Source organism: Alteromonas nitratireducens, assembly GCF_040812025.1.
GTDB lineage: Bacteria > Pseudomonadota > Gammaproteobacteria > Enterobacterales > Alteromonadaceae > Alteromonas > Alteromonas nitratireducens.
This window is the reverse complement of the sequence record NZ_JBFNPK010000006.1, coordinates 1-115,343: the sequence shown is the minus strand read 5'-3', so window position 1 is coordinate 115,343 and position 115,343 is coordinate 1. Positions and strand designations below refer to the sequence as shown.

The window sequence follows — 115,343 nt, the reverse complement described above, 5'->3', positions numbered from 1 at the left end:
CAGGCTAATTATCTCCCTTCGCCATGGCGTGAGTAATGATGCACGCACCATGTATCCGGTATCGGCCGACGAGCTGGCCAGCCTGGCCAGTCAGTTCGGGCTGACCTTTCAGTTACTGACCCCGGAAAAGCAGGACGATGAACTGGGGCGGGACGATATTACCTGGCAGACGGTGATGCTGACGCTGCCTGCTGGTCAGTAGCCTCGACCTTCTTCTGATCTCATTGCAAAACTTCCAACCCCTCAATTTAAAAACCTGATCGAAGGCTGTCATCTTTGGCAGCATTTAGTCGGGTGCTCTTTACCTACAGTAAGCGTATGAAACCAGCAAGCGAGCCCCTGGCTCGCTCATTTTCAAAAGGACGTTGAAATGAACCGTATAACTGTTGAGGGATTCACGCTGTTCGCGTTTAAGGGGTTGATAGTCTTAAATGCCATCGAGTACTTTGCAAAAGTGATTACTGGTCCCGTGATGGCCACCTTTGAGTACCCTGAATTTCAGAACATCATATTGCTGGGGATAGTGCTGCAGGTGCTCTCTGATAAAGCGAAACGCAACGTGCAGCAACCTCACCATGAGTGAGGCGCAGAGCAACCAGCTCATCGAATAGATTGCGCCTGCAGCTGGCAGGAACTTAGCCCTGCTACATTCCCTCCCCATGACACACCACCGCAATCAGCGTTTGGGCCGGGTTAACCGCCAGGCGGCTGGCGCCGTCAGGGCAGGTGTCTGAAATATCGGCAAAGCGGGTCAGGGCGCTGCCGGGCTTCTGGCTGTCCCAGAACCACAGGCTGCCCTGGCTGGCCGCAAGTACTTTCCCGTCCGGTGTCCAGGTGTAGTAGCTGCTGTCATCGGGTAATTGCACCAGCGGCTGAATGTCACGGGTTTTGGGGTTGAGCATCATCACCCAGTTTTTGCCATCCACACGGGCATTAAAACTCATATTGTCACTGCCGGGAATGTTAAACAGGCTGGCACCGGTAGACGGCGCAACCAGAGTGGCGTCTTTGGTGGTTACATCAGCAACGTACAACTGCATGGCGTTGTCGGTCAGTACGGTTATCAGCACCTGTTTGCTGTCTATCCAGGCGTGATAACCAATCAGAAAGTCGGGCTCAAGCAGCGGATAACGTTCCCCGGTACTGCGCTCATACGCCCACAGCTCCTGAATGCCCTCGGGTGCGAAAATTACAGAAAACAGGTCGCCGCTGGCTATTGGCGTTGGGGAGTACTCACTTTCATCACTGTCGGTCAGGTTGGTTGTGCTTTCAGTGCTGAAGGTATACAGCAGGGTGTCGGTTTGTCCGTCGACTTCTGCGGTGTAAAACAGGGCACTGCCGTCGGGCAGAAAATAGGGCTGATTGTCGTAGCCCGGGCGCCCGGTCAGGTTGTGCAGCGTACCAATTGCCGGTGTGTCGTCTTTGATCGTCAGGTCGGCCAGAAAAATGTCGGCTCCGGGTGGCGTTTGCGCGCGGGCTGGCTGGCAACACAGCAGCAACAGGGCAGAAACGGTAAACAGAATAGGTTTCATGGCGGTATGCTCAAAAAAGTCTGATGGACACTACCATGGCATGAAAAGCGAAAGCAGGGAAGGGTGAGCGCCCTGCAATGAGGGCGCCCGGACGTGTTAGTAGGTAATGCCGCGGCCAAAGTCGCCGTCAACATTGGCTGTCATATAGGTAAACACCACGTAGACTGCCACGTTCTGCGCCAGCTCGTCGGGGTTCACCTTATCCAGCGTGTCGTTTGCGGTGTGGTGCAAATCAAAGTAGTCGGTGCCGTCCTGACGCAGCGAGAACGTGCTCATGCCCAGTCCGCGCAGTGGCCATAAGTCAGGGCCGCCAGTAGCTTTGGGTTCGCCCCTGGCAACGTTCAGCGGGGCAAGCACGCTCATCATCTGATCTACCATGGGCTCGCTGTCATTCGCGGATGACCAGTCTACCGACCAGATAGGACCTGCCCCGAAGTCTGACTCTGCCGCGGTGATGTGCTTGTCCATTTCGTCGGCGTGTGCGTCGGCATAGGCGCGGGCACCCACCAGACCAATCTCCTCTGCCGCCCACAGTACAACGCGGATCGTGCGCTCAGGCCGGCCCTGCTCTGCAATCAGTTTGGCGGCGGCCATGGTAATGGCAACGCCGGCACCGTCATCAATGGCGCCGGTACCCAGGTCCCAGGAGTCAAGATGCCCGCCTATCACCACCACTTCGTCGGGCTTTGATTTACCGGTGATTTCGCCAATCACGTTGTATGACGTGTATTCGTCACCCGGTGACGAGGTCAGGGTCAGCTTGAAGGTTACCGGGCCGCGCTTAAGCATATTCAGCAGCAGGTCGGCGTCGGGGTTAGACATGGCGGCGGCTGGAATTTGCGTCACATCAGGCAGGTAGTTCATGTTGCCGGTATGGGCCAGACGATCATCGTCGGTACCAATAGAGCGGATGACAATGGCTTTGGCACCTTTTTCACCGGCCACTGATGCGCCCTTACTGCGCGCGGTAACGGCCTTGCCGTAGCTCGAGCCGTCGCGGGTTTTGCCCATTTTGTAGCTGATAAACACAATTTTGTCTTTGACCTGTGCAGCGTCTGCGGCCACCAGGTCATCGAACGTATTGAAATGTACAATTTCTGCGGTAATACCGTCTTCGCCGGTGCCGATGCTATTGCCCAATGCCGTCACCACAACAGGCTGTGGGAAGGGGGCAACAACTTCTGCGGTTTCTTTGCCGCGTACCCAGCGGTTAAAGGTCACAGGCTCTTTGTATACCTTGTCAAAACCCAGTTCCTGAAACTTATTTATCGCCCAGTCAACCGCGCGTGCATCGCCCGGCGACCCTGCCAGGCGGGGGCCGACCTCGGTGGTCAGTGATTCAAGAATGGTATAGGCCAGATCGCTTTTCAGGGCAGTGTCACGCAGCGCTGCGGCATTTTTTACCTGTGCGTCAGACAGGCTGCCAGCGGCCATTACACAGGTACTGGTCAGTGCCAGCAACAAGGTAGTGAGAAATCGCATAAAGGAACTCCTTAACGGTAAAGTCAGAGTATGCCACACCCGCACTGGCGGGCGCTGGCACCTTGTCGGGCGTAGCTAGGCGTTCACCGCTTGCAGGGCGTCGGGTGTCTGCGTTAGCGGTGTTGTCATGCCCTGCTGTTCCAGCAGCTCGCCAAATGCCAGCAGCCAGTCGTCGGCGTGGCGCGCCGCAGCGAATGACAGCCCAACCGGCAGACCGCTGTCGTTGCGTCCGGCAGGCACGGTCAGCACGGGCATGCCGGTCAGGTTGTACAGCGCCACAAACGGGAAGCAGTAGTCAATATACGGCATATCAATGCCATCAAGCGCAATACGCTGATGCTGGTGGTTGTGGGTAAACGCCGGCCCCATTGCGGTGGGCGACAATACCGTGTCGTAAGGGCTGTACAAACGATGAATTTCACCTATCAGGTGCTGGCGCTCGGCCAGACAGCGGCTAAAGGCTTTAAAGTCCATGGCCAGGCCGCGTTTAAACGCCGCGCGGGCGTCCAGCGATGAGTCTTTCAGGGCGCCGCGAAAACGCAGATAAAACAGCTTTCTTATCGGCCAGCTTAACGTTTGCCCCATAAAGTACCCGAACAGACTGACCCAGCACAGCAGCAGTTTCTTGGCCAGTTCCGGGTCGATATGAACCGGCGTGACGGTAGCACCCGCCTGTTCCAGTTTTTGCTGTAGCGACGACAATGCCGCCGTGACGTCGCTGCCCGGATTGAGGTGATAAAGCGATGTCAGTACGCCAATATTCAGGCCTTTGAGGGACGTCGGCGGGGTGGCGGGTGACGCCACAGGCAGGTAATGCTGATCCACCCAGTCAGGCGCAAACAGTACCTTGCAGGCCAGCGCCAAATCGCCGGCGCGGCGGGCAAGCGGGCCGGTGCTGTTCATGGCACTCCAGCCCAGCGTAGAGCCGGGCAGGGGCGGAACATGACCATCGTTACAGTGCCCGTTTTCTGTTGGTTTAAAGCCATACAGCCCACAAAAAGCGGACGGGTTGCGAATAGAGCCGCCAATGTCGCTGCCCAGCTCAAGCGACGTCATGTCAGCGGCCAGCGCAGCGGCGCCACCACCGGTGCTGCCGCCGGGCGTGCGCGACAGGTCGTGGGGGTTATTACACTGCGGGTACAGCGGGCCAAACGTCTGGGCATCAGACAGCAGCGTTGGAATATTGGTTTTCCCCAGGATCACAGCGCCTGCGCGCTCCAGCCGCTGAACCAGCATGGATGTCGTGGCGGCGACGTGTTTTTTCAGTGGGGGATAATTTACGCTGGAACGGGTCCCGGCCATCAGAAAACACTCTTTCACTGACACCGGCACACCGTGCAGCGGGCCGGCTTTATCCGGTGTCTTTTTGATCACTGCATCGCGCTGACGGGCCTGTAAAACCGCGCGATCGCTGAACACATCCACAAACGCGTTTAAGTGCGAATTGTAGCGTTCAATGTTGCTCAGGTAGTGCTGTGTGATGTCCGTGGCACTGAGCGAGCCCTGACGGATAGCCTGGGCAATATGACTGGCCGAAAGATAGTCCATAGGTACGTCCGTAACCGGCTGCAGGGGCCGGCAGCGTTATCAGAATAAGTGTCGTGAGTGTATTTATGCCAGTATCCGCCGGTGGCCGTCAACGCTGGCCGGTCAGTCAGTGTCATGCACCTTGCGCTCAATCAAACACTTGTAAACGATTGTAAATAGGAGGCGGGCAGCAATTGACAGTCACGCCGCGGTTGATTACTTTTAAAATTACACTTTCACATGGACAACGTGCTATGCCTATTTCCATTAGTTTTGAGCTGTCAGACAGCGACCTTGAACATTTCCGCGATGCCATCAAAACGGCCGCTGAAAACGCCAGTAAACACTCCGACGACGAAATTTTAAGTAAAGCGGAGCAAGCCATCAAAGACATGGAACAGGCCAATCTGCCAGCGTTTGTTTCAGAGCGCCTGGACTCACTGGAAGCACTGATTGCTGCAGTGAAAGACGAAGAATGGCAAATGCCGGACGAAGAAAAACGCGACATTCTTACGTCGCTGGCCTACTTTACTGATCCGGAAGATATGGTGCCGGATCATATTCCTGGCCTGGGTTATCTTGATGACGCCATCATGATTGAACTGGTTATTCAGGACATGTCGCTGGACCTGTCTGCTTACCGTGAATTCTGTAGCTTCCGCACAACAGAAGAGAATCGTCGCGGTGCTGATGCCAAAGTCGACCGAGAGAGCTGGCTGGCGGGCACGCGCAGCCAAATTCGCTCAAACCTGCGTAAAAAGCGCCAGTCTGGCGTAAGACGCAAGGTGTTTGGCCGCATCATGTAATCAAAAAAAGCGCCGACAGGCGCTTTTTTTCTGTCCTTTCTTTTCCCGTTTTCCCGGCGGGTTTTACCTTTGGTGGCTTTGTGTTTGATTCGCCGTCGGTTTTACACAGCACATCATGCAATAACATGGTAAATTCGTTGGTCAGGGCTTACTATTTACAACAGCTCTCATGGAGAACGCCACGTGTTACGCGGGAAATTACCAACCCTGTCTTTTGTGTTTTTTACTCTGTTGCTTGTTGCGACGGGGCCTGCTGTTGCGCAAAATGTGTCAGAGCCGGACAGCGACAGTAACCATAATGTGGTGCTGCTGACCGACCGTGAGAGTTTTGTCAGGGCAATTCGCAATAACACCGAGCCCGACAGTATCGTTCAGGCTGCGTATCAGCAGTTGTTTAATGATATTGGTGCCCCCGCGTTTGAGCTTACCCCCGGTGAGCGTGCGCTGCAGCTGCTCGACGGCGAAGCGCCGGTGTGCATGCCGTTTAAACTGAAAACGGCGGCGCGCGAGGCGAATTACCTGTTCAGTCTGCCTACCGATATTTACCTGTCACTGCGTCTGTATCAGCGCGAGTCGTCACCACCACTTGGCGCGGCCTTACTGACTGACGACGGGAAGGTGCGTTCATTAACAGACGCGATTATGGCGTCCGGCGTGCTCATTCTTATCAGTGGCCACTCCTACGGCTCGGTGTTGGATGCGGCTATCGAAAACATTCCGGCCTCCCGCCTTTACTACAAAGTGGGGATGGATCCGTATCAGGCGTATCTGCAAATGCTGGCGCGCGGACGCGGCGATTTTGCGTTACTGTTTCCGTCGGTTGCAGCCTCTCTGTCGCAGCAAACGCCATTGCGTGAATATGCCATCAGCGAACTGCCAACCTTCACCACCGGCCACCTGATGTGCAATGACCGGCCTGCGTCACGGGCATTCATTGATAAAGTAAATACCGCATTACAGGCACATTATCGTGACGGCTCGTTCGAGCAGGTCCATGCACCCTATTTCAGTGATGCCGATCAGGGCGTGCTGCACACATTTATTCAAACCCTGTGGCAGCGCAGTGAACATTGATTTTGCACTCATTTTGAACTGCCGTTACACTAGCCGCGTACCGATTAAGGTTTTGTGTGACCGGAGTGTCGTGTGACCAGACAACTTGTTGCGTTTTTTATACTGATGCTGGTGTGTGTGCGGGTGGTAGCAACCACAGGCCATGCCGTGTGTAATCATCAGCCGCAGCAGGACAACACCACCGCCGTCACCATGGCGCACAGTGACTGCATGCAGGGCATGACAGAGCAAACCTCAATGACACAGGCCAGTGACAGTTGCAGCGAATGTTGCGAGGGTGACTGCCAGTGTGATCTGCATTTTGCTCACAGCCCGGTTTTTCTGCCAGTTGATACCACTGAACTGACTGAACAGGGTATCCGAAGCCTGCGTACCCAGGCTGTCTTTATGTTGCCTGACGGCCCCGTGTCAGTATATTTCCGCCCCCCAAGACACACCTGATTTACCTGCTAAACCCTGCCAGGTAAGGGTGTTATGCCCGTAACCTGTTGCAGCGATTTGCGGCCGTAGCAACGTGCTACCCGCAGTCACACGTCCTTTTTGGATAATGGTAATCGGGAGATCCCATGAACAGTTTTCTTCGCTTTGGCCTATTTGCCTGGCTGATTTTGCCTGCCGTAACGCTACAGGCGCAAACTCAGCCCCTGTCTTCCACTGCGCTCTCGCTGGATGATGCCATTGAGCAGGCGGTACAGGCCGACCCCTGGTTCAGTGGCAGTCAGCTCAGAGAGGATGCGGCGCTGGCACGCGTAAACGCCGCAAACGCACTACCAGACCCTATGGTCTCAGTCAGTATGGCTAACCTGCCCACCGACTCCTTCAGCTTTGCCCAGGAGCCGATGACCCAGATTAAGGTTGGGGTATCGCAAACCCTGCCGCGGGGGGAATCCAGAGCGCTGATGCAGGACCGGCATAACAAAGACGCCGCACGCTATCCGCTGATGCGCGAAGACCGGCGTGCTCAGGTCGGACTAACCGTGACGCAGCGCTGGCTCGATTACCTGGAGAAAGAAGCGGTGGTGGGTTTGATAAAGCAGGATCTTGGGCTGTTCGATCAGCTGATTGAGATTGCCGAGTCGGCTTACGCCTCGGGGGTGGGGTCGGCGCGCCAGCAGGATGTGTTTAATGCGCAACTGGAACGCTCGGCGCTTGAAGACCGCCTTGCCCGGGTTGAAGGTCAGCGACGTGAGGCGATAGCCGCGCTGGCTGAACTGATGGATGTGCCCGTCCTAACACCCGCACAACTGAACCAGGCGTTGCCTGACATCAGCCTGCCAGCGTGGCTGTTGCAGGATGCGCCTGCCAGTCGGCAGCAGTTATACACGTCTCTTCAGCAGCATCCGCGTGTTCGTCAGGTCTCGGCGCAGCGCGAGGTGGCCGAAACCGACGCTGAATTAGCGCGCCAGGCCTATGCACCACAATGGACCTTAAACTCAAGTTATGGTTATCGTCAGGACGATGAAATGGGGCGCAGCCGGGCAGACTTTTTGTCGGTTGGGGTGACGTTCTCGGTTCCGTTTGTTAACCAGGACGCCAATGACAGTGCGGTGTCTGCCGCAGTGGCGTCGGCCGGTGCTATTGAGACAGAAAAGCGGGTTATGATCCGCGAGTTTGCAGGCCGCGTGAGTACCCTGCTGCAGCGATTTGCCGCACTCACCGAACGCGAGGCGCTGTATGCCGATACGCTGATTTCACAGAGCCAGAATTACGCCGAGGCAGCGCTGAACGCCTATACCTCCGATACCGGCACGTTTGAAACCGTCACCGAAGCGCGTATTCGCCACCTTAATAACCGTATCGCCCACACCACGCTGATGGTGGATGCACTGCGTACAAAAGCGCAGTTACGTTACTTCCTCACCGCAACCGAATCACAGGGGGATCGCAATGACTAATTCAACCAAAGCGCTATGGCTGGCGGTGTGTGTTGCCGCGGCAGCCGGATTCGGTGCAGGTTTACTACTTAACAACACTAGCCCAACACAACAGGACAGCAGCGAGGCTGATGAGAAAAAGCCGCTGTACTGGGTTGCTCCCATGGATCCGAACTATCGCCGGGATAAACCCGGCAAATCGCCGATGGGAATGGATCTGGTGCCGGTGTACGACGATGAGCAAAATGACAGTGCCGGCACGGTGCGTATTTCGCCGGAAGTACAAAATAATCTGGGCGTACGCACCGCCGCAGTGACTGTCGGGCGTCTTCAGCCGCGCGTACATGCCACCGGCTATGTCGGCTATAACCAGGATTCACTGGTACACCTGCATCCGCGCGTGGCCGGATGGATTGAGGCGCTGTACGTCGATGCGGCGGGTGATCCTGTTGCAGCCGGCCAGCCTCTGTACACCCTGTATTCGCCTGAGCTGGTAAACGCCCAGAAGGAGTTACTGATTGCCCGGAAACGCGCAGATAACGCACTGATTGAGGCTGCGCTGGCCAGGCTGAAGGCCCTGAACCTACCGGATGATGCTATTCAGAAACTCCGTCGTTCCGGCGAGGTACAGCAAAACATCACGTTCACGTCGCCGGTAGCAGGCATTATCACTGACCTGCCTGTCAGAGAAGGGTTTTATGTTCAGCCCAATAACAATGTGATGAGTCTGGCCAGTCTCGATACCGTGTGGGTAGAAGCAGATGTGTTCGCCCGTGATGCAACGCGCGTCAGCGTGGGGCAGCCCGTTACCATGACCCTGCCGTTTACGCCGGGCAATCAGTGGCAGGGCACGGTGGATTATATTTATCCCACACTGGATGACGCCACCCGCACACTGCGTACGCGGCTGGTATTTGAAAACGAAGCGGGGCTGCTCAAGCCAGGTATGTACGCCAGTGTCGACATACAGGCCAATGGCGGCGAACCGGCAATATTGGTGCCCAATGATGCGCTTATCCGCACTCAGGAGCAGACCCGGGTGGTCGTTGCGCTTGGGGAAGGCCGGTTTAAGTCGGTTGCGGTAAAAACGGGGCTGTCTGACAGTTCGGTCACGCAGGTGACAGACGGGCTGATGGAAGGCGACGAGGTAGTGTTGTCAGCCCAGTTCCTGATTGATTCGGAATCGTCAAAAACCTCCGATTTTCGGCGCATGTCACCAATGAATGCGTCGCCCGAGGCGGTATGGGTTAAAGGCGAAGTGCAGTCGGTTGATGTGGCGTCGCGTGTGGCAAACATTACCCATGACCCTGTACCGGAGTGGGACTGGCCTGCCATGACAATGGACTTTGCCGTTGCTGAGTCTGTCGATATTGAGGCCCTGGCCAGTGCGCGGTCTCTTCATATGGAAGTGGCGAAGGACGGCGACGGTTATCTCATCTCGGGCATTCATGTGATGTCCACAAGGCAGGATGAACCTGACAACCAGGCCACGGTAAACGGTGAGATAAAAGCCATCGATCTGGCCACACGCACGGTCACCATTGCCCGCGGGCCAATTGAAAAATGGAACCGGCCCGCCACGACGATGGACTTCATTGCCGATGCGACGATAGATCTTACTGCGTTCGCGGCAGGAGACACCGTGACGTTTACATTTCGGGTAGACGACGACTTTATCATTATTGCGATGTCGGCTGAGGATGCACACAGCGGGCATGACATGACGTCGCACGGAGACATGCCATGATACGCGCGTTAATAGAATGGTCAGTAAAGCAGCGCTTCCTGGTGGTGCTGATGACGCTGATTCTTATCGCCGCCGGCATTTTTGCGGTCCGGCAAACGCCCGTTGACGCTATACCGGATTTGTCAGATGTGCAGGTAATTATTAAAACCCGTTATCCGGGCCAGGCGCCACAGGTGGTGGAAGACCAGGTGACGTACCCGCTGACGACCGCCATGCTGTCGGTTCCAGGGGCCAAAACGGTGCGCGGCTTTTCATTTTTTGGTGACTCGTACGTGTATGTGCTGTTTGACGATGACACCGACCTGTACTGGGCACGCAGCCGGGTGCTGGAATACCTCAATCAGGTTGCGCCGACCCTGCCGGAAACCGCACAGCCACAGTTGGGGCCGGATGCGACCGGTGTGGGCTGGGTTTACATGTATGCGCTGGTGGATCGCACCGGACAGCATGATATTGCCCAGCTTCGCAGCCTGCAGGACTGGTTCTTACAGTATGAGCTGAAAGCACTGCCGGGGGTGTCTGAAGTTGCGCCGGTAGGTGGCATGGTCAGACAGTATCAGGTGGAGGTGTCGCCCGATAAGCTGCAGGCATACAACATACCGGTTATGCATGTGTATGAGGCGCTTAAGCGTGGCAACCAGGAAGCCGGCGCATCGGTGATTGAAATGGCCGAAGCAGAGTACATGGTGACGGCGTCCGGTTACATTCAGTCTGTCGAGGACATTCGTGATATTGGTCTGGGAGTCAGTGCGCAGGGTGTGCCGGTGACCATTGCCGACGTGGCAGAGGTGCGCACCGGGCCGCAGATGCGCCGGGGGGTAGCCGAGCTGAACGGGCAGGGCGAAGTGACCGGCGGCATCATCGTGATGCGCTATGGTGAAAATGCGTTGGAAACGATTGACCGGGTAAAAGCACGCCTGGCGGAATTAAAAGACAGCCTGCCCGATGGGGTCGATATTGTTACCGTGTATGACCGTTCCGGGCTGATTGAACGGGCTGTCAGCACGCTGTGGGAAAAACTGGCGGAGGAGCTGCTGGTGGTCTCGCTGGTGTGCATCGTGTTTTTGTTTCATATCCGTTCGTCACTGGTTGCCATTATCAGTCTGCCGGTTGGGATCCTTGGTGCGTTTGTCATCATGTATCTGCAGGGCATTAATGCCAATATTATGTCGCTCGGCGGCATCGCCATTGCTATCGGCGCCATGGTCGATGGTGCCATTGTGATGGTGGAAAACCTGCACAAACACATCGAGGATACGCCGCTGACCAAAGAAAACCGCTGGGAGGTGGTGACCCGGGCAGCCAGCGAGGTTGGCCCCGCCCTGTTTTTCTCGTTGCTAATTATCACCGTGTCGTTTTTACCGGTGTTTACTCTCGAAGCGCAGGAAGGCCGCATGTTCTCGCCGCTGGCCTTCACAAAAACCTATGCCATGGCAGTGGCGGCAGGGCTGGCGATTACCCTGGTGCCGGTGCTGATGGGCTACTTTGTGCGTGGTACGGTAAAACCCGAGAGCAAGAATCCGTTAAACCGCATAATAGCAAGCGCTTACTTACCGGTTTTGCGCGCTGCGCTAAAGTACCCGAAAAGCACCCTGCTGGCAGCGCTTATCGTTACTGTGGTGGGGTTCTGGCCAGTCGGCAAGCTGGGCAGCGAATTTATGCCGCCGCTGGACGAAGGCGATCTGATGTACATGCCGACCACACATCCGGGTATTTCCATTGGCAAAGCGCGTGAGCTGTTACAGCAAACCGACAAGCTCATCAGCACGCTGCCGGAAGTGAAATCGGTATTTGGTAAGGTTGGCCGTGCAGATACGGCCACTGATCCGGCACCGTTAACCATGATTGAAACCTTTATTCAGTTAAAGCCGCAGAGCGAGTGGCGCGACGGCATGACCATGGACAAGCTGCGTCAGGAGCTCGACCGTCTGGTTGATTTCCCTGGGCTTACCAATGCCTGGGTCATGCCCATTAAAACCCGTATCGACATGCTGGCCACCGGCATTAAAACCCCGGTGGGCATCAAGGTGGCGGGGCCGTCGCTGGATGTCATCCAGCAGATTGGCCGTGAGCTGGAGCGGGTGCTGTCAGACCTGCCGGGCACAGCATCGGTATATGCCGAGCGGGTGGCCGGTGGGCGCTATTTGCGTATTGATATCGATCGTCTCCGTGCGGCCCGCTTCGGCATGAACATCGCTGATGTACAGCGGGTGATAGCGTCAGCCGTCGGCGGACAGAATGTGACGCAAACGGTTGAGGGGCTGGAACGGTATCCGGTCAGTCTGCGTTATCCGCAGCATTATCGTGACTCCCCCGAAGCATTATGGGCACTGCCGATAGTCACGCCGAACGGCCAGCAGATCACCCTGGGTGATGTCGCGGTAGTGCGTATTGAAAACGGCCCGGCCGCGATAAAAAGCGAGAATGCCCGTCTTAACGGCTGGGTGCTGGTAGATATTGACGATGTCGACATTGGCAGTTACGTCACCCAGGCGCAGCAGCGCGTGGCGGCTAAAGTTACCCTGCCGCCAGGTTACTCTCTGACCTGGGCCGGTCAGTACGAATACATGCAGCGGGCCGCACAGAAGCTCACCATTGTGGTGCCGTTAACGCTGGTGATTATTCTTATTCTGCTGTACCTCAATTTCCGGCGCTTGCCCGAGATTGGCATGATCCTGGTAACGTTGCCGCTGGCTATTACCGGGGGGTTCTGGCTGCTTTATCTCGAGGGCTTTAACCTGTCTGTCGCCGTCGGTGTCGGGTTCATTGCCCTGGCCGGTGTGGCGGTCGAAACGGCTGTCATTATGCTGGAATACCTGAATCAGTCGGTACGCCATCAGGTGCGCCGCGCAGGCGAGCCGGCCCTGCCGGTGGATGATGTCAGACAGGCGGTGCTGGACGGCGCAGCGCGACGTATTCGCCCGGTGCTGATGACCGCAGTGTCGGTTATTGCCGGCCTGTTACCGGTGATGTATGGCACCGGCACCGGCTCCGAGGTGATGAGCCGCATTGCTGCCCCCATGGTCGGAGGGATGGTCAGCGCACTGGTAATGACCCTGCTGGTGTTACCGGTTGTGTACTTCGTGTGGCAGCGGCAGCGTCTGTGCCGTTAACGTTAAAAAGGCACTGCCTATGGATGTAAGATCGCAAAGCTGCCTTAAGAATACCTTAATAGAATAAGTCAGTTGCGCGATGTGGCGGCAAAAACAAAAAAGCCGGACGCGTTAGCGACCGGCTTTTTGATGTAGTCTGATAATCAGAACTGGTATGTCACACCCAGGCGAGCATTAAGGGGCTCACCAGTGGTGATGTTGTTATCATTATGGGCTGCAGGGAAGTACTCCTTGTCGAACAGGTTTTCAACGTTAAGTTGCACCGAGAGTGCGTCATTTACGTTATAAAAAACTGCTGCATCGACACGAGTGAATGAGGGCAGTTCTACCGCATTGCTTAACGACGTATACTGCGCTCCCTGATAGCTTACGCCAAGACCAAATCCGAGGCGCTCAGTGTAGCTATAACGAGTCCACAACGAGGCCATGTGCTCTGGTACCTGAGCAAGTACCCGGTTATTTATCTGGCCGTCAACAACTCGGCCCATTTCATTTGCGTCCAGATAACTGTAACCTGCGTTAACGCTTAGCTTGTCAGTAATATATCCGACCAGTTGTAATTCTGCTCCGCGGGTTTTGGTACCAACGATGATACTGCGTTCCGGATTATTAGGATCTACAGTCGTGCCACCCTCACGCTCCAGCTCGAAGACCGCTGCGGTGAATGCCAGCGATGGCAGAACATTCCACTTAACCCCTAGTTCACGATTTTCAAACTCCTCGGGCGCTAGTGAAGCACTCGTCAAATCGAGGCTCAGGAACTGGTCTCCTGACCGGGGCAAAAACGATTTGCTTAGACTCGCGTAAAATGACAAGTCATCGTTGGGTTGATAAATAACGCCAACCCGAGGTGATACTTCGTTGTCCGTGCGTGACAAGTAACCGTTGTTACCGTCGCCTGCTACAGCCGCATAACTTTCGCTACTAAATACGTTCGGGTCGACAGTGCCGTTATCGATACCTATTTGGATATAGTCAGTCACGTCAATATCAAAACGGTCGTATCTCAGACCAGCGACCAGCGTCCATTCCTCTGACAGGGTAATTTCGTCCTGGAAGAAAACCGAGGTGAACATGACATCTGAGTTGGTATCGCGAATCGGGGCAACAAATTCAACAGCTGGTGAGATGATCGGATCGCTAAACAGTACTGAGTCGCGAGGACGAATATTTATATTCGCTACCTCGGGACCATTCGGAAAGTTGGCTTCCTGACGCACATTTTGTGAACGCTGATCGCCATATTCTGCACCCATCAGAATGGTGTGCTCTACGTTACCTGTTGAGATTTGACCAATAAGGTTAATTTGAGCCAGTACATTATTTCGATCCTGGCTGTCATTGTAACCGTCGAATGTCACAAGCTGGCTAGCATCATCAAACGCAACAGGGTACAGGTTTGCATAAAACTTGTCGTAGTCTGCGTATTGGAAAGTCGTATTCAACGTCCATTCTTCGGAGAGAGTATGGTCGACACGTGCGCGAGTAATATGACCTTCAAACTGTGTAGTATTCACATCCCGATCACCAAAGAAAGTATCTCGTACACCCTCAAGCGGACGACCATTCAGTGACGGAACTCCCCGGTCCACGAAGCGATCATCGTTGATGTATTCATAGGAAAGTACCAGGTTCGTGTCGCTGTTTACTTTCAGAGTGTAGGTTGGGTTGACCGCAAAACGTTCGCCGTGATTAAAGTCACGATGGTTATCAATACGTTCATACAACGCGTTTAATCGAAGTGCCTGGTCGCTGTCTAACGATATATTACTGTCTGAGGCCAGCATTCCTGAACCAAATGAGTTCAAATTTGCTGCCACTGAATTGAATGACTCATTAATACGGGCTGTCTTGGTAACCCGGTTAATGATGCCACCGCCACCGCCGCGGCCAAATAACAATGCATTGGCACCACGAAGGATTTCAACACGCTCTAAGTTGTATAGTGGTCTGAAATACTGAACATCGTCTCGTAGTCCATCGATAAAAAAGTCAGCTGTGGTGTTTTGACCACGAATGGTGAATTGGTCGCGATGATTTTCGCCCTGACCGATTGAAGCGCCAGGTGTGTATAGCAGAATATCCGCTATATCCATAAAATTTTGTTCATCGATCTGCTCCCGCGTTACAACCGAAACAGATTGTGGTGTGTCGATCAGCAGTGTTGGCGTTTTCACGGCGTCAGCCATTTGCTGACCAAAATATGCGCCACGAACGGTTACGCGTTCGATGTCCGCGCCATCCGGCGTTGTCTGGGCCTGCGCTGCACCGGCAAGTGCCAGGCAGAGTGATGAAACCAGGTAATGCTTTTTCAAACCAGCTTCCTCTTAGTTGATCTTATTAATCTAAATGCGAAGTATTATTGTTTGCAATTTTACTTATTTTGATAAAAAAGAAAACCCCAAATTGAATCGGCAGGGTGAGAGCTTGAAAATTTTTAACCAACTGGTCGGTTTTGAGGGTTGTGCAGCATCCTCTTTTGGGCAATACTTAATCGGTATATGCGGTAATGTTGATTCGCCACAGTGACGCCGACTTACCGAAGGAGTGGGATCGCATATGAAGCCAGTTGTTTTCTTAATAGTGTTGTTGGGTGTCGCATTCCCGTTAAGTGCCAAGGTGCACATTGAGTGGGGAACGGATATCTGGGAAGGGTTTACACAGCCGGATGGTAACGGATTTTACCAGTTGCTGATGTCGCGCATTTTCACTGAGAATGAATACGACATCAGCATACAATTTCTGCCCTGGCAGCGTGTTAACCGCAGTCTCAAATACAAAGACATTGACATGACCGGGGCAATTCAGCCCACCGATGACTTTTACCTGTCACAACAGCCGGTGATATCCAGTGATATCGTTGCGGTATATCACGCCGACAGTCGTGTCGCTGACGGGCCGCTTGAGTCGTACGTCGGCGCATACCGCAACGGCTATGATGAAGATATTTTTTACCGGGTCGTGCCCTCATCGGGTGCCGGGATACCGGTGGACTCGCCGGCACTGGCGATGGAGCTGCTGCAACAGGGCAAGATTGATTACTATGTTGATCTGGTGTCGATGGTTGACGCGCCACTGGCGCAGGCCGGGGATCCCGGGCTGGAAACCCGTAAGATTGGGCAGTTTCATCTTTACTGGGCGTTTGCGAAAAACACCAAGGGCCGGTACCTGAAAAACCATTTCGACACGGTATTCCAGTCCCTGCGTGACAGCGGTGAGCTGGCCAAGTTGTACAGCCGGTTTGGTATTGCCCTGCCAGCCCACGTAGACGACATGAGCAATACCCAAACCCGGCAGTGTTGCGATTAACGGTACTTTTTCAGTTCCAGCCGCGAGACCATGCCTTTATGTACTTCATCGGGACCGTCTGCAAGGCGCAGTGAACGCGCCCCGGCAGCAAACCTGGCCAGCGGAAAGTCACTGCACATGCCGGCACCGCCGTGAAGCTGCAGCGCCATGTCCACAACCGACTGCAGCATATTAGGCACAACCACCTTGATGGCGGAAATTTCGGTCATGGCGTTTTTTACGCCCAGATTGTCAATTTTCCATGCGGCGTGCATGGTCAGCAGGCGCGCCTGATCAATGGCCATCCTCGCGTCGGCAATACGCTCAAGGTTACCGCCCAGTTTTAGCAACGGCTGCCCGAATGCGACGCGCGACTGGCCGCGATGCATCGCCAGTTCCAGCGCTTTTTCTGCCATGCCGATGGCCCGCATACAGTGGTGGATACGGCCGGGTCCCAAACGCCCCTGGGCAATCGCAAATCCTTTGCCCATCCCCATGATCAGGTTTTTCTTACTGACACGAACGTTGTCAAAGTGCATTTCACCATGACCATAAGGGGCGTCGTAATCGCCATAGGCATCAAGCATCCGCTTCACGGTTACCCCTGGTGTGTCGAGTGGTACAATCACCATGCTATGACGGCTGTGTTTTTCGGCCTCAGGGTTAGACAATCCCATAAATATCGTAAATTTTGCATTGGGGTGACCGAGACCGGTTGACCACCATTTTTTACCATTAATTACCAGCTCATCGCCGTCCTCGACAATGGTAGCCGCCATGTTCGTGGCATCTGATGACGCTACGTCCGGCTCTGTCATACCAAACACCGAGCGGATCTCACCGGCCAGTAGCGGGGTCAGCCAGGTGGCTTTTTGTTCATCGTTACCAAAGTGATACAACACTTCCATGTTGCCGGTGTCCGGGGCATTACAGTTAAATATCTCCGGCGCAAAAATATACCGGCCCATGACTTCAGCCAAAGGCGCATACTCTGTGGTAGTCAGGCCCTGACCCAGCTCTGCATCAGGTAAAAACAGATTCCACAGCCCGGCGGCTTTGGCCTTCTGCTTGGCATCCTCGACCTGCTCTGGCAGCGTCCAGCGTTGCCAGTCACCGTGGTTGTTGTGCTTGTGATGATAGGCGTAGACGTCATTCTCTATTGGTTTAATCACCTCATCGGTAAATGCGTTCAGTTTGTCCAGCCAGCGTCGGGTGGTGTCGTTATATGAAAAATCCATGGTGGTGCCTCCAACATTGCGTAGTCTGAGCATAGCCAGACTTGCATACTGAACAAAATGAAATATTATCCGGTAATGGTATGAATAATGTTCATAGTAAATGCAAAACGCCCGACTGTTCGAAAAACTGGATCTTAACCTGCTGAAGGTTTTTGAGGCACTGTGGCACCACCGCAATATGACCCGGGCTGCTGATGCCCTGCATCTGACGCCCTCGGCGGTAAGCCACGCAGTGACCCGGCTTCGCAGTGTGCTTGACGATCCGTTATTTGAGCGTCGTCAGCAGATTATGGCACCCACACCCGCCTGTGAGCGTCTGGCACCTGAGGTACTGAACGCGTTATCGGGACTGCGTCAGGCCTTTGGTGACTTTACCGCGTTTGCGCCGGCAACCAGCCATCAGCGATTTACCCTTGCTATGCCCGAATCCATGGAGCTGCGCTTACTGGTGCCGCTGCTTGAACGGCTCCACGCCAGTGCACCGCATGTCGGTATCAGCAGTGTCAGGCTGAATCGCGAGACTCTGAAAGCTGACCTGACCTCCGGTGCACTCAGTCTGGCGCTGGATGTCGGGCGTGCAGTGACCCCGCAAATTCGTCACCAGCGGCTGTATCAGGATACGTTTTGTGTACTCATGAGGCACGGGCATCCGCTGCAGTCGGCAATGAGCCGGGATGCCTACCTGGCCAGCCAGCATATCAGCGTGTCGTCCCGGCGCGAGGGAGCCGCGGTGGAGGAGCTCGGTCTGCAACAGCTTGGGATTACCCGACAGGCATTGTGGCGATGTCAGACTTACCGCGCTGCCGCTGACGTTGTGGCGTCGACTGACGCCCTGCTGACCCTGCCGGTTGCCGTGGCGCAGTCGGTCATGACCGGGCGAGTGGTGCGGGAGGCGCTGCCGTTCGACTTGCCGCCCCTTGATACGCACCTTTACTGGCACCAGCAGCAGGAGGGTGATCCGGGGTTGCACTGGCTAATTGGGGAGGTGACATCCGTATTTGCCCTTGTCTCAGATGCTGGTCTAACCAGCTGAAATCTGGTAGCGTTTGCAGTCTGTTTACCAGAATAACGCCCTGATGAAGCTGCATAAAATAAAAGGCTATATCCAGTTTATTTACCTGATTGAGCAGGCGCACGGGCTGATGCTGCTGGATGGGTGCAGCCGTGCCGATGTTGATCGGGTTTGTACGTTCATCAACGAGCTGGGACGTGACGTCAGCGAACTGAAATGGATAGTCGTGACGCATATGCACCCGGACCATGCGGGTGGGGCGCATGCGTTGCGAAAGCGCAGTGGCGCGAAAATACTCGCACACCCCAAGGCGCCGCTCTGGTATCGTGGCGCTATGGGCTGGCTGGCCCATGTTATCGATATTGTGCTGACCTGGTGGGTCGCCGGGCGGCTGGGTAAGCCGAAAAAATACATCTGGTATCCGCGGGTACTTAAACCGGATCACCTGGCAGAAGACGGCGGCATGATCCCGGGGTTTGAAGAGTTTGTGACGGCCTACACGCCGGGACATACCGACCATGACTTATCGGTGATCCATGTCCCTAGCGGTCAGGTGTACGTCGCAGACCTGTTTGTACGGGTCAAAGGAAAGCTGGCGCCGCCATACCCGGTTTGCCACCCGAATCAGTACAAGCAGTCGTTAAGCCGCATTGCCAACAGCGCACCCAGCAAAATTTACAGTGCCCACGTGCCGCCGCTGACACCGGAAAAAGTCGACTTTGATGCACTGCTGGCCCAGGCCCCGACCCTGCCAAAGAACCTCTGGCATTCTACCCGTAACCGGGTGCGTCACACCTTTGGCCTCAGCAAGCCTGAGGAACACTGAGTTCGGGGCCTGAAACAGGCCCTACCTACAACTTATGCGTTTTTCTGCTCCATGAACTGCTCGTAGGCAAGCATGGCGTCAGCGGCATACATCAGTGACGGACCACCACCCATATACACAGCCATCCCCAGCGTTTCTTCAATTTCTTCTTTGGTTGCACCTAAATCAACCAGCGCTTTTACGTGAAAACCGATACAGCCATCACAGCGCGTAGAAATGCCAATTGCCAGCGCAATCAGTTCTTTGGTTTTCTTATCCAGTGCGCCATCTGCCGTGGCGGCCTTGGCCATGGCAGAAAAGCCCTGCAGGGTGTCAGAAATGCCGCTGCGCAGGGGTTTCAGGTTGTCTGAAATACGTTTGGTAATTTCAAGATAATCTTTACTCATGAGGTTCTCCGTGTAACGTCAGGTTGTTTGGTGGACATGCGTCGTCGTGAAGTGCATCAGCACCGGCCGTGATCAATGAACATGTAACAAATCATGCACGAGCATTGCAATCCGGGATGTATCGCCCCCATCATAGTGGTGTATGTCTGATAAAAATCAAGAGAGGATGAATGCGCGAGCAGGTTTCTCAGTGGTTTGCATCCGGTGCTGAACGCGGACAGCGACTGGGGCAGTGGCTGACCCGGGATAAGCACCGCTTTACCATCACCGGGCTTAGCCGCAGTGGTAAATCGATGCTGTTTACCAGTCTGATGACCATGCTGAAATATCGCACGGAGGATGGGTATGCCTGTCTGCCTCTGCTGACCCGTCTGCCGTCCTCACTGGTCGAGACGGTGTCACTTGAGCCGTTACCGGGCTTTGAGCGCTTTCCGCTAGACCAGCACATGACGGCGCTGCAACAGGGGCGATGGCCTGCCTCTACCACCACGGCCTACGGCTTTACGCTACGTGTTGGCTTGCGTCGCACAGGCAGTCTGACGCGCTGGCTGCTGCCTTACAGTGAGGTGGTATTTGAGTTTATCGACTATCCGGGGGAATGGCTGACCGATTTACCCATGCTGAATAAGCAGTATGTGGCCTGGTCCGACTCGACCTGGGCGCAGCAGGGCAGCGGGCCTCAGCGCCAGCATGCCGGGGCATGGCATAAGGTGGTGAACGGGTTTGACTTTGAACAGCCGCCGACACCTGAAAACCGGCAGATACTGCTTAGCGCCTACCTGGACTATCTGACCCGTGCCAAGGCCGATGGCATTTCTATGCTGCAACCGGGCAGCTTCCTGCTGAGTGACAATACGCCGGACCTGACGACCATGGGATTCACCCCATTACCGTCCTCGGTCACCAGTGATCCTTCACACCCATGGACGCAGGCGTTTGATGCCGCATTTAACACGTTTAAGCAGGACTGGCTGAAGCCGGTGCGTAAGAAGGTGTTCAGGCAAACGGATAAGCAGCTGATCCTGGTTGATCTGTTTGAGGGGCTGCATCACAGTCGCCAGCACCTGTATCAGTTAAAAGAAACGTTAAGTCACCTGGCAGAAACCTTCACTTATGGTGACAGTCAGTGGTTTGCGCGCACGTTTCTGGGGCGTGAGAAAATCAGCAAGGTAGCGTTTGTGGCCACCAAAGCGGATACCGTGCCGGCGAGTGAACATGACAACCTGTTGTCGCTATTGCACAACCTGACCGAAGGTGCGCGCGCGAAATTCGCCGACAAAGCAGTGCGTGCCGAGCATTTTCTGGTGTCAGCTATTCAGGCCACCGATGCTGGCCGCGACAGCCACTCAATGCGTTATTCAACGTCCGAGGGACAATACATGGAAGCGCGTTTCGACCCGCTGCCCGCCCGCATCAATGCCCTGGAAGAAGACAGTCATTTCCCGGCGCTGGATATTGGCGTACCCAATGACATGCTGCCCCGTATACTGAACAGCCGGGGCCTGGACCGTTTGTTCCAGTTCTTACTGGACTAAGGAGGCCTTATGCCACAGTCTGAATACCGTTCTAAAATTACCCAGACGCCCGTGAACGATGTGCGTCCGACCCAGAACATGCCCGTAAAAAGCCAGCCGGATAACTGGCAGTTACCTGATAATACCGGCCCGTCGCTGTGGCTTTTGACCGGACTGACAGGGCTACTCTGTATGCTCGCGTTTATGGTGTATGACGCGGTCAATACGGTGATGGTGAGTTTCAGTGACAATCCGGTGACCGGCAGCATCCTGGCAGTACTGTTGGGTGGGTTCGTGTTGCTGCTGACGTCGCTGGTGCTAAGGGAGCTAACAGGCTATCGCCGGGTCAACCGGTTTGTTGGCACCGCGCTGCCGCTCGATACACTGGCACAGAGTAACGACCCTGAGGCGGTTGACCGCGCAATTCACGCCCATGCCAGCCTGTTTGCCAGCGGCAGTTATGCGCATCATTGTTATCGTGCTTACCAGCATATGCTCAACCGCGATCAGACCTGCGAGGAGCGGGTCCGGCTGTACCGCCACCATGTATCCGGACCGGTTGTCGCAAAGGCCAATGAGGTGGTCCGGCGTGAGTCCCTGTCTGCCGGCAGCCTGGCCTTTATCAGTCCGAACCCGCTTATCCAGACACTGGCGGTGCTGTGGATCAGTCTCAGAACCATCCGCCGGGTGGCAAGCGTGTACGGCCTGCGTCCGGGCACGGCGGGTAACTGGTCATTATTGAAAATACTGGCGCAGAACATCGCGGCACAAAGCGTATTTGATATGGCATCAGACGAAGTAGTGAATCAGATCAGCGGTTCGTTGTCGGCCAAGGTTATGGAGAATACCGCCGAAGCGGTCGCCGCCGGCGCACTCAATGTGCGCCTGGGTAAAGCCATGATAAAACTGATGAGTCCGGTCAAGTAAGTGCTTACTCTTTACAGGGCCTTTTTGGTTGGCATCACCACGTTGGCAAAGATCAGGCCGGCAACCAGCGACATGAAGATCAGGAAGACTTCCTGACCGATGTGGTCGGCCTGCACGAAGTCCTGACCAGAAATAAACGAGTTAAGCCCGATATAGCTCTTTGAGCCGGGTACCAGCACAATCAGGCCGTGCATGGCCACAATGGCTGAGGGCTGATTGGCGATACGGGTAAAGGCATTGGCAAATACGCCAAGTGCAAACGCCCCGACGAATGCGCCGAGTCCGTTGTCCATATACATCGAGCCCCATGTGGTCGCCGCATAGGCAATGAACGCGGCGCTTAGCGCCCACGGAATATGCTTGGCGCGGGTGCGGAATATCGCAACCAGTGACAGGCTCAGTAAGAATACTGCCAGCCAGGTAGCCCAGTAAGGCAGGGATTCTGCCGGCAGGTAGATGTTTTCACCAAACAGGCTGAAGCCTGCTGATACGCCAAGAAACGCGCCAAAATACAATTTAAAAAGCTGCATCAGGGCATCCATCACGCGTGCCGTACCCGACACCATGTTACGCGAGGATAATTCGGCCAGTCCCATGGTGAGCGCCAGTCCGGGGACGAACACAATCACCGACGACAGCACAATCAGTGGAATATTTATACCGGGATCAATATACCGGCCGATGGCACTGGCCAGCACGCCGGCAATAAACGCCGTGACCGGCTCCAGCATCAGATTCACACGCTTTGACTGCAATGACCACAGATACCAGAAATAGGCGATGAGCCCGAGGCCGCCCGACCAGAAAATTTCTGACCAGCTTGCGCCCATCAGCATCGCAAAGGCGCCGGTCGACAAGCCAAACGCGAGGCCGGTCACCAGCTTGTTGTAGGGACTGGGTAGCGCGTCAATCTCGTCCAGACGCTTGTCGGCCTGTTCCAGGGTCAGCTCACCGGCCAGCAGTGAACTGGCCAGTTCGTCAGTCAGTGACAGTGCGTGCATGTCAAGGTCGCCGGGCATCAGACGTGCGGCATGGGTATATTCGTCTTCATGGCCATCGCTCCAGATAACATAGGTGAGCGAGGTGGGCGTAGAGATAAACGACGCCCTGACACCCAGATAGCGGGCAATTTCCGACAGATACGCCTCGAGCCGGAACGCAGGTGTGCCGTACTTGTGCAGCATCTTTCCCAGCTTCACTATAAATCGTCGTATCTGAATGAATTCGCTTGTTTGCACGTCGTGTGAGTCTCTGTATTTGTTAACAAGGTGAGCCAGGCAGGCCTGTGTCATTGTGGCTCGCGTTAACGCCGTCACCAGGACGGCGTTGCTCTACGCTTTCTGAGACAACAGCATGCCCTGTTTGACAAACGACAGCGCTTGCTTGGGATCCTGGCGATTCTCACTGATTTGTGACAACACCATCAGATCATGCTGGTTTGGCGACAGTTTAATTGCCTTCAATAAGGCTTTTTCAGCAAGCACATCATCCCCGGCATTATGCGCCACATTCCCGAGTGTTGAATACAGTGATGCGTTTTCAGGGTCATGTTTAATCCATTTTTCCAGTTGCTGAACGGTCGGTGCGGCATTCGGCAGATTCAGTGCCTTGAAAAAGCCAAACAGCACGGCATCCGGGCCGCCTTTCTGCCATTCAAGCAGGCGCTGCTGGGCGTCGTTATGCATCCCCTGCTCCAGCAACTGCTGAATAAACGCAGCGCGGTACGCGGTATCTGCGCGCATCTTGCGAGGCAGCGTTTCCCAGTACTGTTTGAGGGCATTGGCGCCCTGCTTACTGGCAATTTCCGCAAACTTACCTTTGGCAATGCGTTGTGACCAGCTAACGTACTGACTTTTGCTCAGGTGTTTGCGCCACTCACCCAACTTGTGTTCCAGTTCTTCCCAGTGGCCAAGTTGCGCCATCAGGCGCGCTTTCATACCAATCACGCCGGCATGTTTCTGGGCATCTTCGTCCAGTGCGTTAAGTAACGCCAGCGCTTCCTCACTGTGACCCTGCTCAGTCAGTAAACGCCCTTTCATCATCGTTGCGGCAACACGTGCGTTGTCATAATCACAGGCCATCTCCAGCATGCGTCTGGCATGCACGGGTTCGCCTTCGTCTATAGCGGCCTGCGCGGCGGCCAGGTAGTTCACGCCGTCAAAGTCTCCGTTGCTGGTTTTACTCAGTAACGTCAGCGCACGCGCGCTCTGGCCTTCTGCCAGTGCCTGAATGCCCTGATAAAATGCCTTTTCACGACGAATTTGTCCAAGGACGCCAAACCAGCGGTGTGAACCGGTGAACAGGCTAAGCAGGCGCAGGGCAAGACGTTTAATCACCCACCAGGCAATGGCGAGGGCAATAACGGAAATCACCAGGCTGATCACCGTCATTTCAATGGCAGTGTCACCCAGCGTTATCAGCACATAGCCACTGTCGCCCAGGATCATCGGCGCAACGATCATGGCGGCAATCAGAATGCCGACCAGCAATAATGCATAAACCAGCCACTTCATAGCTCACTGACTCCCTGACCAAACGCCTGTTTAACCCGGGTGTCCAGCGCGTCTTCCAGCGCCTGCTGAGAGGTCAGTTCGGTGGGCAGCGGCTGACTGATATCGGTGTCGAGCAGGTTCTGTACCGCCCGGATAAAGCCGGCAACCTGCACATCGTCAATATCAAACCGTTCTACCAGGAGTTTCTGGACATGTTGCAATGACTGTTCAAACAGGGCCGCTTCACTGGCCAGCGCTGCAGACTGCGCCTGCATCAGCTGGAGTTTAAGCTGTTCGCGCACCAGCCAGCGCTGTTGCTCCGACATCACCGGGGCAACCGGGCTGCTCAGCGTCTTCACGGTGAAAAAGTCTTTCACCAGCGCACGCCATACTTTCGCGAGGTTGTCTTTCCAGTCTGCCGCAGAGGTCGACAGGTTATCACTGGTGGTATCTGTTTCGGGTTTCTCAAAGACGTCGAGAGTAAGCTTGTCGACCTGTGCGAGCATGCCGGATACGGCGAGCGCAACGGAGGTGCGGGAGACCGGATTAAGCTGCTGCAGCGCCTGAATATCCGCCGCCAGTTTGGCTCGCACCGGCAACAACGAAGGATCGCCGAGCGATTTGAGACGCTTGTCCGCATTGACCAGCAGCATGATTGCCGTGCGTACATCCTGTTCCAGCCACAATTTACGCCCCGCCATTTTTACCAGGTAATCGGCCTCGGCAACCAGCCAGTCTGCTGGGCGACGCCCATCCTGGTTTTTCAGCATGGTTTCGAGGGCGGCGCTCTGCGTTGCCAGTTCACGCGTTTTGACGGTAAGTTCGGTGACTGCCGTGCTGAGCTGCTGCTTACTGTCCTGCAGTGACGATAGCTGTGACTGCAGGGCCTGATTTTGTTCATTAAGTGCCGCCAGTTGGCTGACATACTGCTGTTGTGCTGTCTGTAAGGTACTGGTGTCATCCAGCCGGTTTTTTACAAACCAGTATGCGCCGCCGCATGCTGCGATAAGCAAAAGCAGAATAAAAAACGAGAATAACCAGAGCAGGCCGTTGCCCCTGGCCGGACGAGGTTCAGCATCATGGCGTGTCGACGTGCCTGACCCGGACGCTGGCGCAGTGTCGGATGGCTCCTTTGCGGCCGGGGTCAGCGCTGTCTTATCCGTGTTCTTATTTTCTGCCATGATTACTCCCAGTTAGTCTTAATCCACGCTATCAGTGCGCTGTCGCTGGCACTGTCACACACAAATACCGCTTCAACACCGACGTCACGGATGCGCGACGCAACGCGCTCGCTGATGGTCAGCCAGGGACGTGACATCAGTGTGCGATAGTCGGGTGCACCGGCCAGATCCAAAGCCAGTTGTTCACTGGTGGCGATTACGCCGCTCACAGCATCACTGGCATACTCACCGTCCAGCACGGGTTGAGTCAGCGACTGACGCCGGTAAACATCGAATGTATCGACACTATCACCGCGCGCTGTCAGCGTGTCAAACAGTGCGGTGCGTCCCCCTTCGCCCTTAATAATAACGATATGCTGACGATTTGCACTATTTAACACGGGCAATGTAAGGATACCCTCGGAGGTTTGCGGCTGGGGGATAAGCAGGTTGTCAAACCATGGTTGAAGCAGGCGGGCTGTCGTGCTGCCAACGGCGATGACGGTGCGCTGTCGCAGTGTTTCATGCAGCGCCGGTGACCGTGCCAGCAGCGCGCTGAACGGCTGCGCCGCAAACACACTGGTAACAATAATGACATCCGGTAGTGACGCGGGCGTCAGGCGTGTTGCCAGGGCATCCAGGCCCTGATTATTTGCGATGATGTCGGTAGTGGCGATGCCACATACGCTCAGCCCGGCCGCACGGAATGCCGCGGTACTGTCAGCTAACTTAGGCAGCGGACGGGTGAGCAGGTACATCAGGACGCGTACAGCGCGGAAAGGATCTCACCTGCACCCTGCGCCAGCAGCGCTTCGGCCACCTCAACGCCAATCTCTTCGGCGCGCGTCGCATCGCCACTGGCAGAAGCGAACAGCAGTGTGCTGCCATCGGGCTGGCCAACCATGCCGGTCAGGTTCAGGGTGTCACCGTCAAGCGTCGCGAAACTGCCAATCGGCACCTGACATCCGCCGTCCAGACGGGTATTCATGGCGCGCTCAGCCTTCACGCGGGTGGCCGTTGGCGCGTGATTGAGCGCGCGCACCACGTTAATAACCGCGGCGTTGTCGTTGTGGCATTCTATGCCTACGGCACCCTGACCCACTGCCGGCAATGACAAGGCGGGCGATAGGCTGTCGCGAATACGGTCATGAAAGCCCAGACGGATAAGACCGGCACTGGCAAGGATAATGGCGTCATACTCACCGGCGTCAAGTTTGGCCAGACGCGTATTCACATTTCCGCGCAGGTCTTTGATCGTCAGGTCCGGACGGTGTTTGCGCAACTGGCACTGGCGCCGAAGGCTCGAGGTACCCACGACTGCCCCCTGAGGCAGCGCATCGATACTGTCGTAATGATTGGACACGAAGGCATCAAACGGATTTTCCCGTTCGCAAATGGCATGCAGCCCAAATCCTTCCGGAAACGCGACCGGGACATCTTTCATTGAATGCACCGCGATGTCTGCCCTGCCCTCCAGCATGGCCACTTCCAGCTCTTTGATAAACAGTCCTTTTCCGCCAATTTTGGCCAGCGGTGTATCGAGGATTTTATCGCCCTGGGTACTCATCGGAACCAGCTCGACTGTGATATCAGGGAAATGGCGCAGGATTTCTGCTTTTACGTACTCTGCCTGCCACAGTGCAAGCGCACTTTTACGGGTTGCAATGCGGATTGTGTCGGGTAACTTGGGTGTTGTCATAGTCTTCTCAAGCGATCAGGCCAGCACCTGCTGAAGCCAGGCTGAAATATCCTGTATTTCGTTCATGCACACGTTATGCTGCATGGTGTAGGTTGTCCACGTGGCGTTAAATCCGTTATCGGTCAGGGTCTTGTATGCCGCATTTCCTAAAAACACCGGTACCACCTCATCCTGTTCGCCGTGAGCCATCATGATTGGCGTGGTACGGTTGGTGTCAGTAGCCTCGTCACTTAGCCGCTGTGGTTCGCACATGTAAGTAGACAGGGCGAGCACGCCAGCCAGTTTGTGCGCAAAACGGGGCGCCAGATGCAGGGCAATGACCCCACCCTGTGAAAAGCCCGCCAGCACGATACGCTCATACGGGATCCCCTTGGCATGCTCAGACGCAATCAGTTTTTCGACGGCTGCGGCTGATTCAGTGACGCCATCAAGGTCGGCACGGCTGTTAAAGTCCAGTGACTTGATGTCATACCACGCGCGCATGCGCATGCCACCGTTAATGGTGACCGGGCGTTCAGGCGCGTGCGGAAAAATAAAGCGAATACGGTGCGAGGCAGGCAGACGAAGTTCGGGAACAATCGGGGCAAACCCGTTTCCTGAATCCCCCAGTCCGTGCAACCAGATAACACAGGCATCGGCATCACCGTTTGGGTTGACTTCGACGAAAGGCAACAAGTTCTGACTCATAATGTGCGGATCCTCTTCCACGTCGTGGCGTTTTTGTCTTATTTTTTATGGCTGGTTGAGTGTGTATGCTACCATTGCCGACTAAAATGACCACTAGCAATGCATAATAAAGCTGTCTTATGGCCACACTACTTGGAAATCTGTTTATTCTTGCGGCACCGTCGGGCGCCGGAAAGTCGAGCCTGATTAAAGCGCTGATTGAAAAACACGGCGCAAATGACCGCCACCCGGTCCAGGTCTCGGTATCACATACCACCCGCAGTCCACGCCCCGGTGAGGTGGACGGTGAGCATTACCACTTCGTCAGTCGCAAGCAGTTTGAGATATTGATTGAACAGGGTGTGTTTTTTGAATGGGCTGAGGTGTTTGGTAACTATTACGGCACCTCCCGCGTCACCATTGAACAGACCCTGCATCGCGGCATTGATGTGTTTCTTGATATCGACTGGCAGGGCGCGCGCCAGGTAAAGCAGCAACTGCCTGACACCTGCGGCATTTTTATTCTGCCACCGTCAATGGATACCCTACGCGAGCGTCTGACAAAACGCGGACAGGACAGTGACGAGGTGATCGCAGGACGCATGCAGCAGGCGGTATCTGAGATGTCGCATTTCAATGAGTTTGACTACGTGATCATCAATGATGATTTCACCCAGGCACTGAGTGAACTCGAAGCCATCGTCAGCTCGCAGCGCCTGCGCGCAGTAAAGCAGCAGATGCGTCACGGGGCGCTGCTCGATGATCTGCTGGGATCGGCCTGATCCGGCTGCGTGGAATTTACACAAAACGCTATGACAAAAGGCTTGGGTGGTATATACTACGCGGCCTTTTAAAAACTTTGTTGCTCAATTTTTTCGGAGAAAACCATGGCTCGCGTAACCGTAGAAGATGCCGTAGATAAGATCGGTAACCGCTTTGACCTGATCCTGATCGCTGCTCGTCGTGCTCGTCAACTTGCTATTGAAGGGAAAGAGCCTATGGTTGACGTTCAGAACGACAAGCCAACTGTAACCGCGCTGCGCGAAATTGAAGCGGAACTGGTTACGGCAGAAACCCTTGAGCAGGACGAAATGCGTGAGCAGGAACAGCAGGAACACGCAGAATTTGCGTCAGTGGCTAACATCCTGTCTGAACAGTAATCCTGACACTAAAATAAGTCTGTTTATGTAGCGCCAGTGCTCTTGTGACGAGGGCACTGGCGTTTTACCATTGGCTTAACGAAAAAATACCCGTATTCTTATCTATCCGGTAACGCAAAACGTCCTGACAATCCTGTGTATCTGTTTGAAGGCCTGAAACAAAAAATTACGCAATACCTTCCTGCTGAACAGGTTCAGCTGGTGCAGGATGCGTATGTGCTTGCGCATGAGGCGCATGATGGCCAGATGCGCTCCAGTGGCGATCCGTATATTACCCACCCTGTTGCCGTGGCCGGCATTCTGGCCGACATGCATCTGGACCACGAAACCCTGATGGCGGCGCTGCTGCATGATGTGATTGAAGATACCCACTACAGCCAGGAAGATCTCGCTGATGCGTTTGGTGATACGGTTGCCGAGCTGGTGGAAGGGGTCAGTAAGCTGGACAAAATTGCCTTCAGCACCAAACAGGAAGCGCAGGCCGAAAACTTCCGTAAGATGATGATGGCGATGGTGCAGGATATCCGCGTTATCCTGATTAAACTGGCGGACCGCACCCACAATATGCGAACACTGGGTTCGTTGCGCCCGGATAAGCGTCGTCGTATCGCGCTGGAAACTCTCGAAATTTATGCCCCTCTTGCCCACCGCCTGGGTATCCATGACATCAAAAATGAGCTCGAGGACTTAGGTTTTCAGGCGATGTATCCGATGCGGCATCGTGCACTTAAGTCGGCTGTGAAGCAGGCACGCGGTAACCGCAAAGAATTAATCGACAATATTCGCAACGAACTGGCTACCCGCCTGGAATCCTACCAGATCGACGCCACCGTCATCGGGCGTGAAAAGCACCTGTATTCCATCTACCGCAAAATGAAAAACAAAGAGCTGATGTTCAACGAAGTGATGGACATCTATGCGTTTCGTATTGTGGTGGACACTGTCGACAACTGTTATCGCGCACTGGGTGCGATGCATAGTCTGTACAAGCCCATTGAAACCCGTTTTAAAGACTATATTGCGATACCCCGTACTAACGGTTATCAGTCGCTGCACACCTCGTTGGTAGGACCGCACGGTATTCCGGTTGAAGTGCAGATCCGTACCCACGAAATGGATCATATGGCCGATAAAGGGGTGGCGGCACACTGGTTGTACAAAGAGCCGGGAGACAACGGCACGACGGCGCAACTGCGGGCGCGCAAATGGATGCAGACGCTGCTCGAACTGCAGCAGTCAGCAAGTTCGTCGTTTGAATTTATCGAATCGGTGAAAACCGACCTGTTCCCTGACGAAATCTATGTGTTTACGCCGGATGGCCGCATCATTGAGCTGCCGATGGGCGCGACGGCCGTCGATTTCGCCTATGCCGTCCACTCTGATGTCGGTAATACCTGTGTTGGCGTGCGCGTGGAGCGACGCAACTACAGCCTGAGTAAGCCGCTGGAAAACGGCCAGACGGTGGAAATTATTACCTCGCCTAAAGCCAAGCCAAATGCCAACTGGCTGAACTTTGTGGTCAGTGCGCGGGCGCGAACCCGCATCCGTCAGTATCTGCGCAAACAGCATAGCCAGGAAGCCATTACCATGGGTAACCGGCTGCTGCGCCATGCGCTGGGCACAGTGAAACTGGACGACATTCCGCAGGAAGACATTGACCGCGTAGTAGCAGAAACCAAACACGACAGCTTTGATGACTTACTGACAGACATTGGACTGGGTAATGAACTGAGCGCGATTGTGGCGCGCCGTCTGCTTGGCGAGAACGCCGAGCTGCCGGAGAAAAAAGGTAATGTGGCAATACGCGGTACCGAAGGCCTGCTGGTGCATTTCGCACGCTGTTGTCATCCTATCCCCGATGATGAAATTGTGGCGGTACTCAGCCCGGGTCGCGGCATGACCATTCACCAGATTGGCTGTACCAACATCAGAAAGCTGACCCGGGAAGAACCCCAGCGGGTGCTGCCGATGCAGTGGGACGAGGAGCCGCAGGGCGAGTTTAAGTCGTCGCTGCGTATTGAGCTGGTGAACCACCAGGGCACTCTGGCAACGCTGACCAATATGATTGCCGGATGCGATTCCAATATTATTGGTCTGCAAACCGAAGAAAAAGAGAGTAATATCTACTTCATTGATATCGAACTGACCACGCACAACCGTGTTCACCTTGCCAGGATCATGCGCAAAATCCGCACCATGCCGGAAGTGCAGCGCGTCTCACGCCACAGTCAGTCCAAACACTAATCACATCAACAGGAAACCCTATGTCTAAGTCCATTATTCAAACTGAGCGGGCCCCACAGGCTATTGGCACTTACAGCCAGGCTGTCAAAGCGGGCACCACGGTATATCTGTCAGGCCAGATCCCGCTGGTTCCTGAGACCATGGAAATGGTCAGCGACGACTTCGCTGCGCAGGCTACACAGGTTTTTGAAAACATCAAAGCGGTCTGTGAAGCGGCAGGCGGTTCTACCAATGATTTGGTGAAAGTGAACATCTTTCTGACCGATCTGGGTAACTTTGCCACCGTCAATGAAATCATGAGCCGCTATTTCAGCAAGCCTTACCCGGCTCGCGCCGCCGTTCAGGTCAGTGCTCTGCCTAAAGGTGCACAGATTGAGATTGACGGTGTGATGGAGCTGCCGGAGTAAATTCATGTCACCAGAACGTTACCAGCGCATCCGCGATGTGCTGGCAAAACGGCAGACCGATTTGACGGTCTGTCTGGAAAACGTGCACAAGCCACATAATGTTTCTGCCATTGTCCGTACCTGTGATGCTATTGGCATTCACCGTGTGCATACGGTGTGGGAACAGAAATACAAACTGCGCGGCGGCACCGCGATGGGCAGCCAGCAGTGGGTACGGGTGACTAACCACGATGACATTGGCAGTGCAATCAACACGCTGAAAGCGCAGGGGATGCAGGTACTGGTTACGCACCTGTCTGACACCGCTGTTGATTTTCGTGATGTGGATTACACCCGGCCAACCGCCGTGCTGTTCGGGCAGGAAAAATACGGGGTTACCGACGAGGCCATAGCCATGGCCGATCAGGATATCGTGATCCCGATGGTCGGGATGGTGCAGTCGCTGAATGTGTCGGTCGCGGCCGCACTGGTGCTATATGAAGCGCAGCGCCAGCGTCAGATTGCCGGCCTGTATGATACCCAGCACCTTGATGAAGACGAGTGCCAGCGCATGCTGTTTGAGGGTGGCTACCCGCGCCTTCAGAAAATGTGTAAACGCAAGGGCATTGCCTATCCGCCGATTGATGACACCGGCCACATCGTTGCCGACGAGGCCTGGTGGCAGGAAATGCAGATGACCTCAGAGGCGCTGGCCGCATTAAAAGCGGACGAAGCCGGTAACTAACGCCATCGCTCACACGATTTTCTCTGCCGGGTGAAATCTCTGGCCGGTATCGCCGGTCAGATGAACAAACCCGAATCAACCAAGAGCACGCGTGTGAAATACCTTACCTCATTACTCTTTATTGCCAGCCTGATGATCAGCCCGTTGTCGGCCGCCATGGTGCGGACCGACTTTGCTGAGAATGCCGCCAGTGTGACCCCCTTGCTGGAAGGCATGATGGTGCCTGACGGTCGACTGATGACGCCGGACGGTGCACCGGTCAGCCTGCGGGCGATCACCCTGCAAAAGCCAACGGTACTGTTGTTTTACCGCGGCGGTTGGTGCCCGTACTGCAATCAGCAGCTAAGTGAGCTCAAACGCATAGAGCGCGACCTGGTGGACATGGGATACCAGATTGTTGCAGTGAGCCCGCAGTCGCTGGAGGAACTTGGTGAGCAGCAGCTGAAAACGGATTTTGCGGCCCAGCTGTATGTTGACCCTACCCTCGAAGTACTCAAAGGCTTTGGTATTGGCTTTTACGTCGATAGCGCCACACAGAGCCGTTATCAGGACTACGGCATTGCCCTGGCGATGACCGGCAACGGAAAAGCCGTACTGCCGGCGCCGGCGCTGTTTATTGTCGATATCAAAGGACGCGTGCAGTTCAGTTACGTTAATCCGGATTATAAGGTTCGTCCGTCAGCCGAGCTGGTACTGGCGGTGGCAAAGGTACTGACGCAAAAATAGTGTGATGGGCTGGCAAAGTGCCAGCCCGTTAGCAAACTGGCCTTTCCCTCTCTCGCCATCCCAGCAGCAATCCAGTACACTGTAAACCACGCTAAAATCAAACAGGTAAGAGGCTGTCCGGGTATGGAGTCGCTCGCCATCGTGCCGGTAACGTCGCTAAAAGGCGTTGGCGCAAAAATGGCAGAAAAACTGGAAAAGCTGGGGCTGGTAACGGTGCAGGATGTGCTGTTTCACCTGCCGCTGCGCTATGAAGACCGCACCCGTATTTACAGTGTGGCCGAGTGCCGGCCGTTCACCCATGTGACGGTGCAGGGTGAGGTAATGAGCGCCGATATCCAGTACGGCAAAAAGCGCATGCTGGTGGTGAAGATCAGTGACGGCACAGGCACGCTGATGCTGCGCTTTTTCCACTTTGGTGCGCTGCAGCGCCAGATGATGTCGCCCGGCAACACCGTGCGCTGTTTTGGTGAGATCCGTGCCGGAAAGTTTGGCCCGGAGATGATGCACCCCGAGTTTTCTCTGGTTAGTGAAGACAATAACGACATGGCGCCGGCACTGACGCCGGTGTACCCGACCACAGAAGGCGTTAAGCAGCTCACCCTGCGCAATCTTACCGAACAGGCGCTAATGCTGCTGGATAAAGGCGGGCTGCCCGATCTCCTGCCAGGTGGTCTGTATGAAGGTCAGCGTACACTGACCGAAGCACTCCATCTTGTGCATCGTCCTTCACCAGAAGAGTCCATGACCGAGCTGGAGGAAGGACGACACCCCGCCCAGTATCGCCTGATTATGGAAGAGCTGCTGGCTCATCATCTCAGTGTACTCAAGGTAAGAAAACAATCTGACGCACAGCCGGGTATTCCGGTGCCGGTGCATCAGGCGCTGATCGACAAGCTGCTCGCCGCACTGCCATTTTCGCCGACCGGCGCGCAGCAGCGGGTGGTTGCGGATATTCAGCAGGACATGGCGCTAAGCCGGCCGATGATGCGACTGGTACAGGGCGATGTCGGCTCGGGTAAAACACTGGTTGCTGCAATGGCGGCGCTGTCAGTGATTGGCGCAGGGTATCAGGTGGCATTAATGGCGCCCACTGAACTGCTGGCCGAACAGCACGCCAGTAATTTCAACGACTGGCTGGCGCCGCTTGGCATTGAAGTCGGCTGGCTGGCAGGCAAACTCAAGGGTAAAGCACGTGATGCGGTACTCGAAAAGCTGGCGTCGGGGGACATCCAGATGCTGGTCGGCACGCACGCGATTTTTCAGGAGCAGGTCAGTTATCACAAACTGGGACTGGTGATTGTGGATGAACAGCATCGCTTTGGCGTGCATCAGCGCCTGGCGTTACGTGAAAAGGGCAGGCAGCAGGGGCGTTATCCGCATCAGCTTATTATGACCGCCACACCCATTCCGCGCACACTGGCAATGACAGCCTACGCCGATCTGGACACCTCGGTGATTGATGAGCTGCCTCCGGGACGCACGCCGGTGACCACGGTGGTGTTGCCGGATACCCGTCGCGGTGATGTGATTGAACGCATTCGTGAGGCCTGTCAGGAGGGCGGGCGTCAGGCCTACTGGGTATGCACACTGATTGACGAGTCTGACGTGCTGGAGTGTCAGGCGGCGGAAGATGCCGCGGTCACTCTTGCCACTGCGCTGCCGGACCTTAACGTGGGGCTGGTGCATGGACGTTTAAAACCGCAGGAAAAACAGCGAATTATGGCCGAGTTTAAAGCAGGTGATATTGATTTGCTGGTGGCAACTACGGTCATTGAAGTGGGTGTGGATGTACCCAATGCCAGTATCATGATTATCGAAAATCCAGAGCGATTGGGGCTGGCACAGCTGCACCAGTTGCGCGGCAGGGTGGGACGTGGTGCGGTAGAAAGCCAGTGTGTGCTGATGTATCAGAGCCCACTGTCAAAAACCGCCACTCAGCGCCTGGCGGTATTGCGAGAGTCGAACGACGGCTTTTACATTGCCCAGCGCGACTTAGAAATTCGTGGTCCGGGCGAATTTATGGGGACCCGCCAGACGGGCCTGGCTGAACTGAAAATTGCGGATTTGGTCAGAGACGCGCAGATGATCCCACTGGTACAGCAAATTGCCGGTACGCTGTGGGAGAAATACCCTTCACATGCGCAGGCCATTATTAACCGCTGGATTGGACGGAAGGAACAATACGGGCATGCCTGAGTCGATATTTCTGTTTGATGCTGAGAACACCACACAAAGTGCGGCACTGGCAGCAAGCATTGCCGAAAAGTGGGGGCTGACCTCTTGCGACGCTCCCCCCGACACCCTCTATCTGCGTATCGATAACAACAGACTCGGTTTGATGGATGGCGCTGATCCCGCGCAGAAGCTGCCGGTGGTCGTCGACTTTTTGTCAGCGGCTACCCAGTATCGACAGTCGCATGGCGGTGGCAAGGCAGAGCCTGTGGTGAAAGCAATTGGGCTCAAAGGCCATACCGATTACCACGTAGTTGATGCAACACCCGGACTGGGTCGCGACGCCTTTGTGCTGGTGAGTGCAGGATGCCGGGTGACGATGATTGAACGTTCGCCGGTGGTTGCTGCTTTGCTGGAAGACGGATTGCGTCGCCTGACAGAAGCACAGCCAGAGACGGCAAAAAGGATGGCGCTCATCCATGGCAATAGTCAGCAAGTGATGCAATACTGGAATGCAGCACCAGTGGATGCAGTGTATCTGGATCCGATGTTTCCACACCGCAAAAAGTCAGCACTGGTGAAAAAAGAGATGCGCCTGTTTCAGCAGTTGCTGGGCGGCGATCCTGATGCAGACGGTCTGCTGGCACCAGCCTGTGAGCTGGCCAGGCACCGGGTTGTGGTAAAACGACCAGACAGTGCCGGTGCGCTGGCAAACACAGCGCCGTCAATGGCAATAACAAGCAAAAAACACCGTTTTGACGTTTATATATGTCATCACAACTAGGAGCACAGAATGATTCAAGTTGGCAGTAATTTACCGGAAGTGGATTTTGGCCTGATTAAAAACGGCGAAATGACAACCCCAAAGACCAGTGAACTGTTTAATGATAAACGCGTGGTGCTGTTTGCTGTACCGGGCGCCTTTACGCCAACCTGTTCACAGGCACACCTGCCTGGCTATGTTGCCCTGGCAGACAAGCTGAAAGCCAAAGGTATCGACAGTATTATCTGTCTGTCGGTGAATGACGCCTTCGTGATGGATGCCTGGGGTAAAGCCAGTAACGCTGAGGAAATTATCATGCTGGCTGATGGTAACGGGTACTTCACCAAGCAAATCGGAATGGACATGAACACCAGTAATTTTGGGGGGGTCCGGTCGGTGCGTTACTCTATGCTGGTAGACGATGGTGTGGTAGAAAAGCTGAATGTGGAAGATCCGGGCCGCTTTGAAGTCAGCGACGCCCAGACAATGCTGGACAGCCTGTAAACTATGGCGGAAGCGCGCGCTGTGCGCTTCCAGCCCTTCTCATGGCATGTCTGCCAGACACGTGTCTTTTTCGAATAAGTAATCCTCTGGCGTAAACGTCACGTACCGCATTCTAAGCGGCATTGGGAGACCTCCCGCTTTACTCTTCGAATGATAATAAGTATCATTTGCACACAAAGTTTTTGAAACAGGACAGGTAATGACAACGTTCAGTAAGCAGTACCGTGTAATGGCTTTTCTGGCCGCATTCAGCGCCCCTTTGTTTTCTGGTGTCGCGCTGGCGAACGGTGAAATCACCGACCAGGTTAATCATCTCAAAGAGCACATTGGTGAATACACTGAAGAGGTGCACTGGCTGGAAGATAAATTCGGCAGCGTGGTCGACGCCTACGAAGAAAACGGTAAAGGTAACGTTGATACCGATCAAATGATTGATTTCTGGGAAGAAGTAAACTTCCATTCAGCCATCGAAACACAGTTTGTTCCGATTTATGCATCCATCTGGCAGGGTATTTATGGCGTAAAACAAGCCATTGATGGTGGCGCTGACATTGCCAAAGTGCGGGCAGAAGAGACCAAGCTTCAGCAAGCCTTGTGGCAAGGGTTAGGTGCCGTTAAACTTGCTGCCCAGTATCAGCAGAATGGCCTGATAAAAGCTGTCCGCACAACGGCGAGCGAGCCGGTTACCGGGCCTGAAGTTATCGACGACATCAAGCAGCGTCTGCACCGGGTAGTTGCAAAGTATGCTGAGCAGCTGACCGAAGTGGCAACCACGCTGGTTCACGACACCTACATGCAGCGTTTTGAAGGCATCGAGGGTGCGCTTATCGAACAGAACGCGGACCTGGTTGAGGAACTTGAAAAAGATTTCAACGTAACCCTGCCGCAGGCAATTGAGAAGAATGCCGGCGTAGACGCTGTGCGCAATGTGGTGGAATCGATGCAGGCCAAGCTCGACAAAGCAAGAACGTTGCTGGTCAATGCTGAGAAAAATCGCAAAGCCGTATTTTAGGAAGTAAGTATGCACCGCAGAACATTTTTACGTGGCGTCGGCGCGGCGGGAATTCTGGGCGCGCTGCCCTTTTCCAGCCGGTTTAGTCTCGCCGCCACCGGCCCGCTGTCGGTTACGCAGCTCCCGGCGCTGGAAGGTGACCTCACGCTTTATCTCGGGCGGGGTGAGGGTGGCCTGTATGAAAATGTTCTGGATGCCATAAAAAAACGCAATCCAAAACTGAATCTGCAAATTCGTCGCGGCGGTACTGCCGCGCTGGCAAATACCATCGTGGCTGAGTCAAAAGCCGGGGTGCGTCGGGCGGATTTATTCTGGGCAGTGGACGCGGGTTCAATCGGTATGATCACCGATCACGGCCTGGCACAACCTCTGCCAGACGACATAACCGCGCAACTGAAGCCTGGCTTTCAGTATCCACGCTGGTCGCCGGTAACCGGACGCATCCGCACGTTGCCCTATAACCCGGAGCGCGTTCAGCGTGCGCAAATTCCCGATAACATTATGGCACTGGCCGACAGTGACCTGGCCATCGGCTGGGCGCCTGCCTATGCGTCGTTCCAATCCTTTGTTACTGCCATGCGACTGATTGAAGGCGAAAAAGCCACAAAAGACTGGCTGCGAGGGGTGGACCGCAACGCGAAAAAGTATGCCGGTGAACTTGGCGTGGTTATGGGTGTTGAGCGTGGTGAAGTGGATGTGGGCTTTGCCAATCATTACTACACACTGCGACTGAAAGCAGGAAAACCTGACGCCAGTGTTGAACTGGCTTTCACTAACAACGATGCCGGTTGCCTGGTCAATGCATCAGGCATCATGGCGCTGAGTGAAGGTGACTTACCGGTTAATTTCATCCGCTATCTGCTGACCGAAGAAGTGCAGTCGTACCTGGCCTCTGAAGCGTATGAAATTCCGCTGGTGGATAAGGTCGCGATGCCGCAGGGGTTACCTGCACTGTCCAGCGTAAACCCGCCGGATATGGATTTACGCAAGCTTGCCGACCTGCGCCCGACGCTTGATATGATGCGGGATATCGGCGTACTGTGACGAACTGGCTCAAGCCGTACCCGCTGGCGTTCATTATTGCGCTACTGGCCATTTTGCCGGTCGGCGTACTGGTATCGCTGGCCTCTGAAAGTGCACAACTGTTCGATACCCATAACCTGCGGGTACTCGGCAACACGCTGGCGCTGGTTGTTCTTACCATTATCGGCGCCATTATCATGGGCGTACCACTCGCGCTGTTTACCGCCTATGTGCAGGGCCCGTTCAAAAAATTGTGGCTGATATTGCTGGCAGCACCGCTGGCGCTGCCCAGTTATATCGGTGCCTTCGCAATGTACTTTTCGTTTGGCCGTGGTGGCGAAATTGAAACCCTGACCGGTATGCCGGTGCCACCCATTAACGGCTTGTGGGGCACTGCGCTGGTGATGTCGCTGTATACCTATCCGTTTGTGATGATGACCACCCGGGCGTCATTACTCAGTCAGGATGCCAGTCTGGTCAATGCATCCCGGTTGCTTGGGCTGTCGCTATGGCGCAGTTTGTGGCGGGTTGTGTTACCACGTGCCTTTAACAGTATCGCGGCCGGCGCACTGCTGGCGGCATTATACGCACTCTCTGATTTTGGTACGCCTGCAATTATGGGGCTGGATACCTTCACGCGGGTGATTTTTGTTGAATACAATGCGTTTGGCCTGAGCCAGGCGGCAATGTTGTCCTTACAACTTATGGTGATTGTCGGGCTGGTGTTGTTTCTGGAGTCGCAGGTAAGCGGCGCAAAAGAGCGCCCCGGACGTCACCTTACCCTGTGGCCGTCGAAATGGCAGTATTTTGCGATGCTGGCCAGTGCGCTTCCGATTATCCTGATGGCAATTGTGCTGCCGATGGCAATTTTTACGCTGTGGCTGGTGCGTGAGGGGATGGGAGGCTTTGAACTGCAGTACGCATGGAATTCGGCCTATGCGTCATTCCTGGCGGCGATTGTCGCGGTGATCTGCGCTATTCCGGTTGCCCACGCGGCTATTGCCGGCAAGGCTGGCAGACTGATGGAGCGGATTACCTATTTAGGTTTTGGCGTACCCGGCATTGTCATGGGCACCGCGCTGGTCTACTTAGGGCTACAATTGCCGTTTCTGTATCAGACGCTGGCGCTACTGGTGGTGGCGTATGTGTTGCGGTTTATTCCGCTGGCGGTGGGCAGCGTGCGCACCACAGCAGAAAATCTTGATTCGGGCATGGTCAAAGCGGCGCGAGTATTGGGCGCCAGTCCCCGCGAAGCCTTTATGCGCATTACCCTGCCATTGTCGTTACGTGGTATGGTAGCCGGTGCGGCGCTGGTGTTTCTTGAAGCGATGCGCGAATTGCCCGCTACCCTGATGCTCGGTCCGACCGGCTTTGAAACCCTGGCAACCTATATGTGGCGGGTATACGAGGCAGGCTACTTTGGTCGTGCCGCGGTGCCCGGATTACTGCTGGTGTTACTGTCCGGCCTGGGACTGATCCTCATGTTATCAGGCGAGAGCCGGGCTGAATTTACCTTGTCGGAGGATGAACGTCGTTAATGCTGAAGGTGAGTGATTTATCGGTTAATTATGGTGCAAACCGGGTAGTAGATAAACTTAACCTGGCGCTTGGTGATGATGAAATTCTCATGCTGGTGGGGCCGACCGGCTGCGGTAAAACCACCATTTTGCAGGCACTGGCAGGGCTTATTCCAATTTCAGAAGGTAGCATCCAACTGGGTGCCTGGACCTCGACTGCCGATAAGCCAGTCGCGCCGGAAAAGCGCAATGTTGGTATGGTCTTCCAGGATTTCGCCTTATTTCCTCACCTCACCGTTGAGCAGAACGTCAGCTTTCGTTTAAAAAACTCACGTCTTGCTGACCACTGGTTAGCCCTGCTGGGAATGGATAACTTCCGCCATGCCAAACCTGCGCAGCTATCCGGCGGTCAGAAGCAGCGTGTTGCGCTGGCGCGCACACTGGCCCACGAGCCTGCCTTTGTGCTGCTCGATGAGCCCCTGTCTAACCTGGATGCTGCACTAAAAGACAGTCTGCGCTGGGAAATTCGAAGCGCGCTGAAGGAAGCGGGTGTTCCCGCTATCTGGGTTACCCATGATCAGGACGAAGCGCTTTCCGTCGGCGACCGGGTAGGGGTATTAAAAGGGGGTGTACTGGAGCAAATCGACACCCCCGCAGCCTGCTTTGCCAAACCGGCAAGTCGCTTTGTCGCCAGGTTTCTGGGTGAGGCCAGCTTTATGCCCGGGCACCTTGAAAATGGTGTTATCACGACTGACATCGGTAATGTCCCTGCTACTCCAATCAACGGGGCGACTGGCGATGTGGACGTATTGATACGTCCTGATGATCTGTCGCTTAGTATCGACAACGGCAGTACTAACGGCGTTATTGAATGGGCCCGTTATGAAGGCGGCAGTCGCCTGTATGCGGTAAACATGGATAATGGCAGTGAGCTGAAAATTCGGGTCAGCCACGAAACCGCGCACCCACCGGGTACGCGCGTTCAGTTAGCAATGACGACGACCCATCCGCTGGCAGCGTTCACACGCGAGGGATAATTCCTGAACGTGCATTGAGCCACACCGCTATTCACGTATAATTCACGTCGTTTTTATACACGTCAGGCACAACCTGCTGGAGTGAAGTGGTGAGCGTAACGCAACGTGATGTGATTGTTATAGGTGCCGGCGCCGCCGGGCTGTTTTGCGCTGCCGAGGCAGGTAAACGCGGGCGTCGCGTTGAGGTGCTCGACCACGCGAAAAAAGTCGGACGTAAGATCCTGATGTCTGGTGGCGGGCGCTGTAACTTCACCAATATGTACGCCAGCCCGGAAAATTTCATTTCCGGCAATCCACACTTTTGTAAATCCGCGTTAAGTCGTTATACCCAGTGGGATTTCATCTCGCTGGTGGCGAGCTATGGTATTGCCTATCACGAAAAAACACTGGGGCAGCTTTTTTGTGACGACTCCGCCAAAGACATTGTCGACATGCTGCTGAGCGAATGTAATAAAGCGGATGTCACTATTACCACACGCTGTGAGATCCTGGCTGTTGAGAAAACGTCAGCGGGTTTCAGCCTGTCTACAACCCTTGGTGACTACACCTGCGAGTCGCTGGTGATCGCCACCGGCGGGCTTAGTATGCCAAAACTTGGTGCCTCGCCGTTCGGCTATAAGGTGGCGGAGCAATTCGGGCTGCCCGTGTTACCCACGCGGGCGGCACTGGTGCCATTCACGCTGCATGATAATGACAAGCAGGTGCTGGCAGAAATCAGTGGCGTGTCGCTTAACGTCAGTGCCGAGGCCAACGACACGGTGTTTAATGAAGCCATGCTGTTCACCCACCGGGGGCTGAGCGGACCCGCTATGTTGCAGGTGTCATCCTACTGGACGCCCGGTGACACAGTGACGGTTAATATGCTGCCCGGACAGGATACGCAGCAATGGCTCACAGAGGCGATCAGTCAGTCGCCGGATGCCCTGCTATCGACCTGTCTGTCCGGTATTTTTCCGAAACGCCTGGCAGCAACGCTGATTGCCTACCACAAATGGAAAAACTGTCCCGTAAAGCAGTTAACTCACAGTGAAATCAAAGAGATAGCCGACTGCCTTGAAGGCTGGCAGCTGAAGCCCAACGGCACGGAAGGATACCGGACGGCTGAGGTTACCCTGGGTGGCGTGGATACCGATGCATTGTCATCAAAAACCATGATGGCAAAAAATGTTGAAGGGCTATATTTTATTGGTGAAGTGGTCGATGTGACCGGCTGGCTCGGCGGCTACAATTTCCAGTGGGCCTGGTCGAGTGGCTGGGCCGCAGGGCAGGTTGTATAAACCGCGTTTTTTACTAATCAGGACGGCGACCGTGTCTGACACCGCGAAAGCCTTACATCATCTTGACAGACAGCTTATCTGGAGCGGCTTTAAGCAACTGGTTCCTATTTCCTTTTTTGTTACGGTATTCGGTGCAGCGTTCGGCCTCGCAGCTATCCAGACCGGACTAAGCGAGCCGGCTGTGATGCTGATGAGTGCGCTGGTGTTTGCCGGCGCCTCACAATTTGCCGCACTCGAATTATGGGGGGCACAACTGCCTGTTGTGACTATCATCATCACCGTGTTCGCGATCAATGCGCGCCATCTGCTGATGGGAGCAACGCTGTATCCCTGGCTGGTGAGCCTTTCTCCTTACACACGCTACGGCATTATGACTGTTGCTTCAGATGCGAACTGGGCGATGTCGATGAATGCCCTGTCCCGCGGTCAGCCGGGACTGGGGATCCTGTTTGGCGGCGGGCTGGCGCTGTGGTCGTTCTGGGTGCTGGGCACCTGGTTTGGCGTGGTGTTTGGGAATGCCATTCAGGACCCGAGGATGCTGGGACTGGATATGGTTATGGGCTGCTTTTTGCTGGCTGTCGTGCTGAGTGGGCAGAAAAACCTGAGGATTGTGGGTATCTGGTCGGTCGCCGCGTTGTCATCGCTGCTGGCATATCGGTTTTTACCTGAAAACAGCCATGTGGTCACCGGCGCGCTCGCGGGCGGCCTGGCCGGGCTACTGTGGGATGACCGCAATGATAACCATTGAAAACGACGCCACCGGCACGCTGATTATTATTGCGGTTATGGCACTAGTGACACTTAGCACGCGCTGGGCCGGCGTTTATCTGATGTCTTTTGTGCCGCTCAGCGAGCGGGTGAAGCGCTTTATTCAGGCAATGTCAGCGTCGGTGCTGGTGGCCCTGCTTGCGCCCATGGCATTCAACGGCGACACCGCAACGCGACTGGCGCTCGCGACGACCGCCATTGTCATGCTGATTTTCAGACGTCCACTACCGGCGATTGCCGCCGGAGTTGTTGCTGCCGCAATGCTGAGACAGTGGTAACGTCTTGTCTTTTTGTTTTTTGCGGTAGCTTTCATCACGTCCCTGACTCGTTTACGCTATAGGTGAATGATATGAACAGGCATATCAGCAGCCGGAGGCCATCATCGATTCTAAAACATTCTCATCCCTGCTCGCCGATTTACTGGTCACCGTGCCAGAGTGGTTTGACGACGGCATCTCCGAATATGTGCTGATACAACGGCTGCAGGAACCGCCATTCAGGCTGTTTGAAAAAGACGCACTGCGCGATCCGCTGGTATTGTTTCAGACCCACTTCATGCTGTTTCACGCCCTGTATCAGGTGCAAACCGCCTGGCGCGAGGACGGCACCGGCGAACTCACCATTCATACTACCCGTATAGCGCTGGAGACATCTTCAATGTCCGGCACGACGATGCCGGAGGCCGGCGATCCGCTTCGGGACTATTACCTTAACTGGGATAATTATACCGGGACCGGCAAAGATGAGGTGGAAGCCCTGCTGGATGATTTCTGGCGTCAGTTTGCCCGTGGTAACCATCGAATACCCGCCGCCGAGACCATTCAGGAGGCCCGTGAAATTATGGAGTTGCCAGCGCAGGGTGAGATCGACAAGGCAACGCTTAAACGCCAGTACCGTCGACTGCAGCATCGCTATCATCCTGATAAGGGCGGCGACACCGAGAAAGCCAAGCAGCTTGTGTTTGCCTATACCACGCTTTGCCGGCTGTGCTAGATACGACTAAAAGCGTAGCGCCTTTCACAAACAATCACTGGTAACCCGATGCCGGTGTGGCATCATGAATGCTATCTGGTCAGGAGACTACCTTATGGCTGAATCACTACCCCCGCCGCCGGACTGGCAGGCATTGATCAAGTCAGGCTGCAGGCTGTTTGTTGGCGGCAACGCCTCGGTACCGTATAGCCTGGTCCAGCACCTGATGGACAACACGAAAGGGTACTCAGACATTGAAATGGTGCACATGCTGGCGTTGGGTAAAACGCACTGGGCACGTGAGGAGTACCGCAACAAATTTAAGGTCAACACGTTTTTTATTGGTGGCGAGGAAGTGCGCCGCGCCGTTGATGAAGGTCGTGCCGACTATACGCCATGTTTTCTTTCCGAGATGTCCGGTCTGTTCGCTGACGGCACACTGCCACTGGACGCGGCGCTGGTGAATGTCAGTCCGCCGGATGAGTTTGGTTATTGTTCGCTTGGCGCGTCGGTCGATATCTGCATGTCTGCAGTCAGGCAGGCGAAAAAGGTGGTGGCCCAGATTAACCGCCATGTTCCGCGCACGGCCGGGCACTCTTATATTCACCTCAGTGAGATCCATGCCTGTATTGAAGCGGATGAGCCGCTGGTTACGGTAGAGCCGCAGCCGATCGACTCGGTCACTGAACGGATTGGCCAGTATGTCGCTATGCTGGTGGAAGACGGCGCGACGCTGCAGTTTGGTATTGGAAAAATCCCCAGTGCTACCCTGAAATACCTGCAGCACCATCGTGATCTTGGCATTCACAGTGAGATGCTGACCGACAGTATTATTCAGTTGATTGAAGCCGGCGCGGTGAGTAACAAGAAAAAGACCTTTCACCCGGGAAAGGTGGTGACCAGTTTTGCGATTGGCAGCCAGCGCCTGTACGACTTTATCGACAACAATCCGCATATTGAGTTTTATCCGTCGAGCTACGTCAACAAGCCGACGAATATCGCCAAAAATGACAACATGATTGCCATAAACAGCGCGCTGGAAGTGGATTTAACCGGTCAGGTTGTGGCCGACTCACTGGGGCATGACTTTTACAGTGGTATCGGCGGTCAGGTCGATTTTGTGTCGGGCGCATCCATGTCGAAGGGCGGGAAGCCGATTATTGCGCTGCCGTCTACCGCGAAAAACGAAACGGTGTCACGTATTCGCCCGTTTATTACCGAAGGCTCTGGTGTCGTTACGTCGCGTGGCAATGTGCATTATGTCGTTACCGAGTATGGTATTGCCTCACTGAAAGGCAAAAGTATCCGCGAGCGGGCGCTGGAGCTTATTCGTGTTGCCCATCCGAAATTTCGTGCCGACCTGCTAAAAGAAGTCCGTCAGCATTATTGGGTGCCGCACTATCAGGAAAAGTACCCCACCGATATTCCCGAGCTAGGCGCCATTCAGCTGCAAAAGCTGGTGATCAAAGGCGAGACCTTCTATCTTCGACCACTTAACCCGGCCGATGAACGTCGCTTGCAGGAATTTTTCTATTCCCATACCAAGGAGACGCTGCGGCTTCGCTACAACTACGACCCCAAACAAATGTCGCGCGAGAAGTCCTGTAATCTGGTCAGTGTCGACCAAAGCAGCGATGCGGCACTGTGTATTGTTCGCCAGGAAGGATCGCGTATTACCATTCACGCTGTCGGAAGGTTTTATTATGCGCCTGAGGCGAATGTCTGCGAGGTGGCGTTTGTCACCCGGGAAACCCAGCAGGGCAAGGGCATGGCCACCCGACTGCTGGCGCAACTTATTGATATTGCTAAAAAACGAAGGATTGCCAAAATGATGGCATATGTCAGGGCAGAAAACACACCAATGATTACCATTTTTGAGCAGGCGGGTTTTAAACGGCTGATGTCCGATGATCCCAGCGATGTCGAGCTGGCGCTTGACCTGGAGCAGCCGGAATGACGTTACGGATTTACCGCGCAGATGCGTGCCTGCAACATGAGATGGGGCCCGACCACCCGGAATCGCCCGACCGTCTGCATGCCATTGACGATCAGCTACTGGCATCGGGACTGGACATGATTTGTCAGCATGAAACCGCAACCAAAGCGTCGCGCGATGCGCTGACGCGCGCTCACTCTGGCGCTTATGTTGACAGCCTGTTCGCGCGCGCTCCACGCGACGGCATGGTCTGGCTGGATGAGGATACGGCCATGAATCCGTCCACGCTGGACGCTGCACTGTATGCCGCCGGCGCGTGCTGTGATGCGGTTGACTGGGTGCTGGAAGACGGGCAGCGGCAGGCATTTTGTGCCGTCAGACCGCCGGGTCACCATGCGGAGTATGGTCATGCCATGGGGTTTTGCTTTTTTAACAATATTGCCGTAGCCGCACTGCATGCCCTGCAGACGCCGTCGGTAAAGCGTGTCGCTATTGTTGACTTTGATGTGCATCACGGTAACGGCACCGAAGACATTGTTGCCGGTGACGATCGCATACTGTTTTTGTCGAGCTTTCAGCATCCGTTTTACCCGCACAGTGATGTGCCATCCCAGTCCGACAATGTCATTACCACGCCACTGAATGCGGGAACCGATGGCATGGCATTTCGCGAAGCGGTGAACTACTGGTTTGAAAAAATCGCCGACTTTAACCCTGATCTCATTCTGGTCTCCGCCGGCTTTGATGGTCACGCCGAAGATCCCATGGCCTATTTACGGCTGCGCGAGGATGACTATTTCTGGATCAGTGACAGGATCCGCACCGTGGCACAGCAGTGCTGTGAGGGACGTATTGTGAGCACACTGGAAGGCGGCTATTCACTGAGTGCACTGGGACGCTCTGTGGTTGCGCACCTGCGAGGCATAAGCGGCAACACGGAAAAAATGTAAAGGTGGCAAAGACGGAGAAGAAGGAGGGGGGAGTCCACACTGCGACACGCCGTAAACCCATCCCTGGGGGCTCGCCAACAGCATCCATGCTGTTGGACGGTCGCTGTGTGGACTCCCCCCTCCTTCTTCTCCTTTTCTTCCTTTGCTACCGCCTGGTTGGTGATAGATCCGCATTGCTTAGCTGATCAACATAGCAATACCCGCACCTGCCATCAGCACGTTTTCAGTCAGGGTCAGTGCGCCAAGCGGCACGTTGCTGTCGCCTCCCACACAGGCGCAGGTCAGTTCGCGCTTATCAATGTAGACCGCTTTGATCACTGAAATAGCGCCAATGGTGCCAATAAATACAGACACCGGCGCCACTGCCCACACAGGGAGCATGGCCAGCATGCCAAGCCCTGCCCAGGCTTCTGCAAACGGGTAGAGGTAGGCGTAGCGGATGTGTTTCATGGCCAGTAAATCGTAGGTGATGAAGCGGTTTGTAAATGCCGTCACATCCTGCAGCTTCTGCAGTGCCAGCAACACCATAAAAAAGGCGATGGCATTCAGTGCGAGCGGGTATGCCTGCCAGGCTTGCTTGCCAGCCAGCGACAGGCAGACACTGAGCAGGACAGCAATTATCATCACCGCAATCACCGGTGTGTAGGTCTTGCCCTGTTGTCCTTCCTTTGGTTTATTGAGGTAGTCGCGCAGCGCTTCATAGCCGCCAATTCGTTCACCGTCGATGAACACCTGCGGCGTGGTATCCACCTGATGCTGTTGCTTAAACTCGTCTGTCTGCTGGCGACTGGTCAGCAGATTATCCTCCACCTCGAAGCACTCTCGTTCCAGCAGATCTTTTGCCTTAAGTCCAAACGGGCAAATGTGTTCGTCCGTTTTCATGCGGTATAGCGTGGCGCGTTTTGTCATGATTTCATACTCCGTGAAGTTTTTTCACTGAAAACCGCGAAAAGGCGTGATATCAGTGGGGATTTCATCGGTATCAGGACAGGTATCAGGAATTGTGCCAGACAGGCAGGCAGTGAAATTCAGGCGTGACAGAAACAGCCTTCGGCATCCGCATTAATCACGGCGCCCGGCAATGTGAGGCTGGCATAACGGGCAATCGTATCGACCAGGGTTTTACCGGTAAAGCAGCCATAGCCGGTTGCATAGGGGCCGAGGTAACGTAGTTCACCCGTCTGGCTGACTACGGCGACCGCCGGTGTTGACGGTATCAGGCTGGCCAGCGCAGGGGCACTGTCAATATCAACCACGCTCAGCTGATAGCCCTGTTCACTGAGTGTGCTGGCCAGTTGGGTCTGATGGGGTTCGGTCAGCGTGTTGCAAAAACAACTGTCCTTGCGCTGAAAGTGAACAACGCTTCCGGCGGCAATGCCGCTGGCTTCAAGGGTCGCGACAACCTGCTGGTCAAAATCAGGGCGGGCGGCGGCCTGTAAAAGACGCTGGTCGGGATCAAACAAGGTCAGCTGCTGCTGGCTGTACAGCAGCATGCCGACTGACAGTGCGCCGGCCCACAGGGCCAGTGCACCCCACTTCAGATAAACGCTCACAGCGAAAAGCGGCTGATTGCCTGCTGCATGGCATCGCAGGTATGCTGAAGTTGCTGCAGTTCCTGCTCAAGCCGTTTGGCGGTAGCGACTTCATCACCAGATAATTCATTGAGGCGCTCGGTTGAGCGGGCAATGGATTCGCTGGCTGCTTCCTGCTCGGTGGCAGAATTGGCAATTTCGGTCATGCTGTTGCTGACCTGGGTGATTTCCTCAAGCATATGCGCCATGGCAGATGACGCCGTGTCTGATGAGCCGACTGCATCGTCAACCAGCGCCACACTCTCCTGCATCTGTGACACAGCAGTGGCGGTCTGGGCAACAAGCCTCTCGGTAATACCGCTGATCTGCTCGGCGCTTTCTTTCGAACGAATCGCCAGCGTACGGACTTCATCCGCAACCACAGCAAAGCCACGGCCATGCTCGCCAGCACGGGCTGACTCAATGGCGGCATTCAGTGCCAGCAGGTTTGTCTGTTCAGCTACCGCGCCAATTGAACGCATGGCGTCGGAAATCTGATTACACTGATCATTAAGCTTCTGGTTGGTATCCGCCGCCTGGTTCAGCATGCTGCGCAATGAATTAATCACCGAGCTGGTGTCTTTAATCTGCTGGCGGGTGGCGGTGACGCTGCTTTGCATAGCATGGGTTTTATCTGATGCCAGCGTGATCTGCTCGGCGGATAGTCGCATGGTCTGCGCAATTTCCTCGGACGATGCCGAGACCATTCCCAGCTCTTTATCAGTATGTTTGCTGGTTTCGAACATGGTGGTGGCCACCTGCGCCATACCGTCGCTGCGGGCAACCACATCGTCTGTCAGCCGCGAGGAAACCGCTGCCAGTTCTCTGACTTGGGCGACAAACTCATTAAACAGGCGGCTGACTTTATACTTGTCTGAGCCGGACACATTCAGGTTGAGTGTGCCGTCTTTGCGCACAATCGCATCGGTCATCCGTTCGACTTCTGCCGCACCCACACCTTCATCGTGCGACTGTTTGGCCATCAGCATCAGCACCACGCCCTCGGCAACGGCAAAAAACGCGTGTAGCAGCAAAATGGAGAAGCTGATATGGCCTTCCTCAAAAATAAACACCGGGGCGCCCTGACTTTGCAGTGCAAAAAAGCCGATGTGGTGAACTGCAACCAGTGCGGTTGAGGAGGCGATAACACGCCAGTCACGGTAGTTAGCCAGAAAGGCCAGCAGCACGAAGATTTCAAAGTGCATTTCAATCAGGCCGTAAGCCTGATGAATATGCAGCGCAGTCATCAGCTGCACCCCCAGTCCCATCGCGTGTCTTGCCAGTGCGCTGCCGGGCGACTGAAAGCTCAGTACCAGCGGAACAATAACAATCGGCAGGCCAAGCAGGAACGGCGGCAGCCATTCACCGGTCATAAATGCAATAACAAGGGACATTACCCATTGTATGGCAATCACAACCTGAAAAATTTTCTGGCTACGCAAAATCCAGGGATACGTCATAAATTTCTCCAAATCGACACGCTGTACAGAACGTGTCGTAATACATGGCGATAAGTGTAGTGTTAATTTAAGACCGGGGCGATGAAACTTTGGTCTATTTTTTTGTGCAACTACCTTTTTGTAAAGATAACTTTTATTACTGTTTCGTTTAATAAAAAGTTCACGACTTACTGTAGAATTACACGCCACAGAGAATGAAAATTTTAGGACGTTGCATGCCACGTGTTGCTTTCTTGTCGACCGACAATCTCGAAGATTTTTTTGTTTATGATGAGTTGCTGATACCGCACTTTGAGCAGCGGGGCTGGTCTGTCGACACGGTCTCGTGGCACTGCCAGAAGACCGACTGGTCGGCTTATGACGCAGTGATCGTGCGAAGCACCTGGGACTACCAGAATGCGCCGGACGCATTTGTTGACTGCCTGAAGCGCATTGAGCAAAGCGGCACGCTGCTTGAAAACCCGCTTGAACTGATGCTGTGGAATATCCAAAAAATCTATTTAAAAGAACTGGAAGAGGCGGGCATTCCGGTTATTCCGACGGTGTGGATGGACGCCTGGTCTACTGCTGCGGTTGAGACGCAGTTCGCCGCACTGAACACCGATACGCTGGTCATCAAACCTGTGCTTAGCGCCAATGCTGATGATACGTTCCGGCTTACGCCGCAGGCGCTGGCGGAAAAGCAGGGCACACTGAGCGCACTATTTTCGCAACGGCCCTTTATGGTGCAGCCGTTTATCCGGGAAGTGGTGGATGAAGGGGAAATATCGCTGTTTTATTTTGACGGCGACTTCAGTCATGCCATTCTCAAGCAGCCCGCTGTCGGTGATTTCCGGGTTCAGGAAGAGCATGGCGGACGTTTGTCAGTGCTTCAGCCTGATGCAACGGTGATGGCGTGTGCCCGGGCTGCGCTCAATGCGATGCCCGCGTCTGCGCTTTATGCCCGGGTTGACCTTATTCGTGCCGCCGGACAATGGCGGGTGATGGAGCTGGAGCTTATTGAACCATCGCTGTACTTTCAGCTGGACGAAGGGGCGGCACCCCGCTTCGTGGATGCCTTCCTTCAGCGCTGGCGTCAGCAGCGCGCGTAACTCAGTGCTTCGCCATTCTGGCGTCGCTGCCATGTTTTGACGGCTTGTTAGCCGGTTTACTGTGGGCTTTGACGCGCGCACTGTGAGCAGGGGCTTTGTGCTGTTTCACCGGTGCCCGGGCAACGTTGTCGCGCACCGGCTGAAGATGTTGTACCGGCTTGACCGGACGGGCCTGCGTCACCTGGCGGCCGTGTTTCACGTCTTTGACCCGGCGATATTCGGTGCGCTGATGCCTGGCAACACTGGCAGGTACGCTTCGCACCGCAGGTTCACGGTTGTGTCGTGACACCACAGAGCGGGACGGATTTGCTGCCCGCGGCGCCGCAAGATTGCGATGTCTGTGGCTGACAACCCGAGGGCGCGTCTGACGATGATTCCAGCGCTGATACGACGTGGATGCTACCCGGCGGGCTTCCCGGTAATGGTAGTAGCGTACCGGACGAGGACGAACAAACACGGCGCGTTCATGCCAGAAAATGTCGCCAAAATAGAAACCGGCAGACAGGTTTACGCCGAATCCCCAGTGAAAGCCGGCATACACCCGTGAGCGCACAGGGGCGCGCCAGTAGACCGGGTGTATCGGGTGATGCCAGTGCCCATACACCGTATTCACATTGTAGTACGGTACATAAACGATTTGCGGGGTTGCCGGTGCAATCACAATCACGTCGCGTTCACGTTCTACCGTCACATAATTGTTAGAACGCAGTTCGCCGTGCTGATAAGCCTGTTGCCTGAGCATCTGGACGTGGTCGAGCACTCGGCGCTGGTCAGCAACCACGGCATCGCCGAGACTGCCAAGCCAGTCGAGGTCGTCGGCCATGGTGGCCAGCAAGTCGGTGAAGGGCGCAATGGCGCGCACGCTGGGATCCCAGTTGACATCATCCAGTGCCAGCTCAACCTGTTGCGGGGTCAGATGCGGGTTAGCCTGACGCCAGCGATTGGCCGATACCACGTCCAGTGGATAGGTACTGGCAATCAGAATGTGGGTAAGCAGCGAGTCAGGATACAGCGCTACGGGCGCCAGCAAACTATCCAGTTCGGCATCAGAAAATGCCGCAGGCTGCACAGTGGCCAGCTGAGCGCTTGGTGAGGACAGGGCACTGGCAGGCAGGACGGTAAAGCTTCCCGCCGCCAGGCTGATGATCAGTCCGCTAATTACAGTTTTCATACGCTTTACTCCGTCGCGCACCAGGCGCGTGTTGTTTCGTATGATTAACGTTATAGCGGAGCCCAGGTTAACGTAACCTGAACCAAGTCTGACCGAAGACTAAAACATCCTGGCTATTTCAGCAGGTGCGGATCGAAGGCGTGCCCCAGTTTTTCGGTTTTGGTTTTCAGGTAGTGTTTATTGTCTTTGGTGATGCCGTGATCAATCGGTTTTCTGGCGATAACCTCAATGCCCAGGCGTTTCATCGCGTCGAGCTTTCTGGGGTTATTGGTCATCAGCTCCACCCGTTTCACCTTCAGGGTGTCCAGCATCAGTTTACAGATATCATAACTGCGAAGGTCAGCATCAAAACCAAGGTGTTCGTTGGCTTCAACGGTATCCATGCCGCTGTCCTGCAAATTGTAAGCACGGATCTTGTTCAGCAGGCCAATGCCACGCCCTTCCTGGCGCAGATACAACAATACGCCAAAACCATGCTCGACAATGTTCTGGAGCGCTCTCTCCAGCTGAAAGCCGCAGTCGCAGCGGGTACTGAACAGTGCATCACCAGTCAGGCATTCAGAATGAATGCGGATTGGGACGATATCCTCGTCTTTCCATTCGCCATACGAAAGGGCGACATGCTCCTGTCCGTTAAACTCAACAAATCCATGAATGCGAAAATCTCCCCAACGGGTGGGTAACTTTGCTGAGCTTACGTATTCATATTTAGGTTGCTTGATGGTCATGACACTTCTGTACTCACTGAAGGAAGCTACTAGGTGGGGATCGATCTGAAAAAAACAAGCATTTTCCCACCGCGCCGCAGTAGCCTGCGGAGGGTAAGTATAGCAGTGCTCGCAGGTGAATCACATAGGCGGGGTAACGGGTCAGGAAAAGTCGCTGAGCGGACGGGGACGGGCAACACCGTAGCCCTGAGCGTAATCCACTCCGATTTTACCGAGTTCCGTCATGATCGCTTCGCTCTCGACATATTCCCCGACGGTTTCCATGCCCATGGCACTGGCGACGTCGGTAATCGACGAAACCACGGCGGCATCGACGGTACTGGTCAGCATGTCCCGAATAAACGTACCGTCAATTTTCACACAGGCTACCGGCAGATTTTTCAGGTAGTTATACGATGAAAAACCGCTGCCAAAATCATCCAGTGCAAATGTGCAGCCCAGTTGCGTGAAGGTGCGCATAAAATTCACGGTATTTTCCATTTTCAGGATGGCAACACTTTCGGTTATCTCAAAACACACTTTACTGTAGGGGATGGCGTGACGCTCAAACATATTCAGCGCATGCAGTTTCAGCTCGCGGTCGGCCAGCGACTGTCCACTCAGGTTTATACTTACGCGCGCCGTTTTTTCGAGGTAATCGGGGTGGGTGGCCAGCCAGCGAAAGGTATGCTCGATTACCCACTTATCTACTTTCACGCTCAGGTTATAGCGCTCGGCGACCGGTAAAAACCGGTCCGGGCTTAACAGTTCGCCGTCGGCATCCTGCATACGCAGGAGTATTTCATAGTAAACCTGCTCTGAAGTTCGGCGCAGCGTACGGTAGGGCTGATAAAACAGGGTAAAGCGGTTATTCTCGAGCGCTTCGTTGATGGCAGTTACCCAGTCCAGCTCATTTTTATACCGCAGCATCGCCTGATCATCTTTTCGGAAGCGGTGAATCTGATTGCGGCCCTGCTCTTTGGCGTAGTAGCAGGCGGCGTCAGCCATGCTCAGGCATTGCTCAGGATCGTCACTGATTTCCTTACACACCACCATGCCGATGCTGACCCCGAGGGTAAAAATTTTCTTCTCCCAGACAAAGCGGTATGCCTGTATCGCGTTCATCAGCTTGATGCCGCACAGATATGCCGTTTCTTCCGGCTGGTTGACAAACAGCACGCCAAACTCGTCACCGCCGAGACGCGCCAGCATCCCGGCATTGCCGAGTGTCTGTTCAAGCAGCGTGGCCACTTCTTTTATCAGCGCATCACCGGCTTTATGTCCGCAGGTATCATTGACTACCTTGAAGCGATCCAGATCGAGGAAAAGCAGGGTGCAGCTGGCGTCAGGATCCGCAATCGACGCGGCAAAATGACGCTCAAACTCACGGCGGTTGTAGATCCCGGTCAGTGAATCGTGGGTCGCCAGGAACTCCAGGCTAAGGCTGGTACGTTTGCGCTCGGTAATGTCAAAAATAGAGCCGTACAGAAAGCTGCCGTTGCTGTCTTTTCGCAACTGGCAGGAAATAGAAAACCAGAACTCGGTACCGTCCGCTCGACGCCCCCTGATTTCACGACCCATCACATGGCCGCTTTCGAGCAGTTCACCCAACAGCAGTTCGCGGTCGCTGGCATCGGCATAGAAGTCCGACGTGTTGCTGACACTGGCAAGCATGGTGTTTTCATCGGCGTAACCAAACAGGGAGCACATTGCCGGATTCACACTCTTGAGTCTGCCTTCGAGCGTTGACGTGTACAGTCCTTCTGCCGAGTTGCGAAACAAGTCATAAAACTGATGCAGGTTACTGATGGTTTTTTCCCTGGCCATCAGCTGCTGTACACTCACGGAGCGCTCCTTGCCCTCAACTGACATCGCAAAACACAGCATCGCCAGCATGGTGATTAACGTCATAACGATCATGACCGGCACAGTGACAATCAGGCCGTTTAGTGCTTCAATGAGTACCACGGCATACAATGCAAAAAGAAACAGCCAGCCGGCAGAAAATGCCTGACTGAGTTCGGGGTGGCGTCGGTCGCGATGAAGTAACACCATCACCACCTGATAAACACCAATAACCGGTGTAAACAGGTAGATAAACTGGGATGCATCAAATAATGATGTCCAGAAGCTGAACAGCAACAGCACCGCAGGCATGATCAGATTAATAAACCGCACGGGCAGCGGAAGGCGGTTAAACAGGTTGTGTGCGACTTTCGCCAGAGACATGGCTATGGTTGCCAGTAACGTGGCAATCGCAGCGCTGGCTGCCGGGGTCAGCGATGGCCAGAATGCGAGGCCACCCTGACACACAAATACCAGCAGTGAGGTCAGTCCGAATGCCACTGCCAGCCAGAAACGTGCCGGCGTGCGCTGCAGCAGATAAGACAACAGAAAATACACAAACGCGATAAGCAGCATGCCGGTCAGCACACCGAACACCGTCACCATAAGACGCTCATGCGCATCGAACGCCTGTGCGTCCCACAGTCCCGGTCTGAAATTGTTCGGCCCCTCTGTCTCGATACCGACAACCGCTGTTATCGCCTCACTCTCAGGGATATCGACAGAAAAATGCAGATACGGTGTGGGCCAGCCCGTCACCGACTGACCGCGCAGTGTCTGGTAGGTTGCAGAGCGGATGATCCGGTGTTCATTATCAACAAAAAACACCTGTATGTCGGTGACTGAGTGGCGATAGAGTGTCAGCACCAGTGAGCGGGGACGGGTTCCCTGATTAATAATTTCGGTCTTAAGCCAGGTGCGGCCTGACGACGTTTGCTGACCAAATAACGTATGCCGGTGGGTACCCGGCACAGCGCGCAGCGCGTCCCGGTAATTGTCGGATGCGGCCAGTTCGACGCTGTCGCTGAGCTGGTGAAGATTGAGCTGCGTAAAGTCATCGTCAATGATGACCTGACCAGCGTCGGCGCGCAGGCTGATTAGGCACATGAGTGCACCCCATGCCAGGCAGCGCAGGCAGGCTCTTAACATCCTTGAGAAATAACCTGGTTTCTGAGGCATAAGCGTGTGTGCTGCCCTCCTGATAATGCTACCGGTCTTTCAAACAGCCTGACCGTTGAGGCATGCGGCGCAGGTCAAGACCATCCCTGAGCCCTTATCATAGCGGATTATTGGTTATTTTGTGAACTTTCAAGGTGCTGAAAATAATCAAAAAACTCACCGGCGGTAGCGGTCTCGCCGGCATCAGCCGATAGCCACATGGCATCGCACAGCCACTCAATATTCAGCAGCAACCGGTAAGGTCCGCACTGCAAACGCGCCGCACACCGATCGGCTCCCCAGTCGCTACTCTGACAGGTAGCACTGGTCACGGTACACAGACGACGAATAAACAGATCGGTGTGCGCGATGTTGTCCGGCAGCGGCCAGTCAATCAGCACAACGTCATCAGCCAGACTCAGCGCCTGGATAAAGGTGGTCAGGGTTAACTGCTGCATGACAGGCTAACCTCATGGGTTCCGGTGGGGACAGCGGCAAACGGATGCGCGTCCCACTGACTGTCATACGGCGATGTTACTGCCCGAAACAGTGTGTCGGCCAGCACAAAATCGCCTGTTTCGGCCTGCGCTATCGCATCGGCAAGCAGGTGGGTCCGCGGGATCACGGCCGGATTCGTGGTCAGCAGTGCCGACTGTGGTACATCGCTGTCAAGCCGCAGCGCACGATAGTCATGCCACCAGGCATCAAACGCGTCGCGGTCGAGAAAGTGATCGCGGACAAACGACGTGGTGTCAGTCAGATCGCTGCGTGCCAGCAACCTGAAACTGTGGGTGTAATCACGCTGCTGAGATGACAACATCGAAAGCCAGCGGTCAATCAGTGCCTGACTTTGCGGAGTGTCATTCAGCCCCAGCCTGCGTCGCATCAGGTGGCCATACTGCTGGAGAAAGACCGGCTCGAACTGTGACAGCGCCGCTTTAATTTCATCAACACTGCAGTGGTCGGTAAACGCGTATGCCAGCATGTTCAGATTCCACAGTGCAACCCCGGGCTGCTGGTCGAACGCATAACGGCCCTGTTCATCTGAGTGGTTAAATACTGCCGACGCATTGAAGGCGTCCATGAAGGCATACGGACCGTAATCAAAGGTAATGCCATGCACAGACATGTTGTCGGTATTCATGACCCCGTGGACAAACCCCAGACTCTGCCACAGGGCTATCAGGCGGGCGGTGCGCAGCGTAATGGCGTTAAGCAGCGCGGCCGGTGGATTTGCTGCGCTCAGACATTCCGGAAAATGGTGCTCCAGGGTATAGGTCATCAGTGCGTTCAGCTTCTGTGGTGCTTTGGCATGGAAAAAGTATTCAAAGTGTCCGAAGCGAATGTGACTGGGGGCAGTCCGGATCATCATCGCGCCAGACTCAGGCTGCTCGCGCAGCACTGTCTCGTCGCTGGTAAACAGGCACAGTGACCGGGAAGACGGCACGCCCAGCGCATGCATGGCTTCACTACCGATGTATTCGCGTAAGGTTGACCGCAGCACCGCCCGGCCATCAGCAAACCGCGAGTAAGGCGTTTGTCCGGCGCCCTTCAGATGCAGGTCGTGGTATGTGCCGTCCTGATGCTGTGCCTCGCCGAGTAGCAGACCCCGTCCATCACCAAGATCCGGATTCCAGTAACCAAACTGATGGCCGCCGTATTTTTGCGCCATCGCACCACCAGAAAGGACAGAGTCCGGATCGCCTAACAACTGCGTAATGCCATTATTTTGCCACCAGTCGTCAGGGCACCTCAGTTCTCTGGCGTGATCATGGTTTACCATCACAAGATTTTGATTTTTAAGTAAAGTTGGGGTTACCTGACTACCAAGCTCAGGGAGCGACGTGGCAAAACGACGAGACAGTTCCACAATTCAGACCGGCGCGATGATCAACATGCCGACAGGGTAACATACCTGCCCGGTCTGCCACATCGCGTTCGTGCATGCAGAAAAAAGATTAAATTTTATTTAGGTTTTAATCCTGAACCCCGTGTGTAGGGTAGGCATTAAAGTAACCGTGCGGTGTGCGCCGTGCCATTGGCCAAAACAACAATTACAACAAAGACACTATCAGAGGGACTATGCTCACACTTCATCATCTTAACGATTCCCGCTCACAGCGTATCCTGTGGCTTCTGGAAGAACTCGGCGTAGATTATCAGCTCGAAAAATATCAGCGTGATGCCAAAACCAATCTGGCCCCGGCAGCACTCAAAGCCGTTCATCCGCTTGGCAGGTCGCCGGTGCTGACGACCGACAACGGCGCCATCGCAGAATCCGGCGCCATTGTTGAGTATCTGATTACCCATTATGCAAAAGACAGCTTCACCACGCCCACATCACCAGAAGACCATCAGCAATATTTGTTCTGGATGCATTTTGCCGAAGGGTCACTGATGCCGCCAATGGTGGCGCGGCTGGTACTGGAAAAGGCCCGCGAAAAAGCATCAAAGCCTCTTTTCATTAAACCTATCACGCACAGACTGATTGATGGGATCCTGGATGCGTACTATGGCCCTAACCTTGAACGCAGCCTGCGCTACGTTGAAGCGTACCTCGCAGAACATGAATGGTTTGCCGGTAACGGCCCCACCGGTGCGGATGTGCAAATGATTTTCCCACTGGAATCACTGGTGGCGCGTGGGCGGGGAGATACCTTCAGCGCGATTAAGGGCTACGTGTCACGCATCCACGCAAGACCAGCCTACCAGCGCGCGCTTGAGAAAGCCGGCGATTACAGTTACGCGTGATCACACCGGAATGTCGGTGCGATTCACGTAATCATCAATCAGCTGCATAAACGGCTCGCCGTAGCGGGCCAGTTTAGTCTGGCCGACACCGCTGACATCCAACATGGCGGCGGTGTCGGTGGGCAGACGGGATGCCATGTCTACAAGGGTAGCGTCGCTGAATACCACATAAGGCGGCACGCCGTTTTCTTCTGCCAGCACCTTACGCAAATGTTTAAGACGCACAAACAACGTTTTGTCGTAGTTTGCCGGCGCCTGCTTGCCTTTGCGGGTGGGTTTAAATTCAAGTCTGGGCACTGCCAGCGAGAGCGCGGTTTCCCCTTTGAGGACGGGGCGCGCGGCTTCGGTCAGGCGCAGTGCTGCATTCGCGGTAATGTCTACCCGAATCAGTCCCTTGTGGATAAGCTGATTGATAATGTTGTGCCAGTAGCTGTCGGTTTTGTCTTTACCTATGCCGTAAGTCGACAGTTCATGATGTCCGGCCTCCTGCAGCCGGCGTAACTGTTTGCCACGCAGCACGTCAATTACATACTGTGTCCCGGCCTGTTGTTCCAGACGGAGTATGCAGGACAACACCATCTGGGCGGTGGTCAGTCCGTCCACCATTTTCGGTGGATCCAGACAAATATCGCAGTTGCCACACGCGCTGTCGCTGAACTGGGAAAAATAGTTTAGTAGTACCTGGCGGCGGCAGGTCTGGGCTTCGGCAAAGGCTTCCATGGCCGCAAACTTTTGCAGCTCAACCTGGTTGCGCGCTTCCACGTCACCCTGTTCAATCCATTGCCTGACGCGGGCAGCATCTTTTTCGTCAAACAGCAGTAAGGCCTCGGCGTCGAGACCATCGCGCCCGGCACGCCCGGTTTCCTGGTAATAGGATTCGACGCTGCGCGGCACATCATGATGCACCACAAAGCGGACATTGGACTTGTTGATACCCATGCCAAATGCCACGGTAGCCACCACCACGTCGACTTTGTCATTGAGGAACTGACGCTGGACAAACTCGCGTTCATCGCTGTCCTTACCGGCATGATACGCTGCGCAGCGTATGCCCTGGCGATAGAGTCGTGCACTCAGGTCATCCACTTTCGCGCGGCTGTTACAATAGATAATGCCACTGCCGTCCTGTTGCTTTACGTATTCCACAATCTGGTCAAACGCTTTGTATTTTGACATTACCCGATAGCGGATATTGGGGCGGTCGAAACTGCCCTTGTAGATGAGCGGATCCTGTAGCTGTAACTGAACAAGGATGTCACTTTGCGTGGCGGTATCGGCGGTTGCCGTAAGACCAATGACCGGGATCGCAGGAAAGTCGGCTTTCAGCCGGCCCAGCATGCGGTATTCCTGACGAAAATCATGGCCCCAGTGCGACACACAGTGCGCCTCATCAATGGCAAACAGGGCAATGTCGCATTGCTGCAGGGTTTGCAGGAAGCTGAACTGAAGCAGGCGCTCAGGCGATACATACAGTAAATCAAGCTGGCCGGAGCGCAGGGCATCCAGTGTGCGGGCCTGGTCGTCGGCTTCCATACTCGAATTCAGGTAGGCGGCACGAATACCCAGGGCGTGCAGTTGTTCGACCTGATCCTGCATCAGCGAGATCAGGGGCGATACCACAATGCCGGTACCGTCGCGGATCAGCGCAGGGATTTGGTAGCACAGCGATTTGCCGCCGCCGGTTGGCAACAGCACCAGCGCATCGCGACCTTCGCAGACACCATTGATGACGGCTTCCTGACCGTCACGGAAGGTTTTATAACCAAACACATCAGACAGCACAGACAGCGGTGTCCTTGCTGAGGAAGTAGCGTCGGGCGCGGCAGTGGGAGAAACCGTTGAAATCGTCATCGTGGGGATTTTACGTAATTTTTGCCTGCGCTTCACGGGGTGAGGTGTAAAACTGGGCTAAAAAACAGGAAATAACTGAGTCTGCGGGGAAAAAACCGACGATCCGGTTTGTCACCATGTGCATTATGCTGGGATAATGACACGCATTACCGCGCAATTACTGGGGGACGTATGGCCGAGCCACTACCGGATCTTATCGAAGAATTTGTCTCTGAAAGTCAGATGGACGATCCTGCCGCTATTGTTACTGCGCTGGCCGGTCAGGATGACGTGTACGTTGCTACCCTGCTGGAATCGTTGCCGGTTGAACGTCGTCTGGCGGTATGGGAAGGGATCCCCCGTGACCGCAAGCTTGATTTGCTGGTGGAAATGCGGAGTGATCCGCGTGAAATCCTGATTGATAACACCGGTGATCATGAATGGGCTGCGATTTTTTCAGATATTGAAGCGGAAGACCTGCTTGAGCTGCTCGACTCGCTGCCTAATCGTCTGGTTGACCTCGCCTATGCCGAGCTGGACGCACAGCAGCAGGATTACTTCCGTGAGGCGACCGCGTTCAATGATGACCAGGTCGGGCACTGGCTGAGTCATGAGTTACTGGTCTTGCCGCTAAACGCAAAAGTGCGCGAGGGACTGCGCCTGATTCGCCGTAAAGTACCGCAGCACTGCGATACTATCTTTCTGGTGAACCGGTCAGGACAATTTTCTGCCGCGGTCAGACTGACCCGCCTGTTCAGTGCACCGGAACACCTGCCGCTGGTTGAATTAACGGAAGAAAATGTCGGTGTGCTGCGTGGTACGGATGACTCCACATCGGCGTCACTGCAGGTGCAGCGCTCCGGGTTGTCTTCATTACCGGTAGTGGATGACAGTAACAAGCTGATAGGCCGTCTGGATATTACCTCGGCGAGCGAACTGATTAATGAAAACTATGAGCGCCAGGTCATGGCGTCGGCCGGTATGGACGAGGACGAAGACTTGTTCTCGCCAGTGGCGAAAAGTGCACGTAATCGTGCCGTCTGGCTCGGCATTAATCTGTTAACGGCGTTTCTGGCGTCGTGGTTTATCGGGCTGTTTGAAGCGACGCTGCAGCAGGTTGTTGCGCTGGCGGTTCTGATGCCGGTGGTTGCCAGTATGGGCGGAATCGCCGGCAGCCAGACACTGACCCTGATTGTACGCGGTCTGGCGCTCGGTCAGGTCACCAGTGCGAACTTTCGGGCGCTGATGGTAAAAGAGCTGAAAGTCGGCGGCGTGAACGGACTAATCTGGGCACTGGTTATTGGCATTGTGGCGTATTTCTGGTTCACCGACGCGTTGTTGGGACTGGTGATTTGCCTTGCCATTCTGGTCAACATCGTGGCAGCTGCCTTTGCCGGGGTTTTCCTGCCCGTGATCCTCGACAAACTGAAAATTGACCCGGCGCTGTCCGGCTCCGTGATCCTGACAACGGTCACAGACGTTGTGGGATTTGTCGCTTTTCTGGGGCTTGGCACCCTGTTTTTATTGTAGACTTACGCGCTTTTCCGGCACGGCGCGTGCCGGCAGGCGCTGACCTTACTGACTGTTTACAGGAGCACCGAGTCCTTGAGCGAGACAACCCAGAATAATGCCGCCAGAGTGGGCGTAATTTGTGCTATTGCTGCCTACACCATGTGGGGATTTGCGCCTATGTATTTCAAGCAGCTTGCGGTGATGCCGGCGGCTGAAATACTGGTGCATCGTATTGTCTGGTCGGCCCTCATTCTTGTTGTGCTGATTGCGGTGATGGGGCAAAAACACAAGGTTGTGGCTGCCGTAAAATCCGCTAAGGTCATGAAAACCTTATTTTTTGCAGGTATCTTACTGGCCGCCAACTGGCTTTTGTTCATCTGGGCCATTAACACCGATCATCTGCTTGATGCCAGTTTGGGTTACTACATCAACCCGCTGCTCAATGTGTTTCTTGGACGCTTGTTTTTAGGTGAACGGCTCAGACCGTTGCAGCGAATGGCGGTAGGCCTGGCCATTATCGGTGTCGCGGTACTGGTGTTTTCCTATGGTTACCTGCCGTGGATTGCGCTGGTGCTGGCTGGCAGCTTCAGCGTATACGGTCTGCTGCGTAAGCAGGTGGCGGTTGACTCCATGCCCGGTCTGTTTATTGAAACCCTGATGATGCTGCCGGCCGCGCTGGCTTACTGGTGGTGCTTTGGTTCGGTCCACAGCAATATGCTGACTAACCCGGTGACGCTGAACCTGTTGCTGGTCGCGGCTGGTGTTGTGACAACGGCACCGCTGCTCTGCTTCACCGCTGCCGCCCGGCGTATCATGTATTCGACCCTTGGCTTCTTCCAGTATATCGGGCCATCCATCATGTTTTTGCTGGCCGTATTTCTGTATGGCGAACCTCTCGAGGAAGCGCGCCTGATGACCTTTGGCTTTGTCTGGACCGCACTGGTATTGTTCAGCCTGGATTCACTGCGTGATTACCATCGCCAGCGACGTCTGCGTAAGCAGATGGTGTAGGGTTACTTCAGAGTGAGTGGCTCGCCGCAGCATATCTGATTACGTCCGCGGTGCTTAGCCTCATACAAATGCAGATCGGCGTCTTTCAGCAGGTCCTCAATTTTCTGCGAGGGCGTAAAACTGACGCCGATGGACGTGGTGACCGGGATCTGCTGTTTGCGGTATTTTACCGGGGTTTTCTCCACTTTCTGGCGGAACGCTTCTAACCGCTGCATCACCACGTCACGCGGGATATTCGGGAAGTAGAGACAAAATTCCTCACCGCCAAAGCGTGCGAAAATCACATCCGCAAACTGCGACTTAATGTGTCGGGCAATGGCTTTCAGTACCGCATCACCGGCGTCATGACCATGGGTATCGTTGATCTGTTTGAAAAAGTCGAGATCAAGCAGCGCCAGGGCGTGGGTTGCAGGCAGCGTCTGATAGCCGAGGTTAACCGAGTAGAAAAAGTGACGCCGGTTGGGCAGACCGGTCAGGTAGTCGGTGTTAGCGGCGCGACGTATGGCCTCGACACTTTCCATGTATTCCACGTTCTGCATAATGCGACACAGCGCCTCTTCCACACAGTAGGGCGCGCGTAAAAAGTCATTAGCGCCACTCTTGATGAAATGCGCCGACATCAGCGAACTGTTGTTATCGGCAATGCCAATAATACCTAACTGCTCTTTAGAAAAGGCCTTGCGAAGTGAAGCGACAAACTGGCTGCCGGAGGTGTCGGGCAACTGGCTTGATGTGATGACCAGTCTGACATGGGGGTGGTCTGCCAGCACAGCCAGGGCGTCTTTGGCGTTGCTTGCCTCATAAACCACGAAGTTATGACGCAGTAACAGTGACGACATCTCTGCGCGCTGACTGCGATTGGCCGATACCACCATCACGCCGGTATGTTTATTTTTTTGCAGACGGTGCAGTAACCGGAACAGGTAGTCGTAGTTCTGGGCATTTTCTTTTGGCACGTAGTCGATGACCGGGCGTGACAGCACCGCGCTGCGGGTGTCCGGGCGGATGTCATCGGTGACCGCAATCGTGGGCAGAAAGGCGTTGATGGTAAAGTCGATGGCCTCGCCGTGTGGCGCATCGGGTAGCGCGTAAGTCACAATGGCACACAGAAATGATTCTGGCAGGGCATGCTCAAACAACTGTCTGGCCTGGGTCAGTGAGTCAGCGCCTACCGGTGTCAGACCGGCTTTATGCACCAGGCGCGAAACCCGTCTCAGGCTGGCTTCACTGCTTTCGATAACCAGAACATGCTCTTGCAAGGTGCCAGACCCCTTAATGTTAGTGTGTCCTACGTGTGTTATTACCGCTTACGCATGCTCCAGTTTTGCGTAAGCCAGAACCAGCCATTTACTGCCAAATTCATCAAAGTTGACCTGCACGCGTGCGTGGTCACCAGACCCTTCATAGTTGAGCACGATGCCTTCACCGAACTTACGGTGGACAACCCGCTGCCCAAGCTGAAACCCGCTGTCCTCAAACGCTTCATGTGAAGCCTGGCGGCTGAAACGGTTGTGCACCGGACGCGACACCGTAGCATTCAGGCGAACCTCTTCAACATACTCAGACGGAATTTCCCGAATAAACCGTGATGCCGTATGGTACTTATCCTGACCATAAACCCGTCTGCTTTCAGCATAGGTCATAATCAGCTTTTCCATCGCACGTGTCATACCAACGTAGCAAAGACGTCGCTCTTCTTCCATGCGACCAGGCTCATCATTGGTCATGGGGTTCGGGAACATACCTTCCTCAACGCCTGCCATGATCACCAGCGGGAATTCCAGACCCTTGGCAGTATGAATGGTCATCATTTGCACCGCATCCTGATCGGAGTCAGCCTGGGTTTCGCCGGCCTCCAGCGACGCATGAGCCAGAAATGCTGCCAGCGGCGTCATTTCATCGGCTTCCTCAGGCACAATGAACTGCTTACAGGCGGTGACCAGTTCTTCCAGGTTTTCCAGACGGGCCTGTGCTTTCTCACCGCGTTCTGCCTGATACATAGCGTACAGTCCCGATTCCCTGATGGTGATATCGGCCTGACTGTCTAAAGGTTGATCGACAATTTTCTCTTTCAGTTCGGTGATCAGCAGGCAAAAACTTTTGATGGCATTCAGGGCGCGGCCTTTCAGGGCACCTTCGCTGATCAGCAGTTGCGCGGCCTGCCACATAGAACAGTTATGCGCGCGGGCGGTCTGGCGAATCTCAGATAATGTTTTTTCGCCAATACCGCGGCTGGGGGTATTTACCACACGCTCAAACGCGGCATCATCATGCGGATGATTGACCATACGCAGATAGCCCAGCGCGTCTTTGATTTCCTGACGTTCGAAGAACCGCAGACCACCATAGATGCGATAGGCCAGCCCTTCATGCAGGAGGGCCTCTTCCAGTACCCGTGACTGCGCGTTGTTTCGGTACAAAATGGCGGTGTCAGCCAGAGCATTACCTTTATTCATCCATGATTTGATTTGTGACACGATAAACCGTGCCTCATCGAGCTCGTTAAACCCCGCATATACCGAAATCGGCTCACCCTGACTTCCCTCAGTCCACAACTCTTTGCCCAGCCGGCCATGGTTATTGTCAATAACCGCATTGGCGGCGTTCAGGATGGTGGCCGTGGAGCGGTAATTCTGTTCCAGTCGGATGGTGGTGGTGTCACCGAAGTCTTTAAGAAAATGATGAATATTGTCGACGTTCGCACCACGCCAGCCATAGATAGACTGGTCATCGTCACCGACAATCATGATGGAGTTGTCGTTACCGGCACACAGCATGCGCAGCCAGGCGTACTGAATGTTATTGGTGTCCTGAAATTCGTCAACCAGCACCGCACGGAAGCGACGCTGATAGTGGCTGAGCACCTCCGGGTTTTTCGCCCAGAGCTCGTGGGCACGCAACAGCAGTTCGGCGAAGTCGACCAGCCCGGAACGATCGCAGGCGTCCTGGTAAGCGGCATAGATTTCACGCATTTTTTGTTGCGTGGCGTCACCGTGGGTTTCAATGTGCTGTGGGCGCAGGCCCTCGTCTTTGTTACCGTTGATGTACCACTGACACTGGCGGGGTGGCCAGTGCTTCTCATCCAGGTTCATGGCTTTCAGGATGCGACGGATAAGCCGGTACTGGTCGTCCGAATCGAGGATCTGGAAATTTTCCGGCAGGCCGGCTTCTTCGTGATGGGCACGCAGCAGACGGTGCGCCAGCCCATGAAAGGTGCCAATCCACATGGTGTGCAGGCCGCGACCCATGAGTGACTCAATACGGCCGCGCATCTCGCGTGCGGCTTTGTTGGTGAAGGTTACCGCCAGAATAGAAAACGGCGCGATGTTGTCGACTTCCATCAGCCATGCGATGCGATGCACCAGTACGCGGGTTTTGCCACTGCCTGCACCGGCCAGTACCAGCATATTTGACTGTGGCGCGGCTACCGCCTCACGTTGTCTGTCGTTAAGGTCGTCAAGCAGTCGCGATACATCCATAACACCATTACCTGTCGTTGATTCTTTAAAAGGCTCTATTATGCCAGTTGGCTGTGCATTTATACAGGGTTGGCATGGTTTCTGCGGGCTTTTTATCGCAGGCAGGCGATAACAAATGCCCTGCCGGGTAAACCTGATAACGTTTGCGACAGTATCAAGACCACGCACGTTCAGCGGGACGCAAGCATCAGCATTCCCACCCGCAACATGTTACACTGCGCCACAGGCGTAAAGGGCCGGCGTTATCCGCCATCACGTTTTCTATTCACAACCCTGACAGGACAATCATGATGCATGCCGTTTCTCCCACTATCGACTTCTGGCAGTCGCTGAAAAGCGAAGCTCAGTCTGTAGCACACAATGAACCGCTGTTGGCCAGTTTTATCCATGCCTGCATTCTGACCCACCATAATTTTGAATCCAGCCTGAGCTTTATTCTGTCAAACAAGCTGGCTGACGATGTAATGCCGGCACTCGCCATTCGTGAAGTCTTCGACGAGGCCTATTTGCTTGAGCCGTCAATCAGTGAATCCGCTGTTGCCGATATTGAGGCGGTGTACGCGCGCGATGCGGCGGTTAATGAGTATCTGACGCCGCTGCTCTATTTCAAAGGGTTTCATGCCATTCAGGTGCACCGGATGGCGCATTATTTGTGGAATAAGGGGCGTCATCAGCTGGCCCTGTTCCTGCAAAGCCGGAATTCAGAAATGTTTGGTGTCGATATTCATCCGGCAGCAAAAATTGGTAAGGGCGTGATGTTTGACCATGCTACCGGCATTGTGGTGGGCGAAACCGCCGTGGTCGAAGATAACGTGTCTATTCTGCAAAGTGTTACGCTGGGCGGAACCGGTAATGAGTCTGGCGACCGTCATCCGAAGGTTCGTCAGGGGGTGCTGGTAGGCGCAGGGGCCAAGATTCTTGGCAATATCGAAATTGGCGAGGGCTCTAAAGTGGGCGCCGGTAGTGTGGTGCTGAATGATGTCCCTGCACACGTTACGGTGGTGGGTGTACCTGCCAAGGTAGTGGGGCGTCCCTGTTGTCAGCGTCCGTGTGACTCGATGAAACAGAACTTCCTGGAAGACAACACCCCTTACTCGGCTAAATAAGCCAGGTCAGTTCTTCTAATGCATCGAGCGCGAGGTGAGGCAGCTCTCGTGCCGGTTCGCGTGACAAGTTCATGGTGCGGTTACAGGCATACCAGGCAGACTGGTAACCAGCCTGCATTGCGCCATGGATATCTTTAATAAGATTATCACCAACATGCAGAATGCTCCCGGGTGCGCGCCCGGCCAGCGCGGCCGCTTCGTCAAACATCGCCCGGTGGGGTTTCATCGGACGCGCCAGACTGGCATGCAGGATATGGGTGAAGTAGGGCGCAATGCCAATTTGCCGGGCATTAACATTCCCGTTGGTGATGCCTATCAGCGGTATGGACGAGGACAATGCCGACAGCGTCTGGTGAACCTCGTTGCTGACCTGAAAATCACTGCGGGCATGATAAAACACCTCAAAGCACTCGCGCGCCGCGCGATGCAGCAAATCCCCGCTGATATCGTCTTTCAGCGCCACGCGCAGCGACCGCAGACGCAGTTCGCCCATGTCTGACGCCAGCGCCGGGGTTTCAGCAATCAGGGTGCGTTTGATATCACGCCATTGCTTAAGGGTGAGTTGTGCGGCCGCGGGGTAGTGTTGCTCGAGATGGGCTTTGAGCACCTGATCGGCATGGCGAATAATAGGTTCATTGTTGTACAGGGTGTCATCCAGATCGAACGTCATGGCCCGTACGGGCTTTATCGGGCGATAAAAACGCATGCCTACCTCTGATTATGATTTCTTCTTTTTCGCCCTGGGATGGGCGGCGTCATACACCTTTGCAAGATGCTGAAAGTCCAGGTGCGTGTAGACCTGTGTGGTGGACAGATTGGCGTGCCCCAGCAATTCCTGAACGGCGCGCAAATCGCCACTGGACTCTAGTACGTGCGTAGCGAAGGAATGGCGCAGTTTATGCGGACTGACTTTCTGCTGGGGTAAATGCGCTGCGGCCATCTGATCAAGCCGGTTGGCGACCTGTCGGTTGGAGATACGGGTTTTCCTTTTGCTGACAAACACCGCGGGCTCGTAAGGTGAGGCGTAGTGCGCCCTGACTTTCAGCCAGTCCTGCAGTGCCTGCCAGGCTTTTCTGCCCATTGGCAGAATACGCTGTTTGCTGCCCTTACCCATCACCCGCAGAGTGCCGTCACGCTGCACGTCACTTAAGTTCAGTCCGGTCAGCTCACTCAGGCGCAGGCCACAGCCATACATCAGTTCAAACATGGCGGTATCTCTTAGCACAATGCCTTCGTCTGACTCAGCGTCGTTAAGCAGTTGCTGCATATCATCCACCGACAACTGCTTTGGCAGCGGTTTGCCCTGTTTGGGCGCACGTACTCCTTCCACCGGGTTGCTGGTGGTCTCGCCACGGGCAATCAGAAACTTGTACAGGGTACGCATGGCAGACAACCGCAGGGCAATCGAGCGTGCGCTGAGGCCGCTTTGTCTGGCTGAAGCCATGACCCGCTTCACATCGTTGGGGGTCACTGACAGCCAGTCATCCAGCGCCAGCAGAGCGGCGACGTCGGTAAGCTGGCGGCGATAGTTATTGATGGTGTGGTCAGAGAGGCCCCTCTCTACCTGCAGGTGCAGCAGGAAGCTGTCGAGCCATTGCTGGCATTTTTCTGCTAAGACAGGCGAGTCTGATGTGTCCACAATGGCGTTAGTAGCCCATCATCGGCGGCAGGATAATATTCAGTACCTGCTGCAGTTGTTTCAGCAACAGGGTATCCATGTCGGGGGTAAAGTGACTGGCGTTGTCGCTGCTGATAGCAAGGATCCCAAGATCTTTATCATCACCCAGCAGGATCAGGGCCACTGACTCAGCCGGCGCATCCTCGAACAGCACCTGACGTTCATGTTGTGATAAGCGGCCAAAGAAAAAGGTACTGTCGCGGAAACGCTTTTCGGTAAACAACCGCTTTTGCAGTTCAGAAACGGCGTGCGGGCCCTTGAAGCTTTTGATGATAGCAGACGACAGCGACAGGCGCTCCTGCAACACGTCTTCGAGGGTGTACTGCACCTCAGCAACACTTTTGCAGCGCAACAGCTGCACGTTCAGATCGGTGTAGACCCGGTAAATTTTTTCGTTCTGCTTGGCAATGCCAATCAGCTGATTAAGTTTAAAATTCAGGTGACGGAGTTTTTTACGCAACTGCTCGCTCTGGATCTGAACCAGAGAAATACTGCCCTGCGGGCCGTGAGGAACCTCAAGGATTTCAAGTAAATCAGGGTTGTCAGCAAGAAACGTCGGATTGGCCTGCAAAAACTGCCTGACCTCACGTACGCTGATGGTATTGTCGTCATCCACGGGTGCTAACGGCACGGTGGTTTGCCCTGATACTTCACTCATAAAGTTATTTGTCCGTCATAGATATGCTCGGCCGGCCCCGTCATTTTCAGTACGCTGTCCGGTCCGGGCCATCTTATCCTCAAGCTGCCGCCGGGTAAATCTACCCTGACATCCTGTCCTAATTTACCCTGAATCTGGCCGATTGCAACGGCCGCGCAGGCACCACTGCCACAGGCCAGCGTTTCTCCCGCGCCGCGCTCAAATACCCTCAGACGAATATGGGTGTCAGACAGGATCTGCATAAACCCGACATTCACGCCCTCGGGAAACCGTTCATGTCGCTCCAGCAGCGGGCCAATCTCTTCAACCGGGGCGCTGTCAACATTGTCCACTTCCATCACACAATGGGGGTTGCCCATGGAAACCGCACCGCAAAACAGCGTGTGGTCGTTAGCGCGAATGATGTACGTATTTTCCTGCTTGTTGGCTTTCAGGGGAATGGCGGCCGGTTCGAAATTTGGCTTGCCCATATTCACCGTAACCTGGCCGTCCTTTTCCAGATACAACACCATTTTACCGGCTTTGGTGCTGACTATAATCTTGTTGCGGTTAATCAGGCCTTTATGTTTGACGAAGCGCGCAAAACAGCGGGCGCCATTGCCACACTGAGACACTTCTGACCCGTCCGCATTGAAGATGCGGTAGTGAAAGTCCTGGTCCGGATCGTAGGGAGGCTCAACCATGAGTAACTGGTCAAAACCGACACCAAAATTACGATCTGCCAGCTGTTGTATCTTTTCTTTGGAGAAAAATACATTCTGGGTCACGTTATCAATGACCATGAAGTCATTGCCCAGACCATGCATTTTTGAAAACTGAACTTGCATCAACAGCGCATCTTATCGTTATCTGTAAGCTAGTTTACGTAACTTTATGCTCACCTTTCCAGAGATCTTTTTGTTTTTCTCGTTCCCGCACCAGGATTGCACGCTCACCGTCTACCATGACTTCGGCGGGCCGGCAGCGACTGTTGTAGTTTGATGCCATGGTAAATCCGTATGCACCGGCGCTGCGTACCGCCAGCAAGTCGCCGGGGGCAATTGTCAGTACCCGGTCCTTACCAAGAAAGTCACCGGTTTCGCAGACCGGCCCCACCACATCATAAACCTGAGACGATGCGTCGGAGGTGGCACTGACCTCAATAATTTTTTGCCAGGCCGAATAAAGAGCAGGACGCAACAGGTCGTTCATGGCCGCGTCAACAATCGCAAAATGCTTTTCCTCACCTTCTTTAATAAACTCGACCCTGGTGACAAGAATGCCCGCATTAGCAGCAATCGCCCGGCCGGGTTCCAGGATCAGTGTCAGGGATTCGCGCCCCTGCATACGTTCGGCCATCGCGGCAGCATAATCGCGAGGATGTGGCGGCGACTCTTCGTTGTAGGTCACACCCAGTCCGCCACCAACATCAAGGTGTGAAATCGTAATGCCTTTCGCGTGCAGGGCATCTACCAGGTCAAGCAGGCGATCCAGTGCATCCACAAATGGCGTGACGCTGGTCAGCTGTGAACCGATATGACAATCCATGCCGGTAACCCGTAAGTGGGGAAGACTGGCCGCCAGTTCATAGGTCGCAATCGCACGCTCCCACGGAATACCAAACTTGTTGGCTTTGAGGCCCGTCGAAATATACGGGTGCGTCTGCGCATCCACGTCAGGGTTAATGCGCAGGGAAATTGGCGCTGGCTTTCCCACCTCTTCGGCAACGGCGTTGATGCGGTGCAGCTCGGCTTCAGATTCCACGTTAAAACACAGAATGTCGGATTCCAGCGCAAAACGAATTTCTTCGGGGGTTTTGGCAACCCCGGAGAACACCACTTTTCTTGGGTCGCCGCCTGCCTCAATGACGCGCGCCAGTTCGCCGCCGGAGACGATATCAAATCCCGAGCCCAGTTTAGCCAGTACGCTCAGTACGCCAATGTTAGAATTCGCTTTTACCGCGTAACAGATGAGATGTGGGTGCTCACCAACCGCATCATCAAAGGCATGCCAGTGACGGGTCAGTGTGGCACGCGAATACACATAAAGTGGGGTGTCATATTGCGCCGCGAGGTCGCTGACGGCACAGTCTTCGGCAAACAGGTCGCCGTGACGGTATTCAAAGTGGTCCATTATTGTTGCTCATTTGCCGGCGTGGAGGGGACGGGATCAGCCCCGGAAGACGTGGCCTGATTGTCAGGTGCCTCTTCAGGCAGATACAACGCGCCGCGATAGCCGCACGCAGTGGTCAGCAGTGTCAGAACAATAAGCAAAATACGTCGATTAAACACAATGTCCCCGCAGGAGATCCCCAAATGCCGCTATCATGGCATTGCCATCTCAAATTGCAAGAGACATTAGTTTTTCGCGGGTTTGCGAACCAAACTTTACCTGTTTCCAGAGTGCGTCGCACAGGGGTTGGGTGTTGCGCCAGTCACCCTGGATCAGCCAGTCAATCAGTACATCAGGCTGACGCGGAAACTCAACCGCTTCGGTCTGGCCGGTAGCCAGCCATTCTTCCACCGTGTCGGTATCCAGAACGAACAGCGTCTGACACAGCCCCAGTTTATCCAGCGTCATTACATTCGACAGTTGCTCGAACTGACCAAGCAGCGGTTTAATAAGCAGTTTTTTACCCAGTTGCAGCGCCTCGCTGGACAGTTCAAAGCCCGCATTGGCGATCACGCCACTGCAATGCTGCAACGCATGGTGAAAGGCCGCTTTGGCAGTCGGCTGCCACTGAATATGGCCGGTGCTATGGGCAACGCTGACGTCGGGATGGAAGCAGATAAAATGCTGATCGCTTAAGGGCTCCAGCATCAGCCTGATCTCACTGGTATCTTCAAACGGCAGGTAAACCAGCACATGCCGGTTCTCGCAGTGTGGCGTGGGAGTATCCTCAATAAACGGCGGCACAATGGGCTGGTTAAAGTGATACCAGTGCACGCCAAGCTTAATGTCGGTAGGGGCGAAAAACCGCATGATAAGTTTATCGGTCAGGGTTTCACCGGCACGCGGGACATTGTACGTAAACGCAGCCTGGTGACTGATAGAAATTGATGGCAGGCCGGCACGCTTTGCCGCCCAGGCGGTGAGAGGTTCAAAATCATTGATCAGCAGGTCATAGGATGAGACATCAAAGGCCCTGACATCGCGGATAAACTGACCAGCTTTCGCCTGACGCAGCGTTTTGATGCGGTCAACCCGGCCATGACTGGTAACAAAACTCAGTCCGGTATAGGTGCGATAGCGACCAAACACGTCCATGTCGAAATATTTGTCGGCAGGACGGCCGGAAAAAACAAAATCCACATCCACATCGTCGCGCTTTGCAAACGCTTCTGCCATTACCCTGGCACGGGTGATGTGACCATTCCCTGTACCCTGAACGCCATACAGTATCTTCATGTTATCCCAGTAATGTAATGCTAAGTGAAGAAATCGTGAGTCCCAGTGCCATGCCTGCGATGACATCTGTGGGGTAATGCACCCCAAGCAGTATGCGCGACAGACCGATCAGTGCTGCCCAGCTGTAGGCCACCACAGCAAAGGGCGGGTAATAGTGCGCCACCATGTCGGCCATCAGGCAGGCAGCAGCAGTGTGGCCTGAAGGCAGCGAGAATTTGTCCGACGGCGTTACATGCGCTTTAAGGTGGGCAATAAAGTCGCAGGGGCGAGGACGACGAAACCATTTTTTGAGCGCAACATACAGGGGCAGTTCCAGTGCGTAGGCCATCAGGGCGGTATACAAAAACAATTCACCGTGCTGTGGTTCAAATGCCCAGAGCAACACGCCAATCAGGAAGTACAGGTAGCCGTCGCCGGTCTTTGACAACCAAATCACGGCCCGGCAGTCGCGTTCACGGGTCAGCCCGTACAGCCGGTGAAACAACTCTGTATCGTAGTCGGTCAAGGACTTCATGGCGTACCCTCACCTGGTTAGATTGTGAGCAGAATAGGTAAGCACTGTGATCGGTTCGTGACAGAAAAAAGAAAGGTTTGTGACAATCGCCAGCGGGCTGGGTTTGCCGGCTGACAGTGACTTATCGCAGCGGCAGGATTTAACCGTTTGCATTCAGTCAATTAATGCTATGCTAAGAAACAGCTACCGGCACACGCCGGCACGTCAACACACACTTACCAATAAGGCATGACAATGGATTACAACACTTCTGAATTATGCGACTTGTTTGCAGACAGCGTTGATGTCGTGGACCCCATTTTTGACAGTTATGGCGGTCGATATTCGTTTGGCGGTGAAATTACCACGGTCAAATGTTTCGAAGACCGTGGGCTGATTGACCGTGTGCTGGCGCAGCCTGGCGAAGGTAAGGTGCTGCTGATTGACGGCGGCGGTTCAACCCGCCGTGCGCTGATCGACGCGTCATCCGCGCAAATGGCTATCGACAACGACTGGGAAGGGATTGTCTGTTATGGCAGTGTGCGTGAAGTCGACGCGCTGGCCGACATGGATATCGGTATTCTGGCAGTGGCCTCTATTCCGGTAAATGCAGAAAGCGAAAGTATCGGCGATGTGGATGTGCCGGTGAATTTCGGTGGCGTGACTTTTCTGCCTGAAGATCACCTGTATGCCGACAGTACCGGCGTGATCCTGTCTCCTGAACCGCTGGATTTGGATTAACCAAACCCACCGAATAACAAATTTGAGCAAGTGTGTTTTCAGGCAGTTAAGAAAACACACTTGTTATCATGTTTTTTCCGACCCATTCAGGGCGCGTTGCGGGCGCTGACTAATTCAGCCTTAATCGCGCTTGTTCGCTTCCTCGAACACCTCATTCAGGTACAGTGCCATACGAATGCCGGCCATCTGCAGGCGTTCAGTAGCAGCAGGCAGATAGTTGTAGAGATAATCGTACGCCATATTGTTGGCATCCTGCGGGTACAGGGTGTCACGCAGCACCGTGCTTTCTGTAATCCAGGTTTCCGGGTCGGTACTGTTCCATGCTCTGATATCGTCGGCACTGATTTTTTGCGTCAGCCACTGTGTCCATTCGGTGTAGGACAGGTCTCGCTGTTCCAGCATTTGCGTGTCCCAGACCCGATGCAGGTTGGAGTCCTGCCAGAAAAAACGCACTTTTACATCGTTACCGCCACGGTCTGTGCCGTTACCGGCGTGCAGCGGCTGGTGCAGGTCGCCAATGATATGGACCACAAAACGCAGTGCCAGGCGCTGTTCTTCCAGCGTTGCGTTGTTGTCTTTCAGTGTTGCAGTAAACCGGGTGAGGGCGCTGACGGCATCGCCTTTTTCCGGCGCGCCAACCTCGTGATAGTGCTTGCCTTCCGGCACCGTCACGTAGTGCCACGGATTCGCGGTGCGTTGCCAGAATTCACTGGGGTCAGAGCGCATTTCATCGGCATAGGTCGACGCCTCTGCCAGAGAGCTGTCGGGCAGCAGCTCCATCAGCGCTGCGCGTGCCAGCGGACTTAAATACTGATCGGCAATAGCGCCGGTTACACGGTGGCCGGTTTGTCCCCAGGCCGCGGCACTCTGGCTGTAACCCAGGCTGACGCTCAGTCCCAGGGTGACGGCCGCCAGTTTCTTTGCAAACGCTTTTGCAGTGGCGTTCATTCGTTTTCCTCTGAATGTTTGGATGTGTCATAACCCCAGCGGGCAACCAGTGACTGGTCGACGCCGAGATGATCAAGAATGCGGGCTACCACAAAATCTACCAGATCCTGGATGCTGACCGGGTTGTGATAATACCCCGGCGCGGCAGGCATAATGGTGACGCCCATGCGCGACAGACTCAGCATGTTCTCAAGATGTATGGTAGACAGTGGCATCTCGCGGGGAACCAGAATTAACTGTCCGCGCTCTTTAATAACCACGTCGGCTGCGCGCTCAATCAGGTTGTCACTGGCACCAACGGCAACCGCCGACAGTGTGCCGGTTGAACACGGACAAATGACCATTTGTCTGGGCGCCGCCGAGCCGGAGGCAACCGGCGAAAACCATTCCTCTTTACCAAAGACACGGATCTGGTCGGGCTTAGCCTGACAATGTGCGCTGAAGAAGGCTGACGCCTCATCCGGGCGGGACGGAACCTTGAGATTTTCTTCGGTAGCAAATACCACGCGCGCGGCGGACGACATCAGTACGTAAACCTGATAATCGGCCTTTACCAGCGCTTTTAACAAGGTCATGGCGTAGGGCGCACCGGAAGCGCCGGTGATGGCCAGTGTAATGCGTTTATCCTGTTTCATGGGTAACCCCTTTGAGTGCGTTCAGCAGGCGGTTGTGAATGCCTTCAAACCCGCCATTACTCATTACCAGTATGTGATCGCCGGGTTGTGCGATCTCTGCAACATCGCGGACAAGCGCCTCAACGTTCTGCTGACAGGTAACCGGTACCACAGAAGCAGTGGCGGCGTCGCTGAGTGACCAGTCCATACCTGCCGGTTCATACACAAACACGTGATCAGCCGCCTGCCAGGATGCAGCCAGGGTATCTTTGTGTACCCCCATCTTCATGGTATTCGAGCGTGGTTCCAGTACGGCGATAATCCGGCTGTTGCCCACTTTTGCCCGCAAACCCGCAAGCGTAGTGGCAATAGCGGTGGGATGGTGGGCAAAGTCGTCGTACAGTGTGATGCCGTTGACGGTGCCTTTTACTTCCATGCGGCGCTTCACATTTTTAAACCCGGCCAGCGCGGCAATCGCGTCAGGCAGAGTGACCCCAGCGTGATGGGCAGCCGCAATTGCCATGATGGCATTGTTAACGTTGTGGTCGCCACTCAGATCCCAGCGCACGGTACCGGCCAGTTCACCGTTAAACCATACTTCAAACGCGCTGCCGTCCGGATTGACCGGGACAACCCGCCAGGCCTCGCCCAATTTTTGTTGCGCAGACCAGCAGCCGCGGGCCAGTGTATCCTCCACCGACGTTTCACCTGCATGGGACAAGATCAGCCCGGTCGACGGCACCGTTCTTACCAGGTGATGGAACTGGGTCTGGATGGCGGCTAAATCAGCAAAAATGTCAGCGTGATCAAATTCCAGGTTGTTGATGATCAGCGTGTCGGGGCGATAGTGCACGAACTTGGAGCGTTTATCGAAAAATGCGCAGTCGTATTCATCGGCCTCAATCACAAAAAACATGCTGTCACCGGTACGCGCTGAAATGCCAAAGTTTTCAGGCACCCCGCCAATCAGAAAGCCCGGGTTAAGGCCTGCGTGCTCCAGGATCCAGGCCAGCATTGACGACGTGGTGGTTTTACCATGGGTACCGGCTGCCGCCAGCACCCAGCGATCTTTGAGCAGATTATCCTGCAGCCATTGAGGGCCGCTGGTATAAGGCAATTTGCGGGACAACACGTATTCTACCGCCGGGTTGCCGCGTGAAAGCGCATTGCCGATAACCACGATGTCAGGTTCAGGTGAAAACTGCGCCAGATCATCCAGCTGACTCAGGGTAATGCCCAGAGCTTCCAGCTGCGTGCTCATGGGAGGATAAACATTGGCATCAGACCCGGTTACGGTGTGGCCAAGTGACTTGGCAATTGCCGCTATACCACCCATAAACGTACCGCAGATGCCAAGGATATGAACGTGCATGTGTTAACGCGTCAGTAAAGTGAAATTGAACAATTACTCTACCAGAACCGGTCCGATGTTCGAATAACTCATTTCACTTAACGTCGTTCATGGTTACAATTAACGCGATTAACAGCAAATCACTGCATTTAAAATAAAAACAGTCGCAAAATCAGAACAACAATAACAAGGCAATGGCGCTGCAATTTAGCCAGGCGGTTGCCACTTTTGTGACCAAACCCTACACAACTAAGGCGTAGCTTTAACATGAAACGATTAAACTCCCAGCTTCAACAGGATGGCGCACCGCTTGAACTTATTTTGCTGATCAGAACGCTGCTTGCGGGCTGTAAGGAAATCTCATTCCGTGTCAGTCAGGGTGCACTGGCCGGTGTTCTGGGCTCTACCCTGAGTGAAAACGTACAGGGTGAAACCCAGAAAAAGCTGGACGTGATCTCCAACCAGATCCTCAAAGATATCCTCAGTGAGTCGGGCTATGTAAAAGCCATATCGTCTGAGGAAGAAGACGATGTCGTTGCCTGTAACCCTGAAGGTAAGTACCTGGTGAGCTTTGATCCGCTCGACGGCTCGTCTAACACCGAAATCAACAGCCTGATTGGCACCATCTTTTCTATCGCCCACGCGCCGCAATGGATGGACGCGAACGATCCGTCTGCATTCCTGCAGCCTGGTACGCAGATGGTAGCAGCCGGCTATGTGCTGTATGGTCCGTCAACCATGCTGGCCCTGACCACCGGGCGGGGTACTCATATTTATACACTGGATAAAACCCACGGTGGTTTCCTGGTTACCCATCCGAATGTGCGCGTACCAGAGCAGACCGCAGAATTTGCTATCAATGCGTCGAATACCCGTCACTGGGAGCCGCCGGTACAGAACTACATTAACGACCTGCTGGCTGGTGAAGAGGGTCCACGGGGCAAAGACTTTAACATGCGCTGGGTGGCGGCAATGGTGGGCGATATTCATCGTGTGCTGTGCCGTGGCGGTATTTTCATGTACCCGTTCGATAAGCGTAACCCGTCTAAGCCGGGTAAGCTGCGCCTGCTGTACGAAGCTAACCCGATGGCATTTCTGATGGAACAGGCGGGTGGCCTTGCGGACACCGGTCACGGACGCATCCTGGAAGTGATGCCAACCGAAATTCATCAGCGTGTGCCTGTGCTGCTGGGCTCGAAAGAAGAAGTGGAAACGTGCCTGCAGTATTACCGTGAGCATGAAAAAAGCTGATAAAAACGGCCGACTTCAGTCGTAAGACGCTTTTATTTTGCGGTATGCACCGTATACTTAGCGCCACTGAAATTAACGCAAACCTGATAGGACAAGAATCATGAGCCTGAACGCAGTTCCAGCAGGAAAAAACCTGCCAGAAGAAGTGAACGTCATCATTGAAATCCCGGCACACTCTGATCCGGTAAAGTACGAAGTCGATAAAGACACCGGTGCGATGTTTGTAGACCGCTTCATGGCGACCTGCATGCACTACCCAACCAACTACGGTTACGTGCCAAACACGCTGTCTGAAGACGGTGATCCGGTTGATGTGCTGGTGGTAACACCGTTCCCGCTGCTGGCTGGTTCTGTGATTCGCTGCCGTCCGGTTGGCGTACTGAACATGACTGACGAGTCGGGTAAAGACGCAAAGGTACTGGCCGTACCGGTGGATAAACTGTCTACCATTTACCGCAGCGTTAAAGAAATTGAAGATGTGCCAGAACTGCTGCTGAAGCAAATTGAGCATTTCTTTGAGCACTACAAAGATCTTGAGCCTGGCAAGTGGGTGAAAGTAGACGGCTGGGCCGATGCTGCCGCTGCTAAAGCCGAAATTACTGCCAGCGTTGAGCGCTTCGAAAAAGGCGAATAAGCCAGATTGATTGACTCTAACGGCGGGGTGGGAAGGCAACAGTCTTTCCTCACTCGCCGTGAATCCATCCCTGGAGGCTCCGCTGCCGCATCCCTGCGGCAGAGGGTTCGGCAAGACTGCCGCCTTCCCGCCCCGCCTGAAAGTCGTCAGCCATAGTTGCTCATAAATCAAAGAGGCCTGTCATGTTATCCATGTTTAAAAAGATCGCATCGCTGTTTCTGACGCTGTTATTGGCGATGACGGCGAGTGCACAAGAACCCGCAGAAGTGTACTGGGAAGATCTGGTGCCGGAAGGGTTTAACGAGCTGGCGCCCAGCGACTTTGATCACAACAATAAAATGACCCAGCTACAGCCTAATGCACCAGTGGTTGAAAAGTACAATGGTCAGCGGGTAAAAATTCCCGGTTTCATTGTGCCGCTGGAAGGCACCGCGGACCGTACCACCGAGTTTCTGCTGGTGCCGTATTTTGGTGCCTGTATCCATGTGCCACCACCACCGTCGAACCAGATTGTGTACGTGAAATTTGAACAGGGCGTGTCGATAGCCAATTTGTCCGATGCCATCTGGGTTACCGGTGTACTGTCGACTGAAGGCTGGAGTGGTGATATCGCGTCGGTGGGATACCGACTGACCGGCGAAGCGGTAGCGCCGTTTTAATTGAAAATGTTTTGTTCTGCTTTAACGCCATAGCTGGCCATAATAAGACGTAACTTGCCGTTAATTTGCATTCGTAATATTTCCTGATCCAACGTAACGGCGAGGTTTTCAGCATTAGCAAGTGCAGGGGAAAATGCCGAGTAATCTTCAAACGCGTTTTTAGTAAACCCAGCGATAGCAATTCTGTTATCAAACTGATGTTTTTTAACTTCATACATTGCTGAGTATTCACCCTCGATAAATGCGTTTACCCTCCCACTTAAGAGCAATTGTAAGCCCCGATGCGTTGTAGCATCACCATGAATTATTCTTATTTTGGTGCTGTCATATTGGTTTATTGCGATATAGTCTACAAGATCCGCATCGACATAATGATAGCCCTTTACAACACCAAGTTGTAAGTCGGTCAGTGAACCTGGTCCCGTGTAACGCCAATCAAATGAGATTTTAGTCAGAAAAATAACGCGTTGAAGCACGGTCGGCTTGTCCGGATAAATCAGGTCTGGCGCATAGTCCTTGCCAACAACCACTATACCATCATACAGCCCACCTCTGACTAATTCGACGGCCCGCGCATAAGGCAAGAAATCAAACCGCAGCGTGTATGAAGGGGGAGGGAACGCTTCTCTTAATACCTCAATCATAAAGCCCTCTTTTCCGTTTTCCATTTCAGGAATACAGCTGAACGGGCAATAATCAATTGCGGCAAATTTCAGAGTCTGGGCAGGCAACAGTGGTGTAGTGACTGTAAAAACCACCCCCAGCACTACCAAGAACAACCATGTTCGCATAATGACCTCATTGGTGGATGCAAGGTAGAGTGGTTGTGGTGATACGTTATGTTAACCCAACAATACCCCTGATTAGGTTACCTGCTAAATGTGTTTGCGGGTATTAGCAATAAGTCTATAGTTTGCTTTCCTTCGGGTATCACTTAAAGATATGCGTGGTTAACTTATCATTACTTATGTTGGGGTATATATCTTCTCCGCCCGGTTAAACAGCAGCCACGAGGTCAGAATGTATTTGTCATTCGACTTCGGTACGCACCCTCGGTGGGTGTGGGTAAAGCCAGCCGGCGCAATCACCATGCGGCCGGTTTTCGGTTTCACACTCTGGCCCTGATAGTAGAACTCGGTTTCGCCGCCTTCGTCCACGTCATTCAGGTAAAACATAAACAGCAGGATACGGTGTAGCGCCTCGTTATGCTGGGGCTGGGGATAAACCTCAGAGTGCCAGTAGGGGTAGCCGCCTTCGTTAGCGGTGTAGCGCTGCACATTGACCTGACCAATCCGAAACAGATAGTTCATCAGGTTTGGCAGGTTGGGTTTACCGGCTTCCTCAAAATTATCCTGGGTCAGTTTCACAGGTTCACCCGTTTCAGGATGCTTCACGGTCAGCCCAATCGGGCCAATCAGGGCGAAATAGTGCTCCTCAATGTATTTGAGCATTTGCTCACCGGTTTTTTGCAGCACCTGCATAAACTGGTCTTTGAACTCGGGTTTCTCGCTGAACGAAATATCGACGCTGTTTTTCTTCTCTTTGTCGACACCACCGCCGGTACGACCTGGCGTCTTATTCGGGCTTTGTTCAAAAGTGTCGATAATTTGCTGACACAGTGCCGGCTCCAGCACATTATCAATCACTGCGATGAAGTCGTGTGGTTTATTTTGCATCACCAACCTCTTTGAAATGCGCCATCAGCGTCGCTCTGATATCGTCAGGGATAACCACAGAACGCTGTGTGGCGTAGTCAAAATGCACCATGGTTGTTGTGCCTGAGGCGCTCAGATTCCCTTCCTGCCAGACCTCCTGATAAATATCCAGCGAGCTTTTGCCTAACCGACTGATATAGCTTTTGATGGTCACAGGCTTGCCGTAAAAAATCTGGGCAAGAAAATCAATTTTGTAGCTGGCAATGATCAGCGGCCAGTTCTGTAAATCCAGACTGGGTGAAAAGACCCGGAAAATCGGTTCACGGGCTGACTCAAACCAGCCGGCGATCACGGTATTGTTGACATGCGCAAGGGCGTCAGTTTCGTAAAAACGCACATCAAAGGTGGTTTCGTAAGGGACAGATGTTGTCATGCTGAGCTCTGTTTTTGATTATTCTATGACAAACCCGCACTCTAGCATGCGCGTCAGGGTTTTTCAGCAGTTAGCGGCGTCACCGGCACCCGGGCCGGTGACGAGATGGGCTGTGGCTTAACCCTGACGGGCCAGCATGGGTTTAAGGAAGCGGCCGGTATGAGAGACTTTGCTCCTGGCAATGTCTTCCGGTGTTCCTTCGGCAATGATTTCGCCGCCGCCAGAGCCGCCTTCAGGACCTAAGTCGACGATCCAGTCTGCGGTTTTAATGACATCCAGGTTATGCTCAATGACCACTACGGTATTGCCATGATCACGCAGGCGATGCAGTACCGCCAGCAGCTGTTTAATGTCATGGAAATGCAGGCCGGTTGTCGGCTCATCCAGAATATACAGGGTTTTGCCGGTATCCCGTTTGGACAATTCACGCGCCAGTTTCACGCGCTGAGCTTCACCGCCTGACAGTGTTGTGGCGGCCTGACCTAAGCGGATGTAAGACAGGCCAACATCAATCAGGGTTTGCAGCTTGCGTGCAATGGCCGGTATCGGATCGAAGAAGGCTCTGGCGTCTTCCACGGTCATTTCCAGCACTTCGTGAATGTTCTTGTCCTTGTATTTGATATCCAGGGTTTCACGGTTGTAACGTTTTCCTTTACAGATATCACAGGGTACATATACGTCGGGGAGGAAGTGCATTTCTACTTTAATCACACCATCGCCCTGACATGCCTCACAGCGGCCGCCTTTTACGTTGAAGCTGAAACGTCCGGGCTTGTAACCCCGGCTACGCGCCTCCTGTGTGCCCGCAAACAGCTCACGGATTGGCGTGAAAATACCGGCATAGGTTGCCGGGTTTGAACGCGGCGTGCGTCCAATCGGACTCTGGTCGATATCCACCACCTTATCCAGATGCTCCAGTCCGGACATGGATTGATGCGGTGCGGGCTCGCCGGTCGTAGCCTTGTTCAGATCGCGGTGTGCAATTTTGTAAAAGGTATCGTTAATCAGAGTCGACTTGCCTGAACCGGACACCCCGGTGACACAGGTCATCACGCCAACCGGGACTTTCAGCGTGACGGATTTGAGGTTGTTGCCGGTAGCACCCTCCAGTACCAGCCAGGTGTCGTCAACCGCCGTATGACGTGTCGCGGGAATATCAATGTTTTCTTTTCCTGACAGGTATTTTCCTGTAAGTGAGCGTTCACTTTTGAGGATGTCTTCGAGCGAGCCTTGGGCAATGATTTCGCCGCCGTGCACACCCGCACCCGGACCAATATCGACAATGTAGTCAGCTTCGCGGATGGCGTCTTCGTCGTGCTCAACAACCAGCACCGTGTTGCCCAGGTCGCGCAGATGGGTCAGCGTATTCAGCAAACGCTCGTTATCACGCTGGTGCAGGCCAATTGAGGGCTCATCCAGTACGTACATTACGCCAACCAGGCCAGCACCAATCTGGCTGGCAAGCCGAATACGCTGAGCCTCACCGCCAGACAGCGTATCGGCGCTGCGAGACAGGGTCAGATAGTTGAGGCCAACATTCACCAGAAAGCGAAGGCGGTCGAGAATTTCTTTGAGAATTTTCTCGGCAATTTGTGCACGCTGCCCCACCAGACTGAGGGAATCGAAAAAGTCGTAGGCGTTGGCAATCGACATATCCGCAATGTGCGGCAGTGTGGTGTCCTCAATAAATACATTACGCGCCTCAACCCGAAGCCGTGAACCGTGACAGCTGTTGCAGGGCTGCTGGCTTAGGTACTTGGCGAGCTCTTCACGCACCGCATTACTCTCGGTTTCGCGGTAGCGGCGTTCCATGTTCGGGATGATGCCCTCAAACGGATGCTTGCGCTCCATGATGTCGCCACGTTCATTAATATATTTAAATGTCAGTGACTTACCACGTGAGCCGTATAGCACCACGTCGCGGTGCTCGTCGCTCAGTTCGCGAAACGGCTTGTTGAGATCGAAACCGTACTGGTCGGCTACCGCCTGTAGCATCTGGAAGTAATAGTAGCTGCGTTTATCCCAGCCACGAATAGCACCACCCGACAAACTGATTTCATCATTGCCCACCACTCGCGAGGGATCAAAAAACTGGCGGGTACCGAGACCATCGCAGGTAGGACAGGCCCCGGCCGGGTTGTTGAATGAGAACAGGCGGGGTTCAAGCTCGCTTAAGCTGTAACCACAGTGCGGGCAGGCAAAGTTTGCCGAAAACACAATTTCTTCCGCATCGGGATCGTCCATGTCGGCAATCAGCGCGTTGCCGCCCGCCAGACCAAGCGCAGTTTCAAACGACTCAGCCAGACGCAGTGCCATATCGTCACGCACTTTGAAACGGTCAACCACCACTTCAATGGTGTGCTTTTTATGAAGGTCCAGTGGTGGCGGATCCGACAGGTCGCAAACCTCGCCGTCAATCCGTGCGCGGATGTAGCCCTGGGCAGCGAGCTGCTGCAGTGTTTTAACGTGCTCGCCTTTACGTTCTTTAACAATGGGAGCCAGCAGCATCAGCTTGCTGCCTTCGGGCATCGCCAGCACCTTGTCGACCATCTGACTGATCGTCTGTGCGTCCAGTGGGACGTCATGGTCAGGGCAGCGTGGCGTACCAACACGGGCAAACAACAGACGCAGGTAATCGTATATTTCGGTAATGGTACCCACTGTCGAACGTGGGTTGTGTGACGTAGACTTCTGCTCGATGGAAATAGCCGGTGACAGCCCCTCGATGTGGTCCACGTCGGGCTTTTCCATCATGGATAAAAACTGTCTGGCATACGCCGACAGCGATTCTACATAACGCCGCTGTCCTTCGGCATACAGCGTATCAAACGCCAGCGACGACTTACCTGATCCGGATAAGCCGGTAATCACCACCAGTTTGTCACGTGGCAGCGTTAAATCGATGTTTTTCAGGTTGTGGGTGCGGGCACCCCGTATTTCGATTTTATCCATGTCAGCCTGTGTGAAATAAAAAGAGAGAGTATGCCACAGCGGGTGGCACCTTGGATACTAAGGTTATACTGACAGACGGAGCCGCAGATCACATCGCAGGCTGTCTTATGTTGTTGCATACCGCCGCTTTCAGGCGTGGGCGGATGCACATTTTGTGGTACACTTCGCGCCGCTTGAAGTAACGACAAAAAAGGTACGATTTGAACGCCCTCGAAGTCCGTGCTGCGCTGACACTGGCGCTGGTTTACGTTTTACGCATGCTCGGTTTGTTTATGGTGATGCCGGTTCTGGCCGTCGCTGCCATGGATTATCCTGACTACTCACCGCTGATGGTGGGCATTGCCGTGGGCGGATACGGACTAACGCAGGCAGCATTGCAGATCCCCATGGGCATGATGTCCGACCGCTGGGGGCGTAAACCGGTCATTCTCACTGGTCTGCTGGTGTTTGCGATTGGCAGCCTGGTTGCCGCCAATGCAGACTCGCTGGCGATGCTGATTGCTGGCCGTATTTTGCAGGGCGCCGGCGCCATTGCAGGCGCGATTATGGCGCTGGCGACCGATGTCAGCCGCGAGTCACAACGGGCCAAGGTGCTGGCTATCATCGGCATTGCCATTGGCTTCTCATTCTATATTGCGGTGTTGTTGGGTCCTATCATTGCTGAGTCATGGGGGCTGGCCGGCATTTTCTGGATCACCGGTCTGCTGGCGGTGGCGTGTATGCCCATGGTGACCTGGCTGGTGCCAACGGGCGAAATTCTGTCAAGTGGTGACACGCTGCCGCAAAAGGGCCAGGTACGCCGTCTGGCGTTATCCTCACAGTTGTGGCGCCTGAATGTCAGCGTGATGATTTTACACATGATGATTACCTTGCTGTTTGTGCAGTTACCGGTGACATTACTGCACTTTGACATGGCGCTGGATACCCACTGGACGCTGTATTTACCGGTTCTGGCGGTATCCGTCGCTGGCCTGATAGTGATGATGGGTATTGCCCGCGGCCGAACGCCTAAACATCTGCTGATGACGGGTGTGATTATGCTGGCAGTGGCGTTCGGTATGCTCGCTGTGTATGACCACAACTGGTGGGTGGTTACCGTGGCAATCGTGTGCTTTTTCACCGGGTTTAATTATCTGGAAGCCAACTTTCCTGCGCTGGTCTCCAGTATTGCGCCGGCGGGCCAGAAGGGCACGGCAATGGGGATCTACGCGAGCTTTCAGTTTTTTGGTGCCTTCATGGGCGGTGTACTGTCCGGACTGGTAACCGACATCTGGACGCCGGAAATGGCCTACGCCGTAGGCGTTGCGGCTACCCTGGTGTGGCTGTTTGTGCTGAATGGTCTGAAAGAAGTCAGTCGCGTTAAGCGGGTGATGATGCAGGCAGATTTTACCGACAAGGCGGTCGGCAACCTCGCTGCCCGATTGTCAGCCTCGCCCGGTGTCATCGACATGACCGCCGACGCGGATGCCGGTGCGGTCTATCTGAAGGTCGACAGTGACTTTGATGCGGCGATAGCGCGCCGTATTCTGAATGAAACAGGCAATAATAAAAGCTAGTTTATACAATACGTTACAAAAAAACGCTTTACCCCGGACGGGGGAGTTTCTAGGCTGGTAGCAGATACAAAAAGTCATCAGACTCCAGAACACAAGGATGTTTTATGTTCCACCGCTTTTTGCTGTTAACCGCGCTGGTGGCAAGCGTTGCCCTGTCAGGCTGTGCGATCAATGTCACCCCTTCGACCTTCATCAGTCAGGATGCCGAACAGACCCCTGTTGATACTACCTCTCTGCACGCATCAGCCAATCAGGATGAAACCCTGCTGGGGATAACCCGCGTCAAGCTGGTCAACTCGCATGGTCTTCTGCTTCGTGGGATAGCCCTCTCTTATCCCGATGCCATCGCCAACATTGTGATTTATCCTGGTAACGGCATGACCATTTCAAAAGCGAACAAGTTTTTGCATCGCTTCAGTAAATTACCTGCCAATGTGCTGATTGTTGACTATCAGGGCATGGGGGCCAGTGAAAAAGCCAGCCGCATTACTATCGACGCCCTCAAGGAAGACGCATTACTGGTTTTTGATCATGCCAAAGAGGTTTTCCACAACGACAATCCGGTACTGTTGCACGGCGTTTCTATGGGGAGTCTGATAGCACCGTATGTTGCCAGTCAGCGGAAGGTTGACGGCCTGGTGCTCGATGGCGCCATCGATTCTGTGCCGGATCTGGTCAACAATCTGGTTCCGGTATGGTCGAAGCTGTTCACACGTATCAGTGTCTCACCAGAACTCAACACTATCGACAACAGCGAGTGTATTGCCGCATACCGGGGACCACTGCTTATTCTGGCAGGAGAGGAAGACGACATGACGCCGGTGGCCGCGTCTGAGCGCTTGCTGGCGGAATCGCCCAGCGAATTTAAACAACTGGTGCGGGTGCCTGAAGCAACCCACGCGATGGCCATGAAATACGATATCACTATCGCGGCCTATCAGGCTTTCATCAGTGCGCTGACAACCGACCGTTAAGTTGTACAGCCTGTGGATAACTTTGTTGATAGTATGTTAGACCACAGGGCATTTAAGGGATCTGGCGGACTTGCCGGATCCTGTACAGATCCGGACAAACAACCAGATAAGCGGGTTAAACGGTTGGTTTTCGCGCAGATCTGCCTGCTCGGATCAAAAGTGAGCCATTGCTAACCCCGCTGGGGATAACTTCGCAGGGGAGCGTCGGTCTGTACTCACAGGGTATGAATGTGTTACACCTGCGTCAACGTTAAAAAGTTGTTGCATTGCCACGGATATGGCTACAACAATGTCAGAATAATAATAACGTCATCGCTGGCCCTGCATTCCAGTAAGTAGACAGGTTAGGACATACCATGAAGCTAGAAACCATTGATATCACGGTTTTCATTGTTTACGTGATAGCGCTCATCGGCATCGCCTGGTGGGTGTCACGGGAAAAACAGGGACACGAAAAAAATACCAACGATTACTTTCTTGCCAGTTCCAGTCTGCCGTGGTGGGCGATTGGTGCGTCTTTGATTGCGGCTAATATCTCGGCCGAACAGATTATCGGTATGTCAGGATCCGGCTATCAGATTGGACTGGCGATTGCCTCTTATGAGTGGATGGCCGCCATTACCCTGATTATTGTCGGTAAGTTCTTTTTGCCGGTGTTCCTGCGCCATAAAATTTATACCATGCCGCAATTCCTCGAAGAACGTTACGACCATCGGGTACGCAAGGTAATGGCGGTATTCTGGCTGGGCGTGTATGTGTTCGTTAACCTGACCGCTGTGCTCTGGCTGGGGGCGCTTGCCATCCACACCATCGCAGGCGTGGATATGCTCTACGGCATGATTTTCCTCGGTCTGTTCTCGCTGGCTTATTCGCTGTATGGCGGGCTCAAGGCCGTGGCGCTGACCGACATCATTCAGGTCGTGCTGCTGGTGGCAGGGGGGCTGTTCCTGTCTTACACCGCGCTCAATCTGATTGGTGACGGGCAGGGGCCGTTGAGCGGTTTTGTCAGTTTGACCGAGCAACTGCCGTCAAAATTTGACATGATCCTGTCGAAAGACAGTCCGCACTACATGGATTTACCCGGCTTGTCGGTACTGATTGGTGGTATGTGGATCATGAATCTGTCGTACTGGGGCTTTAATCAGTACATCATTCAGCGCGCCCTGGCCGCGAAAAGTGTCCACGAGGCACAGAAAGGTATTGCGTTTGCCGCGTTCCTGAAACTGCTGATGCCTCTGATTGTGGTACTGCCGGGAATTGCCGCCGTGTTGCTGGTGCCCGACCTGGCCAAGCCGGACCAGGCCTACCCGTCACTGATGACGCTGATGCCGGTCGGCCTCAAAGGCGTGATCTTCGCTGCACTGGTAGCGGCTATTGTGTCGTCGCTGGCCTCAATGACAAACAGCGTATCAACCATTTTTACCATGGATATTTATAAAGACCGGCATCCGGATAAATCGCAGCATCACTATGTTGCGGTGGGACGCACAGTCAGTGTGACGGCGCTGGTTATTGCAATGATTGCGGCGCAGCCGTTGCTTGGGCAGTTTGATCAGGCATTCCAGTATATTCAGGAATTTACCGGCTTCTTCACACCAGGCATTTGTGCGCTGTTTATCCTTGGCATGTTCTGGAAACGCACGACACCGAACGGCGGACTGAGCGCGGCACTGGGTTCGTTTGTACTGAGTCTTATCCTCTGGAAGTTCTGGCCCGGGTTACCCTTTATTGACCGTGTCGGCCTGGTCTTTTTGCTGTGTGTGGCGGTAGCTGTGGTCATTTCCCTGCTGGAAGGCAAAGGTCATCATGAAAAAGCCGTCGCGCTGGATGATGTAAACTTTTCTACTACCGGCGGGTTTAATCTTGCCGCGGTGGCGGTGGTGATTATTCTTATCGCATTTTACACGGTCTGGTGGTAATCCGCGGGAAAACTGGCTGGCATTGTGAACAGGCAGCCAAAGCGCCAAAGACTGTGTTAAGGTGGCAGGCGCAACACAGAAAAGTATCCTTACTCAGTGTGAAATGGGATATACTGCTGCAAGCTGCGGTGAGACGATAATGTCATCACCGCCTGACAGAATGAAACAGACTGCGGGTGGAAAAATGCCGGCAGTCCATAACGAGAAATACAGGAGACATCGATGGCAAGCAGAGGCGTGAACAAGGTCATTCTCGTAGGTAATCTGGGTAATGATCCTGAGGTTCGTTACATGCCTAACGGTAATGCTGTTGCCAATCTGAGTCTGGCAACCAGTGAAAGCTGGAAGGATCAGCAGGGTCAGGTGCAGGAAAGAACCGAATGGCACCGTTTAACCATGTATCGTCGTCTGGCGGAAATTGCTGGTGAGTACCTGAAAAAAGGGTCACAGATTTACGTTGAGGGTAAACTGCAAACCCGTAAATGGCAGGATCAGTCAGGCCAGGATCGCTACACCACAGAAATCATCGTTGACCAGATGCAAATGCTTGGCGGCCGCAACGAAGGCGGAAATGCCGGTGGTGGTTACCAGCAACGTCCGCAGTCTAACCAGGGCGGCTATGGCAACCAGCAGGGTGGCGGTTACCAGCAGGCACCAAACCAGGGCGGCGGCAATCGTCCGCAGAATAACCCGGGTCAGTCCTCACAGCCGCCGATGGCCGAGCCTGATTTTGACTTTGATGATGATATCCCGTTCTAGGATTCAATATTTCGCTAAAACCCCGCAACAGCGGGGTTTTTTTATGCCTGAAAATGCCTGCAGAGCATGAATTTGCGGCTTTTGACTACTGGCACTTGTGATGTTTCTCTGATGTAATAACTGGCGATGGCTGTGCTATGCGTGAACAGCCAGGTCGCCCGTTTAGCGGATAGTAAACAGTGTCAGATGAAAGCAGGTCAGCGTATTGTCTACCGATAAGGGAAATCAAGTGTCAGGCAACTATAAAGCTTACTTCAACGTTACCGTGATTGGTGTGTTTGTCGCCGTGATGGTCACGCTGATCATCCAGTTCAACAGTTCAGAGCCAAATATCAACGACGCGCTGCTTAAACAAATGGGACAGCGTTTCCAGTCCAGTGCAACTACCGCCTACTGGCAATGGAAGGCGGAAGGACAGCCAGACATGATTATGCTGGTGCATTACAACAACAAGGGCAAAGAGGTCGCGAGAACACCGGTCAGGATGACCGCACCGGGTATCCCACTGGTCACGCCGACCAGCGACGGTTGCGATGATCTGTGGTCAGCACTGATGTCGGTGCCCATGGATATTGATGGATTTCGCATCCATGGTGAGTTTTACGGTGGTTCAGCCGATGCCCGCAAACCCGATGACTCATATTGTCGTTTTCGCCTTAGCCGCGGAACGTACTTTGATTACTACATTTACGAGCGGCGGGTGGAACATGAAGACGGTGCCTGATCGCAATAACCCGGTCCGAAACGCTCAGGTCTGACTAACAGAGCCAACAAAAAACAGGAATATCAGGTTTTTTGCCCACATACGGTGCACGCCACTTGCCCAAAAATGCCCCCATTGATAAGCTGTCAAGCTAGTACTTGACTTCACGCTGGCGCTGCTTGTCCTCACCCTCTTGACGCGCTGGCACAGTAACGGGAATACACTTTTCATGTTTAAAAAGCTTCGAGGCATGTTCTCTAACGATCTGTCCATCGACCTCGGAACAGCCAACACGCTGATCTATGTGAAAGATCAGGGCATTGTGCTGAATGAACCCTCTGTCGTTGCGATCCGTCAGGAACGCGCATCCGGTCCGAAGAGTGTTGCCGCTGTTGGTGCGGAAGCCAAACGGATGTTAGGTCGTACGCCAGGCAATATTCGTGCAATTCGTCCGATGAAAGACGGCGTTATTGCAGACTTTTACGTCACAGAGAAAATGCTGCAGCATTTTATTAAACAGGTGCATGATAATAATTTCCTGCGCCCCAGCCCGCGTGTGCTGGTGTGTGTACCGTGTGGCTCAACGCAGGTTGAACGCCGGGCTATCAAAGAATCTGCACTGGGTGCCGGCGCACGAGAAGTCTATCTGATTGACGAGCCCATGGCGGCTGCAATTGGTGCGGGTCTGCCTGTGTCTGAAGCAACCGGTTCGATGGTGGTCGATATCGGTGGCGGTACCACCGAGGTAGCAATCATTTCACTGAACGGCGTGGTGTATTCCTCGTCTGTTCGCATCGGTGGTGACAAGTTTGATGAAGCCATCATTAATTACATTCGCCGTAACTTTGGCTCACTGATTGGTGAGGCGACGGCTGAGCGCATTAAACACGAAATCGGTGCTGCTTACCCGGGTGAAGAAGTGCGTGAAATTGAAGTGCGTGGCCGTAACCTTGCAGAAGGTGTACCGCGTGGCTTTACGCTCAATTCTAATGAAATTCTCGAAGCCCTGCAGGAGCCGCTGACCGGTATTGTGTCTGCGGTTATGGTGGCACTCGAGCAATCGCCGCCTGAACTGGCGTCAGACATCTCTGAACGCGGCATGGTGCTGACGGGCGGTGGCGCGCTGCTGAAAGACCTCGATCGCCTGCTGATGGAAGAAACCGGGATCCCGGTGGTGATTGCCGATGATCCACTTACGTGCGTCGCGCGCGGAGGCGGTAAAGCCTTCGACATGATTGACCTGCACGGCGGTGACCTGTTTAGCTACGAATAAGCAGGATAAGGCAACCAACAGGTTGCCTTCTTTCTATTATGGATACCATTTTCACCCGCGGTCCGTCGCTCAATAATCGGCTTACAATGGCACTGATCCTGTCGTTGATCCTGATATTTGTCGACCACAAACTCGATGGCTTCAAGTCAACGCGGGTTTATCTCAACTCGTTAATGGCACCGCTACAGTATCTGGCCAACCTGCCGGGCGTGATGCTCAGTGAGAGTGCCCAGCAACTCACCTCACAGCAGGAGTTACTGGCTGAAAACGAGAAGCTCACCAATCAGGTGGTCATGATGAGTGAGCGGTTACAGCGATTTGAGATCTTAAAGAAAGAAAACGAAGAGCTGCGGCATCTGCTCGATGCGCCGGTCGCCCCGGATATGCGCAAAATGGCTGCGGAACTGATGGCCGTGGACAACAACCCCTACAGTCAGCAGATAGTGATTAATAAAGGCGCCATCGACGGTGTGTATCTGTCGCAACCGGTTCTCGATGATAAAGGCATTGTTGGTCAGGTGATGGAAGTCGGCACCACCAACAGCCGTGTGCTGCTGATTGCCGACGTAACCCATGCTATCCCGGTGCGCTCACTGCGAAACAACATCCGCTTTATTGCCAGTGGCAGCGGGTCGCTGAATGAACTCTACCTGGAACATGTGCCACACAGTGTCGACATTCAGCCCGGCGACGTGCTGATTTCATCGGGGCTGGGCGATGTCTACCCTCAGGGTTATCCGGTAGCGCGTGTGACCAGCGTGATACGTGATGAGAGCCAGCCGTTCAGTCGCATTAAAGCGCAGCCGCTGGCCAGATTAAACCGGCTTAAATACCTGTTGTTGTTATGGCCAGCCGATGCCGACGAAGCACCGGTTGGTGACGAAGAGGAAAACGGCTAATGCTGTCCGCCCGTCATTACGTTATTCCAGGCAGTATTCTGATTGCACTGGTGCTGCAGATAATGCCGCTGCCTATTCAGGTCGACGTGTACCGCCCCGACTGGGTGTTGATTGTGCTGGCGTACTGGACGATGGCGCTGCCTCACCGCGTAAACGTAGGGGTGGCGTTTATCACCGGGGTAGCGATGGATATCCTGCTCGGTACTACCCTGGGCGTGCACAGTTTCGCACTGGGCTTGTCGGTCTATGTACTGGCGGCAAATTATCAGCGTCTGCGCAATTATTCGGTCTGGCAGCAGGCTGTCATCATTGGTCTGTTAAGCGCGTTATACCATCTTGTGGTGTTCTGGCTGGAACATCTGCTTACTGATATTTATTTTCAATTCAGCTACTTATGGCCAGTTCTTTCGTCTATGGTGCTGTGGCCATGGGTATTCTGGATGCTGCGTAAGGTCCGCAGACAAACGCGCATTACGTAAGGAGTTCGTTCATGTCTTCGAAGCTCATTCTGGCTTCCGCGTCTCCACGGCGTACCGCTCTGTTAACCCAGCTTGGCATTGCCCACACGGTGATGCCGGTAGATATCGATGAATCAGCATTGCCTGACGAATCACCTTTTACGCAGGTTGAACGTCTGGCAGCACAAAAAGCCCAGGCGGCCTTTGCGCGACTGGATAATGCAGATGATGCTGTGATCCTTGCGTCAGATACGCTCATTGCGCTGGACGGTGTCAGTCTCGGCAAGCCGGTTGATGAAGCCGACAGCGTTCGCATTTTATCCGCACTGTCAGGCAGAACCCACGAGGTACTCACCGCCATCAGCGTCAAAAGTACTGAGCGACAGGTGACAGAATGTATTACCACGCGGGTGCAGTTTGCCACCCTGACCGAACAGCAGATGGCAGCCTACTGGGCTACCGGCGAACCGCAGGATAAAGCCGGAAGCTATGCCATTCAGGGCATTGGTGGCCAGTTTGTGATCGCGATTGATGGCAGTGCGAGTGCCGTCGTTGGACTACCCTTGTATGAAACTGTACAACTTTTATCTGCTTTTGGAGTGGTAGCATGAGTGGTGAACTGTTAATCAATGTGACCCCGTCTGAATCACGTGTTGCGCTGATTGAAAATGGCATCCTTCAGGAAATTCATGTTGAGCGCCACACCAAGCGTGGTCTGGTCGGTAATATCTATCGTGGCAAAGTCAGTCGGGTGCTGCCGGGCATGCAGGCCGCCTTTGTGGATATCGGGCTGGAAAAAGCTGCGTTTTTACATGCCTCTGACATCGTTATTCATAACGAGGTGGTGGAAGAAGTGTCCACCAGTCACATCGAAAAGCAGGACATTCGCGAACTTGTTCGTGACGGTCAGGATATTGTGGTGCAGGTGGTAAAAGATCCGATCGGCACCAAAGGCGCAAGACTGACAACCGATATCACTATTCCGTCCCGTTATCTGGTTTTTATGCCCAGTGTCCGTCATGTAGGCGTATCGCAGCGCATTGAGGAAGAGGCTGAACGTGAGCGCCTGAAATCACTGGTGCAGGAGTTCTGCGATGAAAACGGCGGGTTTATTTTGCGTACTGCAGCAGAAGGCGTTGGTAAGGCTGAGCTGACACAGGATGCGGCGTTTTTGCGTCGCTTGTGGGACAAAATACAGTCACGTATGAAACGCAAGAAATCAAACGTCCTGTATGAAGATTTGCCGCTTGCACGACGCGTGTTGCGTGATTTTGTTGGCACCGAACTGGATCGTATCCGGATTGACTCGAAGCTTTCCTACAACGAGCTGCATCAGTTCACTAAGGAGTACGTGCCGGAGATGAACGGCAAACTGGAGTATTACACCGGTGAGCGTCCGATTTTTGATTTGTATGATGTTGAAAATGAGGCGCAGCGAGCGCTGGAGCGGCGTGTAGACCTGAAATCGGGCGGCTATCTGATCATCGATCAGACCGAAGCGATGACGACCATTGATATCAACACGGGCGCGTTTGTCGGACACCGCAATCTCGAAGAGACCATTTTTAACACCAACATAGAAGCGACACAGGCTATCGCACGACAGCTTCGGCTGCGTAACTTAGGTGGCATGATCCTGATTGATTTTATCGATATGACGGAACCTGACCATAAACGTCGTGTCTTACATAGTCTGGAAGTAGCCACAAGTAAGGACCGCGCAAAGATTAATATCCACGGTTTTACCGCGCTGGGTTTAATTGAAATGACCCGCAAACGGACGCGCGAGAGCCTGGAGCACATTCTGTGCAGTGAATGCCCGGTGTGCAAAGGACGTGGCTCAATGAAAACGGTGGAGACCATTTGCTTTGAAATCATGCGTGAAATTGTTCGGGTAAACCGGGCCTATGACGCTGACAAGTTCGTTGTGTACGCATCACCAGCCGTAGCGGAAGCGCTGATGGGAGAGGAATCCCACATGCTGGCCGAGCTGGAAGTTTTCGTGTCGAAGCAAATAAAAGTGCAGACCGAGCCGCTATACAATCAGGACAAATACGACGTTGTCATGATGTAGTGCAGCCTGGTCTGCAAAGTTGAGAAGTAAAGGCGAAGTGTGACGAAAATTGCTGCGGTTGCCGCGTATCTGGTAAAAAAGCTCTGGCTGACAATGGCAGTACTGCTGGTACTGTTCGCTGTGCTGCTCAGCGTTTTGCGTTACGCGCTGCCCCACCTGGAAGACAAAAAATACCTGCTGGAAGACTATGTTAATCAGCAGTATGGTGTGAACCTGTCAATTGGCAGTGTGCATGCGCAATGGCAGCCGTCTGGTCCGAGTATTGTGCTGAAACAGGTATCACTGGCCAAAGATGATAATTCCCCGGTTTCCCTGGATATCCAGACCATTTACGTGGATGTGGACTTCTGGCAATCCCTGAGTCAGCGTCTGATTTCCTCTAACCGATTCGAACTGGTTGGCCTTAATCTCGACATTGATGCGGATCGCATCGAAGGTGCCGGAGACAGTGACTTCCCGGTTGTTGACGCGCTGAAAAGCCTGTTTCTTGAGCAGTTGCAGCAGTTTTCACTCAACAACGGTGTGGTATCACTCAGCCGTGCAGATCGAACCCAGGTCTTTGATGTTGAAGAATTAAGCTGGCTGAACGATGGCGAAAAGCACCAGGGACAAGGGGCCATCCAGGTGCGTGATTTCTCGGCAAACTCAGCATCATTCGCCGTCGATTTGTCGGGCCAGAAAGATGCGCTGACCGGCACTTTCTACGCGCGGGCAGAAGATCTTGACCTGTCTCCCTATGTCAGCGATTTGCTTCAGATAAAACGGCCCCTCACTCAAAGCCGGGCGAACTTTGAAGTCTGGACTCAGATTGAAAACAGCCGGATGGCCGCGGTCCAGGTGGAGTTTGACCGCAGTTTGCTGGAGTGGGGCGGCAATGACTATGCCCCCTTATATACCGGGTTACGCGGAGGCAGCATCCAGGCGCTGCCATCAGAAGGGGGCTGGAACCTGCGCGTTGATCAGCTCATTCTGGACTCCAGTAATCAGACGCTGGTGACCGATCTGGTCGGGCAGGTGACACCACAGGGTGAGTGGATTCTAAGTACCGTAAAGCCGGTATCGATTAACCCGTTTTTGATGCTGACACCACTGTTTCTGGATGACGCGAACGAAGAAGAGCTGCAGGCCCTCGACCCTCGTGGTCAGCTGGCAACCCTGCAGATGAAATGGAACGGTGGGCGTTCGCCGTCCGGAGGCCTGTCGGCGACCGCAAAATTACTCGATGTAGGCTGGAACCAGACCGACGTGGTGCCGGGTATGACGGCACTGGATGTGGATCTTTTCTGGCATAAAAATCAGGGCGCTGTGCTGCTTGAAGCCAGTGATACTTCGCTTGACGCGGATAAAAGCCTGCCGCAAGACCAGCGCATCGACGTGCTCAAAGCCGCACTTTATGTCTACTCGCGGCGCGCGGGTGAGGCAACACACTGGGAAGTTTTGTTGCGGGATACCGAAGTCAGTACCGATTTAGTTACCCTGACCCCGTCGTTCCGTTACAACATCACGACCGGTGAGCTGGCGATTTATGCCGGTATCAGTGATGTTCCGTTACGTGAGGTCAGTGCGTTATTTCCTGCGGTAATGGGAGAAGGCACGCGCGCATACCTGACCCGGGCGTTCGGCGGGGCAGGCACCCTGAAAAATGGCCGGGTGTTATGGTATGGCAAACCCGCGGCATTCCCGTTCAGACAAAAAGACGGGATTTTTCAGGCGTATGCGTCACTCGATAATGCCGATTTTGTATTCGCGGAAAACTGGCCCGGACTGAAGGCGCTGGATCTCGACCTGTACTTCGTCAACGATTCGCTGGTCATGGAGGCGCCGGGCGCAAAACTCGCTGACGTCACCATCAGCGACATGTCGGCGGCAATTCCGGGTCTCTCGGGGTCGTCGATTCTGACCATTTACGCAAAAGGTGACGGCACCGGTGAACAGCTTGCTGCGCTGATGGCACAGTCCAGTATCAAAGACTCCCTGGGTAACGTGCTCAATAATGAAGTTATGATTAGCGGTCCCGTCTCGTCGCAAATCAAACTTCACATTCCGCTGAATGGTGACGAGGTGGTTGCCTCAGGTAACGCCTTGCTTGCAGGTAACCGCATTTATATACGCGCCACCGACATGACGCTGGAAAACGCGCAGGGCGCTATTCAGTTTGAAAATGACAAAATACACAGCGACCAGCTGGGCGTTCGCTGGCTCTCCCAGCCAATGCAGATTTCACTGGAAGGGCACCATGAAGACCAGGCCTACCTGGTTGACGTTGGCCTTGACGGAAACTGGGACAGCCAGACCCTGTTAAGCTACGTCAGTCCGGGATTCACGTCGAAAGTCAGTGGCACAACGGACTGGATGGCGTCGGTGGCACTGACGCTGGGTGAAGATGCATATCAGTATACGGCGACGGTAAACGCTGACCTTACCGATGTGGCCTCGGCACTGCCGCGTCCGTTCGGTAAAGAAGCGGCAACCGCTTCCCTGCTGCAGGTGACCAGTAAAGGGGATAATACCGCCTCGTCTATCTCGGCCAGTCTGGGCGATGAAGTAAAGTTTGATGGTTTGTTACCGCATGCAGAGATGACGTTCTCGCGTGCCCATCTGGCGCTGGGAAAAACCGACTTCAGTGGACTGGGTATGGGTTTCAGTATTTCCGCCGGGCTGGATCAGATGGACGTGGGCCGCTGGTACGATACGCTGGACATTCTGGTCAGCGAACAGGCCGGTAAAGCGGAAGGCGAGCACCATCTGTTCAGCGTGCCTGAACGTATTTTCGTCAACACAGACCGGCTGACGCTGGGTGACCAGCAGCTTGAGAACGTCGCGATTACAGCGAAACAGTCGAATAACAACTGGCAACTGGATATTAATGCCGAACAGGCGCGGGCCGTCGTCAATATTTATGACGAGTGGCTCAGCCGCGGAATAGACATTGATGCCGATTTCATGCGGCTTGAAGCCAGTAAGGATTTTGCATCCTCGTCGGCCATATCATCCGACTGGAAGCCGGACAACCTGCCACCGGTCTATTTTCATTGTGACCAGTGTTCAGTGAACGACATTGAACTTGGCGAGGTGGTGCTGGAGATGGCACGCAATGACAAGGGCATGGAGATCCGACAGGCCAAAGCCACCAACAAATATGGCAGTCTGAGCGCGTCCGGTTTGTGGGTTTATGGCGATTCGCTCAATCAGACCCAGCTGTCCGGGTCGGTTAAAAGCCGCGATGTCGGCGCCATGCTGGAACAGTATGGCTTCAGTTCAGGCATTAAAGACTCCGAGGCTGATATCGCGTTTTCCCTGACCTGGCCCAAATCCCCCATGGATTTCGCGCTGGCCGGGCTGAATGGCACGATTGACTGGGGGCTGACCGATGGCTATCTGACCGAACTCTCGGATAAAGGATCGCGGATTTTCACGCTGTTCAGTCTGAACTCCATGGTCAGAAAGCTGAGCCTGGATTTCCGTGATGTGTTTGCGAAAGGGTTTTTCTACGACAAAATGGACGGCACGCTTGCTATTCAGGATGGCGTTGCCTATACCGATGATACGGAAATTGACGGTGGCGCCGGGGAAATTGAAATCAAAGGCTTCACTGACCTGACCGCAGGCACCCTGAATTACGATGTGTCATTTACGCCCAACGTCACCGGCAACCTGCCAATACTGGTTTATTTTCTGGCGACCCCACCCACCGCACTGGCTGCACTCGCGCTGGATCAGGTCCTGACCTCTGCGAAAGTGATTTCCAACGTCAATTATAAAGTGACCGGTACCCTCAGCGAGCCCGTATTCAGAGAAGTCGGACGCGACAGCAAGGATATCTCCCTGCCGGCACGTAACACGCCAGCCTCAACGGAAGACGAGACTGACCGGCCATTGAGTAAGGACGATCTGAAACGACTTAAGATGGAGGTGATTGATGGTTAATCTGGTTGCTATACAGATGACATCCGTGCCCGATGTTGACACCAACCTGGCGTTTGTCAGTGAACAACTGGCCCAGATGAACTTTTCGGTCCCTACGCTGGTTGTGCTGCCAGAATGTTTTGCCTGTTTTGGTACGCGGGACCGTGAACAGCTTGCCTTGGCTCACGGGCCAAAGTCTCAGCATATTTCTGAGCATCTCTCCTCACTGGCAAAAAAGCACGGCTGCTACATCGTGTCGGGTACGTATCCGACGCCGGCGGAAGCGGCTGATAAATTCTCTGCTACCTGCCAACTGTTCGGCCCGGATGGTCAGTGTCTGGCAGATTACCGAAAAATTCATATGTTCGATGTATCGGTGGACGATAATACCGGCTCGTACCGTGAGTCAAAATACACCGAGCCCGGCAGTAAGGTTGTCTGTGCCGACACGCCGATTGGCCGCGTAGGCCTGGCAGTATGTTATGATGTGCGCTTTCCCGGGCTGTTCGATGCTATGGGCGACATAGATATTCTGGTCCTGCCCGCGGCATTCACGCAGCGTACCGGACAGGCACACTGGGATACCCTGGTACGCGCACGGGCGATTGAAAAGCAATGTTTTGTCGTGGCGCCGAACCAGTCAGGTGTTCACGAAAACGGTCGGGAGACCTACGGTCACAGCCTGATCCTGTCGCCCTGGGGCGTCACACTGGCTGAGAAACCCACCGGCACCGGCAGCATTTCTGCCAGTATAGATTTGTCTGAACGCCAGGCATTGCAAAAGAGCATGCCGGTGGCGCAACACAACCGATTCAGGAGTCATTTTGTCTAAACTTGTCGAACGTCATTTACTGACTGATTCAGGCCTCGATATTCAGGCGCTCGAAAAAGCGCTGGGCATTATCCATCACGCTGACACTGATTTTGCCGACCTGTACTTCCAGTCGAGCCAGCATGAAACCTGGGTACTGGAAGACGGCATCATCAAAGAAGGCAGTTACAACATCGAGCGCGGTGTTGGCGTACGTGCTATCAGCGGAGAAAAAACCGGTTTTGCCTACTCTGATGAAATCAGCCCTGAGGCACTTGAAAAAGCCTGCAAAGCGGCCCGGACAATTGCGCCACAAGGTGGCACCCATCAGGTCGCGCCATTAGCGCCGGTAAATACCGCGTCACGGTATACCAGTGATAACCCGCTGCTGGGAATGGAAGATGCTGAGAAGATCAGCTTGCTACGAGCGGTAGATGCTTATATCCGTCAGCAGGAACCGGGCGTTAATCAGGTGATCGTGAGCCTGAGTGGTGTCTATGAGGAAGTGCTGGTGGCGGCAAGCGACGGTACGCTGGCAACCGATATTCGTCCACTCGTGCGGCTGAACTGCATGGTCCTGCTGGAAAAAGGTGATCGCCGCGAGCGCGGCAGCGCCGGTGCAGGTGGTCGTTATGCTTATGCGTTCTTCACCCGTGACGAAGACGGTAAACCGTACTACCAGCAACTGGCCGATGATGCACTGCATATGGCGCGGGTGAATATGGAAGCGGTGGCGTCGCCCGCCGGTACCATGCCGGTGGTACTCGGTAACGGATGGCCGGGCGTACTGTTGCACGAGGCCGTCGGGCATGGCCTTGAAGGCGACTTTAACCGCAAAGGGGCGTCCACGTTCAGCGGTAAAATTGGTCAGCGCGTTGCAGCGAAAGGGGTGACCGTGGTGGATGATGGCACGCTGACCGATCGACGTGGCTCTCTCACGGTGGATGATGAAGGCACGCCGACCCAGCACAACGTGCTGATTGAAGATGGCATTTTGCGTGGCTACATGCAGGACAAACACAATGCCCGTTTAATGGGTGTACCGGCTACGGGGAATGGTCGTCGTGAATCGTACGCGCATTTGCCTATGCCGCGGATGACAAATACCTACATGCTGGCCGGTGAATATGATCCGCAGGAAATTATCGCGTCCATTGATAAGGGAATTTATGCCCCTAATTTTGCAGGTGGCCAGGTAGATATCACTTCAGGGAAGTTTGTGTTCTCCAGTGCGGAAGCTTACCTGATAGAGAACGGGAAAATTACTGCACCGGTTAAAGGGGCAACCCTGATTGGTAATGGTCCGGAAGTCATGCAGCAGGTCTCAATGATTGGCAATGATGTGGCGCTGGATAAAGGCGTGGGTGTGTGCGGCAAAGACGGACAGAGCGTGCCGGTTGGCGTGGGTCAGCCGACCCTCAAAGTGGATCAGTTGACCGTCGGCGGCACAGCCTGATAAGCACGGTGCCAGCGGCTATGCCGTTGGCATGTGCTCTTTAAGATATTGAAAAAGTTCGCGAAACGCCTTAGGTGGTGCGTTCTTTTCACGCTCCTTGTTGATTTGGCGATGGAACTGTCTGAGCTTTTGACGCTCAAGACCCGGATGCGCTTCGAGCAGCGATTGTATGGCCGCGTCGCCCTGACTGATGATGGCGTCACGGGCTTTTTCAATAGCGTGAAATGCGGCGTTGCTTGCCTGGTGCTGATGGTTCAGGCGGTCAAGCGCTGCTTCAATGTCAGCCGTGTCACGGCCACGCAGCAACTTACCGATGAACTGAAGCTGACGCCGGAAGCCGTCTTTTTTACGATTGATACTTCGGGCCAGCATGACGGCTTCCTCAAGATCATCATCCATAGGGATGGTGGCGAGGTGTGATGGAGTCAGGTCGACCAGGGTTTCCCCGAGCTTCTGGCGGGCGTCGGCCTGGCGTTTTAATTCGGATTTACTGATCCACTCATCGCCGTTGTCTTCAATATCATCAAACGGCGATGCGGAACCAGAGTAAGACTTGTGGTCGCTCATTGAACACTCATAAATGTTACACTTTGGTATGGCTTAATTATGACAGACAGACTGGGACAACGAAACTTACTATGCAAATAGAGCAGCAAATAGCAGACATTCAGAACATCGTTGAGGACGTACTGACGCTCGCGAAGAAGAAAGGCGCCACGCAGGCAGAGGCCAGTATGTCGAAGGTGCAGGGAATTGCTGTGTCGTCGCGCATGCGCGAGGTAGAAAATGTCGAGTTTACCAATGACGGTGGTCTAGGGATCAGCGTGTATGTGGGCAAGCGCAAAGGCAGTGCGTCTACCGCCGATCTGAGCAAAGCAGCACTGGCTCTGACCGTCGAAAAGGCCGTGGACATTGCACGCTACACCAGTGAGGACCCGTGTACCGGGCTGGCTGACGAAGAACTGATTGCCACCGAGTTTCCTGATCTTGACCTGTATCATCCGGTTGAACTGGATACCCAAAAGGCGATTGCCACAGCCATCGAGGCCGAATCGGCAGCCTTTGATTATGATCCGCGCATTACCAACTCGGACGGGGCTTCGTATAACGCCAATCTGGGAATGCGCGTATACGGTAACACGCATGGCATTAACGCGGGCTATCCCAGCAGCCGTTACAGCATGAGCTGTATGATGATTGGCAGTGATGGCGATGACATGCAGCGTGACTACGCGTATGCCGTTAATCGCAAGGCCAGTGCGCTCAAAAGTGCAACCGAGATAGGCCAGGAAGCAGCCAGGCATACGGTAGAGCGACTGGGGGCCAGAAAAATTAACACCGCCAACGTGCCGGTGTTGCTGCATCGCGATTTAGCCGCCAGTTTTTTTGGTCATTATGTTGCTGCGATCAGCGGCGGCAACCTCTATCGCCGCTCTTCCTTCCTGCTCGACAGCCTCGGCAAACAGGTTTTCCCTGAATGGCTGACGATTGAGGAAAAGCCGCAGCTTAAAGGCGCACTGGCCAGCTCAAGTTTTGATAACGAAGGCGTACGTACCCAGGATATGACCATCGTCGACGGCGGCAGGCTGGCAACGTATCTGTATACCACCTATTCAGCGCGAAAACTGAATACAACGAGTAACGGCCACGCTGGTGGGATCCATAACTGGCTGGTGGGAGACAGCGGTCATTCTGACCAGGCGCTGCTGGAAGAGATGGGTACAGGGCTGCTGGTCACCGAACTGATGGGGCAGGGCGTCAACATTGTGACCGGTGATTACTCGCGCGGCGCAGCCGGCTTCTGGGTTGAGAACGGGGTGATCCAGTATCCTGTGCATGAAATCACGATTGCCGGCAACCTGCGCGATATGTTCGCCGGTATACAGGCCATAGGCGCCGAAAAAGATGTGCGTGGCAGCGTTCAGACCGGCTCGGTGCTAATCAACAGCATGCGGGTTGCAGGTAACTGATCACAACCCGCTGCCAAACACAGACTCAATAAGCAGGGTGTCGCTGTATTCTTCTACAGCGACAATACTGTTATCGCGAATTTCAAAGATCATACAGTAGGTGTTGTTATAGGGAATGCCATCCTTGGTTTCTGCAAAGCCTTTCGCCTGCACGACCACCTTACTGCCCTCGGCAGTCATATCCTCAATCTGCATTTGAATCCCCGCTTTCAGCGTAGAAAACAACGGGCCAAGTAAGGCTGACATAACTTCCGGCTTTCCGTTATAAGTTCCTGACAAGCTAGAAGAACCGTGGTTAGTCCATTGTAAGTCCTCGCTGAAAAGTGCGAAGCATTCCTCGGTTTTTCCGGCTTCAGATAAAGCAAAAAAATGTCGAACGATGTCTTTGCTGGTCATCAGTTTCTCCCTACTTATGGCGGCCAACGTGTAATAAGTATAGATGGCCTGCCTGTAATGATCGTTTTAGTGATCATCAATGCGTAAATATTGATAAATGTCATGGTCGAAAACAGCATCATGCACGTACCTGAACTATGCTTAACACGTGGTATTAAAGAGAAGCTGTCAATCTTGTGAAAGCCCTTGTTTTCGTTTGTCTGCTGATAAGTTCGCAGTGTTATGCCAGGGAAATACTGTGGCTGCGGCCGGACTTTCCACCAGGTACTTTCGTGTCAGGCCCGATGCAGGACAAAGGCTACAATGACCTCGCCCGGCAGTATATTATGGCCCGCCTGCCGGGTTACACCCATCACACAGAAACGGCAGGCTACGAGCGAATTGTCAGTCTGATGACGACCGACAATGTCTGTATCGTGGGGCTGTACAAGTCGCCGGCGCGTGAAAAAATCATTCTGTACTCAGATGTCCGCGGCGTCATTTTGCCTAACGGGGTTATCATTCGTGCTGCGGATCGTGAGCGCTTTTCCCACGTGATGGAGAACGGACGGATTGATATTGACGCCCTGCTGGCATCGTCTGAGTTTATTGGTGGCGTGTCTGACGGCCGGCTGTACAAGGGACCGGTGGATGCAGCGCTGACTAACCACCCGGATGCGCCCCACGTACTGCGGCGCAGTGGACCGGATGTCTTTCCCAGCCTGCTGTCGATGCTCGACCGGGGGCGTATTGACTACACCCTGGGCTTTCCGGTGGAGCTGGAGTACCAGCAGCGGCTGCATAAAACCACGCAGCCCATGCTGTTTATACCCGTTAAAGACATGCCGGACGCCACGCCGACCTATATTGCCTGTAGCCGCAATGCCTGGGGCGAACAGGTGATTGAAGAGATTAATCACATTCTTGTTAATAACCGTCTTGATGTGGAATACCTGATGACCTACCAGGACTGGCTTGATAAAGACAGTGCGAAACGTCATCAGGCTCTGTCAGAGGCGCTATTTTCACGATGAAGTGAAGCCAGGCGCTGCACGTGGTTTACAGCAACCGCAAAAACACATAGTGTACCGTGATGCTAAGAAACCTGTTGTCAGAGGCCGTTGTGAATATTGACATCAACCCCGCGATTGATACTGAGAAGGCGAAAGCCGAGTACCAGAAAACCGGCAGGGTACAGATAAAGCAGTTTTTCACTGAGCAGACTGCGAATTACCTGATGGAGTGCATTGAGCGTAATACCCGCTGGTATTTTGCCTATAACGATCCACAGGGCTTCTATGAAGCCGACTACGACAAAGTGGCGTCGTTACCGGACGATATTAAAGCGCGCTTCATGGGTGAGATATACGCCCGCGCGACCACACAGTTCCAGTACGCATTCGGCCAATATTACATTACTCAGGCGGTTGAGCTGAACGAAGATCCCGGTCACCCGCTTCATGCCGTAGAAGCCTTCGTTAACAGCGAACAATACCTGTCGCTGATGCGGGATATTACCGGTGAGCCAGCCATTCGTAAGGCCGACAGCTACGCGTCGCTGTATGACAAAGGGCATTTTCTTACCAACCATAACGATATCCACAAGAAGCATGATCGCGTTGCTGCCTGTACGTTCGGATTCACCAAAAACTGGAATATGAATTGGGGCGGGCATGTCGTGTTTTTCGACGAAGATGGCAACATAGAACAGGGTTTTAAACCGGAGTTCAACACGTTTACGATGTTCAGGATCCCACAGGAGCATGCTGTTCAGACGGTATCGCCGTTCGCCGGCGCCAAGCGATATTCGTTATTAAGCTGGCTGCATCGTTAACGCAAACAGAACAAAAAAAGCCCCGACAGAACGGGGCTTTTTGATTTCAGACTGGTGACTACGCTTAGCTGTCAACCGAGCCGCAGAAGCGATAACCTTCGCCGTGAATCGTTACAATCAACTCTTCGTCATTAGGCTCTGATTCGAAGTGCTTACGAATACGACGGATAGTCACATCCACGGTACGGTCGTTCGGACGCAGTTCACGGCCGGTCATTTCCATGATCAGCTGTTCACGGGTCAGAATTTTGCCCGGGTTGCTCAAAAACAGGTGCAGGGCACGGAATTCACTGCGTGGCAGACGGAACTCATTACCAGTGGGTGAAATCAGAGAACGACTATCACCGTCGAGCGTCCAGCCGTTAAAGCTTACGCGGCTTGGTAAATCATCATCTTCACTGGCATTAGTAGTGCGGGCAAGCAGATTGCGCGCACGGATTGTCAGCTCACGCGGGTTAAACGGTTTGGTCAGGTAATCATCGGCGCCAATCTCCAGACCCAGAATACGATCGACATCGTTATCACGGCCGGTCAGGAAGATAAGACCGACATTTTTTCTGTCACGCACTTCACGCGCCAGAATAAGACCGTTTTTGCCGGGCAGGTTGATGTCCATGATGACCAGATTGATCGAATGGTTTTCGAAAAACTCATGCATCTGCTCGCCGTTTTCCGCCTCAAAGACATTGTAGCCCTCTGCTTCAAACAAACTCTTTAGCGTGGTACGGGTAACCACTTCATCTTCAACAATTAACACATTTGGCGTCTGCATGCGGTTTCACACTCTTTTATCAATCGGTTTACGTCGTTTAATGGGTAAAGTTTAATAGTCAGGATCCTGTTTGCAAGATCTTATTAAACATCGCCTTAAGGTATTGGGCCTGATGGTTGTTTTTCAACCGTTTCAGCGAACCTGATCGCCGTATTTGGCTTTGGTCACGGGAAATACAATCACAAATTCCACGCCCGCCCCTTCTTCGCTGGTCAGTGAGATGGAGCCGTTAAGCGCCTGGGTGACCAGGTTATATACCAGGTGCATACCCAACCCCGATCCGCCCTGTCCACGTTTGGTGGTGACAAACGGGTCGAAAATGCGTTTACGAATATCTTTTGGAATGCCCCGGCCATTGTCACGATAGACGATTTTTAGCTTATTGTCGGCGACCAGTTCTGCCGCGATATCAATCTTTCCGTCATCAATCCCTTCAAACCCGTGAATGATCGAGTTCATAATGAGGTTAATCAGGATTTGGTTTATCGGTCCGGCTTTGCTCTCCACCGTCAGGGTAGGATCTACCTCCACATTCACCTGATGATTGAATTTTTTCAGGCGCGGACGCAGCGACAGCAAAATTTCATTAACCAGCTGCATAAAGCAGAACGAACGACTGGTCTCGCTTGACTGGTCAACGGCAACCTGTTTAAAGCTTGAAATCAGTTCAGCGGCCCGGTTGAGATTACGGTAAATGATATTGAGGTTTTCCTGACTTTCGGTCAGAAACTTCTGCATGGTGCTGGCTTTGAGGGTTTTGTTTTCAAATTCTTTCTGGATCACTGCCAGCCGGTCGAGCATCATAGTTGACGCGGTCACCCCAAGCCCGATAGGCGTATTAACTTCGTGGGCGACACCAGCAACCATGTCACCCAGTGACGCCATTTTTTCATTCTGGACAATCTGGCGCTGGAACTGATGAAGCTTTTCGAGCGTCTGGATCAGCTCCTGGTTTGCATCTTTCAGGGCCAGGGTACGCTGGCTGACCATATCCTCAAGTGAGGCATTGAGTTTGCGGTGCTGTTCTTCTGCCAGACGCTGCTTTTGCATGTACTCCTGAATACGCGACAGCATAATGTTAACGGCGTCTGACAGAATGGTCAGTTCGCGGATGCTGGAAGACTCAGCCCGCGCAGAGTAATCACGCTGACGTGAGGTACGCTGCAAAAATGACGACAGTTGCTCAATTGGCCCCGTTACAATACGCTGCATGCGCAGTGCCAGCAGGAAGCTGATGAGCATCATCACAAACATGACAGACATATTGATGAGAATGGATTTGCCGACCAGCTTGTTAAAACTGTCGGCTGACGCACGCAGATAAATCCAGCCGAGTTCCCGGTTATCACTGACCGCATAAATGCGGCTTGCTACTTCGATGTAATCGCCATCCGCCGAAATGCGCGGGCCTTTTTCCAGCGCTTGCAACTGACTGGACTGATTCGGCAGGGGGGGCTCGCCTTCGCGGTTAAAGTCGGCAAACCGTTCTACCTGCAACGGTGGCGTTAAACTGGGGCTGAGCGTGCGATACAGGTGAACATTGAGCACCATGTCAGCCACATCAAGACTCTGCAGGCGGGCTTCTGCGTCCTCAATTTCACCCCCGAGTAACAAGGTGTCTGAGTTGTTGGCGACCAGCTTGGTCAGCATCACAACATTGTCTTCGAGTTCTTTTCGGTAGGTTTCGATTTGGGTGTAAATGGACAGACTCGACGAGATCACGAGGGTAATCGTGGCGATCGCCATAACTACCCATAGGAACAGGCTCCTTATCGAGAGTCTTACGGTCGTATCTGTCATTTATTATTAGTGTGGTTTTGAAGTACGCGTATCATCAATAGTGGCTTATCTTTGTGCAAAAAGAAAGCGTTAACAGTGTCATCCCGCGTCAAACATTAACTGGTAAAGACGCGCATAGTGTTTTGCTGCTTCCGGCCAGGTAAATCGGGTGCGCATGCCGGTTTCCTGCATGCGGCGGTACTGCGCCGGGTGCTCGTGATAAAATAACAGTGCACGACGTATACATGCCAGCAGGGCGTCGGGTGTCGGGTCACTGAAAACAAAACCGGTCGCGTGCTCGCCATGTTGCTGGTCAATCACGGTGTCCTTCAAGCCACCAACGGCCCGGACTATGGGAATGGTGCCATAGGCCAGAGAATACATCTGGTTGAGCCCGCACGGCTCGAACTGCGATGGCATCAGGAAGAAATCAGCACCCGCTTCCACAAGGTGGGCGTGTTCGCTGCTGAAGCCGTTGATAAACGCGAAGCGGCCGGGATGTTGCTGCGCGAACTCACCTAAATCCATACAGACTTTCGGATCGCCAGTACCCACAATCACAACCTGCACGTTGTGCCGCATCAAATCATCCAGGATCGGTGTCAGGTAACCGAAACCTTTTTGTTCGGTTAACCGGCATACCATGCCCAACAGTGGCGTGTCATGTGCCACCGCAAGGCCTGACTTTTCCTGCAGGGCCTGCTTGCAGACCGTTTTGTTATGCAGTGAGTCCACATCGTAATTAACCGGCAGGAACGAATCAGTGGCCGGGTTCCACTGCGTGTAGTCACAGCCATTAAGAATACCGACCAGGTCACTCTGGCGCATTACCAGGCGGTCATGCAAACCGTGACTGCCCAGATCGGTCAGCAGCTCCTGAGCATAATTGGGGCTGACCGTAGTGACCTTGTGAGCAAATTCGATAGCACTTTGTAGCATATTGATGTAGCCGCCATGCACTTGCGACAGTATCGCCGGGTGGTGACGCAAAAACGGGATCGTGTCGAGCTGATGTACGCCCTGAAATGCTGCATTGTGAATGGTAAAGACAGAACGGGTATTCGCAAAGTGACCTGAGCGGTCATGCGCCATTAAAAACGGCAGCATGGCCGTATGCCAGTCGTGACAATGAATGACATCGGGCTGAATGTTGAGTGCCTGCAGGCTTTGCAGAACGGCACCGCTGAAGAAACTGAACCGTTCACCGTTATCACTGAAGGCGTTGAAAGATGACGCATACAGACCATCCCGGTCAAAATACTCTGGATAGTCAATCAGGTAAACCTGCAGACCCTGCCATGTCATGCTGTGAACATCAAAGTGGTAAACCTGGCTTTCAGTAAACAGTTCAAGGGTGTCACCGACTTTCTCCGCCGAAATGTCACTTTTCAGTTGCTGATAATAGGGCATGACAATCGTGACGTTATAGCCCAGATCCTTCAGCGCTATCGGTAACGCCTTGCCCACATCGGCCAGGCCGCCTGTTTTAACCAGTTCTTCTACTTCAGAAATAGCAAATACAATGTTCACAATACTGTCCTTTTGTTGCAGAGCCCCAGCCCTGTCGGCCTGTCCCCGTTACTGACTAAACTAGCACAGGCTGCGGATAAGGTGCTATGCGCGCGTTGCCTGATAGACCGAAAACTGCGTCGTTTGTGCCACAGTATGCACCTGAGCAAAGTGTTCAGACAATAAGCCCGGATAGGGGAGAAAACGGTTTGCCACCATTTGTAGTGTGCCACCGCTCTTCAGAATGCGACTGGCGTCCTCAATAAACCGTTTGGTAATGCTGTAGTCCGTTTTTACACCGGTATGAAACGGTGGGTTGGTGATGATGTGGTTTACGCTAAGTGACACTCCATGCAACCCGTTTGCGGCAATAAGCTGACCGGTTTGTTGGTTCTCTTGCAGGGTTTGCGCGCAGCAGTAAAGTGCCAGCGCACTGACATCCAGATAGTGTAGTGTGAGGTGCGGATATGACGTTTTCAGGAAGCTGCCGACGACACCGGCGCCGCAGGCAAAATCGAGAATATCGCCGCGTAATGTCTGGCTGCATTTTTCCAGTAACAGGTGCGTGCCATTATCCAGTTCGCCATGACTGAATACGCCCGGCATGGAGACCACGTCCCACTGCCGGCCATTACACTGATAGGTTATTGTTTCCAGCCAGACGTCAGGTTCAAATGGACCATGTTGGACAGCCACGTCCGTGGTAATCAGGCTGCAGTGACGGGCTGAGTCAACCTTCATGGTCGCGCCGTACTGCTGCATCAGTTTGGCAGCGCTTTTAATGCCACCTTTATTTTCGCCGACCACATGAATACGGCCACCGGCTTTCAGTAATCCAGCAGCCTGACGCAGCAGCATGCTGAAATGGGCTTTGGATTTTGGCAGGTATATCAGCACATCGGTGGCAATACCCTGTTCAGTGGTAAACGGCGTAAAGTCATGCAGATGGTCACCGACTTTCTGGCGGCACAGCAGGCCACCCGAAACGACATCGCGGCTATCGACGGTGTAGACAGGCAGCACCCGGATACTTTCACTGAAAATATCGAAATACTGATGGATAACCCGAAGCGGAATATGTTTTATTGAGTCAGTAAAATAAGCATCTGTGGGGTTAATAATTACCCACTCACCCTGCTCGAACAAGGTGAGGTTGCGTTCCAGTAACTGACTCTGCGGGCTCAGCATTAATCGATCCGCTCGTAAATTAAATCCCACACGCCATGGCCAAGCTTCTGGCCGCGCGTTTCGAATTTGGTGATTGGACGATACGCCGGACGTGCAACATAATTGCCATCCGTTGCGGTATTTTTATAGCCTGGCGCGGCATTCATCACTTCAGCCATATGCTCGGCATAATTTTCCCAGTCGGTAGCCATATGGAAATGGCCGCCGGTCTTCAGTTTACTGCGAACCAGTTGGGCAAATTCCGGCTGCACGATACGGCGTTTATGGTGGCGCTTTTTATGCCACGGATCGGGGAAGTACAACTGCAGGCGGGAGAGAGCGGCATCCGGGATCATGTTTTTCAGAACGTCAACGGCATCATACTCCATGACACGAAGGTTGGTAAGTCCTAACTCTCCGGCATCCTGAAGGCAGGCGCCAACACCAGGCCGATGAACTTCAATGCCGATGAAGTCTTTGTCCGGTTCGGAAGCCGCCATTTCTACCAGTGACTTACCCATACCAAAGCCAATTTCCAGCACTACCGGGGCTGTCCGGCCAAAAACGTCGTACAGATTGAGCGGGGTGCCTGTGTAGTCAATTCCCATGGCTGGCCAGTGCATCTCCAGTGCACGAGCCTGCGCTTTTGTCAGTCGCCCTTCACGTTTTACATAGCTTTTAATTTTGCTGATAAATACGCCAGCTGCTTCTGCTTCTTGCTGGTTTTTAAATTGACCCATGACCCCATCTCTTTTAACCGCCGTTATCAGGTGCGGCATTATCCAGTCTATCCCGCGTTATGCAATATTTTGCAGGCAAATTATAGGATGTTTTTCTCATCCGCCAAGAGCCAGTTCTGAAGTAATGCCGCAACCTGCTGCGGCGCTTCCAGAAGCATCATATGCGCGGTATCGTCGAGGATCGCGTGATGCGCAGGTTGTATCGTCTTAATGGCCTGACGCAGTGAATCCGGCTCGGCTATCTGGTCACTGCTGGCACCCAGGATATTGACCGGGAAGGACGCTTGACTGAGCGTGTCTGTCATTGGCTTACGGGGCGTTGTCGATAAGGTATGGGCCAGTAAGGTTGTGCTGCCTAAGTCTGCCGCCATGGCCGTCATTACGCCCGCCACATGTTCGTCCTTCAGTCGCGCCGGATGAATAAAGCGGGACAAAAACGCGCTGCTGTCAGGCTTAAACTGACCTTTCTTCAGGAACGTCACAAGCAGATTACGCCGTGCCGTTTCCTCGTCACCTAGTCCTTTCGGGTCATAGCCTATCAGCGTCAGCGACGCCACGCTGTCAGCATGTTCGCTGGCGAACAGGCTGGCGACGTAGCCGCCCATCGAATAGCCCACCAGATGCACTTTCTCTCCATCGAGCACTCGGTCTGAGGTCAGCGCCAGCATCTCGGCCAGTGACGATGCCCATTGCAGCGGTACATAGCGACGCTGTCGGCATGCAAGATGTTGCCATACGGGCAGCCATACCCGCTCGTCACAGGCAGTGCCGGGCAGAAATAAAACGGGAGCCTGGATTGTCACAAAAACCTCGCAATGGCGTGAAGCAAAGATGGCACGCATGATACCATAGCGCTCTGTCGATGATTAACTGCAACCCACTATCTGACATGACGACCGCATTTTCAGACCGCGTACTCACCTGGTTTGACCGCCACGGGAGAAAACACCTGCCTTGGCAGCAAAACGTGACGCCGTATAAGGTGTGGATATCCGAAATCATGCTGCAGCAGACGCAGGTGACGACGGTTATCCCGTATTTTGAACGTTTTATGACGTCATTCCCCGACGTTAACGCACTGGCGGCAGCGTCGCAGGATGACGTACTGCATCACTGGACCGGGCTCGGTTACTACGCCCGCGCCCGCAACCTTCACCGTGCCGCCAGACACATTGCTGAACACCATGTTGGACGCTTTCCGGATACGCTGGATGATGTCATGGCGTTACCTGGCGTTGGACGCTCAACTGCTGGCGCTATTCTCTCTCTGGCGTGCCAGCAGCGACACCCTATTCTGGATGGCAACGTAAAACGGGTACTGGCACGACATCAGGCCATCGAAGGCTGGCCAGGAGTTAAAAAAGTCGAAAACACGCTGTGGGATATTGCTGAGCAATATACGCCGACAGAGCGCTGTAATCACTATACTCAGGCGATGATGGATTTAGGGGCGATGGTGTGCACGCGCAGCAAGCCGGCCTGTGATCAGTGCCCGGTACAAACAGACTGCATCGCCTACGCGCAGGGTAACCAGGCAGCGTATCCAGGTAAAAAGCCGAAAAAGGCGCTGCCGGTGCGTAATGTCACATTCTTAATTCCGATGTATCAGCGCAGTGTGTTTATGACACAGCGTCCGTCGGAAGGGCTATGGGGCGGTCTGTATGGGTTTGTGGAAGTCCGGCCTGAAGACAATGAGGCAACGCTGACACACCATATCGCCGGAGCGTCGGTGCAGGCCACCACATTACCGGCGTTTCGACACACCTTCAGCCATTTTCATCTGGATATCACGCCGCGCTTACTGACGCTGGAAAAGCCGCCACAGGCCCGAATCACGGAGGCAGGGGCCGGCTGGTTTAGTATTGATGAGCCGATTGAGGTGGGCATGGCCGCGCCAACAAAAAAAATCATCCAACAGCTGCACCATCTTTTGTAACATAGCAGCACAGCATTAAGGGGAGTCATCATGAGCAGAACGGTTTTTTGTGCGCATCTGAAAAAAGAGGCAGACGGTCTGGATTTTCAGCTATACCCGGGTGAGCTGGGAAAGCGCATATTCGATAATATTTCCAAGGAAGCCTGGGCCGAGTGGCAGAAAAAGCAGACCATGCTGATTAATGAGCACAAGCTGAATATGATGGATCCGGAGGCGCGGAAGTTCCTTGAACAAAATATGGAAGCCTTCCTGTTTGAAGGAAAAGACCCGAAAATAGAAGGCTACGTGCCGCCGTCGAAGTAAAATTGGGGCGTATCGGTTAAAGTCTGTGCACTTGACAAAAAATCGCGATAAAGTTGTTGACTTAATCGTGCGAAATCCGTTTAATACGCACCCACGACGCCACGGGCAATAAGCCCTACGCGCAACCAGTTTCGCCCAGATAGCTCAGTTGGTAGAGCAGTGGATTGAAAATCCTCGTGTCGGTGGTTCGATTCCGCCTCTGGGCACCATCACAAACAAGGCCTTGCAGGAATGCAGGGCCTTTTTTGTTTCTGCCACCGACAAGTCGGTGCCAGTGCCTGGCGCGTTACAATTCCGCCTCTGGGCACCATTCTTAAAAGCCTCGCATCTGCGGGGCTTTTTTGATTCCAGTGACCCGTCCTAAATAAAGTTGACACTTTCCAGCTTCTTTTTGGAGAGTGTAATGAATACAAGTACTAAACGAACTCAGCGGGATTATTCACTGGCCTTTAAACTGGCGGTTGTCGAC

General features: G+C 54.0%; 105 protein-coding genes and 1 tRNA gene (1 of these 106 running past the window's edge). 60 read left to right on the top strand and 46 right to left on the bottom strand.

All coding sequences use genetic code 11. The features are described 5' to 3' along the window. Together AB1N33_RS07570 and AB1N33_RS07565 are read left to right on the top strand one after the other, a co-directional pair. Positions 1–202, top strand: partial view of a class I SAM-dependent methyltransferase gene (locus tag AB1N33_RS07570; RefSeq protein ID WP_411270943.1) — the 3' portion only. Its footprint begins 407 nt before the window's first position; 202 of the gene's 609 nt are visible here — the last part of the coding sequence; its start codon lies beyond the left edge, outside the window; the stop codon is at positions 200–202. A gap of 168 nt (positions 203–370) precedes the next feature. Beyond that, on the top strand, positions 371–583 hold the full coding sequence (locus AB1N33_RS07565) for a hypothetical protein (protein ID WP_411270942.1): 213 nt from the start codon (positions 371–373) through the stop codon (positions 581–583). A gap of 61 nt (positions 584–644) precedes the next feature. Here the strand turns inward: AB1N33_RS07565 and AB1N33_RS07560 are convergent, their stop codons facing one another. The 3 genes from AB1N33_RS07560 to AB1N33_RS07550 all read right to left on the bottom strand — a co-directional run bounded on the left by AB1N33_RS07560 (position 645) and on the right by AB1N33_RS07550 (position 4,562). Then, positions 645–1,532 (bottom strand): TolB family protein, encoded by an 888-nt coding sequence (locus AB1N33_RS07560; protein ID WP_411270941.1) that lies wholly within the window; start codon positions 1,530–1,532, stop codon positions 645–647. 96 nt (positions 1,533–1,628) lie between these two features. Next, the gene (locus AB1N33_RS07555; protein WP_411270940.1) at positions 1,629–3,014 is read right to left on the bottom strand and encodes a M20/M25/M40 family metallo-hydrolase; all 1,386 of its coding nucleotides are present in this window, start codon (positions 3,012–3,014) and stop codon (positions 1,629–1,631) included. 75 nt (positions 3,015–3,089) lie between these two features. Further along, a complete protein-coding gene (locus tag AB1N33_RS07550; protein WP_411270939.1) occupies positions 3,090–4,562 on the bottom strand; it encodes an amidase in 1,473 nt (490 codons plus the stop codon). Between the two features lie 233 nt (positions 4,563–4,795). Between AB1N33_RS07550 and AB1N33_RS07545 the strand changes: the two genes are divergently transcribed. From AB1N33_RS07545 to AB1N33_RS07520, 6 genes are all read left to right on the top strand, one after another. Further along, positions 4,796–5,347: a YkvA family protein gene (locus AB1N33_RS07545; protein WP_411270938.1), complete on the top strand. Its 552-nt coding sequence runs from the start codon at positions 4,796–4,798 to the stop codon at positions 5,345–5,347. A 183-nt stretch (positions 5,348–5,530) separates the two neighbouring features. Continuing rightward, positions 5,531–6,421 (top strand): hypothetical protein, encoded by an 891-nt coding sequence (locus AB1N33_RS07540; RefSeq protein ID WP_411270937.1) that lies wholly within the window; start codon positions 5,531–5,533, stop codon positions 6,419–6,421. A gap of 72 nt (positions 6,422–6,493) precedes the next feature. Continuing rightward, a complete protein-coding gene (locus AB1N33_RS07535) occupies positions 6,494–6,862 on the top strand; it encodes a hypothetical protein (protein ID WP_411270936.1) in 369 nt (122 codons plus the stop codon). Positions 6,863–6,987: 125 nt separating this feature from the next. Beyond that, positions 6,988–8,316, top strand: coding sequence for a TolC family protein (locus tag AB1N33_RS07530; RefSeq protein WP_411270935.1), 1,329 nt, complete (start codon positions 6,988–6,990; stop codon positions 8,314–8,316). Continuing rightward, on the top strand, positions 8,309–10,042 hold the full coding sequence (locus tag AB1N33_RS07525; protein WP_411270934.1) for an efflux RND transporter periplasmic adaptor subunit: 1,734 nt from the start codon (positions 8,309–8,311) through the stop codon (positions 10,040–10,042). The genes AB1N33_RS07530 and AB1N33_RS07525 overlap by 8 nt, the downstream gene beginning before the upstream one ends. Next, a complete protein-coding gene (locus AB1N33_RS07520; protein ID WP_411270933.1) occupies positions 10,039–13,155 on the top strand; it encodes an efflux RND transporter permease subunit in 3,117 nt (1,038 codons plus the stop codon). The genes AB1N33_RS07525 and AB1N33_RS07520 overlap by 4 nt, the downstream gene beginning before the upstream one ends. 143 nt (positions 13,156–13,298) lie before the next feature. On the opposite strand, the gene AB1N33_RS07515 is transcribed toward AB1N33_RS07520, so the two are convergent. Then, positions 13,299–15,470: a TonB-dependent receptor gene (locus tag AB1N33_RS07515; RefSeq protein WP_411270932.1), complete on the bottom strand. Its 2,172-nt coding sequence runs from the start codon at positions 15,468–15,470 to the stop codon at positions 13,299–13,301. A 244-nt stretch (positions 15,471–15,714) separates the two neighbouring features. Here AB1N33_RS07515 and AB1N33_RS07510 point away from each other — a divergent pair, with 244 nt between their 5' ends. Next, positions 15,715–16,464: a substrate-binding periplasmic protein gene (locus tag AB1N33_RS07510; protein WP_411270931.1), complete on the top strand. Its 750-nt coding sequence runs from the start codon at positions 15,715–15,717 to the stop codon at positions 16,462–16,464. Here AB1N33_RS07510 and AB1N33_RS07505 read toward each other — a convergent pair. Continuing rightward, positions 16,461–17,681: an acyl-CoA dehydrogenase family protein gene (locus tag AB1N33_RS07505; RefSeq protein WP_411270930.1), complete on the bottom strand. Its 1,221-nt coding sequence runs from the start codon at positions 17,679–17,681 to the stop codon at positions 16,461–16,463. The genes AB1N33_RS07510 and AB1N33_RS07505 overlap by 4 nt on opposite strands. A gap of 100 nt (positions 17,682–17,781) precedes the next feature. On the opposite strand from AB1N33_RS07505, the gene AB1N33_RS07500 reads away from it, so the two are divergent. Both AB1N33_RS07500 and AB1N33_RS07495 read left to right on the top strand, forming a co-directional pair. After that, the gene (locus AB1N33_RS07500) at positions 17,782–18,714 is read left to right on the top strand and encodes a LysR family transcriptional regulator (RefSeq protein ID WP_411270929.1); all 933 of its coding nucleotides are present in this window, start codon (positions 17,782–17,784) and stop codon (positions 18,712–18,714) included. Between the two features lie 43 nt (positions 18,715–18,757). Beyond that, positions 18,758–19,519, top strand: coding sequence for an MBL fold metallo-hydrolase (locus AB1N33_RS07495; protein WP_411270928.1), 762 nt, complete (start codon positions 18,758–18,760; stop codon positions 19,517–19,519). A 32-nt stretch (positions 19,520–19,551) separates the two neighbouring features. On the opposite strand, the gene AB1N33_RS07490 is transcribed toward AB1N33_RS07495, so the two are convergent. Then, a complete protein-coding gene (locus AB1N33_RS07490; RefSeq protein ID WP_411270927.1) occupies positions 19,552–19,905 on the bottom strand; it encodes a carboxymuconolactone decarboxylase family protein in 354 nt (117 codons plus the stop codon). A gap of 170 nt (positions 19,906–20,075) precedes the next feature. Between AB1N33_RS07490 and AB1N33_RS07485 the strand changes: the two genes are divergently transcribed. Beyond that, entirely contained in the window at positions 20,076–21,440 is a 1,365-nt protein-coding gene (locus AB1N33_RS07485) for a YcjX family protein (RefSeq protein ID WP_411270926.1), read from the top strand. A 9-nt stretch (positions 21,441–21,449) separates the two neighbouring features. Continuing rightward, complete coding sequence (locus tag AB1N33_RS07480) at positions 21,450–22,346, top strand: YcjF family protein (RefSeq protein WP_411270925.1); 897 nt, start codon at positions 21,450–21,452, stop codon at positions 22,344–22,346. 11 nt (positions 22,347–22,357) lie between these two features. On the opposite strand, the gene AB1N33_RS07475 is transcribed toward AB1N33_RS07480, so the two are convergent. From AB1N33_RS07475 to AB1N33_RS07450, 6 genes are all read right to left on the bottom strand, one after another. Then, complete coding sequence (locus AB1N33_RS07475) at positions 22,358–23,584, bottom strand: threonine/serine exporter family protein (protein WP_411270924.1); 1,227 nt, start codon at positions 23,582–23,584, stop codon at positions 22,358–22,360. 93 nt (positions 23,585–23,677) lie between these two features. Then, the gene (locus AB1N33_RS07470; protein ID WP_411270923.1) at positions 23,678–24,859 is read right to left on the bottom strand and encodes a heme biosynthesis HemY N-terminal domain-containing protein; all 1,182 of its coding nucleotides are present in this window, start codon (positions 24,857–24,859) and stop codon (positions 23,678–23,680) included. After that, a complete protein-coding gene (locus tag AB1N33_RS07465) occupies positions 24,856–26,019 on the bottom strand; it encodes a uroporphyrinogen-III C-methyltransferase (RefSeq protein WP_411270922.1) in 1,164 nt (387 codons plus the stop codon). The genes AB1N33_RS07470 and AB1N33_RS07465 overlap by 4 nt, the downstream gene beginning before the upstream one ends. A 2-nt stretch (positions 26,020–26,021) precedes the next feature. Further along, positions 26,022–26,756 carry a uroporphyrinogen-III synthase gene (locus AB1N33_RS07460; RefSeq protein ID WP_411270921.1) on the bottom strand — a complete coding sequence of 245 codons (735 nt, stop codon included), beginning with the start codon at positions 26,754–26,756 and terminating at the stop codon, positions 26,022–26,024. Beyond that, positions 26,756–27,697 (bottom strand): hydroxymethylbilane synthase, encoded by a 942-nt coding sequence (gene hemC / locus AB1N33_RS07455; RefSeq protein WP_411270920.1) that lies wholly within the window; start codon positions 27,695–27,697, stop codon positions 26,756–26,758. Before hemC ends, AB1N33_RS07460 begins: the two co-directional genes overlap by 1 nt. A gap of 15 nt (positions 27,698–27,712) precedes the next feature. Then, entirely contained in the window at positions 27,713–28,384 is a 672-nt protein-coding gene (locus AB1N33_RS07450; RefSeq protein ID WP_411270919.1) for an alpha/beta hydrolase, read from the bottom strand. 119 nt (positions 28,385–28,503) lie between these two features. Here AB1N33_RS07450 and gmk point away from each other — a divergent pair, with 119 nt between their 5' ends. From gmk to AB1N33_RS07355, 19 genes are all read left to right on the top strand, one after another. After that, the gene (gene gmk / locus AB1N33_RS07445; RefSeq protein ID WP_411270918.1) at positions 28,504–29,145 is read left to right on the top strand and encodes a guanylate kinase; all 642 of its coding nucleotides are present in this window, start codon (positions 28,504–28,506) and stop codon (positions 29,143–29,145) included. A 105-nt stretch (positions 29,146–29,250) separates the two neighbouring features. Further along, entirely contained in the window at positions 29,251–29,523 is a 273-nt protein-coding gene (rpoZ, locus tag AB1N33_RS07440) for a DNA-directed RNA polymerase subunit omega (RefSeq protein ID WP_411270917.1), read from the top strand. 135 nt (positions 29,524–29,658) lie between these two features. Continuing rightward, on the top strand, positions 29,659–31,767 hold the full coding sequence (spoT, locus tag AB1N33_RS07435) for a bifunctional GTP diphosphokinase/guanosine-3',5'-bis pyrophosphate 3'-pyrophosphohydrolase (protein ID WP_411270916.1): 2,109 nt from the start codon (positions 29,659–29,661) through the stop codon (positions 31,765–31,767). Positions 31,768–31,787: 20 nt separating this feature from the next. Beyond that, positions 31,788–32,174, top strand: a complete 387-nt coding sequence (gene ridA, locus AB1N33_RS07430) for a deaminase RidA (protein ID WP_411270915.1) — start codon at positions 31,788–31,790, stop codon at positions 32,172–32,174. A gap of 4 nt (positions 32,175–32,178) precedes the next feature. Further along, positions 32,179–32,898, top strand: coding sequence for a tRNA (guanosine(18)-2'-O)-methyltransferase TrmH (gene trmH, locus AB1N33_RS07425; RefSeq protein WP_411270914.1), 720 nt, complete (start codon positions 32,179–32,181; stop codon positions 32,896–32,898). Between the two features lie 93 nt (positions 32,899–32,991). Continuing rightward, positions 32,992–33,624 carry a peroxiredoxin-like family protein gene (locus tag AB1N33_RS07420; protein WP_411270913.1) on the top strand — a complete coding sequence of 211 codons (633 nt, stop codon included), beginning with the start codon at positions 32,992–32,994 and terminating at the stop codon, positions 33,622–33,624. A gap of 123 nt (positions 33,625–33,747) precedes the next feature. After that, the gene (gene recG, locus AB1N33_RS07415) at positions 33,748–35,820 is read left to right on the top strand and encodes an ATP-dependent DNA helicase RecG (RefSeq protein WP_411270912.1); all 2,073 of its coding nucleotides are present in this window, start codon (positions 33,748–33,750) and stop codon (positions 35,818–35,820) included. Next, positions 35,813–36,580 (top strand): class I SAM-dependent methyltransferase, encoded by a 768-nt coding sequence (locus AB1N33_RS07410; protein WP_411270911.1) that lies wholly within the window; start codon positions 35,813–35,815, stop codon positions 36,578–36,580. The genes recG and AB1N33_RS07410 overlap by 8 nt, the downstream gene beginning before the upstream one ends. Before the next feature lie 9 nt (positions 36,581–36,589). Then, positions 36,590–37,063 (top strand): peroxiredoxin, encoded by a 474-nt coding sequence (locus AB1N33_RS07405; protein WP_411270910.1) that lies wholly within the window; start codon positions 36,590–36,592, stop codon positions 37,061–37,063. Between the two features lie 199 nt (positions 37,064–37,262). Continuing rightward, positions 37,263–38,075, top strand: a complete 813-nt coding sequence (locus tag AB1N33_RS07400) for a hypothetical protein (protein ID WP_411270909.1) — start codon at positions 37,263–37,265, stop codon at positions 38,073–38,075. 9 nt (positions 38,076–38,084) lie between these two features. Continuing rightward, entirely contained in the window at positions 38,085–39,119 is a 1,035-nt protein-coding gene (locus AB1N33_RS07395) for an ABC transporter substrate-binding protein (RefSeq protein ID WP_411270908.1), read from the top strand. Then, on the top strand, positions 39,116–40,636 hold the full coding sequence (locus AB1N33_RS07390; protein ID WP_411270907.1) for an ABC transporter permease: 1,521 nt from the start codon (positions 39,116–39,118) through the stop codon (positions 40,634–40,636). The genes AB1N33_RS07395 and AB1N33_RS07390 overlap by 4 nt, the downstream gene beginning before the upstream one ends. Further along, positions 40,636–41,652, top strand: coding sequence for an ABC transporter ATP-binding protein (locus AB1N33_RS07385; protein ID WP_411270906.1), 1,017 nt, complete (start codon positions 40,636–40,638; stop codon positions 41,650–41,652). The genes AB1N33_RS07390 and AB1N33_RS07385 overlap by 1 nt, the downstream gene beginning before the upstream one ends. Before the next feature lie 89 nt (positions 41,653–41,741). After that, positions 41,742–42,929, top strand: a complete 1,188-nt coding sequence (locus tag AB1N33_RS07380; RefSeq protein ID WP_411270905.1) for a BaiN/RdsA family NAD(P)/FAD-dependent oxidoreductase — start codon at positions 41,742–41,744, stop codon at positions 42,927–42,929. Positions 42,930–42,960: 31 nt separating this feature from the next. Beyond that, complete coding sequence (locus AB1N33_RS07375; RefSeq protein ID WP_411270904.1) at positions 42,961–43,677, top strand: AzlC family ABC transporter permease; 717 nt, start codon at positions 42,961–42,963, stop codon at positions 43,675–43,677. Beyond that, the gene (locus tag AB1N33_RS07370) at positions 43,664–43,975 is read left to right on the top strand and encodes an AzlD family protein (RefSeq protein ID WP_411270903.1); all 312 of its coding nucleotides are present in this window, start codon (positions 43,664–43,666) and stop codon (positions 43,973–43,975) included. The genes AB1N33_RS07375 and AB1N33_RS07370 overlap by 14 nt, the downstream gene beginning before the upstream one ends. Before the next feature lie 100 nt (positions 43,976–44,075). Further along, positions 44,076–44,690, top strand: a complete 615-nt coding sequence (locus tag AB1N33_RS07365; protein WP_411271016.1) for a DNA-J related domain-containing protein — start codon at positions 44,076–44,078, stop codon at positions 44,688–44,690. Positions 44,691–44,784: 94 nt separating this feature from the next. Continuing rightward, complete coding sequence (locus AB1N33_RS07360; RefSeq protein WP_411270902.1) at positions 44,785–46,626, top strand: GNAT family N-acetyltransferase; 1,842 nt, start codon at positions 44,785–44,787, stop codon at positions 46,624–46,626. Further along, the gene (locus AB1N33_RS07355; RefSeq protein WP_411270901.1) at positions 46,623–47,555 is read left to right on the top strand and encodes a histone deacetylase family protein; all 933 of its coding nucleotides are present in this window, start codon (positions 46,623–46,625) and stop codon (positions 47,553–47,555) included. The genes AB1N33_RS07360 and AB1N33_RS07355 overlap by 4 nt, the downstream gene beginning before the upstream one ends. Before the next feature lie 177 nt (positions 47,556–47,732). Here the strand turns inward: AB1N33_RS07355 and AB1N33_RS07350 are convergent, their stop codons facing one another. The 3 genes from AB1N33_RS07350 to AB1N33_RS07340 form a co-directional block, all read right to left on the bottom strand. Beyond that, on the bottom strand, positions 47,733–48,464 hold the full coding sequence (locus tag AB1N33_RS07350; protein ID WP_411270900.1) for a MauE/DoxX family redox-associated membrane protein: 732 nt from the start codon (positions 48,462–48,464) through the stop codon (positions 47,733–47,735). A 119-nt stretch (positions 48,465–48,583) separates the two neighbouring features. Further along, positions 48,584–49,108 carry a DUF6436 domain-containing protein gene (locus AB1N33_RS07345; protein ID WP_411270899.1) on the bottom strand — a complete coding sequence of 175 codons (525 nt, stop codon included), beginning with the start codon at positions 49,106–49,108 and terminating at the stop codon, positions 48,584–48,586. Continuing rightward, entirely contained in the window at positions 49,105–50,586 is a 1,482-nt protein-coding gene (locus AB1N33_RS07340; RefSeq protein ID WP_411270898.1) for a methyl-accepting chemotaxis protein, read from the bottom strand. The genes AB1N33_RS07345 and AB1N33_RS07340 overlap by 4 nt, the downstream gene beginning before the upstream one ends. 215 nt (positions 50,587–50,801) lie before the next feature. Between AB1N33_RS07340 and AB1N33_RS07335 the strand changes: the two genes are divergently transcribed. After that, the gene (locus tag AB1N33_RS07335; protein WP_411270897.1) at positions 50,802–51,677 is read left to right on the top strand and encodes an ATP-grasp domain-containing protein; all 876 of its coding nucleotides are present in this window, start codon (positions 50,802–50,804) and stop codon (positions 51,675–51,677) included. A gap of 1 nt (position 51,678) precedes the next feature. Here AB1N33_RS07335 and AB1N33_RS07330 read toward each other — a convergent pair whose 3' ends face one another. The 5 genes from AB1N33_RS07330 to AB1N33_RS07310 form a co-directional block, all read right to left on the bottom strand. After that, on the bottom strand, positions 51,679–52,848 hold the full coding sequence (locus tag AB1N33_RS07330) for a DUF3300 domain-containing protein (protein ID WP_411270896.1): 1,170 nt from the start codon (positions 52,846–52,848) through the stop codon (positions 51,679–51,681). A gap of 113 nt (positions 52,849–52,961) precedes the next feature. Next, entirely contained in the window at positions 52,962–53,576 is a 615-nt protein-coding gene (gene ribA / locus AB1N33_RS07325; protein WP_411270895.1) for a GTP cyclohydrolase II, read from the bottom strand. Positions 53,577–53,717: 141 nt separating this feature from the next. Next, positions 53,718–56,507: a putative bifunctional diguanylate cyclase/phosphodiesterase gene (locus tag AB1N33_RS07320; protein WP_411270894.1), complete on the bottom strand. Its 2,790-nt coding sequence runs from the start codon at positions 56,505–56,507 to the stop codon at positions 53,718–53,720. Positions 56,508–56,686: 179 nt separating this feature from the next. Beyond that, positions 56,687–57,016 (bottom strand): DUF3630 family protein, encoded by a 330-nt coding sequence (locus tag AB1N33_RS07315; RefSeq protein ID WP_411270893.1) that lies wholly within the window; start codon positions 57,014–57,016, stop codon positions 56,687–56,689. Next, complete coding sequence (locus AB1N33_RS07310; RefSeq protein ID WP_411270892.1) at positions 57,004–58,428, bottom strand: protein adenylyltransferase SelO; 1,425 nt, start codon at positions 58,426–58,428, stop codon at positions 57,004–57,006. The genes AB1N33_RS07315 and AB1N33_RS07310 overlap by 13 nt, the downstream gene beginning before the upstream one ends. Before the next feature lie 212 nt (positions 58,429–58,640). On the opposite strand from AB1N33_RS07310, the gene AB1N33_RS07305 reads away from it, so the two are divergent. Next, positions 58,641–59,309, top strand: a complete 669-nt coding sequence (locus AB1N33_RS07305; RefSeq protein WP_411270891.1) for a glutathione S-transferase family protein — start codon at positions 58,641–58,643, stop codon at positions 59,307–59,309. On the opposite strand, the gene recQ is transcribed toward AB1N33_RS07305, so the two are convergent. Then, entirely contained in the window at positions 59,310–61,160 is a 1,851-nt protein-coding gene (gene recQ / locus AB1N33_RS07300) for a DNA helicase RecQ (RefSeq protein ID WP_411270890.1), read from the bottom strand. 171 nt (positions 61,161–61,331) lie between these two features. Here recQ and AB1N33_RS07295 point away from each other — a divergent pair, with 171 nt between their 5' ends. Then, a complete protein-coding gene (locus AB1N33_RS07295) occupies positions 61,332–62,669 on the top strand; it encodes a magnesium transporter (RefSeq protein ID WP_411270889.1) in 1,338 nt (445 codons plus the stop codon). Positions 62,670–62,744: 75 nt separating this feature from the next. Further along, complete coding sequence (rarD, locus tag AB1N33_RS07290) at positions 62,745–63,662, top strand: EamA family transporter RarD (RefSeq protein WP_411270888.1); 918 nt, start codon at positions 62,745–62,747, stop codon at positions 63,660–63,662. A 2-nt stretch (positions 63,663–63,664) separates the two neighbouring features. Here the strand turns inward: rarD and AB1N33_RS07285 are convergent, their stop codons facing one another. Together AB1N33_RS07285 and uvrD are read right to left on the bottom strand one after the other, a co-directional pair. Then, positions 63,665–64,921 (bottom strand): GGDEF domain-containing response regulator, encoded by a 1,257-nt coding sequence (locus tag AB1N33_RS07285; protein ID WP_411270887.1) that lies wholly within the window; start codon positions 64,919–64,921, stop codon positions 63,665–63,667. A 48-nt stretch (positions 64,922–64,969) separates the two neighbouring features. After that, the gene (uvrD, locus tag AB1N33_RS07280) at positions 64,970–67,141 is read right to left on the bottom strand and encodes a DNA helicase II (protein ID WP_411270886.1); all 2,172 of its coding nucleotides are present in this window, start codon (positions 67,139–67,141) and stop codon (positions 64,970–64,972) included. A 290-nt stretch (positions 67,142–67,431) separates the two neighbouring features. Between uvrD and cysE the strand changes: the two genes are divergently transcribed. Beyond that, positions 67,432–68,247, top strand: coding sequence for a serine O-acetyltransferase (gene cysE / locus AB1N33_RS07275; RefSeq protein WP_411271015.1), 816 nt, complete (start codon positions 67,432–67,434; stop codon positions 68,245–68,247). Here the strand turns inward: cysE and AB1N33_RS07270 are convergent. The 8 genes from AB1N33_RS07270 to AB1N33_RS07235 are packed head-to-tail and all read right to left on the bottom strand — an operon-like array spanning position 68,240 to position 74,484. After that, complete coding sequence (locus AB1N33_RS07270; RefSeq protein WP_411270885.1) at positions 68,240–68,953, bottom strand: HAD-IA family hydrolase; 714 nt, start codon at positions 68,951–68,953, stop codon at positions 68,240–68,242. The genes cysE and AB1N33_RS07270 overlap by 8 nt on opposite strands. Positions 68,954–68,965: 12 nt before the next feature. Next, positions 68,966–69,886 (bottom strand): tyrosine recombinase XerC, encoded by a 921-nt coding sequence (gene xerC / locus AB1N33_RS07265; RefSeq protein WP_411270884.1) that lies wholly within the window; start codon positions 69,884–69,886, stop codon positions 68,966–68,968. A 7-nt stretch (positions 69,887–69,893) separates the two neighbouring features. Next, entirely contained in the window at positions 69,894–70,583 is a 690-nt protein-coding gene (locus AB1N33_RS07260) for a DUF484 family protein (RefSeq protein ID WP_411270883.1), read from the bottom strand. Beyond that, positions 70,580–71,410 carry a diaminopimelate epimerase gene (gene dapF / locus AB1N33_RS07255; RefSeq protein WP_411270882.1) on the bottom strand — a complete coding sequence of 277 codons (831 nt, stop codon included), beginning with the start codon at positions 71,408–71,410 and terminating at the stop codon, positions 70,580–70,582. The genes AB1N33_RS07260 and dapF overlap by 4 nt, the downstream gene beginning before the upstream one ends. A gap of 34 nt (positions 71,411–71,444) precedes the next feature. Then, the gene (gene lysA / locus AB1N33_RS07250) at positions 71,445–72,695 is read right to left on the bottom strand and encodes a diaminopimelate decarboxylase (RefSeq protein WP_411270881.1); all 1,251 of its coding nucleotides are present in this window, start codon (positions 72,693–72,695) and stop codon (positions 71,445–71,447) included. Beyond that, the gene (lptM, locus tag AB1N33_RS07245; RefSeq protein WP_411270880.1) at positions 72,695–72,853 is read right to left on the bottom strand and encodes an LPS translocon maturation chaperone LptM; all 159 of its coding nucleotides are present in this window, start codon (positions 72,851–72,853) and stop codon (positions 72,695–72,697) included. The genes lysA and lptM overlap by 1 nt, the downstream gene beginning before the upstream one ends. A gap of 49 nt (positions 72,854–72,902) precedes the next feature. After that, positions 72,903–73,970, bottom strand: a complete 1,068-nt coding sequence (locus AB1N33_RS07240; RefSeq protein ID WP_411270879.1) for an MJ1255/VC2487 family glycosyltransferase — start codon at positions 73,968–73,970, stop codon at positions 72,903–72,905. 1 nt (position 73,971) lies between these two features. Beyond that, positions 73,972–74,484 carry a phosphatase PAP2 family protein gene (locus tag AB1N33_RS07235; protein ID WP_411270878.1) on the bottom strand — a complete coding sequence of 171 codons (513 nt, stop codon included), beginning with the start codon at positions 74,482–74,484 and terminating at the stop codon, positions 73,972–73,974. Positions 74,485–74,718: 234 nt separating this feature from the next. Between AB1N33_RS07235 and rraA the strand changes: the two genes are divergently transcribed. Beyond that, entirely contained in the window at positions 74,719–75,204 is a 486-nt protein-coding gene (gene rraA / locus AB1N33_RS07230; protein ID WP_411270877.1) for a ribonuclease E activity regulator RraA, read from the top strand. Positions 75,205–75,324: 120 nt separating this feature from the next. On the opposite strand, the gene AB1N33_RS07225 is transcribed toward rraA, so the two are convergent. Genes AB1N33_RS07225 through mpl form a run of 3 tightly spaced genes read right to left on the bottom strand, consistent with a single transcriptional unit; the run spans position 75,325 to position 78,138 of the window. Continuing rightward, positions 75,325–76,152: a S1/P1 nuclease gene (locus AB1N33_RS07225; RefSeq protein WP_411270876.1), complete on the bottom strand. Its 828-nt coding sequence runs from the start codon at positions 76,150–76,152 to the stop codon at positions 75,325–75,327. Continuing rightward, positions 76,149–76,787: a flavin prenyltransferase UbiX gene (locus tag AB1N33_RS07220; protein WP_411270875.1), complete on the bottom strand. Its 639-nt coding sequence runs from the start codon at positions 76,785–76,787 to the stop codon at positions 76,149–76,151. The genes AB1N33_RS07225 and AB1N33_RS07220 overlap by 4 nt, the downstream gene beginning before the upstream one ends. Next, complete coding sequence (gene mpl, locus AB1N33_RS07215) at positions 76,774–78,138, bottom strand: UDP-N-acetylmuramate:L-alanyl-gamma-D-glutamyl-meso-diaminopimelate ligase (RefSeq protein ID WP_411270874.1); 1,365 nt, start codon at positions 78,136–78,138, stop codon at positions 76,774–76,776. Before mpl ends, AB1N33_RS07220 begins: the two co-directional genes overlap by 14 nt. A gap of 246 nt (positions 78,139–78,384) precedes the next feature. Between mpl and AB1N33_RS07210 the strand changes: the two genes are divergently transcribed. The 3 genes from AB1N33_RS07210 to AB1N33_RS07200 all read left to right on the top strand — a co-directional run bounded on the left by AB1N33_RS07210 (position 78,385) and on the right by AB1N33_RS07200 (position 80,661). Then, positions 78,385–79,368, top strand: a complete 984-nt coding sequence (locus AB1N33_RS07210) for a class 1 fructose-bisphosphatase (RefSeq protein WP_411270873.1) — start codon at positions 78,385–78,387, stop codon at positions 79,366–79,368. Positions 79,369–79,468: 100 nt separating this feature from the next. Further along, on the top strand, positions 79,469–80,002 hold the full coding sequence (ppa, locus tag AB1N33_RS07205) for an inorganic diphosphatase (protein WP_411270872.1): 534 nt from the start codon (positions 79,469–79,471) through the stop codon (positions 80,000–80,002). Between the two features lie 182 nt (positions 80,003–80,184). Next, positions 80,185–80,661: a DUF3299 domain-containing protein gene (locus AB1N33_RS07200; protein ID WP_411270871.1), complete on the top strand. Its 477-nt coding sequence runs from the start codon at positions 80,185–80,187 to the stop codon at positions 80,659–80,661. On the opposite strand, the gene AB1N33_RS07195 is transcribed toward AB1N33_RS07200, so the two are convergent. The 4 genes from AB1N33_RS07195 to uvrA form a co-directional block, all read right to left on the bottom strand. Beyond that, positions 80,658–81,452, bottom strand: coding sequence for a transporter substrate-binding domain-containing protein (locus AB1N33_RS07195; protein WP_411270870.1), 795 nt, complete (start codon positions 81,450–81,452; stop codon positions 80,658–80,660). The genes AB1N33_RS07200 and AB1N33_RS07195 overlap by 4 nt on opposite strands. 174 nt (positions 81,453–81,626) lie before the next feature. Further along, positions 81,627–82,337, bottom strand: coding sequence for a 2OG-Fe(II) oxygenase (locus AB1N33_RS07190; protein WP_411270869.1), 711 nt, complete (start codon positions 82,335–82,337; stop codon positions 81,627–81,629). Next, a complete protein-coding gene (locus AB1N33_RS07185) occupies positions 82,327–82,749 on the bottom strand; it encodes an acyl-CoA thioesterase (RefSeq protein ID WP_411270868.1) in 423 nt (140 codons plus the stop codon). The genes AB1N33_RS07190 and AB1N33_RS07185 overlap by 11 nt, the downstream gene beginning before the upstream one ends. 117 nt (positions 82,750–82,866) lie before the next feature. Further along, positions 82,867–85,701 carry an excinuclease ABC subunit UvrA gene (uvrA, locus tag AB1N33_RS07180; RefSeq protein ID WP_411270867.1) on the bottom strand — a complete coding sequence of 945 codons (2,835 nt, stop codon included), beginning with the start codon at positions 85,699–85,701 and terminating at the stop codon, positions 82,867–82,869. A 200-nt stretch (positions 85,702–85,901) separates the two neighbouring features. Between uvrA and AB1N33_RS07175 the strand changes: the two genes are divergently transcribed. The 13 genes from AB1N33_RS07175 (at position 85,902) to tldD (ending at position 102,489) form a co-directional block, all read left to right on the top strand. Continuing rightward, positions 85,902–87,257, top strand: a complete 1,356-nt coding sequence (locus AB1N33_RS07175; RefSeq protein ID WP_411270866.1) for an MFS transporter — start codon at positions 85,902–85,904, stop codon at positions 87,255–87,257. A gap of 104 nt (positions 87,258–87,361) precedes the next feature. Continuing rightward, on the top strand, positions 87,362–88,231 hold the full coding sequence (locus tag AB1N33_RS07170) for an alpha/beta hydrolase (RefSeq protein ID WP_411270865.1): 870 nt from the start codon (positions 87,362–87,364) through the stop codon (positions 88,229–88,231). A 356-nt stretch (positions 88,232–88,587) separates the two neighbouring features. After that, the gene (locus AB1N33_RS07165; RefSeq protein ID WP_411270864.1) at positions 88,588–90,150 is read left to right on the top strand and encodes a sodium/sugar symporter; all 1,563 of its coding nucleotides are present in this window, start codon (positions 88,588–88,590) and stop codon (positions 90,148–90,150) included. Between the two features lie 222 nt (positions 90,151–90,372). Further along, positions 90,373–90,909 carry a single-stranded DNA-binding protein gene (gene ssb / locus AB1N33_RS07160; RefSeq protein WP_411270863.1) on the top strand — a complete coding sequence of 179 codons (537 nt, stop codon included), beginning with the start codon at positions 90,373–90,375 and terminating at the stop codon, positions 90,907–90,909. Positions 90,910–91,138: 229 nt separating this feature from the next. Then, positions 91,139–91,633, top strand: coding sequence for a hypothetical protein (locus tag AB1N33_RS07155; RefSeq protein ID WP_411270862.1), 495 nt, complete (start codon positions 91,139–91,141; stop codon positions 91,631–91,633). Positions 91,634–91,841: 208 nt separating this feature from the next. Beyond that, complete coding sequence (locus tag AB1N33_RS07150) at positions 91,842–92,885, top strand: rod shape-determining protein (RefSeq protein ID WP_189405393.1); 1,044 nt, start codon at positions 91,842–91,844, stop codon at positions 92,883–92,885. Between the two features lie 38 nt (positions 92,886–92,923). Continuing rightward, complete coding sequence (gene mreC, locus AB1N33_RS07145; protein WP_411270861.1) at positions 92,924–93,784, top strand: rod shape-determining protein MreC; 861 nt, start codon at positions 92,924–92,926, stop codon at positions 93,782–93,784. Then, the gene (gene mreD / locus AB1N33_RS07140) at positions 93,784–94,263 is read left to right on the top strand and encodes a rod shape-determining protein MreD (RefSeq protein ID WP_411270860.1); all 480 of its coding nucleotides are present in this window, start codon (positions 93,784–93,786) and stop codon (positions 94,261–94,263) included. The genes mreC and mreD overlap by 1 nt, the downstream gene beginning before the upstream one ends. Positions 94,264–94,274: 11 nt before the next feature. Next, a complete protein-coding gene (locus AB1N33_RS07135; protein WP_411270859.1) occupies positions 94,275–94,853 on the top strand; it encodes a Maf family protein in 579 nt (192 codons plus the stop codon). Continuing rightward, complete coding sequence (rng, locus tag AB1N33_RS07130) at positions 94,850–96,316, top strand: ribonuclease G (protein WP_411270858.1); 1,467 nt, start codon at positions 94,850–94,852, stop codon at positions 96,314–96,316. Before AB1N33_RS07135 ends, rng begins: the two co-directional genes overlap by 4 nt. A 39-nt stretch (positions 96,317–96,355) precedes the next feature. Beyond that, complete coding sequence (locus AB1N33_RS07125) at positions 96,356–100,243, top strand: YhdP family protein (RefSeq protein ID WP_411270857.1); 3,888 nt, start codon at positions 96,356–96,358, stop codon at positions 100,241–100,243. Continuing rightward, the gene (locus AB1N33_RS07120) at positions 100,236–101,054 is read left to right on the top strand and encodes a carbon-nitrogen hydrolase family protein (protein WP_411270856.1); all 819 of its coding nucleotides are present in this window, start codon (positions 100,236–100,238) and stop codon (positions 101,052–101,054) included. The genes AB1N33_RS07125 and AB1N33_RS07120 overlap by 8 nt, the downstream gene beginning before the upstream one ends. Beyond that, a complete protein-coding gene (gene tldD / locus AB1N33_RS07115; RefSeq protein ID WP_411270855.1) occupies positions 101,047–102,489 on the top strand; it encodes a metalloprotease TldD in 1,443 nt (480 codons plus the stop codon). The genes AB1N33_RS07120 and tldD overlap by 8 nt, the downstream gene beginning before the upstream one ends. Before the next feature lie 18 nt (positions 102,490–102,507). Here the strand turns inward: tldD and yjgA are convergent, their stop codons facing one another. Continuing rightward, a complete protein-coding gene (gene yjgA, locus AB1N33_RS07110; protein WP_411270854.1) occupies positions 102,508–103,056 on the bottom strand; it encodes a ribosome biogenesis factor YjgA in 549 nt (182 codons plus the stop codon). Between the two features lie 71 nt (positions 103,057–103,127). On the opposite strand from yjgA, the gene pmbA reads away from it, so the two are divergent. Next, a complete protein-coding gene (pmbA, locus tag AB1N33_RS07105; RefSeq protein ID WP_411270853.1) occupies positions 103,128–104,459 on the top strand; it encodes a metalloprotease PmbA in 1,332 nt (443 codons plus the stop codon). Here pmbA and AB1N33_RS07100 read toward each other — a convergent pair whose 3' ends face one another. After that, a complete protein-coding gene (locus tag AB1N33_RS07100; protein ID WP_411270852.1) occupies positions 104,460–104,855 on the bottom strand; it encodes a nuclear transport factor 2 family protein in 396 nt (131 codons plus the stop codon). A gap of 176 nt (positions 104,856–105,031) precedes the next feature. Between AB1N33_RS07100 and AB1N33_RS07095 the strand changes: the two genes are divergently transcribed. Beyond that, positions 105,032–105,868, top strand: a complete 837-nt coding sequence (locus AB1N33_RS07095; RefSeq protein WP_411270851.1) for a TIGR02285 family protein — start codon at positions 105,032–105,034, stop codon at positions 105,866–105,868. Positions 105,869–105,942: 74 nt separating this feature from the next. After that, positions 105,943–106,668: a 2OG-Fe(II) oxygenase family protein gene (locus tag AB1N33_RS07090; protein WP_411270850.1), complete on the top strand. Its 726-nt coding sequence runs from the start codon at positions 105,943–105,945 to the stop codon at positions 106,666–106,668. Between the two features lie 64 nt (positions 106,669–106,732). Here the strand turns inward: AB1N33_RS07090 and arcA are convergent, their stop codons facing one another. The 6 genes from arcA to AB1N33_RS07060 form a co-directional block, all read right to left on the bottom strand. Further along, positions 106,733–107,440 (bottom strand): two-component system response regulator ArcA, encoded by a 708-nt coding sequence (arcA, locus tag AB1N33_RS07085; protein WP_411270849.1) that lies wholly within the window; start codon positions 107,438–107,440, stop codon positions 106,733–106,735. Between the two features lie 132 nt (positions 107,441–107,572). After that, complete coding sequence (locus AB1N33_RS07080) at positions 107,573–109,240, bottom strand: sensor histidine kinase (protein ID WP_411270848.1); 1,668 nt, start codon at positions 109,238–109,240, stop codon at positions 107,573–107,575. Positions 109,241–109,318: 78 nt separating this feature from the next. Then, positions 109,319–110,749 (bottom strand): glycogen synthase GlgA, encoded by a 1,431-nt coding sequence (gene glgA / locus AB1N33_RS07075; RefSeq protein ID WP_411270847.1) that lies wholly within the window; start codon positions 110,747–110,749, stop codon positions 109,319–109,321. Between the two features lie 84 nt (positions 110,750–110,833). Further along, positions 110,834–111,916 (bottom strand): methyltransferase, encoded by a 1,083-nt coding sequence (locus AB1N33_RS07070; protein WP_411270846.1) that lies wholly within the window; start codon positions 111,914–111,916, stop codon positions 110,834–110,836. Next, positions 111,916–112,635, bottom strand: coding sequence for a tRNA (guanosine(46)-N7)-methyltransferase TrmB (gene trmB / locus AB1N33_RS07065; protein WP_411270845.1), 720 nt, complete (start codon positions 112,633–112,635; stop codon positions 111,916–111,918). The genes AB1N33_RS07070 and trmB overlap by 1 nt, the downstream gene beginning before the upstream one ends. Before the next feature lie 80 nt (positions 112,636–112,715). Next, positions 112,716–113,438: an alpha/beta fold hydrolase gene (locus tag AB1N33_RS07060; protein WP_411270844.1), complete on the bottom strand. Its 723-nt coding sequence runs from the start codon at positions 113,436–113,438 to the stop codon at positions 112,716–112,718. A gap of 86 nt (positions 113,439–113,524) precedes the next feature. Here AB1N33_RS07060 and mutY point away from each other — a divergent pair, with 86 nt between their 5' ends. The 3 genes from mutY to AB1N33_RS07045 all read left to right on the top strand — a co-directional run bounded on the left by mutY (position 113,525) and on the right by AB1N33_RS07045 (position 115,083). Then, positions 113,525–114,571 (top strand): A/G-specific adenine glycosylase, encoded by a 1,047-nt coding sequence (gene mutY / locus AB1N33_RS07055; protein WP_411270843.1) that lies wholly within the window; start codon positions 113,525–113,527, stop codon positions 114,569–114,571. Between the two features lie 30 nt (positions 114,572–114,601). Then, a complete protein-coding gene (locus tag AB1N33_RS07050) occupies positions 114,602–114,874 on the top strand; it encodes an oxidative damage protection protein (RefSeq protein WP_411270842.1) in 273 nt (90 codons plus the stop codon). A 133-nt stretch (positions 114,875–115,007) separates the two neighbouring features. Next, positions 115,008–115,083 (top strand) — tRNA-Phe (locus AB1N33_RS07045). Positions 115,084–115,343: the final 260 nt, after the last annotated feature.

Coding starts and splice junctions, on each gene's coding strand:
- AB1N33_RS07405 (WP_411270910.1), top strand. CDS start 36,590: ATGATTCAAGTTGGCAGTAATTTACCGGAAGTGGATTTTGGCCTGATT.
- AB1N33_RS07550 (WP_411270939.1), bottom strand. CDS start 4,562: ATGGACTATCTTTCGGCCAGTCATATTGCCCAGGCTATCCGTCAGGGC.
- AB1N33_RS07395 (WP_411270908.1), top strand. CDS start 38,085: ATGCACCGCAGAACATTTTTACGTGGCGTCGGCGCGGCGGGAATTCTG.
- AB1N33_RS07410 (WP_411270911.1), top strand. CDS start 35,813: ATGCCTGAGTCGATATTTCTGTTTGATGCTGAGAACACCACACAAAGT.
- AB1N33_RS07190 (WP_411270869.1), bottom strand. CDS start 82,337: ATGCAAAATAAACCACACGACTTCATCGCAGTGATTGATAATGTGCTG.
- AB1N33_RS07305 (WP_411270891.1), top strand. CDS start 58,641: ATGCTCACACTTCATCATCTTAACGATTCCCGCTCACAGCGTATCCTG.
- AB1N33_RS07070 (WP_411270846.1), bottom strand. CDS start 111,916: ATGCTGAGCCCGCAGAGTCAGTTACTGGAACGCAACCTCACCTTGTTC.
- mreD (WP_411270860.1), top strand. CDS start 93,784: ATGCTGTCCGCCCGTCATTACGTTATTCCAGGCAGTATTCTGATTGCA.
- AB1N33_RS07470 (WP_411270923.1), bottom strand. CDS start 24,859: ATGAAGTGGCTGGTTTATGCATTATTGCTGGTCGGCATTCTGATTGCC.
- AB1N33_RS07335 (WP_411270897.1), top strand. CDS start 50,802: ATGCCACGTGTTGCTTTCTTGTCGACCGACAATCTCGAAGATTTTTTT.
- yjgA (WP_411270854.1), bottom strand. CDS start 103,056: ATGAGCGACCACAAGTCTTACTCTGGTTCCGCATCGCCGTTTGATGAT.
- AB1N33_RS07225 (WP_411270876.1), bottom strand. CDS start 76,152: ATGAACGCCACTGCAAAAGCGTTTGCAAAGAAACTGGCGGCCGTCACC.
- AB1N33_RS07235 (WP_411270878.1), bottom strand. CDS start 74,484: ATGAAGTCCTTGACCGACTACGATACAGAGTTGTTTCACCGGCTGTAC.
- AB1N33_RS07135 (WP_411270859.1), top strand. CDS start 94,275: ATGTCTTCGAAGCTCATTCTGGCTTCCGCGTCTCCACGGCGTACCGCT.
- AB1N33_RS07320 (WP_411270894.1), bottom strand. CDS start 56,507: ATGTGCCTAATCAGCCTGCGCGCCGACGCTGGTCAGGTCATCATTGAC.
- ppa (WP_411270872.1), top strand. CDS start 79,469: ATGAGCCTGAACGCAGTTCCAGCAGGAAAAAACCTGCCAGAAGAAGTG.
- AB1N33_RS07465 (WP_411270922.1), bottom strand. CDS start 26,019: ATGGCAGAAAATAAGAACACGGATAAGACAGCGCTGACCCCGGCCGCA.
- ridA (WP_411270915.1), top strand. CDS start 31,788: ATGTCTAAGTCCATTATTCAAACTGAGCGGGCCCCACAGGCTATTGGC.
- mreC (WP_411270861.1), top strand. CDS start 92,924: ATGGATACCATTTTCACCCGCGGTCCGTCGCTCAATAATCGGCTTACA.
- AB1N33_RS07295 (WP_411270889.1), top strand. CDS start 61,332: ATGGCCGAGCCACTACCGGATCTTATCGAAGAATTTGTCTCTGAAAGT.
- AB1N33_RS07505 (WP_411270930.1), bottom strand. CDS start 17,681: ATGGATTTTTCATATAACGACACCACCCGACGCTGGCTGGACAAACTG.
- dapF (WP_411270882.1), bottom strand. CDS start 71,410: ATGCAAGTTCAGTTTTCAAAAATGCATGGTCTGGGCAATGACTTCATG.
- AB1N33_RS07080 (WP_411270848.1), bottom strand. CDS start 109,240: ATGACAGATACGACCGTAAGACTCTCGATAAGGAGCCTGTTCCTATGG.
- AB1N33_RS07170 (WP_411270865.1), top strand. CDS start 87,362: ATGTTCCACCGCTTTTTGCTGTTAACCGCGCTGGTGGCAAGCGTTGCC.
- AB1N33_RS07150 (WP_189405393.1), top strand. CDS start 91,842: ATGTTTAAAAAGCTTCGAGGCATGTTCTCTAACGATCTGTCCATCGAC.
- AB1N33_RS07050 (WP_411270842.1), top strand. CDS start 114,602: ATGAGCAGAACGGTTTTTTGTGCGCATCTGAAAAAAGAGGCAGACGGT.
- AB1N33_RS07330 (WP_411270896.1), bottom strand. CDS start 52,848: ATGAAAACTGTAATTAGCGGACTGATCATCAGCCTGGCGGCGGGAAGC.
- AB1N33_RS07490 (WP_411270927.1), bottom strand. CDS start 19,905: ATGAGTAAAGATTATCTTGAAATTACCAAACGTATTTCAGACAACCTG.
- AB1N33_RS07385 (WP_411270906.1), top strand. CDS start 40,636: ATGCTGAAGGTGAGTGATTTATCGGTTAATTATGGTGCAAACCGGGTA.
- AB1N33_RS07510 (WP_411270931.1), top strand. CDS start 15,715: ATGAAGCCAGTTGTTTTCTTAATAGTGTTGTTGGGTGTCGCATTCCCG.
- lysA (WP_411270881.1), bottom strand. CDS start 72,695: ATGGACCACTTTGAATACCGTCACGGCGACCTGTTTGCCGAAGACTGT.
- cysE (WP_411271015.1), top strand. CDS start 67,432: ATGCATGCCGTTTCTCCCACTATCGACTTCTGGCAGTCGCTGAAAAGC.
- AB1N33_RS07195 (WP_411270870.1), bottom strand. CDS start 81,452: ATGCGAACATGGTTGTTCTTGGTAGTGCTGGGGGTGGTTTTTACAGTC.
- recG (WP_411270912.1), top strand. CDS start 33,748: ATGGAGTCGCTCGCCATCGTGCCGGTAACGTCGCTAAAAGGCGTTGGC.
- hemC (WP_411270920.1), bottom strand. CDS start 27,697: ATGACAACACCCAAGTTACCCGACACAATCCGCATTGCAACCCGTAAA.
- AB1N33_RS07210 (WP_411270873.1), top strand. CDS start 78,385: ATGAAACGATTAAACTCCCAGCTTCAACAGGATGGCGCACCGCTTGAA.
- ssb (WP_411270863.1), top strand. CDS start 90,373: ATGGCAAGCAGAGGCGTGAACAAGGTCATTCTCGTAGGTAATCTGGGT.
- AB1N33_RS07500 (WP_411270929.1), top strand. CDS start 17,782: ATGCAAAACGCCCGACTGTTCGAAAAACTGGATCTTAACCTGCTGAAG.
- AB1N33_RS07400 (WP_411270909.1), top strand. CDS start 37,263: ATGACAACGTTCAGTAAGCAGTACCGTGTAATGGCTTTTCTGGCCGCA.
- trmH (WP_411270914.1), top strand. CDS start 32,179: ATGTCACCAGAACGTTACCAGCGCATCCGCGATGTGCTGGCAAAACGG.
- AB1N33_RS07480 (WP_411270925.1), top strand. CDS start 21,450: ATGCCACAGTCTGAATACCGTTCTAAAATTACCCAGACGCCCGTGAAC.
- AB1N33_RS07120 (WP_411270856.1), top strand. CDS start 100,236: ATGGTTAATCTGGTTGCTATACAGATGACATCCGTGCCCGATGTTGAC.
- AB1N33_RS07495 (WP_411270928.1), top strand. CDS start 18,758: ATGAAGCTGCATAAAATAAAAGGCTATATCCAGTTTATTTACCTGATT.
- AB1N33_RS07545 (WP_411270938.1), top strand. CDS start 4,796: ATGCCTATTTCCATTAGTTTTGAGCTGTCAGACAGCGACCTTGAACAT.
- trmB (WP_411270845.1), bottom strand. CDS start 112,635: ATGGGTCAATTTAAAAACCAGCAAGAAGCAGAAGCAGCTGGCGTATTT.
- AB1N33_RS07525 (WP_411270934.1), top strand. CDS start 8,309: ATGACTAATTCAACCAAAGCGCTATGGCTGGCGGTGTGTGTTGCCGCG.
- AB1N33_RS07565 (WP_411270942.1), top strand. CDS start 371: ATGAACCGTATAACTGTTGAGGGATTCACGCTGTTCGCGTTTAAGGGG.
- ribA (WP_411270895.1), bottom strand. CDS start 53,576: ATGACCATCAAGCAACCTAAATATGAATACGTAAGCTCAGCAAAGTTA.
- AB1N33_RS07450 (WP_411270919.1), bottom strand. CDS start 28,384: ATGAGTCAGAACTTGTTGCCTTTCGTCGAAGTCAACCCAAACGGTGAT.
- AB1N33_RS07460 (WP_411270921.1), bottom strand. CDS start 26,756: ATGTACCTGCTCACCCGTCCGCTGCCTAAGTTAGCTGACAGTACCGCG.
- AB1N33_RS07555 (WP_411270940.1), bottom strand. CDS start 3,014: ATGCGATTTCTCACTACCTTGTTGCTGGCACTGACCAGTACCTGTGTA.
- rng (WP_411270858.1), top strand. CDS start 94,850: ATGAGTGGTGAACTGTTAATCAATGTGACCCCGTCTGAATCACGTGTT.
- rpoZ (WP_411270917.1), top strand. CDS start 29,251: ATGGCTCGCGTAACCGTAGAAGATGCCGTAGATAAGATCGGTAACCGC.
- AB1N33_RS07355 (WP_411270901.1), top strand. CDS start 46,623: ATGACGTTACGGATTTACCGCGCAGATGCGTGCCTGCAACATGAGATG.
- AB1N33_RS07340 (WP_411270898.1), bottom strand. CDS start 50,586: ATGACGTATCCCTGGATTTTGCGTAGCCAGAAAATTTTTCAGGTTGTG.
- pmbA (WP_411270853.1), top strand. CDS start 103,128: ATGCAAATAGAGCAGCAAATAGCAGACATTCAGAACATCGTTGAGGAC.
- AB1N33_RS07360 (WP_411270902.1), top strand. CDS start 44,785: ATGGCTGAATCACTACCCCCGCCGCCGGACTGGCAGGCATTGATCAAG.
- AB1N33_RS07560 (WP_411270941.1), bottom strand. CDS start 1,532: ATGAAACCTATTCTGTTTACCGTTTCTGCCCTGTTGCTGCTGTGTTGC.
- AB1N33_RS07370 (WP_411270903.1), top strand. CDS start 43,664: ATGATAACCATTGAAAACGACGCCACCGGCACGCTGATTATTATTGCG.
- AB1N33_RS07270 (WP_411270885.1), bottom strand. CDS start 68,953: ATGCGTTTTTATCGCCCGATAAAGCCCGTACGGGCCATGACGTTCGAT.
- AB1N33_RS07485 (WP_411270926.1), top strand. CDS start 20,076: ATGCGCGAGCAGGTTTCTCAGTGGTTTGCATCCGGTGCTGAACGCGGA.
- AB1N33_RS07520 (WP_411270933.1), top strand. CDS start 10,039: ATGATACGCGCGTTAATAGAATGGTCAGTAAAGCAGCGCTTCCTGGTG.
- gmk (WP_411270918.1), top strand. CDS start 28,504: ATGGCCACACTACTTGGAAATCTGTTTATTCTTGCGGCACCGTCGGGC.
- mpl (WP_411270874.1), bottom strand. CDS start 78,138: ATGCACGTTCATATCCTTGGCATCTGCGGTACGTTTATGGGTGGTATA.
- rraA (WP_411270877.1), top strand. CDS start 74,719: ATGGATTACAACACTTCTGAATTATGCGACTTGTTTGCAGACAGCGTT.
- AB1N33_RS07200 (WP_411270871.1), top strand. CDS start 80,185: ATGTTATCCATGTTTAAAAAGATCGCATCGCTGTTTCTGACGCTGTTA.
- AB1N33_RS07530 (WP_411270935.1), top strand. CDS start 6,988: ATGAACAGTTTTCTTCGCTTTGGCCTATTTGCCTGGCTGATTTTGCCT.
- AB1N33_RS07350 (WP_411270900.1), bottom strand. CDS start 48,464: ATGACAAAACGCGCCACGCTATACCGCATGAAAACGGACGAACACATT.
- AB1N33_RS07185 (WP_411270868.1), bottom strand. CDS start 82,749: ATGACAACATCTGTCCCTTACGAAACCACCTTTGATGTGCGTTTTTAC.
- uvrA (WP_411270867.1), bottom strand. CDS start 85,701: ATGGATAAAATCGAAATACGGGGTGCCCGCACCCACAACCTGAAAAAC.
- AB1N33_RS07315 (WP_411270893.1), bottom strand. CDS start 57,016: ATGCAGCAGTTAACCCTGACCACCTTTATCCAGGCGCTGAGTCTGGCT.
- AB1N33_RS07260 (WP_411270883.1), bottom strand. CDS start 70,583: ATGAGTGAAGTATCAGGGCAAACCACCGTGCCGTTAGCACCCGTGGAT.
- AB1N33_RS07165 (WP_411270864.1), top strand. CDS start 88,588: ATGAAGCTAGAAACCATTGATATCACGGTTTTCATTGTTTACGTGATA.
- AB1N33_RS07240 (WP_411270879.1), bottom strand. CDS start 73,970: ATGAAGATACTGTATGGCGTTCAGGGTACAGGGAATGGTCACATCACC.
- mutY (WP_411270843.1), top strand. CDS start 113,525: ATGACGACCGCATTTTCAGACCGCGTACTCACCTGGTTTGACCGCCAC.
- arcA (WP_411270849.1), bottom strand. CDS start 107,440: ATGCAGACGCCAAATGTGTTAATTGTTGAAGATGAAGTGGTTACCCGT.
- AB1N33_RS07100 (WP_411270852.1), bottom strand. CDS start 104,855: ATGACCAGCAAAGACATCGTTCGACATTTTTTTGCTTTATCTGAAGCC.
- uvrD (WP_411270886.1), bottom strand. CDS start 67,141: ATGGATGTATCGCGACTGCTTGACGACCTTAACGACAGACAACGTGAG.
- AB1N33_RS07220 (WP_411270875.1), bottom strand. CDS start 76,787: ATGAAACAGGATAAACGCATTACACTGGCCATCACCGGCGCTTCCGGT.
- recQ (WP_411270890.1), bottom strand. CDS start 61,160: ATGACGATTTCAACGGTTTCTCCCACTGCCGCGCCCGACGCTACTTCC.